This window comes from Pseudomonas sp. CCC3.1 (genome assembly GCF_034347405.1).
Taxonomy (GTDB): Bacteria; Pseudomonadota; Gammaproteobacteria; order Pseudomonadales; family Pseudomonadaceae; genus Aquipseudomonas.
This window is the reverse complement of sequence record NZ_CP133778.1, coordinates 1,264,532-1,379,874: the sequence shown is the minus strand read 5'-3', so window position 1 is coordinate 1,379,874 and position 115,343 is coordinate 1,264,532. Positions and strand designations below refer to the sequence as shown.

92 protein-coding genes and 3 pseudogenes (2 of these 95 running past the window's edge) are annotated in these 115,343 nt (G+C 55.9%); 50 read left to right on the top strand and 45 right to left on the bottom strand.

Translation table 11 applies throughout. From position 1 onward, the window contains the following. The 23 genes and pseudogenes from RHM56_RS06190 to mtnA all read right to left on the bottom strand — a co-directional run. Positions 1–916, bottom strand: the beginning of a protein-coding gene (locus tag RHM56_RS06190; RefSeq protein ID WP_322241716.1) for a nucleoside-diphosphate sugar epimerase/dehydratase. It extends 1,082 nt beyond the left edge of the window; 916 of the gene's 1,998 nt are visible here — the first part of the coding sequence; it begins with the start codon at positions 914–916; its stop codon lies off the left edge, out of view. Positions 917–985: 69 nt separating this feature from the next. Then, positions 986–2,179: a DegT/DnrJ/EryC1/StrS aminotransferase family protein gene (locus tag RHM56_RS06185; protein WP_322239582.1), complete on the bottom strand. Its 1,194-nt coding sequence runs from the start codon at positions 2,177–2,179 to the stop codon at positions 986–988. A gap of 74 nt (positions 2,180–2,253) precedes the next feature. After that, positions 2,254–2,868 (bottom strand): annotated as a pseudogene (locus tag RHM56_RS06180) (acetyltransferase); the annotation flags it as partial. A 27-nt stretch (positions 2,869–2,895) separates the two neighbouring features. Then, positions 2,896–3,480, bottom strand: a pseudogene (locus RHM56_RS06175) (sugar transferase); the annotation flags it as partial. Beyond that, the gene (locus RHM56_RS06170; protein ID WP_322239580.1) at positions 3,473–4,624 is read right to left on the bottom strand and encodes a glycosyltransferase family 4 protein; all 1,152 of its coding nucleotides are present in this window, start codon (positions 4,622–4,624) and stop codon (positions 3,473–3,475) included. The pseudogene RHM56_RS06175 and the gene RHM56_RS06170, both read right to left, overlap by 8 nt. A 37-nt stretch (positions 4,625–4,661) precedes the next feature. Then, a complete protein-coding gene (locus RHM56_RS06165; RefSeq protein ID WP_322239578.1) occupies positions 4,662–5,750 on the bottom strand; it encodes a glycosyltransferase in 1,089 nt (362 codons plus the stop codon). Position 5,751: 1 nt separating this feature from the next. Beyond that, on the bottom strand, positions 5,752–6,546 hold the full coding sequence (locus RHM56_RS06160) for a glycosyltransferase family 2 protein (RefSeq protein WP_322239576.1): 795 nt from the start codon (positions 6,544–6,546) through the stop codon (positions 5,752–5,754). Then, complete coding sequence (locus RHM56_RS06155; RefSeq protein ID WP_322239575.1) at positions 6,540–7,775, bottom strand: oligosaccharide flippase family protein; 1,236 nt, start codon at positions 7,773–7,775, stop codon at positions 6,540–6,542. Before RHM56_RS06155 ends, RHM56_RS06160 begins: the two co-directional genes overlap by 7 nt. 1 nt (position 7,776) lies before the next feature. Beyond that, entirely contained in the window at positions 7,777–8,802 is a 1,026-nt protein-coding gene (locus RHM56_RS06150; protein ID WP_322239573.1) for a hypothetical protein, read from the bottom strand. Positions 8,803–9,074: 272 nt separating this feature from the next. After that, positions 9,075–9,632, bottom strand: a complete 558-nt coding sequence (gene rfbC, locus RHM56_RS06145; protein WP_322239571.1) for a dTDP-4-dehydrorhamnose 3,5-epimerase — start codon at positions 9,630–9,632, stop codon at positions 9,075–9,077. Continuing rightward, positions 9,629–10,522, bottom strand: a complete 894-nt coding sequence (gene rfbA / locus RHM56_RS06140; protein WP_322239569.1) for a glucose-1-phosphate thymidylyltransferase RfbA — start codon at positions 10,520–10,522, stop codon at positions 9,629–9,631. The genes rfbC and rfbA overlap by 4 nt, the downstream gene beginning before the upstream one ends. 159 nt (positions 10,523–10,681) lie before the next feature. Continuing rightward, positions 10,682–11,209, bottom strand: coding sequence for a transcription/translation regulatory transformer protein RfaH (rfaH, locus tag RHM56_RS06135; RefSeq protein WP_322239567.1), 528 nt, complete (start codon positions 11,207–11,209; stop codon positions 10,682–10,684). A gap of 76 nt (positions 11,210–11,285) precedes the next feature. Next, positions 11,286–12,775, bottom strand: a pseudogene (locus RHM56_RS06130) (MBL fold metallo-hydrolase RNA specificity domain-containing protein). Between the two features lie 793 nt (positions 12,776–13,568). After that, a complete protein-coding gene (locus RHM56_RS06125; RefSeq protein ID WP_322239565.1) occupies positions 13,569–13,817 on the bottom strand; it encodes a lipopolysaccharide assembly protein LapA domain-containing protein in 249 nt (82 codons plus the stop codon). Positions 13,818–13,841: 24 nt separating this feature from the next. Further along, positions 13,842–14,138, bottom strand: a complete 297-nt coding sequence (gene ihfB / locus RHM56_RS06120) for an integration host factor subunit beta (RefSeq protein WP_003447108.1) — start codon at positions 14,136–14,138, stop codon at positions 13,842–13,844. Positions 14,139–14,504: 366 nt separating this feature from the next. Next, on the bottom strand, positions 14,505–16,199 hold the full coding sequence (rpsA, locus tag RHM56_RS06115) for a 30S ribosomal protein S1 (RefSeq protein WP_019826775.1): 1,695 nt from the start codon (positions 16,197–16,199) through the stop codon (positions 14,505–14,507). Between the two features lie 123 nt (positions 16,200–16,322). Further along, the gene (gene cmk / locus RHM56_RS06110; RefSeq protein WP_322241714.1) at positions 16,323–17,009 is read right to left on the bottom strand and encodes a (d)CMP kinase; all 687 of its coding nucleotides are present in this window, start codon (positions 17,007–17,009) and stop codon (positions 16,323–16,325) included. Further along, positions 17,009–19,216: a bifunctional prephenate dehydrogenase/3-phosphoshikimate 1-carboxyvinyltransferase gene (locus RHM56_RS06105; RefSeq protein ID WP_322241713.1), complete on the bottom strand. Its 2,208-nt coding sequence runs from the start codon at positions 19,214–19,216 to the stop codon at positions 17,009–17,011. Before RHM56_RS06105 ends, cmk begins: the two co-directional genes overlap by 1 nt. Positions 19,217–19,244: 28 nt before the next feature. Continuing rightward, the gene (hisC, locus tag RHM56_RS06100) at positions 19,245–20,357 is read right to left on the bottom strand and encodes a histidinol-phosphate transaminase (protein WP_322239563.1); all 1,113 of its coding nucleotides are present in this window, start codon (positions 20,355–20,357) and stop codon (positions 19,245–19,247) included. Between the two features lie 10 nt (positions 20,358–20,367). Then, positions 20,368–21,462 carry a prephenate dehydratase gene (pheA, locus tag RHM56_RS06095; RefSeq protein ID WP_016780245.1) on the bottom strand — a complete coding sequence of 365 codons (1,095 nt, stop codon included), beginning with the start codon at positions 21,460–21,462 and terminating at the stop codon, positions 20,368–20,370. Next, a complete protein-coding gene (gene serC / locus RHM56_RS06090) occupies positions 21,462–22,547 on the bottom strand; it encodes a 3-phosphoserine/phosphohydroxythreonine transaminase (protein ID WP_322239561.1) in 1,086 nt (361 codons plus the stop codon). The genes pheA and serC overlap by 1 nt, the downstream gene beginning before the upstream one ends. 138 nt (positions 22,548–22,685) lie before the next feature. Continuing rightward, entirely contained in the window at positions 22,686–25,349 is a 2,664-nt protein-coding gene (gene gyrA, locus RHM56_RS06085; RefSeq protein WP_322239559.1) for a DNA gyrase subunit A, read from the bottom strand. 367 nt (positions 25,350–25,716) lie between these two features. Further along, on the bottom strand, positions 25,717–26,793 hold the full coding sequence (gene mtnA, locus RHM56_RS06080; RefSeq protein ID WP_322239557.1) for an S-methyl-5-thioribose-1-phosphate isomerase: 1,077 nt from the start codon (positions 26,791–26,793) through the stop codon (positions 25,717–25,719). 108 nt (positions 26,794–26,901) lie between these two features. Between mtnA and RHM56_RS06075 the strand changes: the two genes are divergently transcribed. The 4 genes from RHM56_RS06075 to RHM56_RS06060 all read left to right on the top strand — a co-directional run bounded on the left by RHM56_RS06075 (position 26,902) and on the right by RHM56_RS06060 (position 30,464). Beyond that, complete coding sequence (locus RHM56_RS06075; protein ID WP_322239555.1) at positions 26,902–28,233, top strand: TRZ/ATZ family hydrolase; 1,332 nt, start codon at positions 26,902–26,904, stop codon at positions 28,231–28,233. A 64-nt stretch (positions 28,234–28,297) separates the two neighbouring features. Then, positions 28,298–28,996 carry a bifunctional 2-polyprenyl-6-hydroxyphenol methylase/3-demethylubiquinol 3-O-methyltransferase UbiG gene (gene ubiG / locus RHM56_RS06070; protein ID WP_322239553.1) on the top strand — a complete coding sequence of 233 codons (699 nt, stop codon included), beginning with the start codon at positions 28,298–28,300 and terminating at the stop codon, positions 28,994–28,996. A gap of 3 nt (positions 28,997–28,999) precedes the next feature. Continuing rightward, positions 29,000–29,671, top strand: coding sequence for an N-acetylmuramic acid 6-phosphate phosphatase MupP (gene mupP, locus RHM56_RS06065; protein WP_322239551.1), 672 nt, complete (start codon positions 29,000–29,002; stop codon positions 29,669–29,671). Positions 29,672–29,723: 52 nt separating this feature from the next. Next, positions 29,724–30,464: a YciK family oxidoreductase gene (locus RHM56_RS06060; RefSeq protein WP_322239549.1), complete on the top strand. Its 741-nt coding sequence runs from the start codon at positions 29,724–29,726 to the stop codon at positions 30,462–30,464. 127 nt (positions 30,465–30,591) lie between these two features. Here RHM56_RS06060 and RHM56_RS06055 read toward each other — a convergent pair whose 3' ends face one another. The 7 genes from RHM56_RS06055 to RHM56_RS06025 all read right to left on the bottom strand — a co-directional run bounded on the left by RHM56_RS06055 (position 30,592) and on the right by RHM56_RS06025 (position 38,486). After that, positions 30,592–31,377 (bottom strand): TenA family transcriptional regulator, encoded by a 786-nt coding sequence (locus tag RHM56_RS06055; protein ID WP_322239547.1) that lies wholly within the window; start codon positions 31,375–31,377, stop codon positions 30,592–30,594. 44 nt (positions 31,378–31,421) lie between these two features. Then, positions 31,422–33,881 carry an EAL domain-containing protein gene (locus tag RHM56_RS06050; protein WP_322239545.1) on the bottom strand — a complete coding sequence of 820 codons (2,460 nt, stop codon included), beginning with the start codon at positions 33,879–33,881 and terminating at the stop codon, positions 31,422–31,424. A 146-nt stretch (positions 33,882–34,027) separates the two neighbouring features. Then, entirely contained in the window at positions 34,028–35,845 is a 1,818-nt protein-coding gene (locus tag RHM56_RS06045; protein ID WP_322239543.1) for an ABC transporter ATP-binding protein, read from the bottom strand. Next, complete coding sequence (locus RHM56_RS06040; protein ID WP_322239541.1) at positions 35,838–36,473, bottom strand: DsbA family protein; 636 nt, start codon at positions 36,471–36,473, stop codon at positions 35,838–35,840. The genes RHM56_RS06045 and RHM56_RS06040 overlap by 8 nt, the downstream gene beginning before the upstream one ends. Position 36,474: 1 nt before the next feature. Continuing rightward, positions 36,475–37,413, bottom strand: coding sequence for a rhodanese-related sulfurtransferase (locus RHM56_RS06035; protein ID WP_322239539.1), 939 nt, complete (start codon positions 37,411–37,413; stop codon positions 36,475–36,477). 249 nt (positions 37,414–37,662) lie between these two features. Further along, positions 37,663–37,959, bottom strand: a complete 297-nt coding sequence (locus RHM56_RS06030; RefSeq protein WP_322239537.1) for a BolA family protein — start codon at positions 37,957–37,959, stop codon at positions 37,663–37,665. Between the two features lie 11 nt (positions 37,960–37,970). Further along, positions 37,971–38,486, bottom strand: coding sequence for a DUF2059 domain-containing protein (locus RHM56_RS06025; RefSeq protein ID WP_322239536.1), 516 nt, complete (start codon positions 38,484–38,486; stop codon positions 37,971–37,973). A gap of 194 nt (positions 38,487–38,680) precedes the next feature. Here RHM56_RS06025 and RHM56_RS06020 point away from each other — a divergent pair, with 194 nt between their 5' ends. Further along, entirely contained in the window at positions 38,681–40,072 is a 1,392-nt protein-coding gene (locus RHM56_RS06020) for a class II fumarate hydratase (RefSeq protein ID WP_322239533.1), read from the top strand. Between the two features lie 196 nt (positions 40,073–40,268). On the opposite strand, the gene pap is transcribed toward RHM56_RS06020, so the two are convergent. Continuing rightward, a complete protein-coding gene (gene pap / locus RHM56_RS06015; protein WP_322239530.1) occupies positions 40,269–41,783 on the bottom strand; it encodes a polyphosphate:AMP phosphotransferase in 1,515 nt (504 codons plus the stop codon). A gap of 139 nt (positions 41,784–41,922) precedes the next feature. Between pap and mnmC the strand changes: the two genes are divergently transcribed. Further along, on the top strand, positions 41,923–43,902 hold the full coding sequence (gene mnmC / locus RHM56_RS06010; RefSeq protein WP_322239528.1) for a bifunctional tRNA (5-methylaminomethyl-2-thiouridine)(34)-methyltransferase MnmD/FAD-dependent 5-carboxymethylaminomethyl-2-thiouridine(34) oxidoreductase MnmC: 1,980 nt from the start codon (positions 41,923–41,925) through the stop codon (positions 43,900–43,902). Here mnmC and RHM56_RS06005 read toward each other — a convergent pair. Continuing rightward, positions 43,889–48,715: an NEL-type E3 ubiquitin ligase domain-containing protein gene (locus tag RHM56_RS06005; RefSeq protein ID WP_322239526.1), complete on the bottom strand. Its 4,827-nt coding sequence runs from the start codon at positions 48,713–48,715 to the stop codon at positions 43,889–43,891. The two genes, mnmC and RHM56_RS06005, sit on opposite strands and share 14 nt — an antisense overlap. Positions 48,716–49,034: 319 nt before the next feature. Here RHM56_RS06005 and RHM56_RS06000 point away from each other — a divergent pair, with 319 nt between their 5' ends. The 3 genes from RHM56_RS06000 to RHM56_RS05990 are packed head-to-tail and all read left to right on the top strand — an operon-like array spanning position 49,035 to position 53,771. Further along, complete coding sequence (locus tag RHM56_RS06000) at positions 49,035–50,807, top strand: N-acetylglutaminylglutamine amidotransferase (protein WP_322239524.1); 1,773 nt, start codon at positions 49,035–49,037, stop codon at positions 50,805–50,807. Positions 50,808–50,810: 3 nt separating this feature from the next. Beyond that, positions 50,811–52,556 carry an N-acetylglutaminylglutamine synthetase gene (gene ngg / locus RHM56_RS05995; RefSeq protein ID WP_322239521.1) on the top strand — a complete coding sequence of 582 codons (1,746 nt, stop codon included), beginning with the start codon at positions 50,811–50,813 and terminating at the stop codon, positions 52,554–52,556. A 27-nt stretch (positions 52,557–52,583) separates the two neighbouring features. Further along, complete coding sequence (locus RHM56_RS05990) at positions 52,584–53,771, top strand: osmoprotectant NAGGN system M42 family peptidase (protein ID WP_322239519.1); 1,188 nt, start codon at positions 52,584–52,586, stop codon at positions 53,769–53,771. A gap of 102 nt (positions 53,772–53,873) precedes the next feature. Here the strand turns inward: RHM56_RS05990 and cysG are convergent, their stop codons facing one another. Genes cysG through RHM56_RS05960 form a run of 6 tightly spaced genes read right to left on the bottom strand, consistent with a single transcriptional unit; the run spans position 53,874 to position 61,400 of the window. Then, on the bottom strand, positions 53,874–55,268 hold the full coding sequence (cysG, locus tag RHM56_RS05985; RefSeq protein WP_322239517.1) for a siroheme synthase CysG: 1,395 nt from the start codon (positions 55,266–55,268) through the stop codon (positions 53,874–53,876). Beyond that, positions 55,269–56,549 (bottom strand): serine--tRNA ligase, encoded by a 1,281-nt coding sequence (gene serS / locus RHM56_RS05980; RefSeq protein WP_322239515.1) that lies wholly within the window; start codon positions 56,547–56,549, stop codon positions 55,269–55,271. A gap of 16 nt (positions 56,550–56,565) precedes the next feature. Further along, the gene (gene crcB, locus RHM56_RS05975) at positions 56,566–56,940 is read right to left on the bottom strand and encodes a fluoride efflux transporter CrcB (RefSeq protein ID WP_048387754.1); all 375 of its coding nucleotides are present in this window, start codon (positions 56,938–56,940) and stop codon (positions 56,566–56,568) included. Then, positions 56,937–58,262, bottom strand: a complete 1,326-nt coding sequence (locus RHM56_RS05970) for a replication-associated recombination protein A (RefSeq protein ID WP_322239512.1) — start codon at positions 58,260–58,262, stop codon at positions 56,937–56,939. The genes crcB and RHM56_RS05970 overlap by 4 nt, the downstream gene beginning before the upstream one ends. Before the next feature lie 59 nt (positions 58,263–58,321). Further along, positions 58,322–58,945 (bottom strand): outer membrane lipoprotein chaperone LolA, encoded by a 624-nt coding sequence (lolA, locus tag RHM56_RS05965; protein ID WP_322239510.1) that lies wholly within the window; start codon positions 58,943–58,945, stop codon positions 58,322–58,324. 52 nt (positions 58,946–58,997) lie between these two features. Continuing rightward, positions 58,998–61,400 (bottom strand): DNA translocase FtsK, encoded by a 2,403-nt coding sequence (locus RHM56_RS05960; protein WP_322239508.1) that lies wholly within the window; start codon positions 61,398–61,400, stop codon positions 58,998–59,000. A gap of 415 nt (positions 61,401–61,815) precedes the next feature. On the opposite strand from RHM56_RS05960, the gene aat reads away from it, so the two are divergent. The 3 genes from aat (at position 61,816) to infA (ending at position 63,576) form a co-directional block, all read left to right on the top strand. Next, positions 61,816–62,496: a leucyl/phenylalanyl-tRNA--protein transferase gene (gene aat / locus RHM56_RS05955; RefSeq protein ID WP_322239506.1), complete on the top strand. Its 681-nt coding sequence runs from the start codon at positions 61,816–61,818 to the stop codon at positions 62,494–62,496. A gap of 54 nt (positions 62,497–62,550) precedes the next feature. Beyond that, positions 62,551–63,258 (top strand): arginyltransferase, encoded by a 708-nt coding sequence (locus tag RHM56_RS05950; RefSeq protein WP_322239504.1) that lies wholly within the window; start codon positions 62,551–62,553, stop codon positions 63,256–63,258. Positions 63,259–63,357: 99 nt separating this feature from the next. Continuing rightward, positions 63,358–63,576: a translation initiation factor IF-1 gene (gene infA, locus RHM56_RS05945; RefSeq protein WP_002553999.1), complete on the top strand. Its 219-nt coding sequence runs from the start codon at positions 63,358–63,360 to the stop codon at positions 63,574–63,576. A 154-nt stretch (positions 63,577–63,730) separates the two neighbouring features. On the opposite strand, the gene clpA is transcribed toward infA, so the two are convergent. Next, positions 63,731–66,001 carry an ATP-dependent Clp protease ATP-binding subunit ClpA gene (gene clpA, locus RHM56_RS05940; RefSeq protein ID WP_322239502.1) on the bottom strand — a complete coding sequence of 757 codons (2,271 nt, stop codon included), beginning with the start codon at positions 65,999–66,001 and terminating at the stop codon, positions 63,731–63,733. Positions 66,002–66,030: 29 nt separating this feature from the next. Further along, positions 66,031–66,393, bottom strand: a complete 363-nt coding sequence (gene clpS / locus RHM56_RS05935; protein WP_019412085.1) for an ATP-dependent Clp protease adapter ClpS — start codon at positions 66,391–66,393, stop codon at positions 66,031–66,033. Between the two features lie 225 nt (positions 66,394–66,618). On the opposite strand from clpS, the gene RHM56_RS05930 reads away from it, so the two are divergent. The 28 genes from RHM56_RS05930 (at position 66,619) to RHM56_RS05795 (ending at position 99,941) form a co-directional block, all read left to right on the top strand. Further along, positions 66,619–66,897, top strand: coding sequence for a cold shock domain-containing protein (locus tag RHM56_RS05930; protein ID WP_322241712.1), 279 nt, complete (start codon positions 66,619–66,621; stop codon positions 66,895–66,897). A 566-nt stretch (positions 66,898–67,463) separates the two neighbouring features. Then, a complete protein-coding gene (locus RHM56_RS05925; protein WP_322239500.1) occupies positions 67,464–69,686 on the top strand; it encodes an NADP-dependent isocitrate dehydrogenase in 2,223 nt (740 codons plus the stop codon). A gap of 193 nt (positions 69,687–69,879) precedes the next feature. Next, positions 69,880–70,326 (top strand): NUDIX hydrolase, encoded by a 447-nt coding sequence (locus RHM56_RS05920; RefSeq protein WP_322239498.1) that lies wholly within the window; start codon positions 69,880–69,882, stop codon positions 70,324–70,326. Positions 70,327–70,385: 59 nt separating this feature from the next. Beyond that, positions 70,386–71,519: a tRNA 2-thiouridine(34) synthase MnmA gene (gene mnmA, locus RHM56_RS05915; protein ID WP_322239496.1), complete on the top strand. Its 1,134-nt coding sequence runs from the start codon at positions 70,386–70,388 to the stop codon at positions 71,517–71,519. Further along, positions 71,516–72,139 carry a high frequency lysogenization protein HflD gene (gene hflD / locus RHM56_RS05910; RefSeq protein ID WP_322239494.1) on the top strand — a complete coding sequence of 208 codons (624 nt, stop codon included), beginning with the start codon at positions 71,516–71,518 and terminating at the stop codon, positions 72,137–72,139. Before mnmA ends, hflD begins: the two co-directional genes overlap by 4 nt. A gap of 128 nt (positions 72,140–72,267) precedes the next feature. After that, positions 72,268–73,638 (top strand): adenylosuccinate lyase, encoded by a 1,371-nt coding sequence (purB, locus tag RHM56_RS05905; protein ID WP_048382493.1) that lies wholly within the window; start codon positions 72,268–72,270, stop codon positions 73,636–73,638. Positions 73,639–73,721: 83 nt separating this feature from the next. Then, a complete protein-coding gene (locus RHM56_RS05900; RefSeq protein ID WP_322239491.1) occupies positions 73,722–74,888 on the top strand; it encodes a cupin domain-containing protein in 1,167 nt (388 codons plus the stop codon). After that, positions 74,881–75,303 (top strand): GNAT family N-acetyltransferase, encoded by a 423-nt coding sequence (locus tag RHM56_RS05895; protein WP_322239489.1) that lies wholly within the window; start codon positions 74,881–74,883, stop codon positions 75,301–75,303. Before RHM56_RS05900 ends, RHM56_RS05895 begins: the two co-directional genes overlap by 8 nt. A gap of 199 nt (positions 75,304–75,502) precedes the next feature. Then, the gene (locus RHM56_RS05890; protein WP_322239487.1) at positions 75,503–76,231 is read left to right on the top strand and encodes a secretin N-terminal domain-containing protein; all 729 of its coding nucleotides are present in this window, start codon (positions 75,503–75,505) and stop codon (positions 76,229–76,231) included. Between the two features lie 249 nt (positions 76,232–76,480). After that, positions 76,481–77,806 (top strand): isocitrate lyase, encoded by a 1,326-nt coding sequence (gene aceA, locus RHM56_RS05885; protein ID WP_322239485.1) that lies wholly within the window; start codon positions 76,481–76,483, stop codon positions 77,804–77,806. A 600-nt stretch (positions 77,807–78,406) separates the two neighbouring features. Next, on the top strand, positions 78,407–78,820 hold the full coding sequence (locus tag RHM56_RS05880) for an NADH-quinone oxidoreductase subunit A (RefSeq protein WP_003446990.1): 414 nt from the start codon (positions 78,407–78,409) through the stop codon (positions 78,818–78,820). Between the two features lie 10 nt (positions 78,821–78,830). Then, positions 78,831–79,505 (top strand): NuoB/complex I 20 kDa subunit family protein, encoded by a 675-nt coding sequence (locus tag RHM56_RS05875; protein WP_016780200.1) that lies wholly within the window; start codon positions 78,831–78,833, stop codon positions 79,503–79,505. Positions 79,506–79,578: 73 nt separating this feature from the next. Continuing rightward, positions 79,579–81,363, top strand: a complete 1,785-nt coding sequence (nuoC, locus tag RHM56_RS05870) for an NADH-quinone oxidoreductase subunit C/D (RefSeq protein ID WP_322239483.1) — start codon at positions 79,579–79,581, stop codon at positions 81,361–81,363. Positions 81,364–81,365: 2 nt separating this feature from the next. Further along, positions 81,366–81,863 (top strand): NADH-quinone oxidoreductase subunit NuoE, encoded by a 498-nt coding sequence (nuoE, locus tag RHM56_RS05865; RefSeq protein ID WP_048368551.1) that lies wholly within the window; start codon positions 81,366–81,368, stop codon positions 81,861–81,863. Continuing rightward, entirely contained in the window at positions 81,860–83,215 is a 1,356-nt protein-coding gene (gene nuoF / locus RHM56_RS05860) for an NADH-quinone oxidoreductase subunit NuoF (RefSeq protein WP_322239481.1), read from the top strand. Before nuoE ends, nuoF begins: the two co-directional genes overlap by 4 nt. 133 nt (positions 83,216–83,348) lie before the next feature. Next, on the top strand, positions 83,349–86,063 hold the full coding sequence (nuoG, locus tag RHM56_RS05855; RefSeq protein WP_322239479.1) for an NADH-quinone oxidoreductase subunit NuoG: 2,715 nt from the start codon (positions 83,349–83,351) through the stop codon (positions 86,061–86,063). Continuing rightward, the gene (gene nuoH, locus RHM56_RS05850; RefSeq protein ID WP_322239477.1) at positions 86,060–87,067 is read left to right on the top strand and encodes an NADH-quinone oxidoreductase subunit NuoH; all 1,008 of its coding nucleotides are present in this window, start codon (positions 86,060–86,062) and stop codon (positions 87,065–87,067) included. Before nuoG ends, nuoH begins: the two co-directional genes overlap by 4 nt. A 12-nt stretch (positions 87,068–87,079) precedes the next feature. Beyond that, on the top strand, positions 87,080–87,628 hold the full coding sequence (nuoI, locus tag RHM56_RS05845) for an NADH-quinone oxidoreductase subunit NuoI (RefSeq protein ID WP_016780194.1): 549 nt from the start codon (positions 87,080–87,082) through the stop codon (positions 87,626–87,628). Positions 87,629–87,637: 9 nt separating this feature from the next. After that, the gene (nuoJ, locus tag RHM56_RS05840; protein WP_322239475.1) at positions 87,638–88,141 is read left to right on the top strand and encodes an NADH-quinone oxidoreductase subunit J; all 504 of its coding nucleotides are present in this window, start codon (positions 87,638–87,640) and stop codon (positions 88,139–88,141) included. 1 nt (position 88,142) lies between these two features. Next, positions 88,143–88,451: an NADH-quinone oxidoreductase subunit NuoK gene (nuoK, locus tag RHM56_RS05835; protein WP_003446970.1), complete on the top strand. Its 309-nt coding sequence runs from the start codon at positions 88,143–88,145 to the stop codon at positions 88,449–88,451. Further along, a complete protein-coding gene (gene nuoL / locus RHM56_RS05830; RefSeq protein WP_322239472.1) occupies positions 88,448–90,301 on the top strand; it encodes an NADH-quinone oxidoreductase subunit L in 1,854 nt (617 codons plus the stop codon). The genes nuoK and nuoL overlap by 4 nt, the downstream gene beginning before the upstream one ends. Positions 90,302–90,339: 38 nt before the next feature. Then, positions 90,340–91,872 (top strand): NADH-quinone oxidoreductase subunit M, encoded by a 1,533-nt coding sequence (nuoM, locus tag RHM56_RS05825; RefSeq protein ID WP_322239470.1) that lies wholly within the window; start codon positions 90,340–90,342, stop codon positions 91,870–91,872. A 7-nt stretch (positions 91,873–91,879) separates the two neighbouring features. After that, positions 91,880–93,349: an NADH-quinone oxidoreductase subunit NuoN gene (gene nuoN / locus RHM56_RS05820; protein ID WP_322239468.1), complete on the top strand. Its 1,470-nt coding sequence runs from the start codon at positions 91,880–91,882 to the stop codon at positions 93,347–93,349. Between the two features lie 545 nt (positions 93,350–93,894). Further along, the gene (locus RHM56_RS05815) at positions 93,895–94,029 is read left to right on the top strand and encodes a hypothetical protein (RefSeq protein WP_322239466.1); all 135 of its coding nucleotides are present in this window, start codon (positions 93,895–93,897) and stop codon (positions 94,027–94,029) included. Positions 94,030–94,129: 100 nt separating this feature from the next. After that, complete coding sequence (locus tag RHM56_RS05810) at positions 94,130–95,059, top strand: class I SAM-dependent methyltransferase (protein ID WP_322239464.1); 930 nt, start codon at positions 94,130–94,132, stop codon at positions 95,057–95,059. Further along, positions 95,056–95,934: an alpha/beta fold hydrolase gene (locus RHM56_RS05805; RefSeq protein WP_322239462.1), complete on the top strand. Its 879-nt coding sequence runs from the start codon at positions 95,056–95,058 to the stop codon at positions 95,932–95,934. Before RHM56_RS05810 ends, RHM56_RS05805 begins: the two co-directional genes overlap by 4 nt. Before the next feature lie 396 nt (positions 95,935–96,330). Beyond that, positions 96,331–97,575, top strand: a complete 1,245-nt coding sequence (locus tag RHM56_RS05800; RefSeq protein ID WP_322239460.1) for a YcaO-like family protein — start codon at positions 96,331–96,333, stop codon at positions 97,573–97,575. 248 nt (positions 97,576–97,823) lie between these two features. Then, positions 97,824–99,941: a TonB-dependent receptor family protein gene (locus tag RHM56_RS05795; protein ID WP_322239458.1), complete on the top strand. Its 2,118-nt coding sequence runs from the start codon at positions 97,824–97,826 to the stop codon at positions 99,939–99,941. On the opposite strand, the gene RHM56_RS05790 is transcribed toward RHM56_RS05795, so the two are convergent. Together RHM56_RS05790 and RHM56_RS05785 are read right to left on the bottom strand one after the other, a co-directional pair. Next, on the bottom strand, positions 99,938–101,020 hold the full coding sequence (locus RHM56_RS05790; RefSeq protein WP_322239456.1) for an AI-2E family transporter: 1,083 nt from the start codon (positions 101,018–101,020) through the stop codon (positions 99,938–99,940). The genes RHM56_RS05795 and RHM56_RS05790 overlap by 4 nt on opposite strands. Before the next feature lie 86 nt (positions 101,021–101,106). Beyond that, entirely contained in the window at positions 101,107–101,853 is a 747-nt protein-coding gene (locus tag RHM56_RS05785) for a FadR/GntR family transcriptional regulator (RefSeq protein WP_322239454.1), read from the bottom strand. Positions 101,854–102,324: 471 nt separating this feature from the next. On the opposite strand from RHM56_RS05785, the gene RHM56_RS05780 reads away from it, so the two are divergent. The 9 genes from RHM56_RS05780 to yegQ all read left to right on the top strand — a co-directional run bounded on the left by RHM56_RS05780 (position 102,325) and on the right by yegQ (position 111,845). Continuing rightward, positions 102,325–103,593 carry an OprD family porin gene (locus RHM56_RS05780; protein WP_322239452.1) on the top strand — a complete coding sequence of 423 codons (1,269 nt, stop codon included), beginning with the start codon at positions 102,325–102,327 and terminating at the stop codon, positions 103,591–103,593. Between the two features lie 215 nt (positions 103,594–103,808). Continuing rightward, positions 103,809–104,636, top strand: a complete 828-nt coding sequence (locus RHM56_RS05775; RefSeq protein ID WP_322239450.1) for an NAD(P)-dependent oxidoreductase — start codon at positions 103,809–103,811, stop codon at positions 104,634–104,636. Positions 104,637–104,683: 47 nt separating this feature from the next. Further along, positions 104,684–105,571, top strand: a complete 888-nt coding sequence (locus RHM56_RS05770; RefSeq protein WP_322239448.1) for an SMP-30/gluconolactonase/LRE family protein — start codon at positions 104,684–104,686, stop codon at positions 105,569–105,571. 60 nt (positions 105,572–105,631) lie between these two features. Next, positions 105,632–106,615 (top strand): TRAP transporter substrate-binding protein, encoded by a 984-nt coding sequence (locus RHM56_RS05765; protein ID WP_322239446.1) that lies wholly within the window; start codon positions 105,632–105,634, stop codon positions 106,613–106,615. Between the two features lie 61 nt (positions 106,616–106,676). After that, entirely contained in the window at positions 106,677–107,204 is a 528-nt protein-coding gene (locus RHM56_RS05760) for a TRAP transporter small permease (RefSeq protein ID WP_322239444.1), read from the top strand. Further along, positions 107,205–108,485, top strand: a complete 1,281-nt coding sequence (locus tag RHM56_RS05755) for a TRAP transporter large permease (protein ID WP_322239442.1) — start codon at positions 107,205–107,207, stop codon at positions 108,483–108,485. A 125-nt stretch (positions 108,486–108,610) separates the two neighbouring features. Next, positions 108,611–109,525 (top strand): DMT family transporter, encoded by a 915-nt coding sequence (locus RHM56_RS05750; protein ID WP_322239439.1) that lies wholly within the window; start codon positions 108,611–108,613, stop codon positions 109,523–109,525. Between the two features lie 27 nt (positions 109,526–109,552). Further along, complete coding sequence (locus RHM56_RS05745; protein ID WP_322239437.1) at positions 109,553–110,422, top strand: aldose 1-epimerase; 870 nt, start codon at positions 109,553–109,555, stop codon at positions 110,420–110,422. Positions 110,423–110,504: 82 nt separating this feature from the next. Continuing rightward, a complete protein-coding gene (gene yegQ / locus RHM56_RS05740; protein WP_322239435.1) occupies positions 110,505–111,845 on the top strand; it encodes a tRNA 5-hydroxyuridine modification protein YegQ in 1,341 nt (446 codons plus the stop codon). Between the two features lie 100 nt (positions 111,846–111,945). Here the strand turns inward: yegQ and RHM56_RS05735 are convergent, their stop codons facing one another. Beyond that, positions 111,946–112,674 carry a dienelactone hydrolase family protein gene (locus RHM56_RS05735; protein ID WP_322239433.1) on the bottom strand — a complete coding sequence of 243 codons (729 nt, stop codon included), beginning with the start codon at positions 112,672–112,674 and terminating at the stop codon, positions 111,946–111,948. 58 nt (positions 112,675–112,732) lie between these two features. Beyond that, the gene (gene htpG / locus RHM56_RS05730) at positions 112,733–114,637 is read right to left on the bottom strand and encodes a molecular chaperone HtpG (RefSeq protein WP_322239431.1); all 1,905 of its coding nucleotides are present in this window, start codon (positions 114,635–114,637) and stop codon (positions 112,733–112,735) included. 222 nt (positions 114,638–114,859) lie between these two features. Here htpG and RHM56_RS05725 point away from each other — a divergent pair, with 222 nt between their 5' ends. Continuing rightward, a complete protein-coding gene (locus tag RHM56_RS05725; protein WP_322241710.1) occupies positions 114,860–115,129 on the top strand; it encodes a hypothetical protein in 270 nt (89 codons plus the stop codon). Positions 115,130–115,246: 117 nt separating this feature from the next. Here RHM56_RS05725 and brnQ read toward each other — a convergent pair whose 3' ends face one another. After that, a protein-coding gene (gene brnQ, locus RHM56_RS05720; RefSeq protein ID WP_322239429.1) for a branched-chain amino acid transport system II carrier protein crosses the window boundary here: on the bottom strand, positions 115,247–115,343 show its 3' end. Its footprint extends 1,217 nt past the window's final position; only the last 97 of its 1,314 coding nucleotides appear in the window; its start codon lies beyond the right edge, outside the window; it ends in the stop codon at positions 115,247–115,249.

Genomic DNA, 115,343 nt, shown 5'->3' with positions numbered 1-115,343 from the left:
CGGCCCCCGTGACCAGTACACACTGACCTTTAATGCAGTGCTCCAACAAATCTGCTTGTGCGGGTACTGCATCACGCCCCAGCAAATCGGCAATATCCACTTCCTGGATATCGTCAACCTTCACTCGACCACTGGCCAAGTCCATAAACCCTGGAACACTACGTACGTGCAGCGGAAAGCCTTCAAGCAAACCAAGAATCTCACGACGTCGACCGCGAGAAGATGAAGGAATGGCCAGTAGAAGTTCTTGCGCACCAGTTCGATCAATCATCTGCTGCATATTTTCTGGTTTGAAAACTTGCAAACCCGAAATGACCCGATCAGAAATGCTGTCATCATCGTCAACAAACGCCACAGGACGCATGAGGCGCCCCATCCGTAGCGCTGCGACTAGCTGGTTACCTGCTGACCCAGCCCCATAAATAGCTACTCGTGGCAACCCATCATCACGGCTGGTAAATGGCACATGCTGAGCAGCGGAGAACCAGTCACCTAAGAAGTATTGACGCATGGCCAAGCGTAAACCTCCGAGCATGATAAGACTCAACCACCAATAGTTGAAAATGATTGAGCGCGGAACGACATTATCGTGATTGCTGTACCAGTACACGACGACTGCCAGAATCAGTGAAGACAGACTGACCGCTTTGATAATGGCTATAAGGGCATCATTGCCGAAATAGCGCATAACGGCACGGTACATACCAAAGCGGATGAACATGGGGATTGCAATAAGGGGAGCGGCTACAAACAGCCAAACATGTGCTTTGACTGGATTGATCATGTCGTCGATACCCAAACGAACGACAAACGCCAGCCACAAGGCAATCCAAACGAGCATGACGTCTGTGAATACTTGAATAAAGCGTTTTTGTCGCCGAGACAAATTTAATAAATATGATCGAATTATATCCATAACATCTTTGAACACCTGTGCCGCTCCAAAAATCAATCCGCAATCTTTTGTTCTATGCAGTCGCAGTATTTATGAGGTAGCACCAGCTTCCAATGATGCTTCCAGTACAACGCTACTCAGTATCTGACAGGTCAAATCTATCTCTTGTTCAGTAAGAGTTGGATGAACTAAAAACATCAAGCTGGTTTCGCCCAGCTCTTTCGCGTGTTCAAGGCGTTGCGCAGGACGCCATCCAGTGTTGTCAAAAGCTTTCTCAAGATAGACTTCTGAACACGATCCAGAAAAGGCAGGCACCCCTTGGGAAACGATTTCATTGAGAATGCGATCACGGGACCAGTCAGATTTAAGCCTTTCGGGACGCACAAATACATAGCATTTATAAGCAGCATGCACATCACTGGCAGGGAGAGCAGGAACACGAAGCGCAGGCAATTGCTGGGCAACACTCCAAATCCGCCTAGCATTTTTCAGGCGAGCTGCCTGCCAGTCATGCATACGCCGCAGTTGAATACGACCTATAACAGCTTGCACCTCAAGCATCCGCCAGTTAGTACCAAAGCTTTCATGCAACCAACGAAATCCGGGGGCATGCTCGCGCTCATAGACAGCTTCCCAACTCTTGCCGTGATCTTTGTAAGCCCACATATCAGCCCAGAGTTGGCGATCATTGGTCGTCACCATGCCCCCCTCTCCGCCCGTGGTCATGATTTTGTCCTGGCAAAAAGACCAAGCGCCAATTTGTCCAATAGAGCCCACAGGGCGACCTTTGTACAAGGCTCCATGAGCTTGCGCGCAATCCTCAATGACTTTGAGACCATGCTCATTAGCTAAAGCCATGATCGGATCCATATCACAGGGCCAGCCCGCTAAATGAACGCAAATTAGCGCCTTGGTGCGAGGCGTCAAAACCCTAAAGATAGTTTCAGCGGTAAAGTTTTGCGAGTCCAAATCCACGTCAGCAAATACAGGCACTGCACCTGCATTGACAATGCTCGAAACCGAAGCTAGGAAAGTACGCGATGTCACGATTACTTCATCGCCAAAGCCAATGCCAAGGGCCTTTAACGCTAAATCCAAAGCCACGGTGCCGTTAGCTAAAGCGACGGCATATTCAGTGCCAGACCACTTGGCAAACTCTTTCTCAAAAGCACGTGTTTCCTGACCGGTCCAATAGTTGACCTTGTTAGAAAGAATAACATCCCGTACAGCGTCAGCTTCTTCTTCTGTGAAAGACGGCCAAGGAGAAAACTGTAAATTGCTCACTAATCACCACCCATAACTTTAATATTAAAAAAAGCTCACATAAGAAAAATGATAAATCTCACCTAAAAACAAGATTACTCATTGTCACACCTTAAGACTTTGGCAGGTACGCCGACAACAATTAAATCATCAGGTGTATCATCAACAACTACGGCACCAGCGCCCACCTTAACGTTCGAGCCGATGTTTATTGACTGTCGGATGCTCGCTCCAATACCAATCCAGCTTGACTGTCCAACATTAACCCCACCTGCCAATCTAGCGCCCGGACTGACATGAACATAATCTGCTAGACAGCAATCATGATCGATACTGCAACCGGTATTAAGAATCGAGCCGATACCAATTCTAGCGTATGGATTAACTACAACACCTGCAAATGCAACTCCGCCCTTACCAATAGTGGCATATCGACTAATGGTCGCAGCGGGATGAACCAAGGAAATAAGGGGTGCTTGCGCGTCAAGCAGTTCAGTAATTTTCATACACCTGATTTCGCTACTACCAATAGCCACTATAACGCCATCAAATTCTTGTAAGCGCTTCAGCAGTAGTTGGGTATCTCCCGAAACATGCCAATGTTCAACCTTTTGTATTTCGGGCCACCGGTCATCAAAAAACTCAATATCGTTCCAACCGCAAACCTCAGCGGTGTCAGCTACTACTTTGCCGTGCCCTCCAGTTCCCAAAATTGCCAATTTTTTTGCAGGTACGACGCCTGAGAACTTGGACATCGTTGCCTCACCAGCGGCATTGATACCCTCACGAACAAATACTTTTTTTACAGTGAGCGCAATAATCTTCAAGTCTAACCAAAAAGATTTATTATCGACGTACCAACTATCGTATTTAAATTTCTCCTCCCAACTAATTGCATTACGGCCATTGACTTGCGCCCAGCCCGTAATACCAGGCTTAACATCATGGCGACGACTCTGCTCAGCACTGTAAAGAGGCAGGTATTCCATCAATAAAGGTCTTGGGCCCACTAAACTCATATCACCTTTCAATACGCTCCAAAGTCCCGGCAATTCATCCAAACTGCTAGAGCGTAAAAACGATCCAAAAGGGGTCATTCGTTCAGAATCAGGAAGCTGACCACCATGAGCATCTGCGCAATCCTTCATGCTCCGAAATTTCAACATTTCGAAGGGGGCACCATTAAGACCTGGTCGGGTTTGCCTAAATAATACTGGACTGCCCAATTTGCGTCGTACAGAAAAAGCAAGATAAACAATAATTGGCGACAACAGCAACAAGCCCAAAAGCGAGGCTGTAAAGTCAAAAGAACGCTTAATCAATGTTCAACTCCTGCAAATAGAATGCATTCATTCGCCCCCAATGAACCGTTTGATCGTAACGTTCCATGATTCGAGATCGAGCAAATGCCCCCATTACCGAAAGCTCTTTTCTGGGTGTATTTAAAGCTCGAGTCATTGCGACCTGCAAACTGGCAACATCCTGAGGCTTTGCGATCCACCCGTTCAAACCATGCTCAATAATTTCGTTACTACCATTTATGTCTGTTACTACGGCCGGTTTACTCATGGCACCCGCCTGCAAAACAACATTCGGAAAGCCTTCACGGTAGCTCGGAAGAACCAGAGCGTCACAAGCTTCAAGCGCATCACGTATGTCAGCTTTAAAGCCTAACGTGTGAATTCGTTTGTGCTCCGCAAAAAGAGTAAGTGTCGCACTATCTACAGGGGCCTCAGAATCTAGTTCCCCGACCACTATCAAATGCACAAAATCAGGCAATACCAAAAAAGCCTGACCTAGCTCTTTCAAACCTTTGTCTCTGTTCAGACGACCTATATAGCAGAACAAAAAGTCCTCATCTGCAATACCCAAGGACTTTTTCATAAGCTCTGACTTAGAGCTAACAGCCTCAGTACCTGGTTGGAAAAAATCCAAATCAACACCCGCAATATTTCCATAGCCTATGACCGACATACTTTTGCGAGTAACACCGAAAGACAGTAAATCCCGCTTTACCCCCTCACCCTCCGGAACGACACGAGTCGCAAGCATACAAATAATCCGGTCAATATTGACGAGCAATATCTTTTTCAAGCCCGTTTGAGTAGGAAATATCAGCCCGGTAAAGGTATGTATCCTTACAGGAACTCTGCATATAAAAGCGGCGATCATTGAAACCAACCCGGCCTTTGGTGTATAGGAATGAACCACCGTTGGCTTTAACTTTAACAGCAGTCTACACATATTAAAAATCGACAAGAGATCTGACAAAGGACTTATGCCACGCTTCATAGGAACTATATGAAAAGGAACTCCTTCTTTAGCGGAAAGCGTTTCCACGGCACCTTCAGGCGAACTAGCCAAGTAAACAGAGAAATCGCGATTAAGAAAGCGTGGTTGAAGAGCAAGTATTGTCTTAAGTGTTTCAGGCACTGTTGTAACTATCAAAATTTTTGCTTCTTTCATGATCAAGCCTTAAATTTCAACACCAAATAGCCATCAATTAATATTTATAGATGCGTGCCCATACATCAACTATTTCATTGATAGAGTAATTTTTGACTATTCTGTCTCTTGCTGAGATCGATAATTTCCGGCTATCTTCAGGGTCAAGATCAAGAGCTGTACTCATCGCCTGCATAAGTGAAGATGGGTCTTTGCGAGGGACCAAGTATCCACACCCACCCAATACCTCTTTAACACCTCCGCAATCGGTAGCTACAACTACTTTTTCTGTAGCCATCGCTTCAGCAACCACTAGACCAAAGCCTTCCCATGCGGATGAAAGCGTATATAAATCTGCGGCATTGTAGATATTATTGACATCAGACCTTACGCCTAAAAATCTAACATCACCTGAAAGCCCCAATAACTTCACCAAATTTTCTAACTTATCTCTTTCAGGGCCATCACCTACAATCCACAGTTTAACCTTCGACCTCTTCTCACAAAGTTTGCTAAACGCCATTAATAAATTATCATAGTCTTTTGCATCAACTAACCGCCCTACTGCGACGACAAGCTTTTCGTCCTGACCAATATGCTCAGAAGCTCTTATTGCGTTTCTGGCCAGCAAGTCAGGCTTAAAAATATCGGTATCAATACCGTTAGGCATCGCTTGCATCCCCCCTATAGGGCATGCTTTTTTTTGTTCAAATACACGAACTGCCTCAAGCGTAACGTTAGTAGTCACGTCGGCCAAGGAATGAGTCAATCGGTATGCCAGCATTCTGGCACGGCCTCCCTCATTAGTATTATGCGCAGTATTGATTAACTTCTTAATAGAGCAAAAAGGCCTAATAATACGCGTAAATAAATTAGCGTGAACCATGTGAGCATGAACAACATCGGGCGCAAAGTTTTTTATTATCTTTCCAAGATTAATAATGCCAAGCATAAATCCTGGAATCGTCTTTTTAAGATTCAACGGTATGAGCTCAATACTATTGAGCATAGGACGCAATAAAGCTGGCCCTGTAAGATAGCAAATTTTTACCTCATGCCCTTGGATGCCAAATCGATCGGCCAGATCGAGAACTTGTCTCTCTGCGCCACCAACACCTAATCCAGTGACAACATAAAGAATTTTCATCTTAGTGCCCTTTATTACCTAAAAGATGATACAAACGACACTGCGCATAGCGAACAGCACATTTAATCTTTCTTGATAAAGTTTTTTCCCGCGCAATTTGCTTACTGTAAAAGTAGCCGAATCCTAGCGGATTTCGACGCAAATTAGCATTGAAATTTGCCGAATATCCATCAGGTAAATACTCACACAAATAAAGTGTTTTGTTGCCAAAGTACTTCACTGTCCCTTCATCTGAAACCCGGTTCCAAATCAACAACTCAGGAACAAACTTTTCTCCCTCAAAAATAGGAAATGGGTGTTTAACCAAGTCCGTACGTTTAAAAATGTAAGCCAAGTCACCATTATAAAAATTTGCTGCGGCTGTCGGTGTCATGATGGAAGCGTTTGTGGGTACGCCTTCGAGTACCCGCCCGACGACTTCTCCAGAAAAATCTGCTCTTCTAAAGCAAAAACCAATTGTTCCGCTATCTTTATCACTAAGTAAAGTCGCTAAAAAAACCTCTACTGCGTCGGCAGGAAGTGCATCATCACTGTCAACAAAATAAATCCAGTCACCACTACTTACGCTAACTCCCGAGTTAATCGCAACATGTTTACCTGAGTTTTTTTGCTTGACGATTTTCATGGAAAAAGAAGCGCTGACTTGAAAATCCTTTAACAGGCTCTCGGTCTCATCAGTACTCCCATCATCTACCACCACCCACTCAAAATTCAATTCAGTTTGCGTTTGCAAACTCTCAAACAATCTGGGAAGCGTGTAAGCCCTATTATAAGTAGCCGTAACAACTGTCAACATGCGTTATTCTCTACCCGCTTAATATTTATCGCAAACGCCACTAACGACGCTGAAAAAATTATCTCCGACAGTACCAAGCCATATACAACCCCTTTCAAATCAAATTCATAAGAAAGCAACGCGGCTAATAACAATGAAAAAAACGAGAAGAATATCAACAAAAAGCTTAAAATCCGATCCTTACCTAGGGGCATGAATATCGTTAATCCCATCGCTTGATTCATCATTCTGAAAGGTATAACAAAAACAAAAATACGCAAAATGACAATTGCCTCTTCGAAGCCAGGCCCCAACATCAAACTTATTAAATAATCACCAAGAACAAATATCAGGCCGCCCCCTACAACGCCCGCAAAAAAAAGACCCGTTACAATGAATGCAGAGAACTTCAAATTTAAAGGTGTGGACTGCGATAACTTCCGGCTTAAATAAGGGTACAACCCTATTAGCACAGGACCTACTAAACCTATCGAAGCCTTTATTATTTTTTCAGCTGGAGCAAATTTTGCAACAGCTGCCTGGCCACACATAGCACCGACCAAAGCAGGCCCAGCGCTCATCATTATATTGTTTGAACTTTTATATAAAAAACTGTGAAATCCATCTTTTATCTGCTTAATTCCACCTCTGATTGTAAATGAAAAACCACCGACAACCCTATACACAAGGTAAAAACCAACTACTGTATTGAGAACGGAAAATGACGACATAATCATCAGCGCTTTGGAGGCATCTTCAGGCTGAGAAATAAACATAAACAGCATGAGCAACCCAACAAATCTTAAACACACCTCAAACACGACAGGGAACGTTATTTTCTCTAAGCCTTGGAATAACCAAATACTACTAAATCCGAATGCAAAGAAATACAGATAGCCCCACAAAGCTGCTTGCAGTTTGATATCCACTTTAGTAACAGACAAGACAACAAACGACAAAACCACCATACCCGTTGTCAAGATTATTTTAGCAGACGTTATTTCATTGTAAATTTTCGACAATAGCGATTTTTCACCAGCACACAGTGCTACTTGTCTCGAGCCACTTAAAGAGTACCCATATTCCACAACTAAAGAGCACAACAATGCGCTTGTTTGAATGAGCAATATATGACCATATTCGTCCACTCCCAAAGCCCTAGCCAAGATTGGAATTTCCAAAATAGGAATCAAATAACTCACTAACTGCGCAACAAACAACAAACTTACATTTTTCAATTGCAGAATCATGCTATGCCTCTACCTGTACTTCATTTTCACTGGCAACCATTTGCCGGGAAAAAGTAGCTAACATAGAGACCATTAATATCCATATCCCCCACTCAGAGAGTTCAGTACTGAAGGGGTGAAGCATCATTAGAAAGGCATAGCCTATTACGCCTCCAAATGCAGCAACTGAGTAAGCAAGATTCTCAGACGATTTGATAGAAAGCGACCTAAAAACGATAAATTTTCCAATGAAAATAATAATAGGGGAAAACATAAGTACAACCATACCTATAAAACCTAAAACACCTAGATCACCTAATGATGAGAGGTAAGCATTGTGCACTACCATATTTTCACGACCGACCAAGGACGTCGCTGTACCAAATCCACACCCTAATGGGAAACATTGCTGAGCATGCATAACTCCGTCTGTGAGCATTTGGGTGCGTGTTGGGTCCCCCGCTGCAAGCCTGTTCAATACCAATGGTTCTGTTGCATTGCTTAAAAAAACAAACCCGCAACTGTAAAGTATCAACAACCCTAGGCCACCCAGCCCCAACACTAACGAGCATACCAATGCGGTTTGGGGTTTCAAATAAGCACACAGCACAACAAACAGCAGTGCCACCATCGCAAGGATTAAGAAACCTGTTCGACTTGAGTCTGACTTTAACAAGAACATACCACCGATCAAAGCAAGTAAAGATAGAAACTTATTCCCCGTGCTAAACACCGTTCCTGCGATGACAAATCCTATAAAGAACACTGGCGTTTTCCAAAGAACACCAGGGTATGCAAATTGGCTACCTTGCCGTCCATCCCCCAACTCAACATATAGCTCCCGCATGGAATATTTAGACATCAAAAACAAAAGCAGTCCAACCATGATAGATATCAAGCTTATTTTATAGACATCCCCCGCGACCAAATCACGAGCATTGATATAAATACAAAAAAAAGCCACTGCGATAAAAAAAAACTTTACACCTTGATAAACTGTATACACATCATCATTAACAATACCGCTCAAAACAAAAGACATCAACACCAAAAGAAAACCTATCAAGTACACAAACAATTCAACACTTATAGTCCAGCTAAACCGGCAAGCGGATAGAAAGAACCCAGAACATATAACGACACACCACACTACCCAGTAACCGGCAGAGCCAATAATAAACCGTACATCACCCAGCACTATCAGCAAACAAGCACATAACACGACACATACTGAAACCTTATTACTCTTCAACTTGACACCTCCGAGCCAACAACATACAAAACTTTTAGACCCAACGTGCCGAGCATCCAAAAAATCTCTTAGCCGGACAACTTCAAAAATGCTGATGCAGACTTATCTTTATCACTTATAAAATACTCACTTAATGCCGGCCATTGGATTCCCAGGGACGTATCACTCCACAATACGCTTCGCTCAGAATCCTTATTATAATACTGGGTAACTTTATAACTGACGCACGTATCGTCCTCCAGCGCTAAAAAGCCATGTGCAAAACCTGCAGGAACCCATAACATCTTTTTGTTAACGTCACTCAGTTCGAGTGCAAACCATTCACCATAAGTAGACGAATCTACCCGAAGATCTACTGCCACATCAAAGACTGCGCCATGAAGAGCACTTACGAGTTTTCCTTGAGCAAAGGGCGCCAATTGATAATGAAGACCTCTGACAACTCCCTTTTTCGAGTTCGATAAATTATCCTGAACAAAGCAATCGGGAGCTTCTAATTCCAGTGCCTGCAAACCGATCCGAAATCGCTGTAAGTTAAAGCTCTCTATAAACCAGCCACGCTCATCATTGAAAATTTCAGGTTCAATCACTACTAGCCCTGAAATAGGTGTCGTAAGAAATTTCATGTATCACGCTTTTCTGACAATAGACGCAAAAGGTAGTGTCCGTAACCTGTCTTTTTAAATCTCTCGGCTTGTTGAAGTAACTGCTCCGTAGTAATCCAGTCAAAATTGAATGCAATTTCTTCTAGGCAAGCGATTTTCAAACCTTGTCGTTGCTCAATCGTTCGTACAAAACAACTGGCTTCAAGCAAAGATTCATGTGTGCCAGTATCTAGCCACGCGAATCCACGCCCCAATATTTCAACCGTCAAACTATTTTGCTTAAGGTAAATACAGTTGATATCAGTTATCTCGAGTTCACCACGCGATGAGGGTTTAATATTTTTGACAAAATCAACAACCTTATTGTCATAAAAATACAGGCCTGCCACCACATAGTTAGATTTTGGATTTTCTGGCTTTTCCTCAATACTGATCACACGCCCGGTACTGTCGAATTCAACTACACCAAAATGTTCAGGATCAGAAACGTGATAACCAAATACCGTGGCACCAGAGGTTTTTGACATGGCAGCTTTTAAGTTCTCTGAAAAATAGTGCCCATAAAAAATGTTATCACCAAGGATCATACAGACCGGATGACTGCCAATGAATGACTCCCCAATTATAAAGGCCTGCGCCAAACCTCCCGGCTTCGGCTGCTGCGCATAACTCAATTCAATACCGTACTGGCTACCATCACCCAATAATTTTTGGAAACTGGGTAGATCTTCAGGCGTTGAAATAATTAATATTTCGCGAATACCCGCCAGCATGAGTACAGACAGCGGATAGAAAATCATTGGTTTATCATAAATAGGCAACATCTGCTTGGACACCCCAAGTGTAAGGGGGTGCAAACGTGTACCCGCACCCCCAGCGAGGATGATGCCTTTACGTTGGAGGGTAGTCATGTCGCGAGTACGTCCTTAATTTTCCTGCCAACTCCTCCTGCCCCAACTGGCACAGGGGGAAGTTCTGCGTTAAAAACACGCTACCGCCCCAGGATTTATCGTTAACTTCCTGAGAACGCTTTTCATTATTGATTGTTCAGGCCGCAGCCATAGCTTGCTTTAGCGAGTCGTAATACTCGCTAGTGGCAAACTGATCTGTTGCTGACGGTTCATTAGGTTGATAAGCAGAATGACTCTTTCTTCGCCGTCCATGGACATGAATATGGACTCAATACCTGCGAAGCCTTGATCAAGGATGGTTACTTTGTCACCCGAGTTAAACGTAGAGATGATGTGCGAATTCGCACGCGATTGCAGTTGAAGGATCAACTCGTGACTGACGGCCAATGGCCGGCCTCCAAAAGCAACAACCCGCGCGACTCCGCGGGTTGAACGCAAGGGAGCCCAATTGGCGCCTTCCGGCATATGAATAAACAGGTAGCCTGGAAACAACGATTCTTGAACACAGTTCAGTTGGCCACGTTGCACCTTTTCACGCCGGCAAAGCGGACGTGAGCATTCGTAGCCTTGCCGCTCGAGGTTTTCCTCTGCGCGCTCGTCTTGTCTGGGCTTGCATTGCACCAGGTACCAGTCGCCTGATTTCGGCACGATAGGGTCGCGGGGTACTGTGGTGTTTATTATGTGCATGGGCAATTCATTAATGGATTCGTCCGTGTTTTACCATTGTGCAGTGCATGTGCAAATGGCAAGCAACTGGTTCTTTTCATGACAGCGACTGGAATTCCAGAAGCGCCTTCAAATTCGTCGGAATGTGTAGATCGACAATTTTATTTTGAGCCTGATAGAGGCCCAACAGTTCCTTCGCCAATGCATTCCTTGCTGGCTCATCGCCATGTACCAAGCGTATTTCTTCCGGCCATTGCTCCATACCTGAAACAAAATTCAGCAAGTCTTGCTGATCGGCATGAGCAGAATACCCGCCCAAAGTACTAATGCCAGCACGAATAATACAGCGCTCACCCTCCAATTCAACAAAACCACCTGATGGGCCATGTTTTTGTATTAGCGCGCCGGGCGTTCCTCTAGCCTGATAACCCGTAAAAAGTACATTGTGCCTTGGGTCAGCCAACATGGCCTTCAGATAATTCACTATGCGACCGCTGGAGCACATGCCACTGGCTGCAATTACGATCGCAGGTCGGCCTGTGTTTGCCAGATAGTTGACGGTTTGCATATGTTGGACGTGGCTGTTGATCATGATCAGTTGATTGAAATGCAAGGGCTTGCGCCCTCCTGCGAGACGGCTCTGAGCTTCAAGATCCCAATAGCGATCCAAATCACGATAGACCCTGGTAAGGCGACTTGCCAATGGAGAGTCGAGGATGATCGGTAATTGCGGCCAAGTGACAGGTAGAAACTGATCCGGCACAGAAGCTGGCAGTTCAGGACCAAACAGGGCTTTTCGATGCAGGATATCTTCGATTTCGTAGAGTAATTCTTGAGTACGTCCAATGCTGAACGCCGGAATCAATAGTGTGCCGTGATCACTCAGCGCATGATCAATAGCACTTTCCAATCGCCCCTGGCGTGTGGAGCGATTTTCATGCACGCGGTCTCCGTATGTGCTCTCAAGAATCAGTACATCGGCACGCTTTGGGGAACGAGGACCTGGCAGAAATGGTGTATGCGGTGCACCTAGGTCACCTGAAAACACGATCCGACGGTGCAAACCGGTATTCGGATACACAAGGTCGCATTCCACATAGACGGACCCGAGTATATGCCCTGCTCTTTGCAGACGGATCTTGGCTTGCAGGGTGCCTGTTTGTTCAATGCTGAACCAATAGTCGAATGGCAGCGCGATGATTTGTTGGCGCAGACGCCGCAGGTAGCGCTCAATTTTTTTGGCTCGCGGCTAAATTCAAGCCTGAATGCGTCTTCAAGGACTAACGGCAGCAATTTTGCCGAAGGCTCACTGCACAGGATAGGCCCTGTAAAACCCGCAGCCAGCAAATAAGGAATCCGCCCTACATGGTCAGCATGTACATGAGTGATGAGCAGGGCTTTTATACCCTCGATCGAAAACCTTATCTGCGGATGTTGAACGTTACCATCCAGTGCGACTCGCTCATCACCGCCTTGAAATAGCCCACAGTCGATTAGAAGACTGCTGTGGGCGCTCATCTCAAGCTGATGACAAGAGCCTGTCACGCCATCGATCGCGCCATGATGCCTAATAGTGGGATACGGCATGTACTTGCTCTCGCCAAAGCCTCGCACCGAGGCAACGTCCTCACATAATAAAACTGAGGGTCATACAAACTGCAGCAGCCATCAGCCCCTAACATTCCCTAAAGCCCTTACGCTGCCCTTCGAGCTTGGCAGCGTAGCCACAGCACCTTGCACAGGCTAGCCGCTACCAAACGTCGGACGAGAACAACCAACACACCGACCAGGCCTCCAAGCGCCGTCTGCAACAACACAAGCAATAATGTACGGATCTTAAGCGGGCTCAGGGGCGCTTACGCTTTTTGAGCATCAGTCACTTATTTCATGACGCTCGGCCACCAGCACCTCAACTCCAATAAAATAAAGCGGAAGTTACCTGAGAGGCGCGGGCAATAGCAGGCAGCCCGACGAGAACACTTGTTGTCGAAATGAGGTTTTTTGATGGCGCATCGCCTAAAAAAAAGCGAACACTTCGACCTCTGAAGACGAGGCAACGCTTGGGATGCGGGAAAGACTGTTCATCAACAAAGCCTGGCATCAAAGAGAAATTGCTGGCTCGCATGCGCAGATATTCATACATGCGTGTGATTTTTAAGAATCAGGCACAAACCGAGATGCACGGATGTATCTAGCAATCGAGAACTGCGCGCATCTTACCGATATCGCAAAACAATAAGCAGAAGACAAGGCTTATCCGCGCGTAGGAAATTTCCTAGCCCGCTGTTTATCGCCGCCCGCACTTACCAGTCAATGAGCTAAACGCACGCCTTATTTGGCTCCTCTTAAGCAACTCTGCATAAAGGTCAGTCAACTATTTTTATGACTTCAACAGATTGCGCTTCAGCTTGGCGGCCTTACGCTTATAAGCAATAAAGCCCATTGCAGGCCCAATCGCCATACCTAGCAACAACGCGCCTATAAAGAACAGCGATGCAGGCAGTTCAGGTGAACTCCACCCGAGAAAAACCAATGAAGTGGGCTGCTGATTTTCGAGGATAAAAATTACCGTCCCGAAAATTACGACCAATGCAAACGCCACCAGAACTGCACGCCTAAAGCTACTCATGGGCAACTCCTGTCTCCCTAAGGATTAAATATCGTCTTCCTCGTCTTCGTTCACTCGATCCCGAAGCTCTTTGCCCGGCTTGAAATGAGGAACAAATTTACCATCGAGACTTACAGACTGGCCGGTCTTTGGGTTACGGCCGACCCGTGGTGCACGGTAATGCAGCGAAAAACTGCCAAAGCCTCGAATTTCGATTCGATCTCCAGTCGCCAGGCACTGTGACATTTGTTCAAGCATGGTCTTGATAGCCAGCTCTACATCTTTGGATGAGAGCAGCCCTTGATGGGTGACAATTCGTTCGATCAACTCCGACTTCGTCATATTTTTCCCTTCTTTTTCAAGCAGCTAGATCAGCGCTTCAAAGGTTTTAGCATGATCAATAGAATTTGAACAGCCCAGATCTTGACTTATCTTTGCAGACCACTGCGCAATTGCTCATGGACGCCCGGCACACTTAAAAATCATCACTCTAAGGTTTAGTCCACCACCAAGCTGCTCGACATGCGCGCAGAGAGGTGCTGACAGACAATCAGGTCGAACCCTGTGTACGTGAGCAAACCTCTGGAAGCACCTCCAGGATCGCTTCAGATCGACTCTGCAAGCCCCCCATCGTGAACAGGTAAAACTCAAATCGCAGACACAAAAAAGGGCGACCGAAGTCGCCCTTTTTCTATGGTCAATCAGAACTTAGTTCTGTTTTTCCATTTGTGCACGCAACAGGTCGCCCAAAGTGGTCGGACCAGCAGCGATCTCAGAGGTAGCTGGCTTGTCGCGCAGGCTCTGGATTGCTTCCTTCTCGTCTTCAACGTCTTTCGACTTGATGGACAGTTGGATTACGCGGCTTTTACGATCAACGCTGATGATCTTGGCTTCTACTTCTTCGCCTTCTTTCAGAACGTTGCGCGCATCTTCGATACGGTCACGGCTGATTTCGGAGGCTTTCAGTGTCGCTTCGATATCGTTGGCCAGAGTGATGATGGCGCCTTTAGCGTCAACTTCTTTCACGATGCCCTTAACGATTGCGCCTTTGTCGTTCTCTTGTACGTACTCGGAGAACGGATCGCTTTCCAGCTGCTTGATACCCAGGGAGATGCGCTCACGCTCTGGATCAACAGACAGGATAACGGTGTCCAGCTCGTCGCCCTTCTTGAAACGACGTACGGCTTCTTCGCCCACTTCGTTCCAGGAGATGTCGGACAGGTGAACCAGACCGTCGATGCCGCCGTCCAGACCAATGAAGATACCGAAATCGGTGATCGACTTGATGGTGCCGGAGATTTTATCGCCCTTGTTGAACTGGCCAGAGAAATCTTCCCATGGGTTAGATTTGCACTGCTTGATGCCCAGGGAGATACGACGACGCTCTTCGTCGATGTCCAGAACCATAACTTCCACTTCGTCGCCGACTTGTACGACTTTCGAAGGGTGGATGTTTTTGTTGGTCCAGTCCATTTCGGAAACGTGTACCAGGCCTTCAACGCCTTCTTCCAGCTCAGCAAAGCAGCCGTAGTCGGTCAGGTTGGTTACACGAGCGGTAACGCGAGTGCTTTCTGGGTAACGGGCTTTGATAGCAACCCATGGATCTTCGCCCAGTTGCTTCAGGCCCAGGGAAACACGATTGCGTTCGCGATCGTACTTCAGAACCTTGACATCGATCTCGTCGCCAACGTTGACGATTTCGGAAGGATGCTTGATACGCTTCCAAGCCATGTCGGTGATGTGCAGCAGGCCATCAACGCCACCCAGGTCGACGAATGCGCCGTAGTCGGTGAGGTTTTTGACGATACCTTTAACTTGCTGACCTTCTTGCAGGGATTCCAGCAGAGCTTCACGCTCAGCCGAGTTCTCTGCTTCAAGTACGCTGCGACGCGAAACAACAACGTTGTTGCGCTTCTGGTCAAGCTTGATGACCTTGAATTCCAGCTCTTTGCCTTCCAGGTGCGTGGTGTCGCGCACTGGACGAACGTCAACCAGAGAACCTGGCAGGAACGCACGGATGCCGTTAACGTCGACAGTGAAGCCGCCTTTAACCTTACCGTTGATAACGCCCTTGACCACTTCTTCAGCTGCGAAGGCTGCTTCCAGAACGATCCAGCATTCAGCGCGCTTGGCTTTTTCACGGGACAGCTTGGTTTCGCCAAAGCCGTCTTCGACCGCGTCCAGCGCAACGTGAACTTCATCACCGATGTTGATGTTCAGTTCGCCAGCGTCGTTGTGGAACTGCTCCAGCGGGATGAGGCCTTCAGACTTCAAACCAGCGTGAACGGTAACCCAACCAGCTTGGTAATCGATATCAACGATGATAGCGGTGATGATCGAGCCAGCCTGAAGATTCAGGGTTTTTAGGCTTTCTTCAAAGAGTTCTGCAAAGCTTTCGCTCATTTTAATTCCTGTTGATCAAGGGCGAAGGAATACGCCCATCTGCCACATTCCAGACAATGTGGGTTACGTTCATATAAAAGAAGGCATGCAGGACTATTTCTGGTCTCCTGCACGCGCTCTTGGTCACCCGGCGAGATCGCGAAGTGCGATTTCACTCTTGATGCGTTCTAACACCTGCTCGATGGATAACTCCGTAGAGTCAAGCTGTATGGCATCAGCCGCCGGCTTTAGCGGGGCTATTGCACGCTGCGTGTCACGTTCATCACGGGCACGTATCTCATCCAACAGACGCGGGAGACTAACATCATCCCCCTTGGCCTTCAACTGCAAGTAACGGCGACGGGCCCTCTCCTCGGCGCTGGCCGTCAGGAAAATCTTCAGCGGCGCCTCAGGAAAAACCACCGTTCCCATGTCGCGACCGTCGGCGACAAGCCCCGGAAGTTCCTGAAAAGCCCGCTGACGCTGCAGCAAAGCCTCGCGAACAGCGGGCAAAGCCGCTACTGTCGACGCGCCCGCTGCAACAGTCTCATTGCGGATAGCCAGCGTAACGTCTTCACCTTCGAGCACGATACGCGCCGACTTACCTTCCGTCGCCCCGACGAACTGCACGTCAAGATGAGCCGCTAACTGACTCAACAGCTGTTCGTTATCGAGCGCGACACTATGTTTGCCAGCAGCAAACGCCAGCAAACGGTACAAGGCGCCAGAATCGAGCAATTTCCAGCCCAAATGCTCGGCCAGGCGACCTGCAACAGTACCCTTGCCCGAACCACTAGGCCCGTCGATGGTAATGACTGGCGCCACCAACATCACGACTGAGCCTCTTGCGCCACACGAATACCCACCTGCTTGCACAGTGCAAGGAAGTTCGGGAACGAAGTCGCTACGTTGGCACAGTCATGAATCCGTATAGGCGCCGTAGCACGCAACGAAGCAATGCTGAATGCCATTGCAATACGGTGATCGCCATGGCCATGAACCTCACCACCACCGATTGAACCGCCATCAATAATGATGCCGTCCGGAGTCGGCTCGCACTTCACGCCCAGCGCCAGCAAACCATCTGCCATGACCTGAATACGATCCGACTCTTTGACCCGCAACTCTTCGGCGCCACGCAGGATCGTGCGACCTTCTGCAACAGCAGCAGCCACGAACAGTACCGGGAATTCGTCGATGGCCAATGGCACCAGCTCTTCCGGAATTTCGATACCTTTAAGCTTAGCTGCGCGCACACGCAGATCAGCAACGGGCTCGCCGCCGACTTCGCGCTGGTTTTCAAGGGTGATGTCCGCCCCCATCAAACGCAAAATATCGATCACACCCGTACGAGTCGGGTTGATTCCCACATGCTCCAGCACCAGGTCCGAACCGGCCGCGATAGACGCCGCCACCAGGAAGAAAGCCGACGAGGAAATATCGCCCGGCACTTCAATATGGGTCGCCGTAAGCTTGTGCCCCGACTCAACCGACGCCGTAGCACCTTCAACACTGACAGGGTAACCAAAGCCACGCAGCATACGCTCGGTATGATCGCGAGTCGGCGCAGGCTCAGTCACCGAGGTTTTGCCTTCAGCATACAGGCCCGCCAGCAGCAGGCAGGACTTCACTTGTGCACTGGCCATCGGCAAGGTGTAGTCCATGCCTTTAAGTGCGTGCCCACCACGAATGGTCATAGGCGGACGACCTTCAGCAGCCGTCTCAATCACTGCACCCATTTCACGCAGCGGGTTAGCCACGCGATTCATTGGGCGCTTGGTCAGCGAAGCGTCGCCAGTCAAAGTCGTATCAAAGCTCTGCGCGGCCAAAAGGCCTGACAACAGACGCATCGATGTGCCCGAGTTACCTAGATATATGGGCCCAGGCGGCGCTTTCAAGCCATGCAGGCCAACACCATGAATCGTGACGCGGCCCTGATGCGGCCCCTCGATGACGACACCCATGTCACGGAACGCCTGCAACGTTGCCAGCGCGTCTTCGCCCTCAAGGAAACCTTCTACCTCTGTCGTGCCTTCAGCCAGAGAGCCGAGCATGATCGAGCGGTGAGAAATGGATTTGTCGCCTGGCACGCGGATCTGGCCAGTCACAGTGCCACCAGGTTCAGCCAGGAAAATCAGATCTTTTGAATTCATAGGGTCCACATATGCCCGGCGGGCCAGAATTTTACTGAAATGCTCGCGAGCAACCCGGGCGCGAGTAAAAACGCCCAGCAATTGATGCCCATCCCCCGCATCGACCGCGTCGCGCAAGGCGTCGAGGTCGCTACGAAATGTATCCAGTGTGCGCAACACCGCCTCGCGGTTCGCGAGAAAAATGTCGTGCCACATTACCGGGTCGCTACCCGCGATTCTTGTGAAATCGCGAAAGCCTCCCGCAGCGTAACGAAAGATATCCAGATTCTCATTGCGCTTGGCAAGAGAGTCCACCAGACCAAAAGCCAACAAATGCGGCAAATGACTGGTCGCAGCCAACACCTCGTCATGACGCTCGACCTGCATATGCTCGACGTCTGCCCCAAGGGCTCGCCATAACACATCAACCAGAGCCAGAGCCGCAGGATCGGTTTCAGCCAAAGGCGTCAGAATAACTTTGTGCCGTTCGAACAGGCTGGCATTCGAAGCCTCGACACCGCTTTGCTCAGACCCGGCAATAGGATGCCCCGGCACGAAACGAGCCGGCATGGCACCAAAAGCCTGGGTAGCCGCTCGCACTACATTACCTTTGGCACTGCCCACATCAGTCAGCACCGCCTGCCCCAGATCCATGCCCGCCAATAAGCCGAGCATTTTCTCCATAGCCAGAATCGGCACCGCCAACTGAATAACATCAGCACCCACGCAGGCCGCTGCCAGATCAGCCTCACAGCGATCAACCACACCCAACTCAACGGCCAAGGCACGCGACTTCGGGTTCAGATCAACACCGACCACTTCAGCGCACAAGCCGCTTTCACGTATGCCTTTGGCAAAGGAGCCGCCGATCAAGCCCAATCCGACAACAACCAACCGCCCTACAATAGGCTTTACAGGTTTCAGCGATATAACATCAACCACGAGCAAGAACCTTGGCCAACGCCTCAAGCAAGCGGGTATTTTCCGCCGGCAGACCAATCGTGATACGCAAGTGATTCGGCATGCCGTAATTGGCCACCGGGCGCACAATCACGCCTTCACGCAACAAACCCTGATACACGGGTGCCGCCAATTGCCCCAGATCCAACGCAATAAAATTGCCTTTGGAAGGAATCCAGCCCAGCCCCAATTCACGAAAGCCATCTTGCAACTGCTGCATGCCCGCCTCGTTCAAGCGACGGCTCTCAGCCAGATAGTCGGTATCCTGCAAGGCCGCACAGGCAGCCGCCAATGCCAGGCTGTTGACATTGAATGGCTGGCGAACACGATTCAGCACATCGGCTACCACGACTGTCGACAGACCATACCCAACCCGCAAAGCGGCCAGACCATAAGCCTTGGAGAACGTGCGCGAGACCAGCAAATTCGGATAAGCCGACAAGAACTCCAAGCCATCGGGCAACTCCCCCCCCTCAGCGTATTCGATGTAGGCCTCGTCCAGAACCACCAGCACTCGCTCAGGCACATCCTGCAAAAAGTCGTTCAGCGCATCTGCACCAAACCAGGTACCGGTCGGGTTGTTCGGGTTGGCAATGAACACCACGCGAGTATTGTCATCGATCGCCTCAAGCATGGCTGGCAGGTCGTGCCCCCAGTCTTTGGCGGGTACTACCCGCGCTTGCGCACCGACAGCTTGAGTCACAATCGGGTACACGGCAAACGCATGCTCACTGAACACAGCATTCAGGCCTGGCGCCAAATAAGCACGGGCGACCAGCTCCAGAATGTCGTTTGAGCCATTGCCCAACGTCACTTGATCCAGTTGCACGCCGCACTGTTCTGCCAGCAAGGTTTTGAGCGCAAAGCCATTGCCGTCTGGATAACGCGTCAACTCGGCCAACTCTTCACGAATGGCAGCCAGCGCCTTGGGACTCGCGCCCAAAGGGTTTTCGTTGCTGGCCAGCTTGACGATGGTGGCCGGATCAATATCCAGCTCACGCGCCAACTCGTCCACAGGCTTGCCCGGGACGTATGGCGAAAGTTGTTGCACGCCCGGCTGCGCCAGGGCGAGGAAATCACCGCTCATGTAAACCGCCTCAGAGAACCGCTTTCGGGTAGGAGCCCAGCACCTTGAGTGCTACAGCTTCTTGACTGATCTGCTCCAGCACGCTCTTGACCAATGGGTCGCGATGATGGCCAGCAAAGTCGATGAAGAACACATAGGTCCACTTACCGCTGCGCGACGGGCGCGTCTCGATACGCGTGAGGTCGATTCCGTTCTCATGGAACGGCACCAACAACTCATGCAGCGCACCTGGACGGTTGCTCATCGACACGATGATCGAGGTTTTATCATCCCCGGTCGGCGGTACTTCCTGGCTGCCGATCATCAAGAAGCGCGTGGAGTTGTCCGGGCGATCTTCGATTTTTTCAGCCAGGCGCGTCAGGCCGTACAAGCCCGCCGCCATGTCGCCAGCAATCGCGGCCGAGTTCCACTCACCCTTGACCCGCTTGGCGGCTTCGGCATTGCTCGAGACGGCAATACGCTCGACATTCGGGTAATGCGCGTCCAGCCACTTACGGCACTGCGCCAATGACTGGGCGTGAGAATAAATGCGGCTGATGCTGTCGGTCTTGGTGTTTTCACCCACCAGCAAGTGATGGTGAATACGCAGCTCAACTTCGCCACAGATCACCATGTCGTGCTCAAGGAAGCTGTCCAGCGTGTGGTTGACTGCGCCTTCCGTGGAGTTCTCCACCGGCACCACGCCAAAGTTGACGGCACCCGCCGCCACTTCACGGAACACTTCGTCAATCGCAGCCATTGGCTTGCTGATGACCGCATGGCCAAAGTGCTTCATGGCCGCAGCTTGGGTGAAGGTGCCTTCAGGGCCCAGATAAGCCACTTTCAGCGGCTGCTCCAACGCCAGGCATGAAGACATGATTTCGCGGAACAAACGCGCCATCTCTTCGTTACCCAGCGGCCCCTTGTTACGCTCCATCACACGCTTGAGCACCTGAGCTTCACGCTCAGGCCGATAAAACACCGGCACCTCGCCCTCAGCCAGCGAGGCCATTTTGACCCGCGCCACTTCCTGGGCACAGCGAGCGCGCTCACTGATCAGTTCCAGAACCTTCTCGTCCAGACTGTCGATACGCAGGCGCAGGGCCTTGAGTTCTTGTTCGGACATTAGCCGTGTTCCTTCTCGAACTCTGCCATGTAAGCCACCAGCGCATTGACTGCATGGATGTCCACAGCGTTATAGATTGAAGCGCGCATGCCGCCCACCGAGCGATGCCCTTTGAGGTTCAGCAAGCCGCGCGCCTCAGCGCCTACCAGGAATGGCTTGTCGAGGCGGTCGTCTGCCAGACGGAACGGCACGTTCATCCACGAGCGATCGGTCTTGTTGATCGGGTTGCTGTACAAGCCGCTGGCGTCAATGAAGTCGTACAACGTACGTTTTTTAACTTCATTGAGCTTACCGATGGCTTCAACGCCGCCCTGCTCTTTCAGCCATTCAAACACCAGACCCGACAGATACCAGGCCAAGGTGGGCGGCGTGTTGTACATCGAACCATTGTCGGCCGCGACTTTGTAATCAAGCATGGTCGGACAGATCGAACGTGCATGACCCAGCAGGTCTTCACGCACGATGTTAACCACGATACCGCTTGGACCGATGTTTTTCTGCGCACCGGCGTAGATCATACCGAAGCGGGAAATATCGACTGGACGCGACAGGATGTCCGAAGACATGTCAGCAACCAGCGGCACATCACCGGTCTGCGGTATCCAGTCGAATTCCAGACCGCCAATGGTTTCATTCGGCGCGTAATGGACATAGGCCGCGCCTTTCGTCAGGTTCCACTCGTTCTGGCCGGGAATAGCGAAGTAATCATAAGGCTTGGCACTGGCAGCAACGTTGACATGGCCATAGCGCGAAGCCTCTTCGATAGCCTTTTGCGACCAGATACCGGTATCGATGTAATCCGCCGTGCCATTTTCAGGCAGCAGATTCAACGGGATCTGGGCAAATTGCTGGCTAGCGCCGCCCTGCAAAAACAGGACCTTGTAGTTCGAGGGGATAGACAGCAGGTCACGCAGATCCTGCTCAGCCTTGGTTGCAATGGACACGAACTCATCACTGCGATGGCTCATTTCCATAACCGAGAGCCCCTTGCCATGCCAGTCGAGCAACTCGGACTGGGCACGCAACAGGACGGCTTCAGGAAGCGCAGCTGGACCTGCGCAGAAGTTATAGGCTCGTTTGCTCACATCCACTCTCGCTCTGATTTGGTGGGTCATGCAATAAATCGGTGGGGGTTGCGCAGCACAGCGAGGCGACGCAACGCCTACATTCATCCTGGACATACAACAAGGGGGCGAATCTTCATCCGCCCCCTGTGTGTCCGCTTATTCCTGCGGCTCTTCTTCGTCAGCGCCAGCCTCTAGAGGCTGCTCGTCGTCGACGCCATCGTGGATGGCCTCGCCCTCAAGCTCGACTGCGCCATCAACCTCACCTTCAAGCTCTTCGCCTTCGACTTCCGATGGCTCCTGAACCCGCTCAAGCCCAACCAGGGTTTCATCGCTGGCCAGCTTGATCAAGGTAACACCCTGGGTGTTACGACCCAGACTCGACACTTCGTCAACACGCGTACGAACCAAGGTGCCCTGGTCAGAAATCAGCATGATTTCTTCGCCGTCCTGCACCTGGACCGCACCGACCAGACGGCCGTTACGATCGTTGCTGACCATGGCAATGACGCCCTGACCACCACGTTTGTACTCAGGGAACTCACTGATTGCCGTACGCTTGCCATAACCACGCGCCGAAGCGGTGAGGATCTGGCTGCCTTCTTCAGGGATGAGCATCGAGATCAGTTTCTGACCTTCTGGCAGACGCATGCCGCGCACACCACGCGCCGTACGGCCCATCGCACGCACATCAGACTCTTTAAAGCGGGTGACCTTGCCGCCGTCGGAGAACAGCATCACTTCGCGTTCGCCATCGGTGATTGCAGCGCTGATCAGCACGTCGCCCTCATCCAGCTCCAGCGCGATCAAACCAACGCTGCGTTGACGGCTGAACGATTCCAGCGGGGTCTTCTTCACGGTGCCGTTAGCGGTTGCCATGAAGATGAAGTGACCCTCTGTGTATTCCTCAACCGGCAGCATGGTGGTGATGTATTCACCATCGTCCAGCGGCAACAGGTTGACCAGAGGGCGACCACGCGCAGCGCGGGAAGCTTCTGGAATTTCGTAGGTCTTGAGCCAGTACACCTTGCCTTTGCTGGAGAACAGCAACAGCGTGGTATGGCTATTGGCAACCAGCAGGTGAGCGATGTAATCCTCATCCTTGATGCCGGTGGCCGACTTGCCTTTACCGCCGCGACGTTGAGCCTGGTACGCAGCCAATGGCTGGGTCTTGGCATAGCCGCCGTGGGAAATGGTCACCACACGTTCTTCTTCTGGAATCATGTCGCCCAGCGTCAGGTCGAGACGATGATCCAGAATTTCGGTACGGCGTACATCGCCGTATTCCGCACGAATGACTTCCAGCTCTTCACGGATCACTTCCATCAAGCGCACAGCGCTATTGAGGATGCGGATCAACTCGCCGATCTGGTTCAGAATCTCTTGATATTCGGCCAGCAGCTTCTCGTGCTCAAGGCCGGTCAGGCGGTGCAGGCGCAGTTCAAGAATGGCTTGCGCCTGTTCTGGCGACAGGAAGTACTTGCCGTCACGCAGACCGTATTGCGGATCGAGGTTTTCCGGACGGCACGAATCAGCGCCCGCCCGCTCAACCATCGCCACAACCGCCGTCGACTCCCAAGGGGTGCTGATCAGCGCTTCCTTGGCTTCAGATGGCGTTGGAGAAGCCTTGATCAGTGCGATCACAGGGTCGATGTTGGACAGCGCAACCGCCTGACCTTCAAGGATGTGACCACGTTCACGCGCTTTGCGCAGTTCGAAAACGGTGCGACGCGTGACAACTTCACGACGGTGACGCACGAACGCTTCAAGCAGATCTTTGAGGTTCAGAATGCGTGGACGGCCGTCGATCAGGGCAACGATGTTGATCCCGAACACCGCTTGCAGTTGGGTCTGCGCATAAAGGTTATTGAGAATAACCTCTGGCACTTCGCCACGACGCAGTTCGATCACCACGCGCATACCGTCTTTGTCAGACTCGTCACGCAACTCGGTGATGCCTTCGAGCTTTTTCTCTTTAACCAGTTCGGCGATCTTTTCGATCAAACGCGCCTTGTTCAACTGGTAAGGCAACTCGGTGATGACGATCTGTTGACGACCACCGACCTTGTCGATGTCTTCAATGATCGAGCGAGCACGCATGTAAATACGGCCACGACCCGTGCGATAGGCTTCGATGATGCCAGCACGACCGTTGATGATCGCTGCTGTCGGGAAGTCCGGGCCCGGAATGAACTGCATCAGTTCATCGATGCTCAACTCAGGGTTGTCGATCAACGCCAGACAGCCGTCGATGACTTCGCCAAGGTTGTGCGGCGGGATGTTGGTGGCCATGCCCACAGCGATACCGCTGGAGCCGTTGACCAACAAGTTGGGGATACGCGTCGGCATGACCGCCGGGATCATTTCCGTGCCGTCGTAGTTCGGCACCCAATCCACGGTTTCTTTGTGCAAGTCAGCCAGCAACTCGTGGGCCAACTTGGTCATGCGCACTTCGGTGTATCGCATGGCCGCAGCGTTATCGCCGTCGACCGAACCGAAGTTACCCTGCCCGTCTACCAGCAGGTAGCGCAGGGAGAATGGCTGAGCCATCCGAACGATAGTGTCGTAAACCGCAGTATCACCATGCGGGTGATACTTACCGATCACGTCACCGACCACACGGGCAGATTTCTTGTACGGCTTGTTCCAGTCGTTATTCAGTTCGCTCATCGCAAACAGCACACGCCGGTGCACGGGCTTCAAGCCATCGCGTGCATCAGGCAGTGCCCGCCCGACAATTACGCTCATTGCGTAGTCGAGGTAGGACTGTTTCAGCTCGTCTTCGATATTGACCGGGAGGATTTCTTTGGCCAGTTCGCCCATGAGAAGCCTGATTCCTTTTTCGGGTGAAACTTCGCCACATCCATTCGGGACGAACGAAGCTCGCCGCCGCTGGCCACGTGCCACGCAACGACTTACGACAAATCAACGAGTTATGCTACGGATTTGCGCAGTAAGGGCAACCCTTGCAGGGCACCCCGGAAACCGCCGAATGTTATCACAATCGCCGCCACGCACCTATCCCCCAGATGCGCATGGAGCATAGTAATTGGCCCGACCATGGGCCTGAGAGCGCTCAGGAGGGCCGAGAGCGCCAAATTGCACACCGCAAGCTTCAAGTTCAAAGCGCCTGAAGGGTTCCACAGCCCCGCCTCACCTTCTATTTGAAGCCCGCTACGTGCGCTCAGTATTAATGCAATCGCTTGCGACACATCAACTGAGCCATTTTGGCGGCGTCCGGGCGCTCCACAATGCCCTTCTCGGTCACGATAACGTCGATCAAATCCGCAGGAGTCACATCAAACACCGGATTGAAGGCCTGAACGTCAGCACCTACACGCTTGCCCCCGACTTCCAGCAACTCACTGCCATCTCGCTCTTCAATCGGAATGTCATCGCCACTGGCCAGGTCCATGTCAATGGTCGAACTCGGCGCAACTACCATAAAGCGCACGCCATGGTGCATCGCATTGACTGCCAACTGATAAGTGCCGATCTTGTTCGCCACATCGCCATTAGCGGTAATCCGGTCAGCACCCACGATCACCCAGGTCACGCCCTTGGTTTTCATAATGTGAGCCGCCGCCGAGTCAACATTCAATACGACCGGAATACCTTCGTTGGCCAACTCCCACGCGGTCAGGCGCGAGCCTTGCAGCCAAGGCCGGGTCTCATCGGCATAAACCTGCTCGATCATGCCTTCAATCCAGGCACCTCGAATCACCCCCAGCGCCGTACCAAATCCACCGGTCGCCAGTGCACCGGTATTGCAGTGCGTCAGCACAGTCTGAGCATTGCCCTGGTGCCGACGAATCACATCAACACCCAACTGCGCCATCGTCAGATTGGCCTCACGGTCACTCTCATGTATGGCAATCGCTTCGTCTTCAAGCACCTGCACAACATCAGGAATGTCTTTGCTGCGAGCCAGACGATCACGCATGCGATTGAGCGCCCAAAACAGGTTGACCGCGGTCGGGCGCGAGTTCGCCAGCAGGGTAAAATCTTGCTCCAGCGCCGCGATCCAGTCGCCGCCTGCAGCCTTGCGCTCACGGGCAGCCAGCACCACCCCGTAAGCGGCGGCAATACCAATCGCTGGCGCACCGCGCACAACCATGTCGCGAATGGCCTGAGCAACCCCTTCAACGCCGGTAAATGCCAGCCAGGTTTCTTCAAAGGGCAAGCTGCGCTGATCCAGCAGATACAGGGCCTCACCCCGCCAATCAATGGCCTTTACCTTTTCTGCCGCCAACAACTGATCGCGCATGACTTCCCCTATCACCCAGATACAAAGCCGCCGATTATAGCGAGCCCACCCTGAAGACGCTCGGGTATACTTCGCCTCCTTTTTATAATGCACGGGAAGCCGTTTTAGATGCCAACCCAATCCTTGACCTTCGACTTACTGCTGCTACCCACCTGGCTGGTGCCTGTTGAACCCGCTTCAGTTGTACTCAAAGATCATGGCGTTGGCATCCGGGACGGGCGCATCGTGTTCATTGGCCCGCGCCATCTGGCCTTGAAGCACACCGCCCTTGAAACCCGCGAGCTGCCGGACATGCTGCTCAGCCCGGGCCTGATCAATGCCCACGGCCACGCCGCGATGACCTTGTTCCGCGGCATGGCCGATGACCTGCCGCTGATGACCTGGCTGGAAAACCACATCTGGCCGGCCGAAGCCAAATGGGTCGATGAAGCATTCGTTCGCGACGGCACCGACCTGGCCATTGCCGAGCAGCTCAAAGGCGGCATCACCTGCTTCAGCGATATGTATTTTTTCCCGAAAGTAGCCAGCGAACGCGCGCACAACAGCGGCATCCGCGCCCAGATCGCGATTCCAATTCTCGATTTTCCGATTCCCGGCGCCAGCTCGGCAGATGAATCCCTGCGCCAGGCCGTCGAGTTGTTTGGCGACCTGAAATACCACCCGCGCATCAAAATCGCCTTCGGGCCCCATGCGCCTTATACCGTAGGCGATGAAAACCTGGAAAAAGTCCGGGTGATTGCCGACGAGCTGGATGCAGCGATCCAGATGCACGTACACGAAACCGCTTTCGAAGTGCAGCAAGCCGCCGAACAGCATGGCGAACGCCCAGTTGCCCGCCTCGCACGCCTGGGCCTGCTTGGCCCGCGCTTCCAGGCCGTTCACATGACTCAGATCAGTGATGACGACCTGAGCATGCTGGTAGAAAGCAACTCCAGCGTGATTCATTGCCCCGAATCCAACCTGAAACTGGCCAGCGGCTTCTGCCCGGTCGAGCGTTTATGGCAGGCAGGTGTCAATGTCGCGGTTGGCACCGACGGGGCAGCCAGCAATAATGACCTCGACTTGCTTGGCGAAACCCGCACCGCAGCCTTACTGGCCAAAGCGGTTGCAGGCTCGGCCACCGCACTGGATGCCCACCGCGCACTGCGCATGGCAACACTCAACGGCGCACGCGCCCTGGGCCTTGAGAGTGAAGTGGGTACAATCGAGGTCGGCAAAGCGGCCGACATCGTGGCTTTTGACCTGAGCGGACTGGCCCAGCAGCCTGTCTATGACCCCGTCTCACAGCTGATCTACGCCACCGGCCGCGATTGCGTGAAGCACCTGTGGGTCGCAGGCAAGCAACTGCTCGACAATGGCCAATTGACCCGAATGGATGAACAACACCTGTGCGCGACTGCCAAAGCCTGGGGCGAGCGTATAAATAGCCATACTCATTGATTCCAAGCCTCAGGGTTCAGGCCCTGAGTTTTACCAGGATTTTTCAGCTTTAGAGGATTTACCCATGAGCAACGTCGACCACGCCGAGATCGCAAAATTCGAGGCGCTTGCCCATCGCTGGTGGGACCGCGAAAGCGAGTTCAAGCCGCTGCACGACATCAACCCGTTGCGCGTCAACTGGATTGACGAACGCGTGCAACTGGCTGGCAAAAAAGTGCTCGATGTCGGTTGCGGCGGCGGCATCCTCAGCGAATCCATGGCTCAACGCGGCGCGACCGTGATGGGCATCGACATGGGCGAAGCCCCGCTGGCCGTTGCGCAACTGCACCAGCTTGAATCCGGCGTAAACGTTGAATACCGCCAGATCACCGCCGAAGAACTGGCACTTGAGATGCCTGGGCAATTCGATGTAGTGACCTGCCTTGAGATGCTGGAACACGTGCCCGATCCCGCTTCCGTGATCCGCGCCTGCTATCAGATGGTCAAACCCGGCGGCCAGGTGTTCTTCTCGACCATCAATCGCAACCCGAAAGCCTATTTGTTCGCGATTATCGGCGCTGAATACATCATGAAGCTGATCCCACGCGGGACCCATGACTTCAAGAAGTTCATCCGCCCTTCCGAACTGGGTGCCTGGAGCCGTCAAGCCGGCCTGAGCGTCAAAGACATCATCGGCCTGACCTACAACCCGCTGACCAAGCACTACAAACTGGCCAGCGATGTAGACGTCAACTACATGATCCAGACCCTTCGCGAGGAGTAATACATGCGTTTAAGAGCAGTTCTTTTTGACATGGACGGCACCCTGCTCGACACCGCGCCGGACTTTATCGCCATTTGCCAGGCCATGCGTGCCGAACGCGACCTGCCGCCGATTGCCGACAAGCTGATTCGCGATGAAATCTCCGGCGGCGCACGTGCAATGGTCGCCGCCACCTTTAGCATGAACCCTGAAGCCCCGGGCTTTGAAGCGCAGCGCCTGGAGTTTCTTGAGCGCTATCAGCGTGACTGTGCCGTACACAGCAAGCTGTTTGACGGCATGGCCGAACTGCTGACCGACATCGAAAAGGCTCATATGGTATGGGGCGTTGTGACCAACAAACCGGTGCGTTTTGCCCAGCCGATCATGGAAAAGCTAGGGCTGGCCGAGCGCTCAGCCCTGCTGATCTGCCCTGACCACGTAACCCACAGCAAACCCGATCCGGAGCCGCTGATCCTGGCCTGCAAAATGCTCGACCTTGATCCGGCCAGCGTACTGTTTGTGGGTGACGACCTGCGCGACATCGAGTCGGGCCGCGACGCGGGCACCAAGACTGCCGCTGTGCGCTATGGCTATATCCACCCGGACGACAACCCGAACCATTGGGGCGCAGATGTGGTGGTCGACCACCCTGCCGAGCTGCGCAAGGTGCTGGATAACGCAGTGTGCAGCTGCTGACACGCGCACGCAGCACGCAGCACGCGATCATTGCTCTTTGTTGAGGTGTTTTATGTTTGATTACTCCGCCCGCCCCGACCTGCTCCAGGGCCGCGTCATTCTGGTCACCGGCGCGGGTCGCGGCATTGGTGCCGCCGCTGCCAAAACCTATGCGGCACACGGCGCAACCGTGCTGCTGCTCGGCAAGACTGAAGCCAACCTGAGTCAGGTTTACGACGACATTGAAGCCGCAGGCCACCCACAACCTGCTGTCATTCCTTTCAACCTCGAAACCGCCCTACCGCATCAGTACGACGAACTGGCCGCGATGATTGAAAACGAGTTCGGCCACCTTGACGGGCTGCTGCACAACGCCTCGATCATCGGCCCCCGCACACCGCTTGAACAGCTGTCTGGCGAGAACTTCATGCGCGTCATGCAGGTTAACGTCAACGCCACGTTTATGCTCACCAGCACCTTGCTGCCGCTGCTCAAGCTGTCACAGGACGCTAGCGTAATTTTCACGTCCAGCAGCGTTGGACGCAAAGGCCGTGCCTATTGGGGCGCCTACGGCGTTTCAAAATTCGCCACCGAAGGCTTGATGCAAACCCTCGCCGACGAAGTTGAAACTGTTTCGAACATTCGCTCCAACAGCATCAACCCTGGCGCCACCCGGACCAGTATGCGTGCATTGGCCTACCCGGGCGAAAACCCGCTCAACAACCCTGAGCCAGAAGCCATCATGCCGGTCTACCTGTACCTGATGGGCCCGGACAGCAGCGGAATCAACGGCCAGGCATTCGACGCACAATAAATACATCGCCACAAAAAAACCGAAGGCAGCGCTCACACGCAGCCTTCGGTTTTTTATGCTCTTGACACAGGTTGACGCTGTCTAAATTCTTCGCAGGCGCTGCCACAGTGACGCGCCTGCACGCCAATCAGCTCACTTCCAATTCTCGATGCTCACGCACTACAGGCGCTTTTTCGTATTGCAGGCAGCTCTGCAAAAACAGGTACTTGTAGTCATAGCTCTTGCAAATCGCTTTGCGCAACTCGGTTTTCAGCTCCTGACTCGGGTTCATCCCCGCCAGCGTGCAGATGATTTCCAGTGCCTCCCAAGGATGCTCATCGTCATATTGGGCGTGCATCTTCAGCCACTTCATGGCGCGCTTGCGCCCTTCCTGCGGGAAGGAGTCTTCGTAGACGCTTTTGGAACACACGACCGCGGCCCACTCACCGACAGCCCCTTCAATGGCGTAGTTGGTTGCCGCCATTGACACAGCCAGCGAATCCGTCGCGCAGCTATGCCAGCACCAGTCATTGAGGGCCTGGAATTCGGCCGGAATGTCCTGTGCGTTCATGTCGTCAAGGCTGACATCATGCGCGCGCGCCCAATTCACCCAATAATCCGCATGGTTCAACTCAACCCTGATGTTGCGAATCAGCCAGCGACGCGCCATGTCTTCGCCAGGGTGGCGACCATAACGGGTTTTGCCCAGGTTGTGCCCCATGTACAGAGAAAATTGCTCAACCACCGGCCAACCGCCGATCAGGTAAAGGCGCAGGGTCTTTTCGCTGAGCGTGTTATCACGCATGCGCTTGTAGATTTCATGCTCAACCACCCGCCGCTTGCTTTCGCTGCAATCGCGGATCAGTTGCTGTGCCCACTCGGGGTAACTGGTCGCTTCCATAAGAGGCCCAGTACGGCTGAATGCATCGATCACTATCGGGTTCCTTCTGAAAGGTGATTTTCAAAAACCAGTCACACTTAGCGCAAAGTGCCCGGCGATTTCAAAGCAAAAGGTCTGGGGCGCTTGGGTCGATACCACAAGCTGTCACAGGTGAACAGGTGCGGGCGTTCAACAACATAACCCTGCGCATAATCGACACCGATCTCAACCAGAGCCTGCTCAATTTGCGAGGACTCGACGAATTCGGCAATCGTACGCTTACCCATAACGTGCCCGATATGATTAATCACTTCTACCATAGCCCGATTAATTGGATCATCAAGCATGTCTCTTACAAAGCTGCCATCGATCTTCAAAAAATCGACAGGCAGGTGTTTCAGATACGCAAATGAAGACATCCCCGCACAAAAATCATCCAAAGAGAAATGGCAACCCAGCCCCTTGAGATCATTTATAAAGCGAATGGCGCTGCCCAAATTGGCAATCGCGCTGGTTTCCGTGATTTCAAAACAAATCTGGCCAGGTGAAACGCCATAGCATTCGAACTGCTCATGCAAAAACGCCAGAAAATTATCATCACCAATGGTCGTGCCCGAAAGGTTGATGGCACACATGGCCATCGGTCGCCCGGTACCTTGGGCCGAGCACTCGGAAATGATCTTGAACACATTCTCGACCACCCAACGGTCAATCGAGGTGATCAAGCCGTAACGCTCAGCCGCCGGAATAAAACTGTCAGGCATGATCATGCGCCCGCTTTCATCATGCAGACGCAACAAAATTTCAATGTGACCGTTATCCTCTAGGGCGCCCCCCAGCGGAACAATCGCTTGCGAGTAGAGGCAGAAGCGGTCTTCTTCCAGTGCAACATGCAAACGCTGTACCCAAGCCATTTCACCAAAACGCAATGACAGTTCAGAGTCATCTTCGTGATAAACCTGAACCCGATTGCGCCCTTTCTCCTTGGCCATGTAGCAGGCCATGTCGGCCGCACGCAAAGAAGCCTCCAGCGTCACCGGCACTTGATGGATATGCACCAGGCCAATACTGATGGTGTTCAGAAACGGGCGGCCCTTCCAGGCAAAGTGCAGGCTTTGCACCGTCTGGCGCAGACCTTCAGCAATTTTTTCGGCCACATCTGCCGGACAGTTTTCCAGCAAAATGCCAAATTCATCTCCGCCCAGTCGCGCCAACGTGTCGCCTTCACGCAGGCCGGATTGCAAAAGCGCACAGATATGACGCAGCAACTCGTCACCCGCCGCATGCCCGCAGGTGTCATTGACCAGTTTGAACTGATCAAGATCCAGAAACATCAGCGCATGCCGCCCCTGCTGTCGCGTCAGATTTTGCAGCACCAAGTCCAGGCGATACTCAAACTCGCGTCGATTCGCCAACCCGGTGAGCGCATCATGGGTCGCCTGCCAGGACAAGTTGGCAATGTACTGGCGCTCTTGGGTCATGTCATGCAGCACCAGCACCGCTCCGCTGACTTTGCCAGCATGCAGGAGGGGCGCTCCCACCAGCGTGACGGCAACCGTGCTGCCGTCCATGCGCTGAATCAACTTGGCGTGCTCGCTGTTGTTACCCAACTGACCGCTGAGCACGCGATCAATCAGTTTAAAACCATCATCCGGCGTGCCTTCATCGAGCAACTTGAACAACGCGCCCAGCGGCACACCTTGAGCCTGCTCGGACTTCCAGTCAGTCAGCCGCTCAGCAGCCGGGTTCATGTAGGCAATAGCCCCATTCACATCGGTACTGATCACCCCGTCACCAATGGATTCCAGGGTGATTTGCACCCGTTCCTTCTCTAACTGCAATGCTTCGGCAAAGGCACTGCGCTGCAGCAGAATTTTTTGCGTACGCAGCAACGCCAGAAAAATCAGCCCGAGGGCCGTGGCCAGGTTGATGATGACCAGCAACTTCAGAATAAAGCGCGAGGCTTCGCCCAAAGCATCGCTAAACGCCTTGGCGGCTGGCGTCACCGCCTCATTGATGGCATAAATCTGCCCCTTCCAATGCTTGATGTCAGCCTCTGACGCCTGATGGGTGCTGATAAGCCGATGCATCTCTTGCGCCAGATTATCGAGCTTGACCAAGTAATCATCGCCCACACTCCATTTCTGGATGGCCTTGTCCAGGTAGCTGAAGTTACGAAAATTTTGATAGAACCAAATGAGGCTGGAGACATCTTCAGGGCTATTGCCGCCTTGCAGGATGCCTTCGCGGGCCGCCGTAATGTCAGGCGACGATTGGTCCAGTGCAGCCCGAAGCTTGTGGCCACCCTGAGGCACCAGAATGGAGCGTTCATACTGCTCGAAAATAGAAGGATCGCGACTGTCGGCGTACAGGCTTAGAAAGTAGATCGCATCTTTCTGGCCTTTGGACCATAAGCTTTCACCTGCTACATACCCCCTCACAGCAGAGAGCATATAGAGGCTCACACAGCCCAATAACGCCTGAAACAGCACGACCGCAATAAAGGGCCAGACAATCCCTAACAAATGCGGCGTTCCAAGGGTATTTTTTGGCTTCATGAGTTCCCTTTGCTTCAGGCTGCCAGATGAACTCCACAGAAAGAGCCTCGAAAATCAGACTAGGCTAATTTCCGACACTCGGAACGGCTCATAGTGCCGGTCAACACTCAAAAAGCTTACGCGGCTAGCACTACGGTCACTCGCCTTCAGGTTTGCTGCAAATGCCCGTACAACTTTGCATAAAGGCCGCCCTCAGCAATCAACTGCTGGTGGTCACCGTCTTCAGCAATGTGTCCACCATCAAACACCAACACCCTGTCTGCCTGTTTTACCGCAGAAAGTCGGTGAGCAATGATCAAAGTCGTACGCCCGCTCAAGAATTTTCCTAAAGCGTGATGCAAGTTGTATTCGGTGGCCGCATCGAGGGCGCTGGTGGCCTCATCGAGAATCACTATCTTGGGCTCGGCCAGTACCATTCGTGCAATCGCCAGACGCTGGCGCTGCCCACCCGACAAGCGCACACCTGAACGCCCGACAATGCTGTCCAGACCTTGGGGCAAGGTCATGACAGTGCCATCCAGTTGAGCAATTTCCAGTGCGCGCCAGCAGGCTTCATCGGTGCGCTCACGCCCCATGGTCAAGTTGGCCCGCACCGTATCGTTGAACAGGGCCGGATGCTGCAACACCACCGCCACATGCTCGCGAATGGTCTCAAGGCCAATGTCTGGCTGACTGACACCCGCAAAAGAAATGCTCCCGGACTGTGGCGTATACAACCCGAGCAGCAGTTGCACCAAGGTGCTTTTACCGCCGCCACTGGTGCCGACAATCGCCACCTTCTCGCCTGGCGCAATACTCAGGTTGAGCTGATCCAGCACGCGCTCTTCGCCGTAACTGAAACTCAGGTCACGAATGTCGATACCCACTGTTTGGCGCCCCGCAAACGGGTTAACACCCCCCGGGTATTGCGGCTCATCGGCACGCGCCAGCAATTGGTTGATACGCGTCAGCGCCCCGCCTGCCGCATAAAAGGCGTATTGCAAATTCAGCAACTGCTCGACCGGCCCGATCATGAACCACAAGTAGCTGAACACTGCCAGCATCTGGCCAATCGACAGATCGGAGAACAGCACAGTCAGCATCGCCGCCGCACGGAAAATATCGATACCAAACTGGAACAACAAACCACTGGCGCGGTTCGATGCATCGCTTTTCCATTGCGAGGCGACGGCAAAATCCCGGACTTCACGTGCCCGCTGCTGCAGACGACCGAGGAAAAACGCCTGACGGTTACCCGCGCGCACTTCTTGAATGGCATCCAGGGTTTCAGTCAGGGCTTGGGTGAAACGCGCCGTGCTGTCGTTTTCGAGTTTTTTGAGGTGCTTGATGCGCTTGCCCAGTTGCACCGTGGCGTAAATCACCAACGGGTTAAACAACAGGATCAACAACGCCAACTGCCAGTGCATCCACAGCAGAATCGCCGACGTTCCGATCAAGGTGAGCATGGCCACCAAAAACCGGCTCAACGTCTCGCCGACAAACTTGTCGAGGGTGTCGAGGTCGGTGACCAGATGGGTGGTTACGGTGCCGCTGCCAAGGCTTTCATATTCCGCCAGCGAGATACGTTTTAAACGCTCAATCAAGCGCACCCGAATACGAAACACGATGTCTTTGGCCAGCCGTGAAAACAGCCGCGCCTGCAATACGTTGAACAACAACGCGCCTGAGCGCAGCAGCAACGTCATCAAGAGCATCAGGCCGATATAGCCCACCGACGTCTGCCACGCGGCAGGCAACGCGTTGTTCATTACTTTCAGCGCTGCGTCACCATGCCCCAGCAACACTTCGTCCACCAACAACGGCAACAGCAACGGAATCGGCACGCTGCACAACGTGGCCAACACCGCCACACCATTGGCCAGCCATAACGCTTTTTTATGGCGCAGGGCCAAGCGCCGAATTTCGGCCCAGCTCAGACGATCAGTGGTGCGCGAAGTCGACAACGTCGAAGAGGGATCAGACACGCGCTGCACGTTCAAGCCAGCGGCCCAACAAATCAGACAGCGGTTCAAGCGGCTGATAACCATTGGTCAACAATGCCAGTTGGCCATTACGCTCGGCAAGCAAGGTGGGGAACCCGGCAATGCCCAAATCCTGAACCCAGGTGAAGTCTGCAGCCGTGGCGGCATGCTGCTCGTCGCTGTCAAACGCAGCGGCGAATTCAATTCGCGGCACACCGGCCTGCTCGGCGAGTTCGACCAGCAGCGCTGTTTGCGTCACGTCCCGCCCTTGCACATAAAACGCCTGCTGAATGAGCTTGAGCAACGCCCATGCGCGATCCGGCGCCAGACTGCGCGCGGCAACCACAGCACGGCACGCGGGCTCACAGTCGTAGACAAACCCCTGAGGCAACGCACCCTCAAAAAGGAACGGTTGCCCGGTGGCGTCGGCTACCGCCTGCCAATGCTCAAGAATGTAACCTCGCGTGGCAGGTTCCAACGCCGACCCGTTGCCGGTACGCAACCCGCCCACCACCAAGTGCAGTTCCACACCTGCGGCTTGCGCCTGCTCAACCAAGGCTTCTGCGATGGGGGAAAATCCCCAGCACCATGAGCACATCGGATCCATCACATAGAGCAGGCGCGCGGACATATCAAGCCTCGGCAGGTTTGCGGTAGTTGTGGCCAATCGGGTGTGGCTGATTGCGGGCCTTGGCCAGTTCAATCTGTTTTTGACGGTCAATCGCGCTGCGACGGGTTTTCTCGCTCAGCTTGTCCCAGCAATGCGGGCAACTGATCCCTGGCTGGTAGTGTTCAGACTCACGGTCCGCAGCGCTGATAGGTGTACGGCAGGCATGGCACTGATCGTACTCACCTTCGGTCAGGTCGTGACGCACGGTCACACGGTTATCAAACACAAAGCAGTCACCTTGCCACTTGGTTTCTTCCTGCGGCACGGTTTCGAGGTACTTCAGAATCCCGCCTTTAAGGTGATACACCTCGTCAAAACCCTGACTAAGCATGTAGCTCGATGCTTTTTCACAACGAATGCCACCGGTGCAGAACATGGCGACTTTCTTGTGCTTGGCCGGGTCGAAGTTGGCTTTGATGTAGTCAGGAAACTCGCGAAAACTGGTGGTTTTCGGATCGATGGCACCTTCAAACGTGCCAATAGAGACTTCGTAGTCGTTACGGGTGTCAATCAATAACACCTCTGGATCGCTGATCAGCGCGTTCCAGTTCTCGGGGTCGACATAGGTTCCGACTTTTTTGTTCGGGTCTACGCCTTCAACACCAAGGGTCACGATTTCTTTTTTCAGCTTGACCTTGGTCCGATAGAACGGCTGGTCTTCACAGTAGGATTCCTTGTGGTCAATATCGACCATGCGCGGATCGTTCTTGAGCCAGGCCATCAGCCCGTCAATCCCTTCGCGGCTGCCGGAAACGGTGCCATTAATGCCTTCTTCAGCAATCAGCAAGGTGCCTTTGATGCCGTTATCAAACATTGCCTTGAGCAAGGGCTCGCGCAGTTCGACGTAATCTTCAAGGGTGACGAATTTATACAGTGCAGCTACAACAATTGACGCGGTCATCGTGTCTCTCTCCAGGTGGCTACCCTCGCAAAGGGTGAACCGGATACCAAAAAAAACGCGCCGACTAAGCGGCGCGCTGCGGATTCTAGCAAAAACCAAATGGAACGGGTCGCGTGAAAACGTAGCGAGCGAAGAAAAGACAAGGCAAAAACAGGCGAGGAAGCGGAGTCTACGGGTTGTAAATGAGCATTCTGAGCCTGTTTTTAACGCAGTATTTTCGAGCGCAGCAGTTTTCACGTGATCTGAAAGTTAGTGCCCACCGCCGGCACACGTCGGCGAGGCCGGGGCTGTGCCGATTTTCGCCCACTCTTCAGGCGTATACGTGTGCAGAGCCAACGCATGGAACTCACCCATCAAGTCACCCAGTGTGGCGTAGACCTTTTGGTGGCGCTTGACGCTATTGAGCCCGGCGAACTGCTCGCTGACCACCACCGCCTTGAAGTGGGTCTGCAACCCGCGACTGTGCATGTGGCTTTCATCCAGCACGTTCAAATGCTCGGGTTGCAACGCGCTCAGCGTTGTTTCGATACGTTGTTGCATGTTCATTCAGGCTCCGCTTACTTCTTCTTGGCCGGGGCAGCTTTAGGCTCCAGCTCGGCAGTCATGTCAGCCAGCAGCTTGTTGACCACAGGCACCGCGCTTTCCAGCTTGGCCTGAGTCATTTGGGCCGATTGCTGGGTTAGCTGAGGCATTTTTTCCAGGACTTTCTTGCCCAGTGGCGACTGGTAGAACTTCACCAGATCGTTGAGTTCGGATTCGCTGAAGTTGGCGGTGTACAGCTTGACCATGTCCGGCTTCAGCTTGTCCCAGCCAATGGCTTGATCCAGAGCGGTGTTGGCTTTGGCCTGGTAAGTTTCCAGCAAGGCTTGCTTGGACGCTGGCGCTTTGGTCTGCTCAAAACGCTGAGCAAACATTTGCTGCACTTGCATGTACACCGGAGTCCCCAGTTTGTCGGCGTGCGCCAGTTTGAGGAACGTTTCAGCACTGGCAGCGTGGCTGGCTGCATCGGCGAAAACCTGGCCGCTGGCGCATACCAGAGCAACTGCAGTACAGATGGCGCGAAGACGGGTCATCGAGTTTCCTTTATCTAGCAAGCGAGGTCGAACCCCAGGGGCGACCATTCTGCGCCTAACAAAGTGCGTCACTCAACCCCGAGACTGATAGCGGTTCTCAACAATCCGACAAAAGCCTCTAAAACCAAAGTCTGAACCTCTTTTGGTAATCAGCGCCTAAGCTGACTGATCAACCCCTTAGGAGAAAGAGCCTGATGAGCCGTATCGAGACCGACAGCCTGGGTGAAGTGAACGTACCGGATGAGGCCTACTGGGGCGCTCAGACTCAGCGCTCGCTGATTAACTTCGCCATCGGCAACGAAAAAATGCCGCTGGCGGTGCTGCACGCTCTGGTACTGATCAAAAAGGCTGCGGCGCGAGTCAATGATCGCAACGGTGACTTGCCGGCCGACATTGCGCGCCTGATTGAACAGGCGGCAAACGAAGTGCTCGACGGCGAGCACGATGATCAGTTTCCACTGGCCGTGTGGCAAACCGGCAGCGGCACCCAGAGCAACATGAACGCCAATGAAGTGATCGCCGGTCGGGCCAACGAACTCGCGGGCAAAGGCCGTGGCGGCAAGTCCCCGGTGCACCCGAACGACCACGTCAACCGCTCGCAAAGCTCTAACGACTGTTTTCCTACCGCCATGCACATCGCCGCCGCCAAGGCTGTGCACCAGCACCTGTTGCCTGCGATCAGCGAGTTGTCCGGCGGGCTTGCCGAATTGTCGGCGCGCTACATGAACCTGGTTAAAACGGGCCGCACCCACATGATGGATGCAACGCCCATTACCTTCGGCCAGGAGCTGTCGGCCTATATCGCCCAACTTGACTACGCCGAGCGGGCCATCCGCGCCTCGTTGCCAGCAGTCTGCGAATTGGCTCAGGGCGGGACCGCCGTGGGGACCGGGTTGAATGCCCCACACGGTTTTGCCGAAGCGATTGCCGCAGAACTTGCGGCCTTGTCCGGCCTGCCATTTGTCACCGCGCCGAACAAGTTTGCCGCGCTGGCCGGGCATGAGCCGCTGACCACCTTGTCGGGTGCCCTGAAAACCTTGGCCGTGACCCTGATGAAGCTGGCCAACGACTTCCGCTTGCTGGGCTCAGGTCCACGCGCCGGGTTGGCCGAAATCAGGCTGCCTGCCAATGAACCGGGCAGTTCGATCATGCCGGGCAAAGTTAACCCGACCCAATGTGAAGCCTTGTCGATGCTGGCCTGTCAGGTCATGGGCAATGACGTTGCCATCGGTTTCGCGGCCAGTCAGGGGCACTTGCAGCTCAACGTCTTCAAACCGGTGATCATCCACAACCTGTTGCAGTCGATTCAGTTGCTGGCCGATGGCTGCACCAATTTCAATGAACACTGCGTCACGGGCCTTGAGCCGGACGCTGCAAAAATGGCTGAACATCTGGAGCGCGGACTGATGCTGGTCACAGCGCTTAACCCGCACATCGGCTATGACAAATCGGCCCAAATCGCCAAAAAAGCCTATGCAGAGGGTTTGACCTTGCGCGAAGCCGCGCTGGAGCTGGGTTACTTGACCGATGAAGAGTTCAGTCAGTGGGTACGCCCGGAGAACATGTTGAACCCGGGCAAGCATTAAACAATTCGATGGCATGCGAAAACTCGTAGCAGTTGCCGAGCCTGCGAGGCTACGTCCGGCTGCAAAGCAGTCGTAAAATCAAGCATTGCGGTGTGCCAATAAAACTTGGCACTTAGCATTTACGATCGCTTCGCAATCGGACGTAGCCTCGCAGGCTCGGCAACTGCTACGAAATCGGCTTACAGCCCACGTTCCTCTATTTCTTGTGCTTTTTGGCGTGTTTGTCGCTCTTCTCAAAGGCCGCTTCCAGCGCCTCGTTGATGGTGCGTAACACTTTGACCCGCGCCCACCGTTTGTCATTGGCCGCCACCAATGTCCAAGGTGAAATCTCGGTGCTGGTGCGATCGACCATGTCGCACACCGCAGTGCGATACAGGTCCCATTTTTCGCGGTTGCGCCAATCTTCTTCGGTGATTTTGAAACGCTTGAACGGAATGGCTTCACGCTCCTGAAAGCGCTCCAGCTGGGTTTGTTTATCAATCGCCAACCAGAATTTGACGACAATAACCCCCGCGTTCCTCAGTTGCTCTTCAAAGTCATTGATCTCGCCATAAGCCCGCATCCAGTCGGCCTGGCTGCAAAAGTCTTCAACCCGCTCGACCAGCACCCGGCCATACCACGAGCGGTCAAAGATCGTGAATTTGCCCCGCGCAGGTATCTGCCGCCAAAAACGCCAAAGGTACGGTTGTGCACGTTCGTCCTGGGACGGCGCGGCGATCGGCACAATGTTGTATTGGCGCGGATCGAGCGCGGCTGCCACCCGGCGAATCGAGCCACCCTTGCCGGCTGCATCGTTACCTTCGAAGACGGTGATCAGCGCATGTCGACGCATGCGCTTGTCACGCATCAAGCCCGACAAACGCGCCTGTTCGGTAATCAATTGTTCCTGATAGTCGTCCTTTTCCAGGCGTCGGGTCATGTCCAGGCAATCGAGCAGGCTCAGGCCATCACGGTTTTCAGGCAGCGGCGGCACGTTGATCGGACGTACCCGCGCCTTGGGAGCGCTTAGCGCCGCTTGCAGACCTTCCAGAAGAATTTTGCCCACGGTCAAACTGCGGTAATGCGGGTCAACGCCTTCCACGATGTGCCACGGCGCGTAATCACGGCTGGTACGGCGAATCACGCGCTCGCCGTAACGCACAAACTTGTCGTAGGTTTCTGACTGCTGCCAGTCCAGAGGGCTGATGCGCCAACTGTGCAGCGGGTCGTCCTTAAGGGCGTTGAGGCGCGCTTTCATTTGTTTTTTAGACAAGTGAAACCAGAGTTTGAAAATCACCGCGCCTTCATCACAGAGCATTCTTTCGAGCCGTTCGGCTGCCGTAATGGCCTGATCAAGCACGGCGTCCTTAATGACGCCATGCACTCGGCCCTGGAGCATTTGGCTGTACCAATTGCCAAAGAACACACCCATCCGCCCTTTGGCTGGCAAATGACGCCAATAGCGCCACGCGGGTGGGTGGGCCATCTCTTCGTCGGTTTGCTGGTCAAAGGTGCGCACTTCAATCAGCCGCGGGTCCATCCACTCGCTCAGCAGCTTGACCGTTTCGCCCTTGCCCGCGCCTTCGATGCCATTGATTAGCACAATGACCGCAGCGCGCTTCTGCTGCTGCAGGTCGTATTGCGCCTCAAGCAGGGCTTCACGCAGGGCGGGAACTTCTCTGTCGTATGTTTCTTTATCGATGGAATGACCGATTTCAGCAGATTCAAACATAGGAAGCTCCCTGGCAAGATGCGACAAGCCTAGCCGATTGCTCTTTGGGGCGTAGGAACAAAGCGCATAAAACTGTCATGAATCAATCGTGCTCTGAGCGATCAGCTAGAATGGCCGCCTTGCCGTTGCCGAGCTGCACATGACTACTGAAATGCCCAATGCCCAGATTGACTGGGATGACCAAGGTCGCCCGCACTCGCGGGTGTTTGATGACGTGTACTTTTCCGACAAGTCGGGTCTCGAAGAAACACGGTATGTCTTCATCGAGCAGAACGCGTTGCGCGAACGTTTTGCCGCCCTGCCCGCTAATGGCCAACTGGTCATCGGTGAAACCGGTTTTGGCACCGGGCTGAATTTTCTGTGCGCCTGGCAGTTATTTGAGCAGACGGCTCACCCTGAGGCCCGCCTGCACTTCATCAGCGTCGAAAAATACCCGTTGACCCGCGACGACTTGCAGCGCGCCCTCGCCCTCTGGCCAGAACTGGCGGTCTGGAGCGAACCACTGCTGGCCGCCTATTTCGCCATTCATCCAGGCTTTCAGCACCTGCGCCTGGCCAATGGCCGGGTGACCCTCACGTTGTTGATCGGCGATGTGCTGGAGCAATTGCCGCAGCTCGATGCACGCATCGACGCATGGTTTCTGGACGGGTTCGCGCCCGCGAAAAACCCTGAGATGTGGACCCCCGAACTGTTTGCCCAACTGGCGCGCCTCGCCGCCCCCGGGTCGACCATCAGCACCTTTACCAGCACCGGCTGGGTGCGCCGGGCATTGAACGACGCGGGTTTTAAAATGCGTCGAACGCCGGGCATTGGTCACAAGTGGGAAATCCTGCGCGGCAGTTTTATCGGCCTGCCCGAGCACGCACTCGCCACCCCGGAAAGCAAACCCTGGTTCGCCCGTCCACCGCAGTTCGAAGGCGAGCGCAGAGCCTTGGTGATTGGCGGCGGATTGTCCGGCTGCGCCAGCGCCAACAGCTTGGCCACGCGCGGGTGGCACGTGTGTTTGCTGGAGCGCCACGAACGCTTGGCCAAAGAAGCGTCAGGCAACCCGCAAGGCGTGCTGTATATGAAGCTTTCGGCCCACGGCACGACATTGTCGCAACTGATTGTCAGCGGCTTCGGTTACACCCGTCGTCTGTTGGAGCAACTGCAACGCGGGCGCGACTGGGATGAGTGCGGCGTGTTGCAGTTGGGGTTCAATGCCAAGGAGGCTGAGCGTCAGGCGCAGTTGGCTGCGGCCTTTCCACCCGCGCTGGTCCACCTGCTTGATCAGCCGCAAGCACAAGCATTGGCAGGCGTCGAACTGGCGCACGGCGGGTTGTTCTATCCCGAAGGTGGGTGGGTGCACCCGCCTGCACTGTGCCAGTTCCAGGCCTTGCACCCGAATATCGAGGTGCTGACCCACCATGATGTGCTGCAACTGGAACAGATTGATGGCCAATGGCTGGCCCGCCAAGGCGAGCAGGTATTGGCCAGTGCGCCCGTGGTGATTCTGGCCGGGGCTGCCGAGGTCAAACGCTTCCCGGCGGCCAGCGGCTTGCCGCTCAAGCGTATCCGCGGGCAAATCACCCAATTGGTTGAAACCCAAGCCAGCGCCGCGCTGAAAACAGTGGTCTGCGCCGAAGGCTACATCGCCCCCGGACGGCTCGGCGAGCACACCTTGGGCGCCAGCTTCGACTTTCACAATGAAGACCTGACCACCACGCCAGCCGGGCACCAGAGCAACCTCGACTTGCTGCAAGAAATATCCCCGGCGCTGGCGCAGCACTTGGGTGAAGAGCAACTCGACCCTGAATCCCTCAGAGGCTGGGCCGCATTCCGCTGCACCAGCCCGGATTATTTGCCGATAGTCGGGCCACTTTCTGACCCCGAAGCCTTCGCACAGGTCTACGCGGTGCTGCGCAAAGACGCACGCCAGGTGCCGTCAACCGAGTGCCCGTGGCTGAACGGTTTGTACGTCAACAGCGGCCACGGCTCACGTGGACTGATTACTGCGCCGCTGTCCGGTGAACTGTTGGCGGCGTGGATCAATAACGAGCCCCTGCCCTTGCCGCGAGCCGTGGCGCAAGCCTGTCATCCCAATCGCTTTATGCTGCGCACACTGATCAAAGGTCTGTAGAGGGAGATGGAGGCGCCTTGCCCGCGCCCACCCACTCATTGGTTTTATTCAGGCACCAGGCATCTACCCTGGCATCCATCCTGTGGCGAATCCCGGTGACCATGCTCAAATAGCGGGCGCTGGACATTTCTGGCGAACGCTTCAGGAGCGTATTCAACTCGTCGTGAAAAGGCTCAGTCATGACCAGATAGTCGGCTTTGTCGCGCTCAATCAAATACGCTCTCCAGTAATCCAGTGAACTGATAAACGTGTTCAACTCAGAGGATTTTTCACCGCTGGCGACCTGAACCTGCGCGGTGTTCAGGTCCTCTGCGGAGACACCTGCCAAGGCATTGAACATCATGCCTTGCGGTTGGCCTGGCAGGTCCAGGGACCTGGCCAAGCCAACGCGGTACGCCAGATGCACTTCAAGCTCATCAGCGATACCTCCACCGGTCGCCATCTGCAGGGTGTAATGCTCAGAGGCGATTTTTGTGAGTTTATCCAGTCGGTACAAACGCCTGCCCAGGTCAATTAAATCGCTGGCCTGACGCGTCGGGTCGATGGATATCCGACCCAGCTCCATTTGTATTTCCAAGGCACTGAAACTCAAGGCCACGCTGTCGGTACAACTGCGCGGGGCCGCTGCGATATCGATCAGATTTCGGCGCAAATCAGGATTTTCATTGGCCGCTTCTATGATTTCCCACACACGACGGCTCAGATCCTGACGGACACTTTGAGCATCCGCGGTGATGGTCAAGCGGCTGAGCACATTGAAGAAGTCTTCACTATTGGGCTCAGCCTTCAGGGTATTCCACAGAAGCTCACGCCTGCTGCGCTCATGGTTGGTGATGCCTGCGGTCCAGAACTCAAAAGCGGCGGCCTCACTGAGCAGTTCTTCACTGTCGACCCCCATGGTGCTACCGCCTTGCATGACAAAGCGCGCCAAACGCAGCCTGCTGGAGGTTGACAGCGGATTGTTCGATAACGTGACATTGCGGGTGACCCTGGGTGATGTCTGAAAAATATCTTCCGGAATATCGGCAATCTGGTTTTGTCGCAGGTCCGCGGCCTCCAGCAGTGGCCGACTTGCAAGGCCTTCAGGCCACTGCTGGATCCAGGTACGGCGTAAATAGACGCGACGTAAATAGCCAAACGGATTGAGATTGAGTTCGGGGCCTAGAAAATTGTCGTTGAGATTAAGCACTTCCAGCGTGCTCAGGCCCTGCAATACCGATTGATTATGGGCACTCATGAACAGCTCATTTTGAGCCATGGATAAACTGCGCAAATTGACCATCCCTTTCAATTGCGACGGCAGGTTGTTTATCTGGTTATTGTCCATTTCCAGCACTTCAACGCCGCTGAAATGCTCAAGAAATCCATCCACAGTGCTCTTGCAATTCATGTTGTTCAGCTTGAGCACCCGAATATGGGTGAAGTCAGCCATGACCGGCAATGCAGGGAAACTGCCGACCCGCAAGCCACTCAGGTTCAAGGTGCGACCTTCGCCACTGTCCGCCTGTGGGTAAAACGTGGGGTGTCTGCGCCAGATACGCTCGATTATTCCGGCGGCCTGATAGCGATCTTCAGCATGATCAACGGGCGAATGCGCCAGAGGAATTTCTGAGGGCGTGGCGTCGATCCAGACTTGCAGGCATTTGCGCAATGAAGTTCTGACGCGCTTGCGCTCACGCAATGCCTGCAAAGGCGCAACCCCGCTCTCGACCAATATGTCGAGATAATCCAGCACTTGGTCCTGGTTGTACTCCGGAAACAATTCACGCACTCGACGCTGCAAAGCACTGGAATGCCCGCCAGCGTCGAGGCCGCACAAGGGATAGCCGATTCGCCCGTCAGGCATCACGCTGGGTGGCTTAAAGCCGGGTTTGAGCGGCTGCATCCCTAGCACCTGGGCTGATTCCTGACGCGCATTAGCCGCCTGCGCGGCGATGGCTTCGTTAAAGGCTTCACGGCCCCTCAAAGCGTCAAGCCCCATGCGTTCACGCTCCAAGGCTGTCAATGATTGAAAAATGGCATCAGACAGTGAGGCCGACGTTCCCGGCTCCAGGGTGTAAACCGACCCTCTTGGCTTATAACGCAAAACTCCCTGCGCCGTTTTCACCAGCACGCGCGGGGCGGTGAACACGCTATTGCCAAGACGGCGAGTGAGCGGACCTTGAAGCGAATCGGTGCGTACTTCCCACGGCACATCGGCCGGCCAACCCGGCAAGCGCTCCAGAAAGTGCAGCATTAATCGTTCAGTATCCGCAGTCGCCTGACCCTGTAAGTAAAACCCCTCGATAGCCCGATCCAGCCTGGCTTCGCGCAAGTAATAACGGGCTGTTTCGGCCATTTTCAGTGGGACTTTGACGGTACGCAAAACATCGCGTTGCGCGGAGTTGGCTGACTCAGCCAGTGCCTGAGTCACGGCATGAGGCAAGCCGGGAAACACCGCTTCGATGGATTTGGCTTCGGGCGCGCGGGAGACATTAAAGGCCTGGTAGAAACGCTCAAACACCGCCTTTCTGTTGTCCTGCAGATAGCCTGCGAGCGTTTTAGCCAAGGCCGACGCCGGTTCCGCTGATTGCCTCAATTCATGACTCAGCAATGCCTTGCCTTCAGCACTGGGCAACGCTGCGAGCACGGCCTCCAGTAGCTTGCCGTCATGCACGACAGCCTGCGTCAGGTTGATCTGCGAGGTCGTCGGCCACAGCGTACTGCCGTAACGCGCCAACGTGCCGCCCGCCTCGTCTACCACAACAAGACCTTTGCCAACGGGCCATTTCTCCAGGTAGGGCAACAGGCTCATCTGCCAGTGCCCCCAGTGCGCAGCGTTGTACTGGGGGGTGCTCATCTGTTCGGCAAAGGCCGTCAACGTCCGGTCGATTTCGAAGCGCTTGAGGGTGATTGCCAGTAAAGGGGGTGGCAGCAGGTTTTCCAGGTGCACTCGACGCATGACCTCCTCACTGGTATGGGTCAACTGCCGAACCTGCTCCAGGGTCCGCTCATCAAGTGTGGCCGCAGCGCCCCCCAACCGGCCCAATAACGTCGCGCTGCCTTGCCACTCCAACGGCTGTTCATGAGCATGCTGCCAGGCGCCGTCTCCGTTATGCAGCAATGCGGGCTTAAAGGCCTGTGGTCTTCGCGCATGGGAGATGCGCCACTGCCCCAGTGCACGGTCAAACTCAACGGGGTAATGCTTTGCATCAACTGTGATGTGCCGCTTTGCATCGTGGGTGAAAAACCCCCGCGAGTCCGCCGTGTAGCGGTGCGCGTGGGCGGTCGGGCTCTCATAGTGTTCAAGGTTGCGGTTCCACAGCCGGACAGCGTCGTCCTCGCGCTTTATGGTTTCGAAACCTTCGAAGTGAGCCCGGGTGGCCTGACTCAAACGACTCGCCGCTTCTTTGACTACGGCAGCGCCCACCACCACCGCCACATTGACGGCTATATCCCTGGCGACATTCAGCAGGTGTTCTCGCGCATGATCCGTGTCGCCTTGCGTCCAGTCCTCTACCCCTTCGTAGACCTCCTTGAGCATGTCACCAATAGCCACCGCAAGCATCACATCGCCCAAGACCGGAACAAACAGCGCCGCGACATTGATCAGCAGCAAGCCGACGCCTTTGTACAACTGCCAGCGCTCTTCTCGCAGGCGCTCATCCAGCACACCGGTCGGAACCGCCAGCAATTGAGCATCGGCAAACATGTTCTTGAGTTGAGCCGCACACAAATAATGAGCCGCGCTGTGGCTTAAAACATTGGCCGTCAAACTCAAATGCACCGGGTGCTCCTTGAGCTTTTTGACAAAGGTTGCGCGCACACTCAACGCGACAAACCTTGAAAAAAAACTGACGTAGTCCGGGTCTTGGAGACGTTGCCTCAACTCGTCTGTAAACACCTGCAGAGAACTGAACTCAAAAAAAGGAGCCACTGGGTCATTGGGGATATAAGCAATCAGCCGGTTACCCGGATGCAGCAACAACGTATCCGATGAAAAAATCACCACCCCATCAATGGCCGTATCGAGCAGATTGATTGAACTGAGCACTACGGGCTTGCCATCGAGTCTGGCCGAGGCGGCGGAAGCCGTTGGCGAAGGCGCGACCAACACAGCAACCAGCGCCTTATAGGCAGTTTCGTCGATGTTTTTCTTAAGGAATGCGATATGCGCATCCACCTGCATGTCATAGGTTTTCAGCAACCTGAGGTTTGACTCGGTCGCCAACTGGGTCGCGTTGGGGTTCGACTCCCCCGTAGCGGCCACCCCGAGAAACGTCTGTAGATACGTTTGGTAGTGGGCCCCCAGGTCCAGCTTCCGACACACCGCCGCAAAATAATGGGGTTTGAGTGGGCTCAAGTGCTCGGGATGGCCGTCCAGGCGAATATGACTCTGGGCATGGAAACCATCGGCCAGGGCTTCATCGGCGGAAAAATTTTGCAACGCTGCCCATAGCAATGACTTGGGCTCATCATGCTCCAGCCGATGACGCACCGTGGTTAACAGCGTGTCATCGGTGATCAGGCGTTCATGCACCACCGCCAATTGGTCATGGTGAATATCAAGTCGCAGCGCAAACTCACGCTTGAGCTCTGCCTCCAGCACTGCACCGCAGTAGGACTCAACGCTTTGCAGCTGGCTGAATTTTTTGCCGACCTGTTCATGGTAGGCGCGGCTTTGAGCCATGGCCGCATTCAGGGCATCAATAACCCCAGGCTCAGCGTCCAGCAGCCATTTGGGCATGTGGCTGTAGGCAAGCTCCAGAGGTTCAAGATCGCTGAGCGTGGCGTCGCGTGCATTGAGCGGCAGCCTGTCGGGAATGGGCGTCATATCAGGTCTTCTATAGGTCGATGTGGAAGCGAACCCCTAACCTAACGCTGCGAAACCCAGCCGATGACATAGATAAATATGACCGTTGCACTCAATGACCATCGGTAATTTTTTTTGAACGATCGCGCCTTGAGTGACTCGATAAACCACGGTCATTCATCGCGACACGTAGCTTTTCAGCGTCGTGCCGCACGGGCTGGCGATGCACACAAAGCGGCATCGCTCTTTAAAACCGGGCCCAAGCGCTACCCGGCGCGCCGCAATCGCGCCGAGTCATACCGGTAGCAACACATGCGCAGAAACCAAGGATTTACACACCATGTGCGGATTAGCTGGCGAGTTACGTTTTGATCATCAACCTGCCGATTTGGCAGCCATCGAACGCATCACCCACCACCTCGCTCCACGTGGCCCCGATGCCTGGGGTTTTCATAGCCAAGGGCCGATAGCCCTGGGCCATCGTCGCCTTAAGATCATGGATTTGTCCGACGGCTCGGCGCAGCCGATGATCGACAGCCCATTGGGCCTTTCACTGGCGTTTAACGGGGCGATTTACAACTACCCTGAGCTGCGCGCCGAACTGGAAAAGCTCGGCTACGCCTTTTATTCAGAAGGTGACACCGAGGTGTTGCTCAAGGGCTACCACGCGTGGGGCGAAGCCCTGCTGCCCAAGCTCAATGGTATGTTTGCCTTCGCCATTTGGGAGCGTGACACCCAACGATTGTTCATTGCCCGTGACCGGCTGGGCGTGAAGCCGCTGTACCTGTCGCGCACCGGCGAACGCCTGCGCTTTGCCTCCACCCTGCCCGCGCTGCTCAAGGGCGGCGATATTAATCCGATGCTCGACCCGGTCGCGCTGAACCATTACCTGAACTTCCACGCTGTGGTACCCGCGCCACGCACCTTGGTCGCTGGCATTGAAAAACTGCCGCCTGCCACGTGGCTTCGCATCGACGCTGACGGCACCACCGAGCAGAAAACCTGGTGGACTCTGCCCTACGGCCCACATGCAGATGAGACGAATCTGACGTTTGAAGACTGGCGCGAACGCGTACTGGACAGCACCCGTGAAGCCGTTGCCATTCGCCAACGCGCGGCTGTGGATGTCGGGGTGCTGCTGTCGGGTGGCGTCGACTCCAGCCTGCTGGTCGGTTTGCTGCGCGAAGTTGGCGTACAAGACCTGTCGACCTTTTCCATTGGCTTTGAAGACGCGGGCGGCGAGCGCGGTAATGAATTCGAGTATTCGGATCTGATAGCCGAGCATTACGGCACCCGTCACCACCAGTTACGCATTGGCGAAAACGAAATCATCGAGCAGTTGCCTGCGGCCTTTCGGGCCATGAGCGAGCCGATGGTCAGCCACGATTGCATCGCCTTTTACTTGTTGTCACGTGAAGTGGCCAAACATTGCAAGGTGGTACAAAGCGGCCAAGGCGCTGATGAACTGTTTGCCGGTTACCACTGGTACCCGCAAGTCGACGGCGCCAGCGACCCTTACGCGGCTTACCGCGAAGCGTTTTTTGATCGCAGTTATGCCGAGTACCAGGCCACGGTACAGCCCCAATGGTTGACTGCCAACGATGCTGCCGGGGACTTTGTGCGCGAGCATTTTGCCCAGCCCGGCGCGGTCGCGGGCGTCGACAAGGCGCTGCGTCTGGACAGCACGGTGATGCTGGTGGATGACCCGGTCAAGCGGGTCGACAACATGACCATGGCCTGGGGCCTTGAAGCGCGGACGCCGTTTCTTGACTACCGCCTGGCTGAACTGTCAGCACGGATTCCGGCGCGCTTCAAGTTGCCCAATGGCGGCAAGCACGTGCTCAAGGAAGCCGCCCGAAAAGTGATCCCCAGCGAAGTCATCGACCGCAAAAAAGGGTACTTCCCGGTGCCGGGGCTTAAGCATCTGGAAGGCAACACGCGCAATTGGGTCCGCGATTTGCTGTTGGACCCGAGCCAGGATCGCGGCCTGTTTCAGCCAGCCATGCTCGACCGCTTGCTGAGCCATCCGGACAGCCAACTGACGCCGCTGAACGGTTCCAAACTGTGGCAATTGGCAGCACTGAATCTGTGGCTGAGCGAACAAGGAATCTGAACCATGAAACCCCTTGCTACGGCTTACAGCCAACGCCTGATACGTGGCCAAACGCCCTCTTATGAGCGCTTGCAAGCACGCCTTGCCGAAGATGGTGGCGAACTGGGCACAACGCCTGCCGCCGTGCACTGTGGCTGGGGCCGGGTGCTGATCGGGCACACTTTTCCCGATCCGGCCAGCTTGGCCGACGAGCTTCTAAACGAGCAAACAGGTGAACGCGACATAGCGCTGTACGTTGCGGCCCCCCAGCAAGTATTGGCGCAATCACCGCAACAGTTGTTTCTCGACCCTTCGGACACGTTGCGCCTGTGGTTTACCGATTACCGCCCGGCGACCCGGGTGTTTCGCGGTTTCCGCATTCGTCGCGTACACAATGAAGCCGACTGGAGCGCAGTCAATACGTTGTATCAGGCGCGCAACATGTTGCCTGTCGACCCGCACTTACTCACGGTGCGGCACAAAGGCGGTCCCGTGTACTGGCTGGCCGAGGACGAAGACAGCGGCGCGGTGATTGGCAGCGTAATGGGCTTGAATCATCACACCGCTTTTCATGACCCCGAAAACGGCAGCAGCCTGTGGTGCCTGGCCGTTGACCCGCAATGCTCGCGCCCCGGCGTAGGCGAAGTGTTGGTGCGACACTTGGTCGAGCACTTTATGAGCCGGGGTTTGAGTTACCTCGACTTGTCGGTGCTGCATGACAACCTGCAAGCGAAAAGTCTCTACAACAAGCTGGGTTTTCGCACGTTGTCGACGTTTGCCATCAAACGTAAAAACGGCATCAATCAGCCACTGTTTCTCGGCCCGGGCCCGCAAGCGGGGCTTAATCCCTATGCGCGGATTCTGGTGGAAGAGGCTTATAAGCGCGGAATTGATGTGCATATTGATGACGCCAGCGCTGGGCTGTTCACGCTCAACCACGGGGGGCGGCGCATTCGTTGCCGCGAATCGCTGAGCGACCTGACCAGCGCCATCAGCATGAGCCTGTGCCAGGACAAAAGCCTGACCCATGGCGTGTTGAGCAATGCGGGCTTGAACGTGCCGACGCAACAGCGTGCGGGCAATGCCGATGACAACCTGGCGTTTCTGGAAGAGCACGGGCGAGTGGTGGTCAAACCACTGGATGGCGAACAAGGCAATGGCGTGGCTGTCGACCTGCAAACCATTGAGCACGTGCAAGAAGCAATCAAGGCGGCCCAAGCCTTTGACAGCCGGGTGCTGCTCGAAAGCTTTCACGAAGGTCACGACCTGCGCATCGTGGTGATCGGTTTTGACGTGGTTGCGGCCGCCATACGGCGCCCGGCGCAAGTGATCGGCGATGGTCAGCACAACGTCCAGCAATTGATCGAGGCCCAAAGCCGCCGTCGCCAAGCGGCGACACAGGGCGAAAGCCGGATCCCACTGGACGCTGAAACCCTGCGGGCCGTGCAGGCCGCGGGGTATGAGTACGACAGCGTCCTGCCCGCTGGCCAATTACTGGCCGTGCGACGCACCGCCAACTTGCACACGGGCGGCTGCCTTGAAGACGTCACGGCAACGCTTCACCCGGTACTGGCCGATGCGGCGATTCGCGCAGCTCGCGCACTGGATATTCCGGTGGTTGGACTGGACATGATGGTGCCCGCCGCCGATCAACCCGATTACGTCTTTATCGAAGCCAACGAACGTGCAGGCCTGGCCAACCATGAACCCCAGCCCACCGCCGAGCGCTTTATTGATTTGTTGTTTCCCCACAGTCAGCCCGCACCTTGAACTGTCTCTCCCGCAAAAGGAGCTTTTATGAGTCACGCCCTACCAGAACCTGACCTGGAATACCTGCAACGGGTACTCCTGGAAATGCTCGCTATCCCCAGTCCGACCGGGTTCACCGACACCATCGTGCGCTATGTCGCCGAACGGCTGGACGAGTTGGGCATTCCGTTCGAACTGACGCGTCGCGGCACCTTGCGCGCCACACTCAAAGGCCAGCAAAGCAGCCCGGATCGCGCCGTTTCTGCGCACTTGGACACCATTGGCGCCAGCGTCAGGGCGATCAAAGACAACGGCCGGCTGGTGCTGGCACCGGTGGGTTGCTGGTCAAGCCGTTTTGCCGAAGGCAGCCGGGTCAGTCTGTTTACCGACAATGGCGTGATTCGCGGAAGCGTGCTGCCATTAATGGCCTCGGGCCACGCGTTCAACACGGGTGTGGACGAATTACCCGTGAGCTGGGACCACATCGAACTGCGCCTGGACGCTTACTGCGCCACCCGTGCGGACTGCGATTCGCTGGGGGTCAACATTGGCGACTTTGTCGCGTTCGATCCATTGCCTGAATTCACCGAAAGCGGGCATATCAGCGCACGGCATCTGGACGACAAGGCTGGCGTTGCGGCGTTACTGGCCGCGCTCAAAGCCATCGTCGACAGCGGTGAACAACCACTGATCGACTGTCACCCGTTGTTCACCATCACGGAAGAAACCGGTAGCGGCGCCGCGGCAGCATTGCCGTGGGATGTGAGTGAGTTTGTAGGCATTGATATTGCTCCGGTTGCGCCGGGCCAGCACTCCAGTGAGCATGCGGTCAGCGTGGCCATGCAGGATTCGGGCGGGCCGTATGACTACCACTTGTCGCGGCATTTATTGAATTTGGCGACCCAAAACGAGCTGCCGGTGCGTCGTGACATGTTCCGCTATTACTTCAGCGATGCACATTCGGCGGTGACCGCGGGGCATGATATTCGGTGTGCGTTGCTGGCGTTTGGCTGTGATGCGACGCATGGGTACGAGCGGACCCACATTGATAGCCTGGCGGCGTTGAGCCGTTTGTTGAGTGCCTACCTGCTGAGCCCACCGGTATTTGCCAGTGATGCGCAGCCCGCACAAGGTTCACTGGATCGCTTTAGTCACCAGTTGGAGCACGATGCGCAGATGGAAAGCGATACGCGGGTGCCGTCAGTTGAGAGTTTGGTGGGGGATAACAGGAGCTGAAAGACGCATGTAAACACTGAGGGCGCGGGCTTGCTCGCGATCTTTTAAAAGATCAAAAGATCGCGAGACAAGCTCGCTCCTACATAGTTTTTTGCCGCGCCGTTAAACCTGCGACTGGGAGCCTTCGAACCACGCCAGCTTCTCACGCAGCAACACCACTTCGCCGACGATCACCAAGGTTGGCGCATGCACTTCGTGCTCCGCGACCAAGGTCGGCAAGTCCTTCAATGTGCCCGTAAACACACGCTGATTGGAGGTGGTGCCTTGCTGGATCAGCGCTGCCGGGGTATCTGCCGAACGACCATGGGCAATCAGTTGCTCACAGATAATCGGCAGACCGATCAGGCCCATGTAGAACACCAACGTTTGCGCCGGAGCAACCAGGTCGTTCCACGGCAAATTGCTGGTGCCATCCTTCAAGTGCCCGGTCACGAAGCGCACAGACTGCGCGTAATCGCGGTGCGTCAACGGTATCCCGGCGTAAGCCGCGCACCCACTGGCAGCCGTAATGCCCGGCACGACCTGAAACGGAATCCCGTGGGCAGCCAACTCTTCGATTTCTTCGCCGCCACGACCAAAGATGAACGGATCGCCACCTTTGAGCCGTACCACGCGCTTGCCTTGTTTGGCCAAATCCACCAATTGCTGGTTGATCTGGTCTTGCGGCACCGCGTGATCAGCCCGACGTTTGCCCACATAGACGCGCTCAGCATCGCGACGGCACAGTTCCAGAATGGCCGGGGCCACCAAACGGTCGTACAGCACCACATCCGCCTGTTGCATCAAGCGCAGCGCACGAAAGGTCAGCAGATCAGGATCACCCGGCCCGGCACCCACGAGGTAAACCTCGCCGGTGGTCTGCGCCGCTTCGCCATTGATCTTGGCCAGCAGCAAACGCTCGGCTTCGGCGCCCTGCCCGGCCAGTTGCCGGTCGGCAATCGGGCCCTGGAACACGTCTTCCCAGAAACCACGGCGCTGCTGCACATCCGGGAACAAGCCTTTGACCTGTGTCCGAAAGCGCGCGGCAAGGCCTGCCAACTGACCGTAGGTCGATGGAATCCAGGTTTCGATCTTGGCGCGAATCAGCCGCGCCAGCACGGGTGCGTCCCCCCCGCTGGAGACGGCAATCACTAACGGTGAACGATCGACGATGGCCGGGAAGATCACGCTGCACAGCGCGGGCGCGTCGACTACGTTTACCGGCACGCAACGTCGATGGGCATCTGCAGACACTTGGGCGTTGAGCGGCTCATCGTCAGTGGCAGCGATGATCAGCCCGCACCCGTCAAGGTCGGCCTCAACATAGCCACGCAACACCAGCTCACCACCGCTACTGTTTACCAACTCGCACAGCTGGGGCTCTATAGCGGGTGCAACGACCCGCAACACCGCACCGGCATCGGCCAGCAGCCGGGATTTGCGCAGGGCAATCTCCCCACCACCGACCACCAGTACACGGCTGCCCCGCAGGTTATGAAACAGCGGCAGAAACTCCATTTAGCCGATGACCTCAATACCGCCCATGTAAGGCTTGAGCACTTCTGGCACACGGATCGAACCGTCTGCTTGCTGGTAGTTTTCCAACACGGCAACCAGGGTACGGCCTACCGCCAGACCGGAACCATTGAGGGTGTGAACCAGTTCAGGCTTGCCGGTTTCCGGGTTACGGAAACGCGCTTGCATGCGACGAGCCTGGAAATCACCGCAGTTAGAGCACGACGAAATTTCGCGGTATTTGTCCTGGCTCGGGATCCACACTTCGAGATCGTAGGTTTTAACGGCGCTGAAACCCATGTCGCCCGTGCACAGCGCCAGGGTGCGATACGGCAGCTCAAGCAGTTGCAGCACTTTTTCAGCATTGCCGACCAGACCTTCCAGCGCGTCCATCGAGGTCGACGGCTCAACGATCTGTACCATTTCAACTTTGTCGAACTGGTGTTGGCGAATCATGCCGCGGGTGTCACGGCCCGACGCACCGGCTTCGCTGCGGAAGCACGGGGTGTGAGCCACGAACTTGATCGGCAGCGATTTGTGATCGACGATTTCGCCCGACACAATATTGGTCAGCGACACTTCAGCCGTCGGGATCAGGTACAGATCGGCTTCGCCTTCGCGGCTGATCTTGAACAGGTCTTCTTCGAACTTAGGCAACTGGCCAGTGCCCTGCAGCGCAGGCGCCTGTACCAGGTAAGGCGTGTAAGCCTCTTCGTAGCCGTGCTCGTTGATGTGCAGGTTGATCATGAACTGTGCCAAGGCACGGTGCAGGCGAGCGATCGGGCCGCGCAACAAGGCGAAACGGGCGCCGGACAGCTTGGCGGCGGTTTCGAAGTCCAGCCAGCCGTATTGCTCGCCCAGGGCGACGTGGTCCTTGATCTCGAAATCAAAGGCTTTAGGCGTGCCCCAACGACGAATTTCGACGTTGCCGTCTTCGTCTGCACCGACCGGTACCGATTCGTGCGGCAGGTTCGGCAAGCTCAACAGAATCGAGTCCAGTTCGGTCTGGATCGCGTCCAGTTCGACCTTGCCATTGGCCAAGTCACTGCCCATGGTTTCTACACTGGCCATCAGTGGCGCGATGTCTTCGCCGCGTGCCTTGGCCTGGCCAATGCTCTTGGAGATGGCATTGCGCTCAGCCTGCAGGCGCTCGGTCAGGGTCTGAACTTCTTTACGCTTGGCTTCCAGCGCGTCGATGCGCGCCACGTCCAGCTTGAAGCCACGGGATGCCAGGCGATCCGCTACGTCCTGAAGGTTGGTACGTAACAGTTTGGAATCGAGCATGTCGGTTTCTCGTTTATCAAAGTTTGGTCAGGGACAGGCCAGCCCAGGTCGCGAGCAGCCCGCCGAATACGCTGATGGCTGCATAGCCCAGTGCCAAAGGCACTTGCCCGCTTTCAAGCAGGCGCACCGTATCCAGTGAAAAGGATGAAAAAGTGGTCAAGCCACCCAGGAAACCGACCATCAGTCCGGCACGGACTTCAATCGGTACTTCCGGGCGGATCAAAAAAAGCCCGTAAAGGACGCCAATCAGCAGGCAGCCCACGATATTAACGGCCAATGTCGCGGTATAGAAGTGCTTTGGCCAATTGGCGTTAACCCAATTGCCCGTTGCGAATCGCAATAAAGTGCCTGCAATACCGCCCACCGTTACCGCAGCGATCAAAGGAATCAAGGTTTTCTCCGCTGTAGAGGGCTGGCCCGATCAAGTGCGGCCAGGTGTTTAAGCTTCTCGCCAATCTTCAATTCAAGCCCGCGCGGGACGGGCTGATACAACGGTAGCGGCTCCAGCTCATCCGGGAAGTAGTCTTCACCGGCAGCATACGCATCAGGTTCGTCATGGGCGTAGCGGTATTCGTCGCCATAACCCAATTGCTTCATGAGCTTGGTCGGCGCATTGCGCAAATGCAGCGGGACTTCGAGCGAGCCGTACTCGGCAGCACTGCGCAATGCGGTCTTGAAGCCCATGTACACCGCGTTGCTTTTAGGCGCACAGGCCAGATACGTGATGGCTTGCGCCACGGCCAGCTCGCCTTCGGGGCTGCCGAGGCGTTCTTGCACGTCCCAGGCCGACAAACACAGACTCAAGGCTCGCGGGTCGGCGTTACCGATGTCTTCGCTGGCCATACGTACCACCCGGCGGGCGATGTACAGCGGGTCGCAACCGCCATCGATCATGCGAGCAAACCAGTACAGCGCACCATCCGGATTGGAGCCGCGTACCGATTTGTGCAAAGCCGAGATCTGGTCGTAAAACGCCTCCCCGCCCTTGTCGAAGCGCCGCTGGGTGTCGCCCAGCAGGTCATGCAGCAGGTCGACACCGATTTCACTGTGGTCTTCGGCCAGGTCCGAGGCGTTTTCCAGCAGATTCAGCAAACGCCGGCCATCGCCATCGGCGGCCCTGAGCAACGTTTGAAAGCCCTCATCATTAAGGGTCAAACCACGTTTACCCAAGCCTTTGTCTTCGGTGAGCGCACGTTGCACCAGTTTGCGCAAAGCCGCTTCGTCGAGGCTTTTGAGCACGTACACCCGCGCTCGCGACAGCAGTGCGTTGTTGAGCTCAAAGGACGGGTTTTCAGTAGTAGCACCGATAAAGATCAAGGTGCCATCTTCGACGTAGGGCAAAAAAGCATCTTGCTGGGATTTGTTGAATCGATGCACTTCGTCGACAAACAGGATGGTCCGTCGCCCGTACTGGCCGGCTTGCTGCTTGGCGATTTCAACCGCCTGACGGATCTCCTTAACCCCGGCCAGCACCGCCGAGACCGTTTCAAAGTGCGCATCCGACACTTCTGCGAGCAGTCGCGCCAAGGTGGTTTTACCCACCCCCGGTGGGCCCCAGAAGATCATCGAATGCAGCGCGCCCTGCTCCAGCGCTTCGCGCAGGGGCTTGCCGCGCGCGAGCAGGTGTTCCTGACCGACGTACTCATCCAGATTGGCGGCACGCAAACGGGCAGCCAAGGGTTGGGCAATCGGGGCACTTCGAAACAGATCCATCACTACTTACGAAACCTCTGGCAGGTTTTGTGGGTCGTCGCCCCCACAGGTCTTGCGGTTTATTCCTGAATCACATCAGCCCCTTTCGGGATGTCGAACTTGAACTTGGAAGCCGGAATGTCTTCGTTGACCTTGACCCCGTTGAACAGGATGTTGGTGCGCTGGCCGACGCTGTCGATCAACTGCATGTCGTTGATCTTGCCGCCGCGAAACGACAGGCGCAGGGAGTCGAACAGAGTGTCCTTGGTCTTGGGCTTGAGCGTGAAGTCCATCACGTCGCCAGCCTGTTTGGAGGTAATGTCGAAACTTTCGCTGATTTTCGATACGTCACCCGACAGCAACAAGGCTGGGGTTTGAGTCAGGCGCTGATCGAGCTTCTTGATGGTAGCTTGCTCAAGATCGGGGTCCCATAGGGTGACTTTCTGGCCATCGGAGATCATCGTCTGCTCGTTCGGCGCATCGGTGTGCCAGTAGAACAGGCCTGGACGCTTGACCGACATTTCACCGGCCGTTTCCTGCAATTGCGTGCCGCTACCATCCTGCGTGAGCTGTGAGAAACGTGCCGTGATGGTGTTGGACGCGCCGAGCAATTGGCCAAGACGTTTCACGCTGTCTGCGTCTGCATGAGCCGAAAGAGAAGAGAAAGCCAAGACTGGCAGCAACAACATGCTGATAAGACGCATGAAAATCCTCATTGATTAGTTGAATGCTGCTCGCGGATTTTCCGCGAGCAGGTCAGTCGCGCATCGGGGCAGGTGCCAGCACTTCGCGCGAGCCATTGGTGTTCATCGAGGTCACAACCCCGGCCATTTCCATGGACTCGATCATACGCGCCGCGCGGTTGTAGCCGATCTTCAATTTGCGTTGGACCGCAGAGATCGAAGCACGCCGGCTTTCCAGTACAAACTGGACAGCTTCGTCATACAGCGCATCGGTTTCAGCGTCATCGCCGCCTTCGCTGCTGCCGCCGTCAAAGCCACTGCCCGGCTCTTCAACGCCCGACAAGATGTCTTCGTTGTAGTCCGGCGTGCCACGCAGCTTCCACGCCTCAACCACACGGTGTACTTCATCGTCTGAAACGAACGCGCCGTGTACCCGAATCGGCAGGCTGGTGCCGGGCGGCATGTAGAGCATGTCACCGTGTCCGAGCAATTGTTCGGCGCCGCCCTGGTCGATGATGGTCCGCGAGTCAATTTTGCTCGATACCTGGAACGCCATTCGGGTCGGAATGTTGGCCTTGATCAAGCCGGTGATCACGTCTACCGAAGGGCGCTGGGTCGCGAGGATCAAGTGGATCCCTGCGGCCCGCGCCTTCTGGGCGATGCGGGCGATCAATTCTTCAACCTTTTTGCCAACGATCATCATCATGTCGGCAAACTCGTCAACCACCACCACGATGGTCGGCAATTTGGTCAGCAGCGGCGCTTCGTCGTGAATGCTTTCACGCTTGTACAGCGGGTCACTGATCGGCTCGCCAGCGGCCTCGGCGTCTTTGATCTTCTGGTTGAAGCCCGCCAGGTTACGCACGCCCATCTTGGCCATCAGCTTGTAACGGCGCTCCATCTCGGCAACGCTCCAGCGCAAGGCGTTGGCCGCGTCCTTCATGTCAGTCACGACCGGGCACAGCAAATGCGGGATGCCTTCGTAGATCGACAGCTCAAGCATTTTCGGGTCGATCATGATCAGCTTGGCGTCTTCCGGCCCCGACTTGAACAGAATCGACAGGATCATGGCGTTCACGCCTACCGACTTACCAGAACCGGTGGTACCGGCGACCAGCAAGTGCGGCATTTTTGCCAAGTCAGTGATGACCGGCTTACCGCCGATGTCATGGCCCAGGGCCAACGTCACAGGCGACTTGGCGTTATCAAACTCGGGCGTCGACAACACCTCGGAGAAGCGCACGATCTGGCGATCTTCGTTAGGGATCTCGATACCCACCGTGGTTTTACCGGGGATCACTTCAACCACCCGCACGCTGGTCACGGCCAGCGAGCGTGCCAGGTCTTTGGCCAGGTTGGCGATACGGCTAACCTTGACCCCGGCTGCTGGCTGAATCTCGTAACGGGTAATCACCGGGCCAGGGTGGATCGAGTCAACGGTCACCTCGACCCCGAACTCCTTGAGCTTGATTTCAAGCAAGTGGCCAACGGCCGCCAGGGATTCAGGGGAGTAATTGAGCTGCTTCTTCTCGGCCGGATCAAGAATCGAAATCGGCGGCAAAGTGCCTTCAACTGCGCTGTCGACAAACAGTGGCACTTGCTTCTCTTTTTGCACGCGCTTGCTTGGCTCTGGCGCTTTGGTCGGTGCAGGGGCAATCACTGCTGGCACGTGCTTTTCGCGCTCGGACATGTGCTTGGTCAGTGCCTGCTCACGCTCAATCAGGCGCTCTTTGGCCTTGGCCTGCTCGCGCTTGTCGGGAACGCTCGGCGCGACCACTTCGCTAACGCGGGTGTCCACTTCACGCAGTTGCGCAACCAGTTGCTTGCGCTCATTGCGGTCTGACCACCAACGATTGGCAGCGCCCTGAATCAGTTCAAACAGGTCGAGAGTGATTTTGCCGGTCAGGTCCATGACCTTGAACCACGACAAATCAGTAAATACCGTCAAACCGAACAGGAACAAGGCAATCAGCAGCAAGGTGCTGCCCTGGATATTCAGGGCATTTTTCGCCAGATCACCGAGGCTTTCACCCAGTGCACCGCCAGCGCCCGCAGGCAAGCCACTGGCTGAGTGGAAGTGAATGTGCGCCAAGGCTGCGCCCGAAATGACCAGAAACACCAGGCCGACCAGACGCCACGAAAACAGCAGACCGCTCCACTGCCAGGGTTGATGCCGCTCGCGGAAGATCTGATACGCCTTGATCGCCAGCAGCAACGGGAAGATGTAGGCAAAATAGCCCAGCACCATGAACAGAATGTCAGCGCTGTAGGAGCCCGCAGGCCCGCCGAAGTTCTGCACGTCCACAACACGGCTGTTATGGCTCCAGCCGGGATCGTCCTTGCCGTAGGTGAGCAAGGCCATCATCAGAAACAGGCATAACGCGCCAATAGCAAGCAGTGCACCTTCCTTGAGCCGGTAGTGCAGCTGCTGACGCCAGAGTGGAACTGTTTTAGGTGCTGCTGTGGATTTCTTCAAAACGCGTCTTTTCCTGCGCCTGTGGCGCGCCCAACTATTGATTGACTGCAAAATACTGCTCAAATCGAGCAGGTGACAAGTTCAGACATGAAACTGGACTAGCCTTGCACACAGCCTTGTAATATGACTCGCACTCCATGACCAGCCCGCCATGGAACACGATGAATGTTGTGCAGTTTAGAACAGCTCAAACAGGCGGGCCATTGTACGGGTTTAAGCCGTTGATGCCATGCTGGCGCCTGCGCCGATTGCTTACGCCTCGCGCCTAGCCCGAGAGCCGCCAATTTGAGCATGCATTGCCTTTTGTGACAAAGACTTATACCACTGTCAAAACAGCCACGGGCCAGATCGACTGAGACCGCATTAACGCGACAGAGTTGCAGCCACCCTCCCCTCTTCTGTAAGACTGATTGCCATGCTGACCTGGTTAAAACGCGACACCCTGACATTCCCCCCTCTGACAAAGGCCATGCGTGAGCCCAACGGGCTGTTGGCGGCAGGTGGAGACCTGTCGGCAGATCGGCTGATCCAGGCCTATCGCCATGGCTGCTTCCCGTGGTTTTCCGAGGGCCAGCCGATTCTCTGGTGGTCGCCTGACCCGCGCACAGTGCTGTTCCCCGAAGAACTGCACGTCTCACGCAGCTTGGGTAAATTGTTACGCCAGCAACGTTACCAGGTGAGTTTTGACCGTGATTTTGCGGGGGTTATTCAAGCCTGTGCAGCACCGCGCAGCTATGCGGATGGCACCTGGATTACCGATGAAATGCAGAATGCCTACATCGAGCTGCACGCTCGCGGCCACGCTCACTCGGTTGAAGTCTGGGATAACGGCGAGCTGGTGGGAGGCTTGTATGGGCTGGCCATGGGCCAGCTATTCTTCGGTGAATCCATGTTCAGCCGTGCAGACAATGCCTCAAAGTTTGGTTTCGCGACGCTGGTCAGGCAATTGAAGGCGTGGGGATTTGTGCTGATTGACTGCCAAATGCCGACCAGCCACCTCGAAAGCCTGGGTGCGCGCTCAATTTCACGCCAGCAATTCGCCGATTACCTACATAAACATCTAGATCAGCCTACAACCGCGCAGTGGGTTTTATAGGCGAGTTTTTTTAGCTGGCTTACACTTAATTCAAAGATTTCCCGAGGGCCAATCATGACCGAGCTGGCGCGTTTGAAGTTTTATGCCACTCAACCTCACGCTTGCAGCTACCTGCCCGGAGAACAGGCCACCACGCTGTTCCTCGACCCCAGCCAGCCGATGGATGTGCAGGTCTATGCCGACTTGTCCGAAATGGGCTTTCGGCGCAGCGGCGACCATCTCTACCGGCCACATTGCCTGAAATGCGACGCTTGCACCCCTGCGCGCATACCTGTGGCGCTCTTTACTCCCAACCGTCAGCAAAAACGTATTTTCAAGCGCAATGCCGACTTGCACGTGCAAGCCGCCAAGCCCAGTTTCAGCGACGAATACTTTGATCTTTACCAGCGCTATATCGAGCAACGGCATGCTGATGGCGACATGTTTCCACCGAGCCGTGATCAATTTTCGACTTTTTTAGTGCGCGACCTGCCGTTCTCGACATTCTACGAATTTCGCCTCGACGGGCGCTTGCTGGCAGTGGCCGTCACCGACGTTTTGCCCAATGGGTTATCGGCGGTTTATACCTTCTACGAACCTGGCGAAGAACGCCGCAGTCTGGGGCGCTACGGCATTTTGTGGCAGATCGCCGAAGCCAGTCGCCTGGGGCTGGAAGCGTTGTACCTGGGGTACTGGATCAAGAACTGCAAAAAGATGAATTACAAGACCGAATACAGGCCCATTGAGCTGCTGATTAATCAGAGATGGAGCACTCTTAACTGAACCCCTTGGCTTAAACCCCATTTTTCGGGCACAATGCACGCCGCTTTTGCCTGGCGCAGTTGCACCGGGCCATTCATTGGACACCGAGGGCTTTACTGCATGTCGAAAGAAGACAGCTTCGAAATGGAAGGCACTGTCGTCGACACCCTGCCCAACACCATGTTTCGTGTGGAGTTGGAAAATGGGCACGTCGTAACCGCGCATATTTCCGGCAAGATGCGCAAGAACTACATTCGTATTCTTACCGGTGACAAAGTGCGCGTCGAGCTGACGCCCTATGACTTGAGCAAAGGGCGCATCACTTACCGCGCTCGCTAATCAAGTCAATACAAGACGCCCGGCTCTGCCGGGCGTTTTTGTTTGCCTGCGATATGGCGCACGCCAACCCCCGCAGGAACGGCCGTCGGCAGCCCCAGCAGGGTGGACACATAAAAAAAGCGCCTTTCGGCGCTTTCTTTATTTCACGGTCACATCAAGCCATTTCAACGTCTGTTTCAAACTCGAAGATCAGCTCGCCGTCTTTGAGGTCGATATTAACCACGCCGCCATGATCAGCCAGCTCGCCAAAGAGAATCTCTTCAGCCAGTGGACGCTTGATTTTGTCCTGAATCAGACGCGCCATCGGGCGGGCGCCCATGGTCACGTCGTAACCGCCAGCCGCCAGCCAGCCGCGTGCGGCATCGGTCACCACAAGTTGCACGTGCTTGTCTTCCAACTGCACTTGCAGCTCGGTGAGGAACTTGTCCACCACATGCTTGATAACCTCATGGCTGAGGCGACCAAATTGAATGATGGTGTCCAGGCGGTTGCGGAACTCAGGGGTGAAGCTCTTCTTGATCGCTTCCATTGCATCGGAGGCGTGATCCTGGAACGTAAACCCGATCGATGCCCGCGAAGCCGTTTCGGCCCCCGCGTTGGTGGTCATGATGATGATCACGTTACGGAAGTCAGCCTTGCGCCCGTTGTTATCGGTCAGCGTGCCGTGGTCCATGACCTGCAGCAGCAGGTTAAAGACTTCCGGGTGCGCCTTTTCGATTTCATCGAGCAGCAGCACACAATGCGGCTGTTTGGTGATGGCTTCGGTCAACAGACCACCCTGATCAAAGCCCACGTAGCCTGGAGGGGCACCGATCAGACGCGATACGGTGTGGCGCTCCATGTACTCAGACATGTCAAAGCGAATCAGGTCAACACCCAGCGCCTTGGCCAACTGACGTGCAGCTTCAGTTTTACCGACACCGGTCGGGCCCGCGAACAGGAACGAACCAACAGGTTTGTCAGGCGACTTAAGCCCGGCACGCGACAGCTTGATGGCCGTCGACAGGGAATCAATCGCCGCATCCTGGCCAAACACGGTCAGCTTGAGGTCGCGCTCAAGGTTACGCAGCAGCTCTTTATCAGAGCTGGATACGTGCTTAGGCGGAATACGGGCGATTTTCGCCACGATGTCTTCAACCTGTTCCACTTCGATGCGTTTGACGCGCTTTTCAACCGGCTGCAGGCGCTGGTAAGCACCCGCCTCGTCGATGACATCAATGGCCTTGTCCGGCATGTGCCGATCATTGATGTAACGCGAAGCCAGTTCAGCGGCCGCGCGCAGGGCTTCATCACTGTATTCGATCCCGTGATGCTGCTCGAAGCGGCCTTTGAGGCCACGCAGAATGCCGATGGTGTCTTCAACCGAAGGCTCGGACACGTCAACTTTCTGGAAGCGGCGCGCCAAGGCACGGTCTTTTTCGAAGATCCCGCGAAACTCCTGAAACGTGGTCGAACCTATGCAGCGGATGTCGCCCGAGGACAACAAAGGCTTGAGCAGGTTAGAGGCGTCCATCACGCCACCAGATGCCGCGCCCGCACCGATGATGGTGTGGATTTCATCAATGAACAAAATCGCCTGAGGGCGTTTTTTGAGCTCACCGAGCAACGCCTTGAAGCGTTTTTCGAAGTCGCCGCGGTACTTGGTACCGGCCAGCAAGGCGCCGAGGTCAAGGGAGTAGACGATGCTGTTCGCCAGCAAGTCAGGCACTTGATTGTCGACGATGCGCTTGGCCAGACCTTCAGCAATCGCGGTTTTACCCACGCCTGCCTCGCCTACGAGCAGCGGGTTGTTTTTACGGCGACGCGCCAGGATCTGAGCAACGCGCTCAACTTCCACTTCGCGCCCCACCAGCGGATCGATACGACCCTGACGGGCCAGCTCGTTCAGGTTGCTGGCGTAAGCATCCAGAGGATTGCTTGAAGACGACGGTTCGCCGCCCTCTTCATCCTGCATTTCATGCTCACTTTCGGAGTGATCGCCATGGCCCGGCACTTTGGAGATGCCGTGGGCAATAAAGTTGACGACATCAATGCGCGCAACGCTCTGCTGCTTGAGCAAGAACACCGCTTGGCTTTCTTGCTCGCTGAAAATCGCAACCAGAACGTTAGCGCCCGTGACTTCACGCTTGCCGGAGCTTTGCACGTGGAATACGGCACGCTGCAAAACACGCTGAAAGCCCAGGGTTGGCTGAGTTTCACGGTCTTCGTCGTGGACAGGGATCAGGGGAGTCGTGGAATCAATAAACTCTTGCAGGTCATGCTTGAGTTTGTCGAGGTTTGCGCCACAGGCGCGTAGAACGGTTGCGGCCGCCTCATTATCCAGGAGCGCTAAAAGGAGGTGCTCGACCGTCATGAATTCATGACGCTTTGAGCGGGCTTCCTTGAAGGCAAGATTGAGGGTGACTTCGAGCTCGCGATTTAACATGGCTTCACCTCATACCCAAGTGGTCGGCGTTAACCGTCCTTCTCGATTTCACAGAGTAGCGGATGCTGGCTTTCGCGTGCGTACTGGTTTACCTGCGCGGCCTTGGTCTCGGCTATATCGCGGGTAAAAATGCCGCATACGGCCCGTCCTTCTGTATGGACGGCCAGCATGACCTTGGTCGCCAATTCGCGATTCAAGTTAAAAAACACCTCAAGCACTTCGACAACGAAATCCATGGGTGTGTAGTCATCGTTGAACAAAACCACCTTGTACATCGGCGGCGCCTGAAGCGCAGGCTTAGCCTCTTGCACAGCCAAGCCAGCGGAGTCTTCGTCATCAAAACCGGGCTGATCCTGATTGAATGTTAGTCGAATCTGGCTGATTGCATGCATGGAAAGAAAGGTTCGTCATTGAGCGATTACAGTGATGGAGGCAGGCATGTCAAATTTCAACTGTGCCGCCGCGTGACCTTGACTATCGGTAAAACGGTGTTACAACCAATAGAACCCACAGTGGGGAATAAAGGTCCGTGCAGTCAACCATATTTAGTGGTTTCTGTGCGAGTGAACTGGATGATACTCCAGTGATGGAGTTGTTTGCAGCAGAGGGAGATGAGTATGCAAGGCAAGGTCAAATGGTTCAATAACACCAAAGGCTTCGGCTTTATCAATACGGAAGCCAAGGAAGGCATCGACGAGCAGGGACATCCAATCGACTTCTTCGCCCACTTTTCAGCTATTCAGATGGATGGTTACAAAACCCTGAAAGCGGGCCAGCCTGTGAGCTTCGAAATTACCCAAGGCCCTAAAGGCCTGCATGCCGTCGCGATTACCGATGCAAAGGTGCAAACCCTGAAATCGGTGCCTGCTCCAGAGGTCAACAGCCTCTCGGTCTGAACCTGCAAAGCAAAAAACCAGTTGCAAAAATACGGCCGACTCACATTTATGAATCGGCCGTTTTTATTCCACAGCGTGTGGTCTGCCTTGATCTTCTCGAACCCCAGCTGAACTCCAATTATGGGTAGAACATCATGCGACCCCGAGCGCAGCTCCGTTAAATAGCCTGCTGGCAGAATGTTCCAAACATCCCACGACAGCCCCTAAAACCACCTTGGCAACCCCGCAAACACGGGGTAAAACGCCAACAATCAGGGCATTTTGACGCAGGCTCTTAGACCAATGGATGATTTGTGATACGCCGCCCCCCTCGCAGCAACCTTAGTGACCTATGTATACTGCGCCGGTGACCATGGAGTCACCCAGAAACACCTACTGGAATGAGTCTTTCAGGCCTAGAAAGGCTGAGCCGTTACCCCGGCTCGACCGCTTGACGCTCTACTGATGCATTCACATCACCGCGAAGAACCTCGACTTTCGGCTCATTGTTCACTGTGAACGAAAGCGCCTACCCTGCGCATCTCGAGTATCTGAGCACGCTCAGCAAAGAAGAGAGTTAATCCGAAATGCCCAACCGTTCGAAGATCATCTATACCTTCACCGACGAAGCTCCGGCGCTCGCCACCTATTCACTGCTGCCTATCATCGAGGCCTTCACCGCCAGCGCTGATATCGCCGTCGAGACGCGCGACATCTCTCTGGCAGGCCGCATCCTCGCAAGCTTCCCCGAGCAATTGGGTGACAAGGCTGTAGCAGACCACCTCGCCGAACTGGGCGCCCTGGCCGTTACCCCTGAAGCCAACATCATCAAGCTGCCTAACATCAGCGCCTCGGTCCCGCAATTGCAGGCCGCGATCAAAGAACTGCAAGCGCAAGGCTTCAACATTCCGGACTACCCGGAAACTGTCACCACTGACGCCGAAAAAGAAACCAAGGCGCGTTACAGCAAAGTGATGGGCAGCGCCGTGAACCCGGTACTGCGCGAAGGCAACTCTGACCGTCGCGCACCGCTGTCGGTTAAAAACTACGCTCGCAAGCACCCGCACAAAATGGGCGCCTGGGCCGCAGACTCCAAGTCTCACGTTGCCCACATGAGCGAAGGCGATTTCTACGGCAGCGAAAAAGCAGCCCTGATCGAAGCCCCGGCCAGCGTTAAAATCGAATTGATCGCTCAAGACGGCACCACCACCGTCCTGAAAGAGAAAACCACCGTGCAAGCCGGTGAGATCATCGATTGCTCCGTGATGAGCAAAAATGCCCTGCGCCAGTTCGTAGCGGCCGAAATCGAAGACGCCAAGAAACAAGGCGTGCTGTTCTCGGTTCACTTGAAAGCCACCATGATGAAGGTTTCCGACCCGATCATGTTTGGTCAGATCGTGGCTGAGTTCTACAAGGATGCGCTGGAAAAACACGCTGACGTCCTGAAAGAAATCGGCTTCAACCTGAACAACGGTATTGGCGACCTCTACGCCCGTATCAAGGCCTTGCCAGCTGAGAAACAAGCTGAAATCGAAGCTGACATCCAGGCTGTTTACGCCGATCGCCCTGCACTGGCGATGGTGAACTCCGACAAAGGCATCACCAACCTGCACGTGCCAAGCGACGTTATCGTCGACGCCTCGATGCCTGCAATGATCCGTGACTCCGGCAAAATGTGGGGCACTGACGGCCAACTGCACGACACCAAGGCTGTGATCCCGGATCGCTGCTACGCAACCATCTACCAAGCCACGATCGAAGACTGCAAAAAGCACGGCGCTTTCGATCCAACCACAATGGGCAGCGTGCCAAACGTTGGCCTGATGGCGCAAAAGGCCGAAGAGTACGGCTCTCACGACAAAACCTTCCAGATCAAAACACCTGGCGTTGTTCGGGTTACCGACAGCAACGGCAACGTGCTGATGGAACAGAAGGTTGAAGAAGGCGACATCTGGCGCATGTGCCAGGCCAAAGATGCACCGATCCGCGACTGGGTCAAACTGGCCGTTAACCGCGCGCGCGCCAGCAACACCCCGGCCGTGTTCTGGCTGGACCCACAGCGTAGCCACGACGCACTGATGATCGAGAAAGTTCAGACCTACCTGAAGGATCACGACACCAGCGGCCTGGACATTCGCATCATGTCGCCGGTTGAGGCCATGAAGTTCACGCTGGAGCGCACCCGTGCAGGCCAGGACACCATCTCGGTGACCGGCAACGTACTGCGTGACTACCTGACTGACCTGTTCCCGATCATGGAACTGGGCACCAGCGCCAAAATGCTGTCGATCGTACCGCTGATGAATGGCGGCGGTCTGTTCGAAACAGGCGCAGGCGGTTCGGCTCCGAAGCACGTTCAACAGCTGCTGGAAGAAAACTTCCTGCGTTGGGACTCGCTGGGTGAGTTCTTGGCTCTGGCTGCTTCCCTGGAGCACCTGGGCACGACCTACAACAACCCGAAAGCGTTGGTATTGGCCAAGACTCTGGACCAGGCCACTGGCCAGTTCCTGGACAACAACAAATCGCCATCGCGCAAAGTCGGCAATATCGACAACCGCGGTAGCCACTTCTACCTGGCGCTGTACTGGGCTCAAGCCCTGGCTGCCCAGACTGAAGACAAAGAGCTGCAAGCCCAATTTGCCCCAGTGGCAAAAGCCATGGCCGAGAACGAGGCAAAAATTGTTGCCGAACTCAACGCCGTGCAGGGCAAGCCTGTCGACATCGGTGGTTACTACCACGCAGATGCCGACAAGGTGAGCACCGTCATGCGCCCTAGCGCAACACTGAACGCGATCATCGCGTCTGTGTAAGAGCAACACGTAACACCACAAACCCCGGCCCACGACGCCGGGGTTTGTGGTTTTACGGGCCATACAAACCCTGTGGGAGCGGGCTTGCTCGCGATAGCATCACCGCGTAAAAAGCACAGACTGAAGCGCCTGCATCGCGAGCAAGCCCGCTCCCACAGGGGATATGCATCCACCAATAAACCGAGACCCTCACATGGAATGGAAACCCCACATCACCGTCGCCACGGTCGTCGAAGACAACGGCCGCTTCTTGATGGTTGAGGAGTACAGCGGCGAACGCGCCGTGCTCAATCAGCCCGCCGGGCATCTGGACCCGAATGAAACCCTGATCGAAGCCGCCATTCGCGAAACCCTCGAAGAAACCGGCTACGACGTCGAGCTGAGCGGCGTCATCGGTATTTATTTGTACACCGCCCCCAGCAATGGCGTGACCTATCAGCGCGTGTGCTTCGCTGGCAAAGCCATTAAGCATCACCCTGAATACACCCTGGACACCGGCATCATCGGCCCGCTGTGGCTGACCCGCGACGAACTAATAGCGCAACGCCATCGCTGGCGCAGCGAGTTGAGCCTGCACTGCATTGACGATTATCTGACCGGCAAATTGTTCGACCTCACGTTAATCCGCCCTTCGGTTTAGCCTTGAGCGCTCGGGCCTGCTAGAATCGCGTCCTTTTTCAAGACACTCATTGAAACCTTATGCGTGATCCAGCCTTAGTCGCCCCCGAAAAACAGCGCGTCATCGTCGGCATGTCCGGTGGTGTTGACTCTTCCGTTTCCGCCGTTCTGCTCATGGAGCAGGGCTACCAGGTGGAAGGCCTGTTCATGAAGAACTGGGAGGAGGACGACGGAACGGATTACTGCACCGCCATGGATGATCTGGCAGACGCCCAGGCCGTGTGCGACAAAATTGGCATCAAGCTGCATACCGCCAACTTTGCCGCCGAATACTGGGACAACGTGTTTGAGCACTTCCTGGCTGAATACAAGGCCGGGCGCACGCCCAACCCGGACATCCTGTGCAACCGCGAAATCAAGTTCAAGGCGTTCCTCGACTACGCCCTGATGCTGGGCGCAGACCTGATCGCTACCGGCCACTACGTGCGCCGTCGCGACATTGACGGCCGCACAGAGCTGCTCAAGGGCCTTGACCCAAACAAAGACCAAAGCTACTTCCTGCACGCCGTTGGCGGCGAACAGATCGCCAAGACCTTGTTCCCGGTTGGCGAACTGGAAAAACCAGAAGTGCGCCGCATCGCTGAAAAACATGGCCTGGCCACCGCCAAGAAGAAAGACTCCACCGGTATCTGCTTTATTGGCGAACGCCGCTTCAGCGACTTTCTCAAGCAGTACCTGCCTGCACAGCCGGGCGAAATCAAAACCACCGAAGGTGAAGTCATTGGCCGTCACCACGGCCTGATGTACCACACCATCGGTCAACGCCAGGGCCTGGGCATTGGCGGCCTGAAAGACGCCAGCGACGAACCGTGGTACGTACTGATCAAAGACCTGGAACACAACGAGCTGATCGTTGGCCAAGGCAACGATCACCCATGGCTGTTTTCACGCGCCCTGCTCGCCTCCGAGATCTACTGGGTCAACCCGATCGACCTGAGCACGCCATTGCGCCTGACAGCCAAGGTCCGGTATCGCCAAAGCGACCAGCCGTGCACCCTTGAAAAAACCGCTACCGGCTACCGCGCGACTTTCGACGACCCGCAGCGCGCCGTGACACCAGGCCAGTCCGTGGTGTTCTACGACGGTGAAATCTGCCTGGGCGGCGGCGTTATCGAAGTGGCCGAGCCATGGACCAGCAAGGGCCAGCACGCATGAACCCCACTCAGGAGCAACTGATAGCTCTTGGCGGCGTGTTTTTCGCCGCCGTGCTGGTCGACAAGATCGCCAAGACTGGCCAGATCAGCGAGGCCGATCTGGCCTGCATGCTCGGCAGCTTGTTGGTGCGTGACCCCAAGGACACACTCGAAGTCTATGGTGGCGACGACATCAACTTGCGCGAAGGCTATCGTGCCCTGATTGGCGCGCTCGAGCGCGACCCCAACACCCTGCAACGCGAGCCGCTGCGCTATGCGCTGTCGATGTTGGGCCTTGAGCGTCAATTGGCCAAGCGCAACGACATGCTTGAGCTGATCGGCAAACGCCTGCCACAGATCCAGTCACAGGTTGAGCATTTTGGCCCCGCCCATGAAAACGTGGTGGCGGCATGCGGCGGGCTGTATCAGGACACCCTGAGCACCCTGCGCCAACGCATTCAGGTGCATGGCGACATGCGCAACCTGCAACAACCGAACAATGCTGCAAAAATTCGTGCCCTGCTGCTGGCCGGCATCCGCTCCGCGCGACTCTGGCGCCAATTGGGCGGGCATCGCTGGCAACTGGTCTTCAGCCGCCGCAAGCTGCTCAAAGAGCTTTATCCGATGATGCGCGGCAACTGAAACACTTAAGTACACACACGTTGTAAGTTCGTTACGCGTAAGACGCCGGTCAGTTGGCAACGGATCGGCCGTTTTTTTCATGTATGATACGCGCCCCATTTCGTTGCCCGACTGTCCGAGAACACCCCATGCAGCTTTCTTCGCTCACTGCGGTTTCCCCTGTTGACGGCCGCTACGCCGGCAAAACCCAGGCCCTGCGCCCAATTTTCAGCGAGTACGGCCTGATCCGTGCCCGCGTTCTGGTTGAAGTTCGCTGGCTCCAGCGTTTGGCCGCTCACGCTGCCATCCCTGAAGTCCCGGCTTTCTCCGCCGAGGCAAACGCCGTTCTGAATGAACTGGCCGAAAACTTCTCTCTGGAGCACGCCGAGCGCGTCAAAGAGATCGAGCGCACCACTAACCACGACGTAAAAGCCATTGAGTACCTGCTCAAAGAACAGGCTGCCAAGCTGCCTGAACTGGCCAACGTCAGTGAGTTCATCCACTTTGCGTGCACCAGCGAGGACATCAACAACCTGTCCCACGCCCTGATGCTGCGTGAAGGCCGCGATGACGTGATGCTGCCGCTGATGCGCCAAACGGCCGAAGCCATCCGTGAGCTGGCAATCCGCTTCGCTGACGTGCCGATGCTGTCGCGCACCCACGGTCAACCGGCTTCGCCTACCACCTTGGGCAAAGAACTGGCCAACGTGGTTTACCGCCTGGAGCGTCAAATCGCTCAAGTGGCCGCTGTTCCGCTGCTGGGCAAAATCAACGGCGCCGTAGGCAACTACAACGCCCACCTGTCGGCCTACCCGCAGATCGACTGGGAAGCCAACGCCCGCGCCTTCATCGAAGACGAACTGGGCCTGGGCTTCAACCCGTACACCACGCAGATCGAGCCGCACGACTACATCGCCGAGCTGTTCGACGCCATCGCGCGCTTCAACACCATCCTGATCGATTTCGATCGCGACATCTGGGGCTACATCTCGCTGGGCTACTTCAAGCAGCGCACCATCGCTGGCGAAATCGGCTCCTCGACCATGCCGCACAAGGTCAACCCAATCGACTTCGAAAACTCCGAAGGCAACCTGGGTATCGCCAACGCGCTGTTCCAGCACCTGGCCAGCAAATTGCCAATTTCCCGCTGGCAGCGCGACCTGACCGACTCCACCGTACTGCGCAACCTCGGTGTCGGCTTTGCCCACAGCGTGATCGCCTACGAAGCCAGCCTCAAAGGCATCAGCAAGCTTGAGCTCAATGCTCAAAAAATCGCTGCTGACCTGGACGCTTGCTGGGAAGTACTGGCCGAGCCGATCCAGACCGTGATGCGCCGCTACAACATTGAAAACCCGTACGAGAAGCTCAAAGAGCTGACGCGCGGCAAGGGCATCAGCCCTGAAGCACTGCAAACGTTCATCGACGGCCTTGAAATGCCGGAAGCGGCCAAAGCCGAGCTGAAGCTGCTGACGCCTGCCAATTACATTGGCAACGCGGTCGAGCAAGCCAAACGCATCTGATCGCTGCAACGACCTATTAACGCCCGGCCGTGCCGGGCGTTTTTATTCCCGATTACAAAGCGCATTTTTTCAATAGGTTACACATGAATCCTGATACTCCTCTTCAACTTCTGGGCGGCATCACGGCGCGCGAGTTCATGCGCGACTACTGGCAGAAAAAACCGCTGCTGATCCGCCAGGCCATTCCTGACTTCGAAAGCCCGATCGACGCCGACGAACTGGCCGGTCTGGCGCTGGAAGAAGAAGTCGAATCGCGCCTGATCATCGAGCACGGCGAGCGCCCATGGGAATTGCGCCGCGGCCCGTTCGCTGAAGACGAATTCGGCAAGCTGCCAGAGCGCGAGTGGACCCTGCTGGTGCAAGCGGTTGATCAATTCGTGCCTGAAGTCGGCGAATTGCTGGAAAACTTCCGCTTTCTGCCAAGCTGGCGCATTGACGACGTGATGATCAGCTACGCAGCTCCCGGCGGCAGCGTAGGCCCGCACTTCGACAACTACGACGTATTCCTGCTGCAAGGCCACGGCAAGCGCCACTGGCAGATCGGTCAGATGTGCGATGCCGACAGCAAGCTGCTGGAACATGCCGACCTGCGCATTCTGGCCGACTTCGAAGCCACCGATGAGTGGACCCTGGAACCGGGCGACATGCTGTATCTGCCGCCACGCCTGGCGCACTGCGGTGTGGCAGTCGATGACTGCCTGACCTACTCGGTGGGCTTCCGCGCCCCGAGCGCAGCAGAAGTGCTGACCCACTTCACCGACTTCCTGAGCCAGTACCTGTCGGATGAAGAGCGCTACACCGATGCCGACGCACAACCGGTGAGCGATCCACACCAGATCCAGCACGACGCACTGGGCCGCCTCAAAAGCCTGCTGACCGAACACATGAGCGACGAGCGCATGCTGCTGACCTGGTTCGGCCAGTTCATGACCGAGCCGCGCTACCCGGAACTCGTGGTTGGCCCAGAACTCGAAGAACCAGAGCTGATCGACAGCCTGGAACAGGGCGCTATCCTGATCCGCAACCCGAGCGCACGCCTGGCCTGGTCTGAAGTGGACGATGACCTGCTGTTGTTCGCCAGCGGCCAAAGCCGCCTGTTACCGGGTAAACTGCGCGAACTGTTGAAAATGATTTGTGCCGCCGATGCGCTGCACAGTGAAAACCTCGGCCCATGGCTGGCCGATGAAGACGCAAGCAACCTGCTCTGCGAGCTGGTTAAACAAGGAAGCCTGGGGTTTGCCGATGAATAGCATCCACGTACGTGTCGCCGACTGGCATAAGGACAACGCCGAACTTCGACGCATTCGTGAGGCGGTGTTTATTGCCGAACAATCGGTACCTCCAGAACTGGAGTGGGATGCAGACGATGCCGATGCCGTGCATTTTCTGGCCTATGAAGGCGACTTTCCGATTGGTACCGCCCGGCTGCTGCCGGATGGCCATATCGGGCGAGTGTCGGTCCTCAAAGACTGGCGCGGCCTGAAAGTCGGTGACGCCTTGATGCAGGCCGCTATCAGCGAAGCTGAAAAGCGCGGCCTCAAACAACAAAAGCTCAGCGCACAAGTGCACGCCACGCCGTTCTATGAGCGCCTGAGCTTCAAAATCGTCAGCGATGAATTCCTGGAAGCAGGCATTCCACACGTTGATATGGAGCGCACCAGCTGATCGCCACCCTGTAGCCGCTGCCGCAGGTTGCGATAAGGGCCGAAGGACCTTCATCAAGGGTCGCTTCGCAACCCATCGCAGCCTCCGGCAGCGGCTACAAAGGCACGTCACAAAACGCCCTGCCATCTTCGGATCGCAGGGCGTTTTGCTATCTGCCACACTCCGCAGGCATTTTTCACGTATTGCGGAGATAACGGACATGTCCCTACGCACCCTCATCGCTAGCCTGCTAATGGTCTTCAGCATTAGCGCACTAGCTGACACCAAGGTCATCACTCTGCAAAACCGTACCAGCGCCGATTTGCTGCCGATAGCGCAGAACTTTATCGGTAAAAACGGCAAAGTCAGTGCCTACGGCAATCAGCTGATTGTCGAAGCAGCCCCCTCGAAAATTCAAAATCTCGAAAATCTGCTGGCACAACTCGACACACCCGCCAAGCGCTTGCTGATTACGGTCGACACCCGCGACAACGCCCTGCCCGACTCCAATCCAGACACCCGCGTGATCAGTACCGCCAGCCGCGAAGGTGGCATTCAACAGATTCAAGCCACTGAAGGCGTCCCCGCGCAGATCCGGATCGGCCAAAGCGTACCCCTCACCAGCACACAAACGGATGCCTACGGACGGGTGCTGGCGCAGACCGATTACCGCGATGTTACTCGGGGTTTTTACGTCACGGCCAACGTTACAGGTGAAACGGTACACCTCGCGATCAGTACGCATCTCGACACCATGAGCCAAGAGCAGCCCGATGTAGTGAACGTGCAAAATACCGACACACGCATCAGCGGCCCACTGGGTCAGTGGATCACTCTGGCGGGTATCAGCAACCAGAATCAAGCCGGCCAAAACGCTACAACCCTCACGTACTCTACCCAAGGCCGAGATGACATGACGGTGCGGGTCAAAGTAGACGCTCTCGACTAAAAGGCCCAAAACTGACTGATGAGTCGCATCAGAGCAAATATGTAGTGCCGTGAAAAAAGCACTACAAAACGTTTGACGGCTTAAAAATGCGAAGGCATGATGGCCCCGCTCCCGCTAATCAGAGCCCCTGCAAAGAGCCCTGGATGCCTTATAGCGAACAGCCATTCACGCACTGACTCAAACATTATTGCTGTGTGCTGGTGGAGCAAAAATTTTTCAACCCAGACCTATGCGACGAGGTTTATCTCCATGGCACTGACACGCGAACAGCAAATTGCAGCCCTTGAAAAAGACTGGGCCGAAAATCCACGCTGGAAAGGCGTGACTCGCGATTATTCCGCTGCTGACGTGGTCCGCCTGCGTGGCTCGGTTCAACCTGAGCACACCTTCGCAAAATTGGGCGCTGACAAGCTGTGGAAACTGGTGACACAGGGCGCACACCCGTCCTTCCGTCCTGAGAAAGATTTCGTCAACTGCATGGGCGCCCTGACCGGGGGCCAAGCAGTTCAACAGGTTAAAGCCGGCATCCAGGCTATCTACCTGTCGGGTTGGCAAGTGGCAGCAGACAACAACTCTGCTGAATCCATGTACCCCGATCAGTCGCTATACCCGGTGGACTCGGTCCCAACCGTGGTCAAGCGCATCAACAACTCATTCCGTCGCGCCGACCAGATCCAGTGGAAAGCCGGTAAAAACCCGGGCGACCAGGGTTATGTCGACTACTTCGCACCGATCGTCGCCGACGCAGAAGCCGGTTTCGGTGGCGTACTGAACGCTTACGAACTGATGAAGAGCATGATCGAAGCAGGCGCCGCTGGCGTTCACTTCGAAGACCAGCTGGCGTCGGTTAAAAAATGCGGCCACATGGGCGGCAAGGTTCTGGTTCCTACCCAAGAAGCCGTACAGAAACTCACCGCTGCACGTCTGGCGGCTGACGTTGCTGGCACGCCGACCATCATCTTGGCGCGTACCGACGCTAACGCGGCAGACCTGCTGACCTCGGATTGCGATCCGTACGACCAGCCGTTCGTGACGGGCGAGCGCACTAAAGAAGGCTTCTACAAGGTGCGTGCTGGCCTGGACCAGGCTATCGCTCGCGGCCTGGCTTACGCACCGTATGCCGACCTGATCTGGTGTGAAACCGCCAAACCAGATCTGGAAGAAGCCCGCCGCTTTGCTGAAGCGATCAAAAAGGAATACCCGGACCAACTGTTGTCGTACAACTGCTCGCCTTCCTTCAACTGGAAGAAAAACCTGGACGACGCGACCATCGCCAAGTTCCAGCGCGAACTGTCGGCCATGGGTTACAAGCACCAGTTCATCACCCTGGCCGGTATTCACAACATGTGGCACAGCATGTTCAACCTGGCGCACGACTACGCCCGCAACGACATGACTGCCTACGTGAAACTGCAAGAGCAAGAGTTCGCTGACGCCGACAAAGGCTACACCTTCGTGGCGCACCAGCAGGAAGTGGGCACTGGCTACTTCGACGACATGACCACTGTGATCCAGGGTGGCTCGTCCTCGGTCACCGCTCTGACCGGCTCGACTGAAGAAGAACAGTTCCACTGATAACTGCTTCTCAGTGATTGGCGCCCCGACTGGTTCGGGGCGTTTTTTTGCCTGCAAATCGCACACCTTTGTAGTCGCTGCCGAGGCACGAAGGCTGCGAGCTGTTTATAAGCAGCCATGACGATCAAGAGCTCGCAGCCTTCGTGCCTCGGCAGCGACTACGAGATCAGAGAGGGGGATCAGGTCAATCCAACAAAACCCTGACTCAGATCCATAAACTGAAACGTGAAGCAGGTTACAAAGCCAAGTTCAAAACTTGCCAATTGCGCTTATATAAGCCAAGTTCAATGGGTTAACCGTACTGCGTCACAACAGCGCAGCCCTTAAACGATATTAATTATCATTTAGAGTTGCTTTTGTTGATTACCTTCGCGGTAAAACATATTCCCTGAAATACGCTGTAATGCCCGTATCACATGGCTTACGTAGACTTTAAGGAGTCATCTACCACTAAAGGATTGAATTAATTCATCTTAGAAAATTTACTTGCTGGGTGTTTAGCCATAAAATCCCGGCCATCAATAGCGCTGCGACATATCGTCACTGCTTTATTACCTTTTTAAGCTCAGAGACCTTTGCTCTCTGTTAAGGATTTCCAGCATGCCCGAAGCGACAGGACTCATAGCCCACAACTGGGGCTTTGCCATTTTCCTTCTCGGCGTTGTCGGCCTTTGTGCCTTCATGCTCGGCGTCTCCAGCCTTCTCGGGTCAAAAGCCTGGGGGCGCAGCAAAAACGAACCGTTCGAGTCCGGCATGCTACCTACAGGTGGCGCCCGCTTGCGGCTCTCAGCCAAATTCTATCTGGTCGCGATGCTGTTCGTGATCTTCGATATCGAAGCCCTCTTTCTCTTTGCATGGTCTGTGTCTGTTCGCGAAAGCGGCTGGACCGGATTCGTCGAAGCTCTCGTTTTCATAGCAATTCTGTTGGCAGGCCTTGTCTACCTATTTCGAGTGGGTGCTCTTGATTGGGCACCGGAAGCTCGTCGTAAGCGGCAGGCCAAGCTGAAACAATGAGGCTTTGGCAATGCAATACGAACTCACCAGGATCGACCCGGATGCTCCTAACGAGCAGTACCCGATCGGCACACGGGAAACCGTTGCCGATCCGTTAGAAGATCAAGTCCACAAAAACATTTTCATGGGCAAGCTTGAAGACGTGCTGAACGGCACGGTCAACTGGGGGCGTAAAAACTCCCTGTGGCCGTACAACTTCGGCCTGTCGTGCTGCTACGTGGAAATGACCACCGCCTTCACGGCGCCCCACGACATCGCGCGCTTTGGTGCCGAAGTTATCCGGGCATCGCCGCGTCAGGCGGATTTCATGGTTATTGCCGGGACCTGCTTCATCAAGATGGCGCCGATCATTCAGCGTCTCTATGAGCAAATGCTTGAGCCTAAATGGGTGATTTCCATGGGTTCTTGCGCCAACTCCGGTGGCATGTACGACATCTACTCCGTGGTTCAAGGGGTCGACAAGTTCCTGCCCGTGGACGTTTACGTGCCAGGCTGCCCACCCCGCCCAGAGGCTTTCCTGCAAGGCTTGATGCTCTTGCAAGAGTCGATTGGCCAGGAGCGTCGCCCACTTTCCTGGGTTGTCGGCGAACAAGGCGTTTATCGCGCCGAGATGCCGTCCCAAAAGGAACAGCGCCGCGAACAGCGTATTCAGGTCACTAACCTGCGCAGCCCCGACGAAGTCTGATCCAGCGCCGCTTCTTTTATAGAACGAAACACTGGCCTCATTCTTTACGTTGACCGAAAGCGATAAAAAAACCATGACTACAGGCTCCGCTCTGTACATCCCGCCTTACAAGGCTGACGACCAAGATGTGGTTGTCGAACTCAATACCCGTTTTGGTCCTGAGGCGTTCACCGCCCAGGCCACACGCACCGGCATGCCGGTGCTTTGGGTTACCCGCGCAAAACTGGTTGAAGTCCTGACCTTCCTGCGCAACCTGCCTAAACCTTACGTCATGCTCTATGACTTGCATGGTGTGGACGAACGTCTGCGTACCAAGCGTCAGGGCCTGCCATCGGGTGCAGACTTCACGGTCTTCTACCACCTGATGTCGCTTGAGCGTAATAGTGACGTAATGATCAAGGTTGCCTTGTCCGAGAGCGACCTCAGCCTGCCGACCATCACCGGTATCTGGCCGAACGCCAACTGGTACGAGCGTGAAGTCTGGGACATGTTCGGGATCGACTTCAAAGGTCACCCGCACCTGTCGCGCATCATGATGCCGCCGACCTGGGAAGGTCACCCGCTGCGCAAGGACTTCCCGGCGCGAGCCACTGAGTTCGACCCGTACAGCCTGACCCTCGCCAAAGTGCAGCTGGAAGAAGAAGCCGCACGCTTCCGTCCTGAAGACTGGGGCATGAAGCGTTCCGGCGAAAACGAGGACTACATGTTCCTCAACCTGGGCCCGAACCACCCTTCGGCTCACGGCGCCTTCCGCATCATCCTGCAACTGGACGGCGAAGAAATCGTCGACTGCGTGCCTGACGTCGGTTACCACCACCGTGGTGCCGAAAAAATGGCTGAGCGCCAGTCCTGGCACAGTTTCATCCCGTACACCGACCGTATCGACTACCTCGGCGGCGTGATGAACAACCTGCCGTACGTGCTCTCGGTCGAGAAACTCGCAGGCATCAAGGTGCCAGATCGGGTCGACACCATCCGCATCATGATGGCCGAGTTCTTCCGTATCACCAGCCACCTGCTGTTCCTGGGGACTTACATCCAGGACGTGGGCGCCATGACCCCGGTGTTCTTCACCTTCACCGACCGTCAGCGCGCTTACAAAGTGATCGAAGCCATCACCGGTTTCCGTCTGCACCCGGCCTGGTACCGCATCGGCGGCGTTGCCCACGACCTGCCAAATGGCTGGGATCGTCTGGTCAAGGAATTCATCGACTGGATGCCCAAGCGTCTGGACGAGTACCAGAAAGCCGCTTTGGACAACAGCATCTTGCGCGGTCGTACCATCGGCGTCGCGGCCTACAACACCAAAGAAGCCCTGGAATGGGGCGTCACCGGTGCTGGCCTGCGTTCGACCGGTTGCGACTTCGACCTGCGTAAAGCGCGCCCGTACTCCGGCTACGAGAACTTCGAATTTGAAGTGCCGCTGGCGGCCAACGGCGACGCCTACGATCGTTGCATCGTGCGCGTCGAAGAAATGCGCCAGAGCCTGAAAATCATCGAGCAGTGCATGCGCAACATGCCAGCCGGCCCGTACAAGGCGGATCACCCGCTGACCACGCCGCCGCCTAAAGAGCGCACGCTGCAGCACATCGAGACCTTGATCACGCACTTCCTGCAAGTTTCGTGGGGCCCGGTCATGCCGGCCAACGAATCCTTCCAGATGATCGAAGCGACCAAGGGCATCAACAGTTATTACCTGACGAGCGATGGCGGCACCATGAGCTACCGCACCCGGATTCGCACTCCAAGCTTCCCGCACCTGCAGCAGATCCCTTCGGTGATCAAAGGCGAAATGGTCGCGGACTTGATTGCGTACCTGGGGAGTATCGATTTCGTTATGGCCGACGTGGACCGCTAAGCATGAACAGCACGCTTATCCAGACAGACCGTTTCGCCCTGAGCGAAACCGAGCGCTCGGCCATCGAGCACGAGATGCATCACTACGAAGATCCACGCGCAGCGTCGATCGAAGCCCTGAAGATCGTTCAGAAGGAACGCGGCTGGGTGCCGGATGGCGCGGTATACGCCATCGGCGAACTGCTCGGCATTCCAGCCAGCGACGTTGAAGGTGTGGCCACGTTCTACAGCCAGATCTTCCGCCAGCCGGTTGGCCGTCACATCATTCGCGTGTGCGACAGCATGGTCTGCTACATCGGTGGCCACGAGTCCGTGGTTGGCGAAATCCAGAGCAAGCTCGGCATCGGCCTCGGCCAGACCACCCCGGACGGCCGCTTCACGCTGCTGCCAGTGTGCTGCCTGGGCAACTGCGACAAGGCGCCGGCGTTGATGATCGACGACGACACATTCGGTGACGTGCAGCCTGCTGGCGTCGCCACGTTGTTGGAGGGCTACCCATGACCCTGACTTCTTTCGGCCCTGCCAACCGCATCGCGCGTTCGGCAGAAACTCACCCTTTGACCTGGCGTCTGCGTGACGACGCCGAGCCGGTATGGCTCGACGAGTACCAGGCCAAAGACGGTTACGCGGCAGCCCGCAAGGCGTTCGCTGACATGGCTCAGGACGACATCGTCCAGACCGTCAAGGACGCTGGCCTCAAAGGTCGCGGCGGCGCGGGCTTCCCCACGGGCGTGAAGTGGGGGCTGATGCCTAAAGACGAATCCATGAACATCCGTTACCTGCTGTGTAACGCCGATGAAATGGAACCCAACACCTGGAAAGACCGCATGCTGATGGAGCAACTGCCCCATCTGCTGATCGAAGGCATGCTGATCAGTGCCCGCGCACTGAAAACCTACCGTGGCTATATCTTCCTGCGTGGCGAATACACCACCGCGGCCGTGCACCTGCGTCGTGCGGTCGAAGAAGCCAAGGCAGCAGGCCTGCTGGGCAAGAACATCCTCGGTTCAGGCTTTGACTTCGAACTGTTCGTGCACACCGGCGCCGGGCGTTACATCTGCGGTGAAGAAACCGCACTGATCAACTCCCTCGAAGGCCGTCGCGCCAACCCGCGTTCCAAGCCGCCGTTCCCGGCTGCTGTGGGCGTGTGGGGCAAACCGACCTGCGTGAACAACGTTGAAACCCTGTGCAACGTGCCAGCCATCATCGGCAACGGCGTTGACTGGTACAAATCCCTCGCCCGCGAAGGCAGCGAAGACCACGGCACCAAGCTGATGGGCTTCTCCGGCAAAGTGAAGAACCCTGGCCTGTGGGAACTGCCGTTCGGCGTGACCGCTCGCGAGCTGTTCGAAGACTACGCGGGCGGCATGCGCGAAGGCTTCAAGCTCAAGTGCTGGCAGCCAGGCGGCGCCGGTACGGGCTTCCTGCTGCCAGAACACCTGGACGCACAAATGTACGCCGGTGGCATCGCTAAAGTCGGCACCCGTATGGGTACAGGCCTGGCGATGGCAGTCGACGACAGCGTCAACATGGTGTCCTTGCTGCGCAACATGGAACAGTTCTTTGCACGCGAATCGTGCGGTTTCTGCACCCCTTGCCGTGATGGCTTGCCCTGGAGCGTCAAGCTCTTGATGGCCATCGAGAAAGGTGAAGGTCAGCCCGGCGATATCGAGACCCTGCTGGGTCTGGTCGGTTTCCTCGGCCCAGGCAAGACGTTCTGTGCGCACGCACCGGGCGCCGTGGAGCCATTGGGCAGCGCGATCAAATACTTCCGTCCAGAGTTCGAAGCCGGTATTGCGCAAGCAAAACCTGGCGCCGTCCCGCTGGCACGCCCGATTGTAATCGGCGCGTAACGTTCTGAATGAGGGTGGTCCGTGCCGCCCTCTGATCGTTCGATGACGCCCTGAAGGCTGTGTTGATTCGAACGCATAACAAGATTCCATTAGCCACGCCCGCTGACACCGGGCCAACGAAGAACTTTGAACCATGGCCACTATCCACGTAGACGGCAAAGAGCTCGAAGTCGATGGGGCAGACAACCTGTTACAGGCTTGTTTGTCGCTAGGACTCGATATTCCGTATTTCTGCTGGCACCCTGCCCTCGGCAGCGTTGGTGCCTGTCGCCAGTGCGCGGTCAAGCAGTACACCGACGAGAACGACACCCGTGGTCGTATCGTCATGTCCTGCATGACGCCAGCCACTGACGGAAGCTGGATTTCCATCGAAGACGAAGAAGCGAAAGTGTTTCGCGCCAGCGTCGTCGAATGGCTGATGACCAACCACCCGCACGACTGCCCGGTCTGCGAAGAAGGCGGTCACTGCCACCTGCAAGACATGACCGTGATGACCGGCCATAACGAGCGCCGTTATCGCTTCACCAAGCGGACCCACCAGAACCAGGAACTCGGCCCGTTCATCTCTCACGAAATGAACCGCTGCATCGCCTGCTATCGCTGTGTGCGCTTCTATAAAGACTACGCTGGCGGCACCGACCTCGGTGTATTCGGCGCCCACGACAACGTGTACTTCGGTCGCGTTGAAGACGGCACGCTTGAAAGCGAGTTCTCCGGCAACCTCACCGAGGTCTGCCCGACCGGTGTGTTCACCGACAAGACTCACTCCGAGCGCTACAACCGCAAGTGGGACATGCAGTTTTCGCCAAGCATCTGCCACGGCTGCTCCAGCGGCTGCAACATCAGCCCGGGCGAGCGTTACGGTGAACTGCGTCGCATCGAAAACCGTTTCAACGGTTCGGTGAACCAGTACTTCCTGTGTGACCGTGGCCGTTTCGGCTATGGCTACGTCAACCGCGCCGACCGTCCACGCCAGCCGCTGCTGGCCGATGGCACCAAGCTGGGCCTGGACGCTGCGCTGGACAAGGCTGCTGACCTGCTGCGCGGTCGCAACATCGTCGGTATCGGATCGCCACGCGCCAGCCTCGAAAGCAACTACGCGTTGCGCGAGCTGGTGGGCGCCGAGCACTTCTACTCCGGCATCGAAGCCGGTGAGCTGGAGCGCATCCGCCTGGTGCTGCAAGTGCTCAAGGACAGCCCGCTGCCTGTGCCGAACATGCGCGAGATCGAAGATCACGACGCCATTTTCGTCCTCGGCGAAGACCTGACCCAGACCGCCGCCCGTATGGCGCTATCGCTGCGTCAATCGGTTAAAGGCAAGGCCGAAGACATGGCCGACGCCATGCGCGTTCAGCCTTGGCTCGACGCTGCGGTGAAGAACATCGGCCAACACGCGCTGAACCCGCTGTTCATCGCCAGCCTGGCTGAAACCAAGCTCGATGACGTGGCTGAAGAATGCGTACACGCCGCACCGGATGATCTGGCGCGCATCGGTTTCGCCGTGGCGCATGCCCTCGACGCCAGCGCACCTGCCGTGACCGGTCTGGACGCTGAAGCCCTTGAGTTGGCCAAGCGCATTGCTGACGCCCTGCTCGCGGCCAAACGCCCACTGATCATTGCCGGCACTTCGCTGGGCTCCAACGCCCTGATCGAAGCCGCAGGCAACATCGCCAAAGCCCTGCACCTGCGCGAAAAAGCCGGCTCCATCAGCCTGGTTGTGCCAGAAGCCAACAGCCTTGGCCTGGCCATGCTCGGCGGCGAATCGGTAGACGCTGCGCTGCAAGCGGTCATCGACGGCAAAGCCGACGCGATCGTGGTGCTCGAAAACGATCTGTTCACTCGTGTGGATGCGATCAAGGTCAACGCTGCACTGGACGCTGCCAAAGTGGTCATCGTTGCTGACCATCAGAAGACTGCAACCACGGACCGTGCCGACCTGGTACTGCCTGCTGCCAGCTTTGCTGAAGGCGACGGTACGCTGATCAGCCAGGAAGGCCGCGCCCAGCGCTTCTTCCAAGTGTTTGAGCCGCGCTACCTGGACGCGAACATTCTGATCCACGAAGGCTGGCGCTGGTTGCACGCCCTGCGCAGCACCCTGCTGAACAAGCCGATTGACTGGACCTTGCTTGACCACGTGACCCAGGCCACTGCGGCCAGCAATGCGGCCTTGGCCAATATTGTTGAAGCAGCACCGTCTGCGGCGTTCCGCATCAAGGGCATGAAGCTGGCGCGCGAACCTTTGCGTTACAGCGGCCGCACGGCGATGCGCGCCAACATCAGCGTGCACGAACCGCGCACCCCACAAGATCCGGACACTGCGTTCGCATTCTCGATGGAAGGTTACTCGGGCTCCGTAGAACCGCGCCAACAAGTGCCGTTCGCCTGGTCGCCGGGCTGGAACTCGCCACAAGCGTGGAACAAGTTCCAGGACGAAGTCGGTGGGCACATCCGCGCTGGCGACCCGGGCATCCGCCTGATCGAAAGCCAGGGCGATGCGCTGAGCTGGTTCGCCAACATTCCGGGTGCCTTCAACCCGGCACGTGGCACGTGGCACGTCGTGCCGTTCTATCACCTGCTGGGCAGCGAAGAGAACTCTTCCAAAGCCGCGCCGGTACAAGAACGCATTCCTGCCGCTTACATCGCATTGGCCAAGTCCGAAGCCGACCGTCTGGGCGTCAATGATGGCGCGCTGCTGAGCTTGAACGTGGCTGGCCTGACCCTGCGTCTGCCACTGCGTGTCAACGAAGAGCTGGGTGCAGGTCTGGTGGCATTGCCCGCTGGCTTGCCAGGTATTCCGCCCGCGATCTTTGGCCTTACCGTTGACGGTTTGCAGGAGGCAGCCCAATGACTTGGTTTACGCCTGAAGTGATCGACGTGATTATCTCGGTGGTGCAAGCCGTGGTGATTCTGCTCGCCGTTGTGGTGTGCGGCGCGCTGCTCAGCTGGGTAGAACGTCGCCTGCTGGCCCTGTGGCAAGACCGTTACGGTCCGAACCGCGTTGGCCCGTTCGGCGCGTTTCAGATTGCCGCTGACATGATCAAAATGTTCTTCAAGGAAGACTGGACGCCACCGTTTGCCGACAAGGTGATTTTCACCCTGGCACCGGTTGTGGCCATGAGCGCCTTGCTGATCGCTTTCGCGATTATCCCGATCACCCCGACCTGGGGCGTGGCGGATCTGAACATCGGCATCCTGTTCTTCTTCGCCATGGCCGGTCTGTCGGTGTACGCGGTGTTGTTCGCTGGCTGGTCCAGTAACAACAAGTTCGCCTTGCTCGGCAGCTTGCGGGCCTCGGCCCAGACCGTGTCGTACGAAGTGTTCATGGGCCTGTCGCTGATGGGCATCGTGGTGCAGGTTGGCTCGTTCAACATGCGCGACATCGTCGAGTACCAAGCGCAGAACCTGTGGTTCATCATTCCGCAGATCTTCGGTTTCCTGACCTTCTTCATCGCTGGCGTCGCGGTGACTCACCGTCACCCTTTCGACCAGCCAGAAGCCGAACAGGAACTGGCCGATGGTTACCACATTGAATACGCCGGCATGAAATGGGGCATGTTCTTCGTCGGTGAATACATCGGGATCGTGTTGATCTCGGCGTTGCTGGTGACTTTGTTCTTCGGTGGCTGGCACGGGCCTTTCGGCATCCTGCCGCAGATTCCGTTTATCTGGTTCGCCCTGAAGACCGCGTTTTTCATCATGATCTTCATCCTGCTGCGCGCGGCTATTCCGCGTCCACGGTATGACCAAGTGATGGACTTCAGCTGGAAGTTCTGCCTGCCGCTGACCCTGATCAATTTGCTGGTGACCGCTGCCGTCGTGTTGCTGAACACGCCTGCAGTCGCGGCTCAGTGAGGATAAAGACCCATGTTCAAGTACCTGTTTGACATCGTGCATGGCACCTACACCCAGCTTCGCAGCTTGGTGATGGTGTTTGGCCATGCCTTCCGCAAGCGTGACACGCTGCAATACCCGGAAGAACCGGTCTATCTGCCACCGCGTTACCGTGGCCGAATCGTCCTGACCCGCGACCCGGACGGCGAAGAGCGTTGTGTAGCCTGCAACCTGTGCGCCGTAGCGTGCCCGGTGGGTTGCATCTCGCTGCAAAAAGCCGAAACCGAAGATGGCCGTTGGTACCCGGAGTTCTTCCGCATCAACTTCTCACGCTGCATTTTTTGCGGCCTGTGTGAGGAAGCCTGCCCGACCACCGCGATCCAGCTGACGCCGGATTTCGAAATGGCCGAGTTCAAACGTCAGGATCTGGTGTACGAGAAGGAAGATCTGCTGATCTCCGGTCCCGGCAAGAACCCTGATTACAACTTCTATCGTGTTGCGGGTATGGCCGTTGAGGGCAAGCCGAAAGGTGCTGCTCAGAACGAAGCCGAGCCGATCAACGTGAAGAGCTTGCTGCCTTAAGGAAGAACGATGGAATTCGCTTTCTATTTCGCATCGGGTGTCGCTGTCGTGTCCACGCTACGCGTGATCACCAACACCAACCCTGTGCACGCCCTGCTCTACCTGATTATTTCGCTGATTGCCGTGGCGATGACGTTCTTTAGCCTGGGCGCACCGTTTGCCGGTGTACTCGAAGTGATCGCCTACGCCGGTGCCATCATGGTGCTGTTCGTGTTCGTGGTCATGATGCTCAACCAGGGCCCGGCCTCGGTGACGCAAGAACGCCATTGGCTCAAGCCCGGCATCTGGATCGGACCCAGCATTCTGTCCGCCATTCTGCTGGCCGAACTGCTGTACGTGCTGTTCGCTCACCAGAGCGGTGCAGCAATCGGTCAAACCACCATTGATGCAAAAGCCGTGGGCATCAGCCTGTTCGGCCCGTATCTGCTGGTGGTAGAACTCGCCTCGATGCTGTTGCTTGCCGCAGCTGTGACGGCGTTCCACTTGGGCCGCAACGAGGCGAAGGAGCAATAACATGCCAGGAATACCTCTCGAACATGGTCTCGCGGTCGCGGGCGTCCTGTTCTGCCTCGGTCTCGTTGGCCTGATGGTACGTCGCAACATTCTCTTCGTATTGATGAGTCTGGAAATCATGATGAACGCCGCTGCACTGGCGTTCATCGTTGCCGGTGCACGCTGGGCGCAGCCGGATGGACAGGTCATGTTCATTCTGGTGATCACCCTGGCAGCCGCTGAGGCCAGCATTGGCCTGGCGATCCTGCTGCAGCTGTATCGCCGCTTCCACACGCTTGATATCGATGCTGCCAGTGAGATGCGCGGATGAACCTTCTCTTTCTGACTTTCGTATTCCCCCTGATCGGCTTTTTGCTGCTGTCGTTCTCCCGTGGACGCTTCAGCGAAAACCTCTCGGCCGTGGTCGGCGTCGGCTCCATTGGCCTGTCGGCCATCGTGGCCGCGTTTGTGATCTGGCAATTCAATGTGGCGCCGCCTGAAGGCGGTCAGTTCACGCAAGTGCTGTGGCAGTGGATGTCGGTGGGTGATTTCAAACCCAACTTCGCCCTGCACCTCGACGGCCTGTCCGTGACCATGCTCGGCGTCGTCGTCGGTGTGGGCTTCCTGATCCACGTGTTTGCCTCCTGGTACATGCGCGGTGAAGACGGCTACTCACGCTTCTTCGCCTACACCAACCTGTTTATCGCCAGCATGCTGTTCCTGATCCTGGCCGATAACCTGTTGTTCGTGTACTTCGGCTGGGAAGGCGTGGGCCTGTGTTCCTACCTGTTGATCGGTTTCTACTACAGCAACCGCAACAACGGTAACGCGGCACTCAAAGCCTTCATCGTGACCCGTATCGGTGACGTGTTCCTGGCCATCGGCCTGTTCATTCTGTTCCAACAGTTGGGCACGCTGAACATCCAAGAGCTGCTGGTACTGGCGCCGCAAAAATTCCAGGCCGGTGACTTCTGGATCGTTCTGGCAACCTTGATGCTGCTGGGCGGCGCGGTCGGTAAATCGGCGCAACTGCCGCTGCAAACCTGGTTGGCAGACGCGATGGCGGGCCCGACACCGGTTTCGGCACTGATCCACGCCGCCACCATGGTCACCGCCGGTGTGTACCTGATTGCCCGGACCCACGGTCTGTTCACCCTGGCCCCTGAAGTGCTGCACCTGGTCGGCATCGTCGGCGGTGTGACCCTGGTGCTGGCGGGCTTTGCAGCACTGGTACAAACCGACATCAAACGTATCCTCGCCTACTCGACCATGAGCCAGATCGGCTACATGTTCCTGGCGCTGGGCGTGGGTGCCTGGGACGGCGCGATCTTCCACCTAATGACCCACGCCTTCTTCAAGGCCCTGCTGTTCCTTGCTTCCGGTGCGGTGATTGTTGCCTGCCACCACGAGCAGAACATCTTCAAGATGGGCGGCCTGTGGAAAAAACTGCCACTGGCTTACGCCAGCTTCATCGTCGGCGGCGCGGCCTTGTCGGCCTTGCCATTGCTGACAGCTGGCTTCTACTCCAAGGACGAAATTCTTTGGGAAGCCTTCGCCAGCGGTAACAGCGGCTTGCTGTATGCCGGTCTGGTCGGTGCGTTCATGACCTCGCTGTACACCTTCCGCCTGATCTTCATCACCTTCCACGGTGAAGCCAAGACTGAAGCCCACGCAGGCCACGGCGTTACTTACTGGCTGCCACTGAGCGTGCTGATCGTATTGTCGACCTTCATCGGCGCCATGATCACTCCACCACTGGCGGGCGTACTGCCACAAAGCGTTGGCCATGCTGGCGGCGAAGCCAAGCACAGCCTGGAAATCGCCTCGGGTGCCATCGCCCTGGCCGGTATCCTGCTCGCGGCTCTGCTGTATCTGGGCAAGCGTCGCTTCGTCAGCGCTGTTGCCCAAAGTGGCATCGGTCGTTTCCTCTCGGCCTGGTGGTTCGCTGCCTGGGGCTTTGATTGGTTGTACGACAAACTGTTCGTCAAACCGTACCTGTTGATCTGCCGCGTGCTGCGCAAAGATCCGCTGGACCAGACCATTGGTTTGATCCCGCAGATGGCCAAGGCCGGGCATAACGCCCTGAGCCGCAGCGAAACCGGTCAACTGCGTTGGTACGCTGCTTCCATGGCCGCCGGTGCTGTACTGGTCATGGGCGCCATCGTACTGGTAGCGGTCTGATATGAACCTTCGACATTGCGAAAGGAATTGAGCCCGTCATGATTCTGCCTTGGCTAATCCTGATCCCCTTTATCGGCGGCCTGCTGTGCTGGCTGGGTGAGCGCTTCGGCCCTACCCTGCCACGCTGGATTGCGTTGCTGACCATGTCTCTTGAGCTTGCACTCGGCCTTTGGCTGTGGGCTCACGGCGACTACCACCTGGCACCGAACCCGGGCGCTGCCCCGGCATGGGCGCTTGAGTTCCAGCACACCTGGATCGAGCGTTTCGGCATCAGCGTCCATCTGGCACTCGACGGTCTGTCGCTGCTGATGATCCTGCTGACCGGCCTGCTCGGTGTGCTCTCGGTTCTGTGTTCCTGGAAAGAAATTCAGCGTCACGTGGGCTTCTTCCACCTGAACCTGATGTGGATCCTGGGCGGCGTGGTTGGCGTGTTCCTCGCCATCGACCTGTTCATGTTCTTCTTCTTCTGGGAAATGATGCTGGTGCCGATGTACTTCCTCATCGCGCTCTGGGGTCACAGCTCATCCGACGGCAAGAAAACCCGTATCTACGCCGCGACCAAGTTCTTCATCTTCACTCAGGCTTCCGGCCTGATCATGCTGGTGGCGATCCTGGGTCTGGTGCTGGTCAACTTCAATGAAACCGGTGTGCTGACCTTCAGCTACGCCGAGCTGCTGAAAACCAAGATGTCGCTCACCACTGAGTACATCCTGATGCTCGGCTTCTTCATTGCGTTTGCCGTGAAGCTGCCGGTTGTACCGTTCCACTCCTGGTTGCCTGACGCTCACGCCCAGGCACCGACCGCAGGTTCGGTCGACTTGGCCGGCATTCTGCTCAAGACCGCTGCGTATGGTCTGCTGCGTTTCGCCTTGCCGCTGTTCCCGAACGCTTCGGCCGAGTTTGCGCCGATTGCCATGACCCTGGGTCTGATCGGGATTTTCTACGGCGCGTTCCTGGCCTTCGCACAAACCGACATCAAACGTCTGATCGCCTTCTCCAGCGTTTCGCACATGGGCTTTGTGCTGATCGGCATCTACTCCGGCAGCCTGCTGGCGTTGCAAGGTGCAGTGATCCAGATGCTGGCACACGGTGTTTCGGCAGCCGCGCTGTTTATCCTCAGCGGCCAGCTGTACGAGCGTCTGCACACCCGTGACATGCGTGAAATGGGCGGTTTGTGGTCCAAGATCGCGTACCTGCCCGCCATCAGCCTGTTCTTCGCCGCCGCGTCGCTGGGCTTGCCGGGTACCGGTAACTTCGTGGGTGAGTTCCTGATTCTGATGGGCTCGTTCGCCAGCTTCCCTTGGGTCACGGCGATTGCAACAACCGGTCTGGTGTTTGGTTCGGTCTACTCGCTGATCATGATTCACCGCGCCTACTTCGGCCCATCCAAGTCCGACGCAGTACTGGCCGGCATGGATGCGCGTGAACTGATCATGGTGCTCGGTCTGGCGGTACTGCTGGTGGTTATCGGCGTGTACCCGCAACCGTTCCTCGATACCTCTGCTGCGACCATGCATGGCGTGCAGCAATGGCTCGGCACCGCCTTCACTCAACTCGCTTCGGCCCGGTAAGAGCGCTATGGAATTTACGATCCAACACTTTATCGCGCTTGCTCCACTGCTGATTACCAGCCTCACCGTTGTGGTGGTGATGCTGGCAATCGCGTGGCGCCGCAACCACTCACAGACCTTCCTGCTTTCGGTGGCGGGTCTTAACCTGGCACTGTTGTCGATCTTCCCGGCGTTGAAAGTGGCTCCACTGGCTGTCACCCCGCTGTTGATGATGGACAACTTTGCCTACCTGTACATCGGGCTGATCCTGGTCGCGACCCTGGCGTGTGTGACATTGGCACACGCCTACCTGGGCGAAGGCGGCACGGGTTATCCGGGCAACCGTGAAGAGCTGTACCTGCTGACCCTGCTGGCTGCCACTGGCGGTATTGTTCTGGTAAGCGCGCAACACCTGGCTGGCTTGTTTATCGGCCTGGAGCTGCTCTCGGTACCGGTTTACGGCCTGGTGGCCTACGCCTTCTTCAACAAGCGTTCGCTGGAAGCCGGCATCAAGTACATGGTGCTGTCGGCCGCAGGTTCTGCGTTCCTGCTGTTCGGTATGGCCCTGTTGTACGCCGAAGCCGGCAGCCTGAGCTTCAGCGGTATCGGTCACGCCCTGGCGGCCACTGGCGCCCCTAGCGCCATTGCACAGCTGGGTCTGGGCATGATGCTGGTGGGTCTGGCGTTCAAACTGTCGCTGGTACCTTTCCACCTCTGGACCCCAGACGTGTACGAAGGTGCTCCGGCACCGGTGGCCGCTTTCCTGGCGACTGCGTCGAAAGTGGCCGTGTTTGCAGTGATGGTGCGTTTGTTCCAGATCTCCCCGGCGGCAACCACCGGTGTGATGAGCGACGTCCTGACCGTGATCGCAATTGCTTCGATCCTGTTCGGTAACCTGCTGGCTCTGACCCAAAACAACCTCAAGCGTCTGCTGGGCTTCTCGTCCATCGCTCACTTCGGCTACCTGCTGATCGCCCTGGTGGCGAGCAAAGGCATGGCCATGGAAGCGATTGGCGTGTACCTGATCACTTATGTGCTCACCAGCCTCGGTGCGTTCGGCGTGATCACCCTGATGTCCTCGCCGTACAAAGGCCGTGACGCTGATGCGCTGTACGAGTACCGCGGCCTGTTCTGGCGCCGTCCTTACCTGACGGCGGTCATGACCGTGATGATGTTGTCGCTGGCCGGTATCCCGCTGACCGCAGGCTTCATCGGCAAGTTCTACATCATCGCCACCGGCGTTGAAGCACACCAATGGTGGCTGGTAGCGTCCTTGATCCTGGGTAGCGCCATTGGCGTGTTCTACTACCTGCGCGTGATGGTGACCCTGTACCTGGTAGAGCCAAAACTGCATCGCCACGATGCTCCACTGAACTGGGAACAGAGAGCGGGTGGCGTCATGCTGCTGGCCGTCTCGATCCTGGTATTCGTGCTGGGTGTGTACCCGCAACCAATGCTGGAACTGGTACAGCGCGCAACGCTGGGCCTGGTTGGCTAAGCGCTGATTGCTGCACCTCGTACCCCGTGGAGGTTTGTCTTTCACGGGGTATTTTTTTGCCTGCATGCTTAATTACACATAGAAAACACCGACTGAGCGATCACATCGCTCACGGTAAACACACCATCTTCAAGACTAATCCGCAAATGCATCACGAATTAAAACCTGCCCATTGGCTTAGCCCTCTAAACCCTACATGACATACAGCCATAAACCACAGAGTCATTATAAAAATCACCCTCGCTAACTCATCGCCTCCGAATCACGCAACTTACTCAAACACTTACTCCAAATTAAAATATCAACAGCCACTGCCGCAAACAGTGTTTAAACCGCCCCTCGACTCACACCAAAAGACCTACATTGGATTTAAACAGGTCAACCTAAAAATAATAAATAAGTGCGTTTACTCTTGGCAACACGCTCACTCAACAACTAAACACTGGATTGACACTCCTCGCCGACCGCCCTAAATTGATATTGCAACGCAAAAAGACAATCACTGACTCACGAAAACTACCCACTATTAAGAAGAGAGAAAGACTATGGGCTACATGGTACGCGGCATGAATGCCAACGCAATTGTCGACGATGAAATCCTGACAACTGAAACTGAAGAGCAACATATTGAACGTCTGCAACTGAGCGACGATGAAAAAACCGAGCTTGAATTAGAGTAAACCACTGATGCGCCATGGGGAGACAGTCTGACCCCAGCTTCCCATTGCGCATTATGATCAAACCACAGGAGCCTTTATGCCGGTCACTGCACGATGTTCAATGTTAGCTAATGAACTAGGTCTTATCCGGCAGATCAAGGCACTCAGCCGTACACCTGAACAACCGGCACGTTTAAACTCGCCCGCCGGGCCAACCTTAAATTTTCTTTTTTTTCTGACGGTACAGAACGATGTTTACGTCGGGCGCAAACTGTTGACCCAAACCACAGACCGGGGCTGGCAGCAATCAAGTTGCCTGCTGCCTGATCACCTGCTGGGGAAACTGTTCAAGATCAACTATGGCGACAGCGGGTTCAGCATCTCGTTCACACCACTGGCCGAGGTTGACAAAAACAACCTGTTTGAAGCGGCCATCCATCACTCCACCAGCGATATCTACTTCCCGTTTCCGCTTCTGGACAGCACAGGTCAGGAATGCGTGCTGTCGCAAGCTGATTGGGCCGACGCTGCTGCACAGGCCGAACAACTCGACCAGGATGAACGGCACTTTCGCGACTACTGCACCACGTTCCTGAAACCGCTGATGACGCCCAATACACTGCTCTATGACCCGGCCTGCTCCACGGGTACTTTTATCGGTTGCATGGCGCGTGCCTTTCCTGAGACGCACTGTATCGGCTCAGATCATTCCCCGGCCATGATCGAACATGCGCGTCTTCGGCACCCTGCACTGGAATTCCACAACGCCGACGCAGCCACCATGGTGCAAACGGTCAGTCGCTGCGACGTACTGTTTCTACGCTTCCTGAACGCGGAAGTGCTGTACCGCGACGACGCCCACGATCTATTCTGCACGTTTGCACGCGCCCTCAAACCGGGGGCTCTGCTGATCATGTTTGGCCACACCCCTGTGCTGGTAAACGTCAGCTACTGGGCAAAAAAACTGGGCCTGACGTTGAAGTCCTCATTGGCCGCACGCGAGGGGCACCTTGAGTTGTTTGAGTTTTATGTATTGGAGGCTCAGCCTTGAGCCCGACCATGCCGCTGCGCGGTCACTTCCAGACTTCAGACGGCCATCAGTTGTATTGGGAGCGTCACGGCAACCCTACGGGTGAACCTGTATTTTTTGTCCATGGAGGCCCCGGTGGTTACAGCAGCCCCGAGCACCTGGGTTTTTTTGACCTGGAGATTTTCTCGGTTGTGTTGTTTGATCAGCGCGGCTGTGGCCGCTCGTTGCCACAAGGGCGACTGACGAAAAACTGCACGGCTTTACTGGTCGAAGATATTGACTCACTCCGGCAGTTTTTCGGGTTCGAAAAGATCAGCTTGCTGGGAGTGTCTTGGGGTAGCTGGCTGGTGCTGCAGTATCAGCATCAGTATCAGGAGCGCGTGCTGAGAAGTGTTGTTGCCTCTGTGTTTGTACCGATTGAAGAGGTCTACGCACCCTATGATCAAGCATTGGCCAACAGTTTGACTCATCTTGGCAGCCCGGATAATCCGCACACGCTTCAGCACATCCATGACGCCCTGTGCAGCGATAATGCCGAACGGCAAAGAGCGGCCGCCCTGCTTTGGAGCAAAGCCCAGTTATGCGACAAACTGAGTACCGATCAACTGGAAGCGTTTGTCGACGACGTCGCCATCGCCTCTATTCGTCTGGACCTGCATTACCATTTAAACCGCTACTTTTGCCGCCCCGAAGACGTATCGCTGCAGGTAGGCGCGATGACAACGATGGTACAAGGCGTCTTCGACCACTGCGGCATGTTAAGCCTGCGATGGTTACAACAACGTTCCCAGGGCCGAAGCCGATTGGTTCGTGCGGGACACAATGCCTTTGAGCCCCGCTTATATAAAGCCATCAAGCAAGAACTGCAGATCATTAACAAGCTTACTACTGAGTAGCCATCACGTTGAAAGCCAACTTAATACCTATCGGCTCCTTTATTAAACACATCCCACAACAATAATTATAACTACACAGAAACAGCCATTGATAAACACCCCGTGCATTGACACACCGACATGATGATTATTAAATTTCACTCGCAACACATTAATACAGTGCCCGTCATTTGCCGCGCACTCTTACCCCCCCAAACCAAAGGAGCTATACCATGGGTTATTACATGGCCGTAAATTCGCAAAAAAATGACCGACCTTGAAGAACTTGAAAGTTTGACTGAACAACAACACATCGAAAGTCTGCAACTGACCGACGCTAAAAAATCCGAACTTGACCATGACAATTAACCCACACAGGGAGGATGCTTAAAAGGTCCTCCTTTTATCGAGACTCTGATGCCCACATTATTCGTACCCACTGAACGAGAACGTGACTTGGTGCAAGCCAATACCCAAATCCAACATGAACTTAAGCAATTAAATCTGCATGACCAACTGCAAATCCTCGGCACACGCATCGTTAATGCACGCGTCATGCTGAGACACGCAACCCTGCACCAACAGGCCGGGGGGTCCGGTAAGGGAGATAAAGACAACGCGCTGACCGGCGCCTACTACGAAGCGCTAGAACATTACTTGACCGAATTTCACGGGCTGGATGCCGCGCTGGATTATGTCGACGCAAGCAGTTTTGAGCGATCCGGTTTTTTTCAAGACGACAGTTTGCTGGATGCTGTTATCGAAAACAGCACCGCGCGCATTGCGTGTCGCCGTTATCAAAGCCCTCTGGACGAGAGCAGCTTCAACTACCCCATTGCCTTCAGCCTGCCGAACTATGCGGATGCACCGCTCGCACAGGACACCTTCAACTACGCTAGCTTGCGCCGCTACTGCTGTAACAGCGGAATTGCCATTGGCGCCACCTACAACGAAGCCGTGCTCCACGCTATCAATGAATGCCTTGAGCGGGACGCGCTCTCGCTGTTTTTACTCAATCATTTTTACTACCAGCACAAAGAGCCCTTACGCGTGCTGGAGCGGCCTGGAGCTGAACTGCCTTTGGCACAGCTATGGCGCGACGCCGAAGTAGAACTGAGTGCGCAAGTCGTGGTGCTCGACATCAGTAATGAATTTGAAGCCAAAACCTATCTGGCCTTTACCTTGCCTCGTAGCCAGCACGCGGGCATCTTCGGCTCAGGCACCTCCCTGTCTGCAGAACATGCTGTAACTCGAGCCCTGACCGAACTGGTGCAAATGCAATTGGGCGCGCAGCTGCCTGAAGTCGCCCACCATCTTTATCATCAGGAACGTCATTTAGCGGTTTTTCCGCGCCTGCAACGCTGCCTGCAATTGGACCTGCAAGCCCTAATGCTCACCGCAAACAGGCACAACGTCGCCTTGCCAGCGGCCTATGCCGTGACAGCTCTGGATGAACAAATTCAAATACTTGCGATAAACATGCGTCAGCATCAAAGAGAGCTGGGGATCAGCATCATGTTTAGCTCCGAACGGGGGACTACCTTGGCCAACGTCGTGATTCCCGGTCTTGAGCGTTTTTACATCGTCTGCAGCGGTAACGTGGTGATACCCCAAGCTCGTGGGTTGGCCTTGAAAACGCGTAAAGCACGGCAATTTGCCTGATCAACCTGTGTTTTTACTTCCGTTTCAATGCCCAATCTGTACTTGCAGTAGTCACGCTCAAGCTCGAAATTGGGGCTGTGTACGCATTGAGCTGGATGCTGCTGCGCATCCCCTTGCCCATCTACTTTCGATGCCCTGTAGATCGAGTTACAACATCGTCCAGGTTTATCCAGTCTCCACAGTTGCGAGTCATTCCCAGCTTGTATAGGCTGGCGCGCCGCCCGCCCATCGTCCTGGAATACCTGTTAATGCGATCTGCCCTCTCCTCATTGCTCCCCTTGGCGCTCGTGTGTGCCGCGCCTGCCTATGCCAGCCCGCTGGAGCTGGGTGAGGTTCAGGTACGCAGCGAAGAAAGCAGCGAGCTGGAACTCGCCCAGGCCGCTTTGAATCAGGTGCCCGGCGCCAGCAATCTGATCGACATGAACAGCGTCGAGAATGGTCGCGTAGCGACCAACAGCGATGTACTGGCCTATCAGCCCGGTGTGTATGCGCAGTCGGGCGGTAATGAAGGGACCAAAGTGTCGGTGCGCGGTTCGGGCATCAATCGCGCGCCCGGCGCGCACGGCTCAGGCCTGTACGTGATGTTCGACGGCCTGCCGCTGACCGGCCCCGGCGGCACACCTTACGAGTTGTTCGAGCCCCTGTGGTTGAGCCGCGCCGAAGTGTTGCGCGGTGCCAATGGTTTTGAAACCGGCGCCCTGGCCTTGGGGGGCTCGATCAATTACGTGACCCATACCGGTTACGACGCCGCACCGCTGCAAGTGCGCTACGAAGCGGGCAGCTATGGCTACCAAAAGCGCCAGATCAGTTCAGGCCAAGTAGTGGGCGACCTTGATTACTACGTGTCGCTGACCGACGCCGAAACCAACGGTTATCAGGATCACACGTCAGGCAACAGCAAAGGCATCGCGGCCAATGTCGGCTACCGCTTCAGCCCGCAATTGGAAACACGTTTTTACCTGCGCTACCGCGAGACGGATAACGAACTCGCTGGCCGGGTCACCAAAGATCAGATCAAACATCACCCAAGGGCCGCCAACCCGGCCTATGTGAGCGGTGACTACACCCGCCCGCAACCCGGCAGCACTTGGCTGGGCAACAAAACCACGATGTACCTGGACGACGATTCCCAGCTGGAAGTCGGGCTGGTGTACCACGATTACCCAATGGACCTGCGCGAAGGACCCAACCGGCTCAAGGTTGCCTACACCGACGTCAGTGGCACTTTGAATTACAAGCGTCGTGACACCCTGTTTGGTCTGCAAAGCAAATCCACTGTGGGCTTGCGCACCACCAAACACCTGCCCAACAGCGGCGCCTCCGAATACGTGCGCATCCCGCGCGGCAACACCGCCAGCTATGCGCCGGGCACCAAAATGCGCGACTTCAGTTATCAGGGTTCGGACACCGTGCTGCACGCCAGCAATGATCTGGAGCTGATACCCGACCTGTGGCTGACCACCGGCATGGCGCTGATCTATACCCGCCGCGAAAGCGACGTGAGCTACCCCGAGAGCGGCGGCAAGGTCAGCCAGCACGATTGGGACTACGCGCCGCGTATCGGCTTGCGCTATGAGTTCAACCCGCACTTGCAGGTATACGGCAACCTCAGTCGCTCGGTCGAACCGCCGCACCCGTGGTCGATGATCTGGAGTTCGCCGTACGTCTTCCCGGTCGGCAGCGGCCCGGCCACTGGGCGCCAAAGCACACCGATTGCGATGCAGAACCAAACCGCCACCACGCTTGAGCTGGGCACCCGCGGCGATTCATGGGTGGGCCAGTGGGACCTGGCCTGGTACTACTCGGCGGTCCGCCATGAACTGCTGACCGTTGAACTGCAAGCCGCAACCGCCGACCTGGCGCCGATAGTCGGCGAGTCCAACGCCAGCCCTACCGTGCACCAAGGCATCGAAGCCGGGCTCAACAGCCCGTTATGGGAGCGCGATGGCGTGGGCAAAGTGTCGTTGCGTCAGGCCTACACCTTCAGCGACTTCCATTACCGCGATGACTCACGCTTTGGTGACAACCGCTTGCCGGGTATCCCACAGCATTACTACCAGGCTGAGATCCGTTACGACCACCCGCAAGGTTTCTATGCTGGGGTAAACACCCAAGTCGCCTCACGCATGGCGGTGGATTACGCCAACTCGTATTACTCGTCGTCCTACATGCTCTGGGGCGCAACGCTGGGGTATGCCTCGCCCAAGCAGGACTGGCAAACCTGGATCGACTTGCGCAACCTGACAGGCGAACGCTACGCCGCCACGATTACGCCTGGCTACGACGACAAAGGGCTGGATGCCGCCCGCTCCACCCCCGGCGAAGGCATGGGTGCCTACGTCGGGGTTTCGTACAGCTTCCGCTAATCGTTTTGAGGGAAATCCGCGGGTAGCCGCACTTTACGTCGAGTGCCGCTGAACAGTCCCCAACTGGATAGGAACAGGGCGGCAATCAAGGGGCCGATCACAAAGCCATTGAGGCCAAAGATGGCCATGCCGCCCAGGGTCGAGATGAGGATCAGGAAATCCGGCATTTTGGTGTCTTTACCCACCAGAATCGGGCGCAGTACGTTGTCGACCATGCCGATCACGAACACGCCGAACAATGCCAGCACCACGCCTTGCCAGATCATCCCGGTGGTCAGAAAGTAAACCGCCACTGGCGCCCAGACGATGCCCGCACCCACGGCGGGCAACAAGGACAAGAACATCATCAGCACCGCCCAGAACAGTGAGCTCTGGATGCCAAGGATCCAGAAGATCATCCCGCCCAGCGCGCCCTGAACCACTGCAACCGCCAGATTGCCTTTGACTGAAGCCCTGACCACGCGGCGCAATTTAATTTGCAGCAGGCGCTTATGCTGTTCAGCCATGGGCACCGCGTTGCGGATCAGACGCACCATGGCCTGGCCGTCACGGATAAAGAAGTACAACAGGTAGAGCATGATGAAAAAGCTCACCACCAGCTCAAAGGTGCTTTGGCCAAAGTTAAACACTTGTGTGGCAAAGAACTGACTGCCTTCAAGTGCGCCCTTGGCAATTTTGTCGCTGACACCGTCGATACTGCCCAGCCCCAGTTGGTCGAGCCACTGCTGGAGTTGTCGCGGCATAATGCTTTCAACTTGCGCCACGTAGTTGGCGACGTTGATCTTGCCGCTTTGCACATCGCTGTAGAGTGTCGCGACTTCTTGCACCAGCAAAATGGTGGTGAATATCACGGGCAAAATCGCGATCAGGGTGCACGTGGTCAGGGTGGTGAAGGTGGCCAGGTTGCGTCGGCCTTTGAATTTCAGAACCAGTTTGCGCTGCAAGGGCGCGAACAGAATGCCCAGCGCCACGGCCCAAAAAATCGCCCCGTAAAACGGTAACAAGATCCAGATAAAGGCAATGGTCACGAAGGCCAGCAGTAAAATCAGGGTTTTGCGTTGCAGGCTTGTTTCGTTCATAGGGCTTCCATGTCAGCAAAACGTGTAGCCGCTGCCGCAGGCTGCGATGGGCTGCGCAGCCTTCGGCAGCGGCTACAGGTCATTATTCAACCCTGCGCCTCTGCCTCTTCATGGGCGTGGCGCAGGCGTTCGCGGCTGTTGGTCAGGTGCAGGCGCATGGCGGCGCGGGCGGCATCGGAGTCCTGGCGGGCAATGGCCGCATAGATTTCTTCGTGTTCGCGGCTCAGGCGGCTCATGTAGTGTTGCTGGTCGTCATGGGCCAGGCTCGCCGAGTTCAGACGGGTGCGCGGAATGATGCTGGTGCCCAGGTGATTCATGATGTCAGTGAAGTAGCGGTTGCCGGTCGACAGCGCGATCTGCAAGTGAAACTGGAAGTCCGACGCCACCGCATCGCCGTTACGCGCGGTGTTTTCGTTCAGGGCATCCAGAGCAGCCCGCATCGCGGCCAATTGTTCGGAACTGCGACGTTGTGCCGCCAGACCGGCCGACTCGACTTCCAGGCTGATACGCAATTCCAGAATCGCCAGCACATCACGTAACGTGACCACGGTTGCCGGGTCGATGCGAAAACCGCTCGGGCTCGGGGTGTCCAGCACAAAGGTGCCGATGCCGTGCCGGGTCTCGACTTGCCCCGCCGCCTGCAAACGGGAGATGGCTTCACGCACCACCGTGCGGCTTACGCCATGTGCTTCCATGATCGCGGACTCGGTGGGCAGTTTGTCGCCGCGCTTGAGCAAGCCGTCGCGAATCTGCTCGGACAGCACCGTCACCAACTCCTGCGCGAGGCTGCGGCGTTTGCGAGGAAGGCGGGGAACGTCGGTCGGTTTTTCCATGGTAAACATTGTTCTCGGGTTCAAGGGCACGGACTGCAATACCCGCATCATAGCTCATGCTGGTTGTACGATCACTAATCGACAACGCGATCACCCTCCCCTCATCCCGACGAAACCCTGAATTGTTTACTTAGCCCTGCATTGACAAAGGCTAGGGAAGGTGTAAATAATCCTACAAAGTTGTACGACAACGGATAACAAAACAATAATAACCAGGGAGCTTCTGCATGAACGCATTCACCTGCGCCCCATCCTCTGTCACGCCCCCCAAACACGCCTGTCGAACCCGATCCCCCACGGGTTGATTGCCTGCCTCATTTGCTGAACCACTGTACGCAGCAAATGGCTCACTCGCCACAGCGGCTTGAGCCAGCGCCCTGACACCAGGGCACCACACACCGCCTTCAGTTTACTGACCGCTTATGTCGGTCAAGGAAGGACGGCTTTGTCAAAAATGGGAGCACAACAATAATGAGATCTCAAAACACCCGTTCATTGATTCTTATGGGGCTTGGCAGCATGAGTCTGTCGCTGCCGTTGACGGGCATGGCTGAAGGGTTTGTCGATGACACCAAAGCCACCCTCACGCTGCGCAACGCTTACATCAATCGCAATTACACCAACCCGGACTACCCCAGCAGCCGCGCCCCACAAAGCAAGGCTGAGGAATGGACGCAAAACTTCATTCTGGACGTCAAATCCGGCTTTACCCAAGGCACCGTCGGTTTCGGCGTTGACGTGCTGGGCATGTACTCGCAGAAGCTTGATGGTGGCAAAGGCACCGTCGGCACTCAACTGCTGCCCACCCACAGCGATGGTGAACCGGCTGACAACTTCGGGCGCCTCGGCGTCGCGGCCAAGGCCAAGTTTTCTAACACTGAATTAAAAGTGGGCGAATGGATGCCCGTGCTGCCGATCTTGCGTTCAGACGATGGCCGCTCCCTGCCACAAACCTTCCGTGGCGCACAGATCACCTCCAAGGAAATCGCGGGTCTTAACCTCTACGGCGGCCAGTTCCGCGCCAACAGCCCGCGTAACGATGCGAGCATGGAAGACATGTCGCTCAACGGCAAAGGCGCGTTTACCTCTGACCGTTTCAACTTTGCCGGCGGTGATTACACCTTCAATGAAAAACGCACTCAAGTAGGCGTGTGGTACGCGGAACTGGAAAATATCTATCAGCAACAATTCCTTAACGTGATTCACAGCCAGCCAATTGGCGATGTCACGCTCGGCGCGAACCTGGGTTATTTCTGGGGCAAAGAAGACGGCAGCAAACGAGCCGGCGATCTGGACAACAAAACTGCCTCTGCACTGTTCTCCGCCAAATACAAAGGCAACACGTTGTATGTCGGCTTGCAGAAAGTCAGCGGCGATGATGGCTGGTTCCGCGTCAACGGCACCAGCGGCGGGACCCTAGCCAACGACAGCTACAACTCCAGCTATGACCTGGCCAAAGAACGCTCCTGGCAGCTGCGCCACGACCTGGATTTTGCCGTACTTGGCGTACCTGGCCTGACCATGATGAACCGCTACATCAGCGGCGATAACATCCATACCGCAACCGTCAATAACGGCAAGGAATGGGGCCGCGAATCGGAACTGGCCTACACCGTGCAAAGCGGCACGCTCAAGGATCTGACGGTGCGCTGGCGCAACGCTTCCATTCGTCGCGACTACAGCGCCCACGAGTTTGACGAAAACCGTATCTTCATCAGCTACCCGCTGTCGTTGTTGTAACGCCTGAATTGTGTGGGAGCGAGCTTGCCTCGCGATCTTTTAAAAGATCAAAAGATCGCGAGACAAGCTCGCTCCTACAGGTGATTCCGCCGCAATGATGGCACATCGCTAAAGTTTGCCGAATCGTGCATTGACAACACCCGCCATGCCTGTGAATAATCCGAACCAAGTCATACGACAACAGATGACATTAATAAGAAATGCAGGGACTCTTGATGACAAACACTCGTACTGTCCAAACCCCCTTCAATCGCCTTCTTCTTACCGGTGCCGCGGGTGGTTTGGGGAAGGTGCTGCGCGAAAGCCTCAAGCCTTATGCCAAGGTCCTGCGTCTGTCTGATATCGCGCCAATGGCGCCTGCTGTCGACAACAGCGAAGAAGTTCTGCTGTGCGACCTCGCCGACAAACACGCCGTGCACCAACTGGTCGAAGGCGTAGACGCCATTCTGCATTTCGGCGGTGTCTCGGTAGAGCGTCCCTTTGAAGAAATTCTCGGCCCGAACATCAGCGGCATTTTCCATATTTACGAAGCCGCACGCCGCCATGGCGTGAAGCGTGTCATTTTCGCCAGCTCCAATCATGTGATCGGCTTTTATAAGCAAGATCAAAAGCTAGATGCCCACTCCCTGCGCCGCCCTGATGGCTACTACGGCCTGTCCAAGTCGTACGGCGAAGACATGGCGACCTTCTACTTCGACCGTTATGGCATCGAAACCGTCAGCATCCGCATCGGCTCTTCATTCCCGGAACCGCAAAACCGCCGAATGATGAGCACCTGGCTGAGCTTCGACGACCTCACACAATTGCTCGAACGCTCGCTGTACACACCGAATGTGGGCCACACCGTGGTCTACGGCGCTTCTAACAATGTGGACGTGTGGTGGGACAATCGCTTTGCGGCCCATTTGGGTTTCGAACCCCAGGACACCTCTGAAGTGTTCCGCGCCAAGGTTGAAGCCCAGCCGATGCCCGCGGCCAATGATCCTGCGAGGGTGTATCAAGGCGGTGCGTTTGTTGCCGCCGGTCCGTTTGGCGACGAATAAACGGGCTTCGCATCCCATAAGAACAACAGCCACTGAGATCAAGCCGCATGACTGCCGAACTGATTCTCGATGCACGCAATGCCACCGGCGAGAGCCCGGTCTGGAGTACCGCTGAGCAAGCGCTGTACTGGGTTGATATCCCGGCAAAGCGCCTGCACCGCTGGAATTTGGCCGATGGCCACAGCCAAAGCTGGGAAGCCCCGCAGATGCTCGCGTGCATTGCTCGCAGCGGCGATGGCAACTGGATTGGCGGCATGGAAAGCGGCGTATTCGCCCTCACCCCCCAAACCGATGGCCGCTTGAGTGCCCGACTGCTGAGCAGCGTCGCACACGCACAACCCGGTATGCGTTTCAATGATGGCCGCTGTGATCGTCAGGGACGTTTCTGGGCCGGGACCATGTTTATGGACATGTCGGCAGGGGCGCGGGTGGGCGCGATGTATCGCTACAGCGCTGGCCAGGATGATTGCCTCAAGCCGCAGATCGACGGATTTATCGTGCCTAACGGCCTGGCGTTCAGCCCGGACGGCCGGACGATGTACCTGTCGGACTCGCACCCCGACGAGCAAAAAATCTGGGCCTTTGATTACGACATCGATACGGCCACCCCGCACAACCGCCGCCTGTTTGTCGACATGACGCAACACCCCGGCCGCCCGGATGGCGCCGCTGTCGACGCAGAGGGTTGCTACTGGATTTGCGGCAACGATGCAGGCCAGATCCATCGGTTTACCCCCGATGGCACGCTCGACCGCTCGCTGGCCGTGCCGGTAAAAAAACCGGCGATGTGCGCCTTTGGCGGGCCGCAACTGGACACGCTGTTTGTAACCTCGATTCGCCCTGCGGGCGACATCAGTGACCAACCTTTAGCGGGCGGCGTGTTTGCCCTGAACCCTGGCGTTAAAGGGCTGACGGAGCCCACGTTCAACAGCTGACCGTTTTACCCCTGCTGATCCAAGACCTTTAAATAAAAAAAACAAAATATGGAGTGACCCATGGATTTCAAACGCACCTTACTCATCGCCGCATTGCCGCTGGCTTTCTGCCTCAGCGGCGTAGCCCAGGCAGAAATCAAAATCAAATTCGGCGAAGTTCACCCCGCGGGTTATCCGCCCGTGGTGGCTGAACAAGAGATGGGCAAAAAGCTCCAGGCTCAAAGCAACGGTGATATTTCCTTCAAGATGTTTGCCGGTGGTGTACTGGGTTCCGAGAAAGAAGTGGTCGAGCAGTTGCAGTCGGGCGCCGTGCAGATGACCCGCGTCAGCCTCGGCATCCTCGGCCCTGTAGTACCGGAAACCAACGCATTTAACCTGCCCTTCGTGTTCCGCGATCAGGCGCACATGCGCAAAATCATCGACGGTGAAATCGGCCAGGAGATGCTCGACAAAATCACCAACTCCAACTTCAACATGGTCGCCCTGGCATGGATGGATGGCGGCACCCGCAACCTCTACACCAAAAAACCGGTGCGTCAGTTGGCCGACCTCAAAGGCATGAAGATCCGCGTACAAGGCAACCCGGTGTTTATCGACACCATCAATGACATGGGTGGCAACGGCATTGCCATGGCCACCGGCGAGATTTTCAGCGCCCTGCAAACCGGTGTGATTGACGGCGCCGAAAACAACCCGCCGACCTTCCTTGAGCACAACCACTACCAGAACGCCAAATACTTCACCTGGACCGATCACCTGATCCTGCCGGAACCAATCGTGATCGCCAAAACCACCTGGAACATGCTCAACCCGGAGCAACAGGCACTGGTGCAAAAACTGGCGCGTGAAGCGCAGATAGAAGAGCGCGTGCTCTGGGACAAAAAATCGGACGAGAGCATAACCAAGCTTAAAACCGCTGGCGTGGAGTTCATCACCCTCACCCCAGAACAGAAAAAAGCGTTCTACGACGCCACTCAGCCAGTGCGTGACAAATACGGCGCGAACTACAAAGAGCTGATCTCGCGTATCGAAGCCGTTCAATAAGCCTGTCCGATAACGCCGCGGTGGCGGGCGCGAGCCCGTTTCCGCTGCAGTGGTGAGCCCCATGAAAAATACCGTACTGCGTTTTAACGACTTGCTGTACAGGGTCTGTATCGGGATCGCCGGGTTGTCGGTGCTGACCATGAGCCTGATCATTCCCTGGGGCATCTTTGCCCGTTACGTCTTGGGCTCCGGCTCCAGTTGGCCAGAACCCACCTCAATTTTGCTGATGGTGGTCTTTACCTTCTTCGGCGCTGCCGCCAGTTATCGCGCTGGCGCGCACATGGCGGTGGCGATGGCGGTTGAACGCATGCCTGCACAGGTGCGCAAGCACGTAGCTGTGCTGGTACAAATCCTGATGGTCATCGTCTGCCTGTTTATGACGGTCAAGGGTTTCAAGCTCTGTGCAACCACCTGGAACCAGTTTCTCGGTGAGATGCCGGGCATGCGGGTGGGTATTTCCTATTTGCCCATTCCCTTGGGCGGCCTCATCACTCTGGTCTTCGTCTTGGAAAAACTCTTCCTGGGTGACCAAAGCCATCGCCGAGCCGTGCGGTTCGACATCGTAGAAGCCAGCGAAGAGGCCGTATAAATGGATGCTTTCATATTGTTGGGCAGCTTTATTGCCCTGATTCTGCTCGGTATGCCGGTCGCTTATGCCTTGGGCCTGTCAGCGTTGGTCGGTGCCTGGTGGATCGATATTCCGTTCGATGCCCTGATGATTCAAGTGGCCGGAGGCGTGAACAAGTTCTCGCTGCTGGCGATCCCCTTCTTCGTCCTGGCGGGCGCGATCATGGCCGAGGGCGGCATGTCGCGCAGGCTGGTAGCGTTTGCCGGGGTACTGGTGGGCTTCGTGCGCGGCGGCCTGTCGCTGGTCAACATTGTGGCTTCGACCTTCTTCGGCGCGATTTCCGGCTCGTCGGTGGCGGATACGGCCTCGGTGGGCTCGGTACTGATTCCCGAGATGGAACGGGCTGGCTACCCTCGCGAGTTCTCCACGGCCGTGACTGTCAGCGGCTCGGTACAAGCGCTGCTGACGCCACCCAGCCACAACTCGGTGCTGTACTCACTGGCCGCGGGCGGCACGGTGTCGATCGCCTCACTGTTTATGGCCGGGATCATGCCGGGGCTGCTGCTCAGTGCAGTGCTCATGGGCCTGTGCATGATCTTCGCGCGTAAGCGCAACTACCCCAAAGGCGAAGTGATCCCGCTGAAAAAGGCGCTGAAAATCGCCGGTGAGGCACTCTGGGGCATGATGGCCATGGTCATCATCCTGGGCGGCATCTTGACGGGGGTTTTCACCGCCACCGAATCAGCCGCGATTGCTGTGCTGTGGGCGTTCTTCGTCACCATGTTTATCTACCGCGACTACAAATGGCGCGACCTGCCCAAGCTGATGCACCGGGCCGTGCGCACTATTTCCATCGTGATGATCTTGATCGGTTTTGCCGCCAGCTTCGGTTACATCCTGACGCTGATGGAAATCCCGATGAAAATCACGACTGCGTTTCTGACACTGTCAGATAACCGCTACGTGATCCTGATGTGCATCAACGTGATGTTGCTGCTGCTGGGCACGGTGATGGACATGGCACCGCTGATCTTGATCCTGACCCCGATTCTGCTGCCGGTGATTATTGGCATCGGCGTCGACCCGGTGCACTTCGGCATGATCATGCTGGTGAACCTGGGGATCGGGCTTATAACACCGCCGGTGGGCGCGGTGCTGTTCGTGGGCGCTGCGGTGGGCAAAGTCACTATCGAAAACACCGTTAAAGCCTTGCTGCCGTTCTACCTGGCGTTGTTCGCAGTCTTGATGCTAGTGACCTACGTACCGGCCATCTCGCTGTGGCTGCCAAGCATGGTGTTGTAACCCCCCAAAAATCTGTAGTCGCTGCCGCAGGCTGCGAGCTTTTAAAAGCTCGCAGCCTGCGGCAGCGACTACAGATTGTTCGCCGATACCATCGGTGTTTATCCAGCCAAGGAGGCTGGTTGCTTATGTCTGCTCCTGCACTATTTCCCCGCCATATCGCGGTATTGATTCTGGTGTTGCTGGCCTGTGCATTCGCCGGTAATCACATTGCCGCACGCATTGCCTTCGACCATGACACCGGCCTGTTGCTGGCCATTTTGTGCCGTGCCGGGGTGACGCTGCTGGTGCTGACCAGCCTGGTGTTGTGGCAGCGTGAACGCCCTCGGTTAACCCCTGCCAACTGGCGCTGGCAATTGCTGCTGGGGCTGTTGATCGCCGCGCAGAGTTTCTTTATTTATTCGGCCGTGGCACGCATCCCTGTGGCGCTCGCGCTGCTGATCGGTAACGTGGCGCCGATTCTGTTGGTGTTGTTGACCTGGGCGCTGGGCGGCTCCCCACCCTCGCGACGCGCAGCCATGCTGATGGGGCTGATCATGTGCGGCCTGGTGTTTGCGCTGGACGTGCCCGAACGTCTGTCTAATCAGCACACAAGCGAAGCGCAATGGCTGGAGGGCATTCTGTTCGGCTTTGCCGCCGCGTCCGTGTTTGCCTGTGCGCTGTGGATCACCGATCACAAGCTGTCGAGCCTGCGTGGCACCGTGCGTAGCATGTTGACGATGCTGATTGTGTTCAGCGCTGCCGCGTTGGCCGGGGTCAGTGGCGTATTGCCCGGCGGCGTGTCGCTGCCCAGTTCATCCACCGGCTGGACCGCCCTCGCCTGCCTGGTGGTGCTTTATGGACTAGGATTCTGCCTGCTGTTTATCTGCATGACGCGCTTGAACATGGCCAAAAACGCGCCGGTGATGAACGTGGAGCCAGTGGCGAGCCTGCTGTTCGGCTGGCTGATCCTCGACCAAGTGCTCAGCAGCGGTCAGGTCATCGGCGGTCTGATTGTGGTCGCAGGCATTGTGATGCTGACGTGGCGCCGTGCCGCCGATTAATCGTTCATTGACGTGGGGTAGACAACGATGTCCGTAAACCTGCTGACCCTCGAAGACGGCCTGACCCGCCTGACCCTTGCTCCACACATCGGGGGCAGCATCGCCAGTTGGCAGGTGATTGCCAGTGGCCAACCCTTGCTTCGGGCCAGCGCGGCCCAGGCACTGAGCAGCGGTTCGGCCAATCAACTGGCCTGTTACCCGCTGGTGCCGTGGTCGAACCGGATCGGCGGGGGTGGCTTTGACGGCCCCGACCACTGGTTTGCGCTGGAGCCCAACAACCCCGCCGTGGCTTTGCCAATCCATGGCAGCGCCTGGCAGCAAGCCTGGGATGTGATTGAACACACAGCGCACTGCGCCTGCCTGCAACTCGACAGCCATCACCCTTTCGCCTATCGGGCCACACTGCGTTACACCTTGGAGCGCGGCCAGTTGAGTATTGAGCTGAGCGTGACGCATCAGGACGAGCACGCCGCCTGGCACGGCTTGGGGTTGCATCCTTATTTACCGCGCACGGCCAACACACGTTTACAGGCCAACACCTCGCAGGTTTGGCTCTGCGATGTGCTGGGTTTGCCCACAGAACGTGTGCCGCTGCCGGATGACTGGGACTTTAATCGACTCAACGCCTTGCCCCAAAGACGGCTCGACAACTGCTTTACCGGCTGGGATGGCTGTGCACTGATCAGCCAGCCGGACTTGGGTTATGCATTGGAATGCTTGGCGACCAACAGCCCGTACTGCCTGGTGTATTGCCCGCCCGGTGAAGACTTCTTCTGCTTCGAACCCGTGAGCCACCCGGTCAATGCTCATCATTTGCCAGGGCGGCCGGGCTTGCAGCTCTTGCACAAGGGGCAGTCGGCGAGCTTGAACTTCCACATGCAGTATCGGCCGCTGTAACAAACGCGGGTTTGTAGATCCAGATCAATAAGCCTGCAACTGGGCTCGACTACCATCGCGCCCTTTTGCGAATGACCCGACCATGCCCCTCGTCCCGCCCGAACTCCTCGCCCCTGCTGGCACCCTGAAAAACATGCGCTACGCCTTTGCCTATGGCGCCGATGCCGTCTACGCAGGACAACCGCGCTACAGCTTGCGGGTGCGTAACAACGAGTTTGACCACGACAACCTGGCCATCGGCATCGCGCAGGCTCAGGCCCAAGGCAAACGCTTCTATGTGGTAGTCAACATTGCTCCGCATAACGCCAAGCTGCGCACCTTTCTCAAAGACCTGGCTCCGGTGATTGCCATGGGCCCGGATGCACTGATCATGTCCGACCCAGGGCTGATCATGCTGGTTCGCCAGCACTTCCCGACAATGCCGATTCACTTGTCAGTTCAGGCCAATACCGTGAACTGGGCCAGTGCCGAATTCTGGCGCCAACAAGGCTTGAGCAGGATCATCTTGTCCCGTGAGCTGTCGTTGGAAGAGATCGAAGAAATCCGTGAGCAAGTACCGGGCATGGAACTGGAAATTTTCGTGCATGGCGCACTGTGCATGGCCTACTCCGGCCGTTGCCTGTTATCCGGCTATATGAATAAGCGCGACGCCAACCAGGGCAGTTGCACCAATGCGTGTCGCTGGAAGTACGAGGCAAAACCCGGCACTGAAAACGAACTCGGCAATGTGGTGAAGGTGGTTGAGCCCACGCTTGGCCTGGGCGCGCCGACCGACGAGGTATTCGTGCTGCACGAAGCCAACCGCCCGGACGAACCGATGTCGGCGTACGAAGACGAACACGGCACCTACATCATGAACTCCAAAGACCTGCGCGCTGTTCAGCACGTGGCACGGCTGACTGAAATGGGCGTGCACTCGCTGAAAATCGAAGGCCGGACCAAGTCACACTTTTACTGCGCGCGCGCCACACAGGTGTATCGAAAGGCAATTGATGACGCAGTGGCCGGTCGTGAATTCGACCGCAGCCTGATGAGCGATCTGGAATCACTGGCGCAACGGGGTTACACCGAAGGCTTTTTGCGGCGGCATGTGCATGACGAGTATCAGAACTACTTGCATGGCAGCTCGTTATCGCATCGCCAGCAGTTTGTCGGAGAGCTGACCGGGGAGCGGCGCAAGGGGCTGGCCGAGGTGAAAGTCAAAAACCGTTTTGCGCTGGGCGATCATATGGAATTGATGACCCCGCGCGGCAATTACCACTTTGATCTGGACCAACTGCACAACAGCGCTGGGTTACCGATTCAAGTGGCGCCGGGCGATGGGCACACGGTGTACATGCCGATCCCCGAACAGGTGGATTTGAGCTATGCGCTGCTGATGCGTGATTTGACCGTGAGTGAAACGATTGAGCGTTCGACTTAGAAAATAAATATAAATCCTGTAGGAGCGAGCTTGTCTCGCGATCTTTTTAAGATCAAAAGATCGCGAGACAAGCTCGCTCCTACAAGGGCTGTTCTCTGCGTTAGTCGCGGAACACTTCATCCAACAGGTTGTGCATGGCGGTGAAAGCACGGTGCGCGGTCTTGGCGTCGTACATCATTTTGCCGGGCACGTTGGCGTGCGGGTCGGTGAAAGAATGCACCGCGCCGCCGTAGCTGGTCAGTTGCCAGTCCACGCCCGCTGCGTTCATTTCATCTTCAAACGCTGGCAACTGCTCATGAGGCACCAACGGGTCAGACGCACCGTGCAGCACCAAAACGGAGCCGGTAATGTTTTTGGCGTCTGCCGGGGCAGGCGTATCCAGTGAGCCATGGAAAGACACCACAGCCTTAAGCTCAGCGCCATCACGCGCAAGCTCCAGCGAGCAACACCCACCAAAACAGAAACCAAAGGTCGCCAATTGATTGCTATCGACCTTGGGCTCAGTTTGCTTTTTCAGCGCAGCGTAGGCCGCCTGCATGCGCTTGCGCAGCAAGGCACGGTCATTTTTCAGCGGCATCATGGCATTGGCGGCTTGATCAGCGTTGGTTGGGCGAACGCCTTGGCCGTACAAATCTGCGATCAAGACCACATAGCCCTGCTCGGCCACGGATTTGGCGATTTCCTCGGCACCAGCGCTGATGCCCATCCAGTTCGGCGCCATCAACAAACCCGGCAGCGGATCTTCGCGGCTCGGGTCGTAGGCAAGACGGCCTTCGTACGCTTGGCCATCGATTTGATAAACCACAGAACTGACCGTAATTGATTTCATCAAAAACTCCTGAATTCAAAACAAAAAAAACCCGCCGAAGCGGGTTTTTATAGACGTGTTACACGGACAACTCAACTAACAACTTATTTAGCCGACGGACATACGCTGCAGGGTCTTTCAAGCTGTCACCGGCCGCCAGAGCTGCTTGGTCGAAGAGGATGTGCGACAGGTCGCCGAAACGCTCTTCGCTCTGCTCCGCATCCAGTTTTTCGATCAGCGGGTGAGCCGGGTTGAATTCGAAGATAGGCTTGGAGTCCGGTACTTTCTGGCCGCTGGCTTCCAGGATCTGGCGCATCTGCAGACCCAGGTCTTGCTCACCGATGGCCAAAATGGCCGGCGAGTCGGTCAGGCGGTGCGATACACGCACCTCACTGACGCTTTCGCCCAGCGCGGCTTTGATACGCTCAACCAGACCTTCTTTGGCCTTGGCCACTTCTTCTGCGGCTTTCTTGTCCTCTTCGGAGTCCAGGTTGCCCAGATCGAGGTCACCGCGTGCCACGTCAACAAAGCTCTTGCCGTCGAAATCGCTGAGGTAGCTCATCAGCCACTCGTCGATGCGATCGGTCAGCAACAGCACTTCGATGCCTTTCTTGCGGAAGACTTCCAGGTGCGGGCTGTTTTTGACCTGTGCGTAGGTTTCACCGGTCAGGTAGTAGATCTTGTCCTGACCTTCTTTGGCACGCGCCAGGTACTCGGTCAGCGAAACGTTTTGCTCGCCGTCATTGCCGTGGGTCGATGCAAAACGCAGCAGACCGGCGATTTTTTCTTTGTTGGCGAAATCTTCAGCCGGGCCTTCTTTCATCACCTGACCGAAGTTTTTCCAGAAGCCCTGGTATTTCTCAGGCTCGTTCTTCGCCAGTTTTTCCAGCATGTCGAGTACGCGCTTGGTCAGCGCCGACTTCATGGAATCGATGATCGGGTCTTTCTGCAGAATTTCACGCGACACGTTCAGCGACAGGTCATTGGAGTCGACCACGCCTTTGATGAAGCGCAGGTACAGCGGCAGGAACGACTCAGCCTGATCCATCACAAACACACGTTGCACGTACAGCTTCAGGCCTTTTGGCGCTTCACGCTGGTACAGGTCGAACGGTGCACGTGCCGGAACATAGAGCAGCGAGCTGTATTCAAGCTTGCCTTCAACCTTGTTGTGGCTCCAGGCCAGCGGGTTTTCAAAGTCGTGGGCGATGTGCTTGTAGAACTCCTGATATTCCTCGTCTTTCACGTCAGTGCGAGGACGGGTCCACAGGGCGCTGGCGCGGTTAACGGTTTCCCATTCCTGCGCAGGGGCTTCTTCACCTTCGGCAACAGCCTGCTCTTTCGGCAACTCGATCGGCAAAGCGATGTGATCGGAATACTTTTTAATGATGTTGCGCAGGCGCCAGCCGTCAGCGAACTCGTCGTCGCCGGACTTGAGGTGCAGAACAATGGTGGTACCGCGCGTGGCTTTTTCGACGTTCTCGACTTCAAAATCGCCTTCGCCTTTGGAAGACCAGTGCACGCCTTCGCTCGCTGGCGTACCGGCACGACGGCTGTAGACGTCAACTTTGTCGGCAACGATGAAGGCCGAGTAGAAGCCCACGCCAAACTGGCCGATCAGGTTCGAATCTTTCTTCTGATCGCCCGAGAGATTTTTCATGAAGTCGGCAGTGCCGGATTTGGCAATCGTCCCCAGGTGGGCGATCACGTCATCACGGTTCATACCGATGCCGTTGTCTTCGAGGGTGACGGTCTTGGCGTCCTTGTCGAAGCTCACACGGATTTTAAGTTCGTCGCCGCCTTCCAGAAGTTCTGGTTTGGACAGCGCTTCAAAACGTAATTTATCGACAGCATCAGAGGCGTTCGAGATCAACTCGCGAAGGAAGATTTCCTTGTTGGAGTACAGCGAATGGATCATGAGGTGCAAGAGTTGCTTGACCTCGGTCTGGAAGCCCAGGGTTTCCTTTTGAGTTTCCACGCTCATTGTTATCAAACTCCGAATTAGATGGCATGAGCCACGCCCAAGAGGGTTGGCGGCGGGATGTGATGAAAGTTGGGGCCTGAACTCGGGATTTCAAGGCCTGATACTTTTTACCAATTGATTCTGTGCGGGCGGCACTACTTATATATCTGCATGACAAAGGAACTTAACTCGCGCGGACAAGCTCAAACGCCCCGTAGAGACACTCATAAGGAGAAACACCCGATGCGTAATACTTTTGCTGTTGCCTTGATGCTTGCCGCCACTCTGGGCCTTGCTGCTTGCGATAAAAAATCCGAAGACAAAGCTCAAGACGCTAATCAGCACGCTGAGCAAGCTCAACAAAAAATGTCTGAAGCTCAAGACAAAGTGAACGATGCAGCCAAAGAGAACGCCGAAGCGGCTAAAGCTCAGGCTGAATCGAATGAAGCGGCGGCTAAAGAAGCCGGTCAAGCTGCCCCAGCAGCGACTGAGCCAACGCCAGAGAACAAGTAATTTACTGTTCTGTAGAGCCCGCGATGTAAAGCATTCGCCCATAAAAAATGCCCTGTCTCTCATCGAGCCAGGGCATTTTTTTATGGACTCAGTGCGCGCTTTTGGCGAGCACGGTCTTTATGCGATTGCTTCTTGACGCTTACCCAGCATGAGGTCGCAGATGAAAGCCGCGACCAGCACAACGAGCGACGGCACCAACCAGGCCAGACCTTGC

Excerpts from the sequence above, each read along its gene's own strand:
- RHM56_RS05880 (WP_003446990.1), top strand. The coding sequence starts at position 78,407 with ATGCCCGAAGCGACAGGACTCATAGCCCACAACTGGGGCTTTGCCATT.
- aat (WP_322239506.1), top strand. The coding sequence starts at position 61,816 with ATGCTGACCTGGTTAAAACGCGACACCCTGACATTCCCCCCTCTGACA.
- RHM56_RS05930 (WP_322241712.1), top strand. The coding sequence starts at position 66,619 with ATGCAAGGCAAGGTCAAATGGTTCAATAACACCAAAGGCTTCGGCTTT.
- pap (WP_322239530.1), bottom strand. The coding sequence starts at position 41,783 with ATGTTTGAATCTGCTGAAATCGGTCATTCCATCGATAAAGAAACATAC.
- RHM56_RS06060 (WP_322239549.1), top strand. The coding sequence starts at position 29,724 with ATGTTTGATTACTCCGCCCGCCCCGACCTGCTCCAGGGCCGCGTCATT.
- cysG (WP_322239517.1), bottom strand. The coding sequence starts at position 55,268 with ATGGAGTTTCTGCCGCTGTTTCATAACCTGCGGGGCAGCCGTGTACTG.
- RHM56_RS06020 (WP_322239533.1), top strand. The coding sequence starts at position 38,681 with ATGAGCCGTATCGAGACCGACAGCCTGGGTGAAGTGAACGTACCGGAT.
- RHM56_RS06165 (WP_322239578.1), bottom strand. The coding sequence starts at position 5,750 with ATGAAAATTCTTTATGTTGTCACTGGATTAGGTGTTGGTGGCGCAGAG.
- RHM56_RS06025 (WP_322239536.1), bottom strand. The coding sequence starts at position 38,486 with ATGACCCGTCTTCGCGCCATCTGTACTGCAGTTGCTCTGGTATGCGCC.
- nuoF (WP_322239481.1), top strand. The coding sequence starts at position 81,860 with ATGACCCTGACTTCTTTCGGCCCTGCCAACCGCATCGCGCGTTCGGCA.
- hflD (WP_322239494.1), top strand. The coding sequence starts at position 71,516 with ATGAACCCCACTCAGGAGCAACTGATAGCTCTTGGCGGCGTGTTTTTC.
- lolA (WP_322239510.1), bottom strand. The coding sequence starts at position 58,945 with ATGCGTCTTATCAGCATGTTGTTGCTGCCAGTCTTGGCTTTCTCTTCT.
- mupP (WP_322239551.1), top strand. The coding sequence starts at position 29,000 with ATGCGTTTAAGAGCAGTTCTTTTTGACATGGACGGCACCCTGCTCGAC.
- rfbC (WP_322239571.1), bottom strand. The coding sequence starts at position 9,632 with ATGAAATTTCTTACGACACCTATTTCAGGGCTAGTAGTGATTGAACCT.
- infA (WP_002553999.1), top strand. The coding sequence starts at position 63,358 with ATGTCGAAAGAAGACAGCTTCGAAATGGAAGGCACTGTCGTCGACACC.
- nuoJ (WP_322239475.1), top strand. The coding sequence starts at position 87,638 with ATGGAATTCGCTTTCTATTTCGCATCGGGTGTCGCTGTCGTGTCCACG.
- RHM56_RS06160 (WP_322239576.1), bottom strand. The coding sequence starts at position 6,546 with ATGTTGACAGTTGTTACGGCTACTTATAATAGGGCTTACACGCTTCCC.
- RHM56_RS05795 (WP_322239458.1), top strand. The coding sequence starts at position 97,824 with ATGCGATCTGCCCTCTCCTCATTGCTCCCCTTGGCGCTCGTGTGTGCC.
- RHM56_RS06030 (WP_322239537.1), bottom strand. The coding sequence starts at position 37,959 with ATGAACATGCAACAACGTATCGAAACAACGCTGAGCGCGTTGCAACCC.
- rpsA (WP_019826775.1), bottom strand. The coding sequence starts at position 16,199 with ATGAGCGAAAGCTTTGCAGAACTCTTTGAAGAAAGCCTAAAAACCCTG.
- RHM56_RS05895 (WP_322239489.1), top strand. The coding sequence starts at position 74,881 with ATGAATAGCATCCACGTACGTGTCGCCGACTGGCATAAGGACAACGCC.
- RHM56_RS06125 (WP_322239565.1), bottom strand. The coding sequence starts at position 13,817 with ATGAGTAGCTTTAGGCGTGCAGTTCTGGTGGCGTTTGCATTGGTCGTA.
- cmk (WP_322241714.1), bottom strand. The coding sequence starts at position 17,009 with ATGTTGGTGGCGCCAGTCATTACCATCGACGGGCCTAGTGGTTCGGGC.
- RHM56_RS05725 (WP_322241710.1), top strand. The coding sequence starts at position 114,860 with ATGCGTAATACTTTTGCTGTTGCCTTGATGCTTGCCGCCACTCTGGGC.
- RHM56_RS05810 (WP_322239464.1), top strand. The coding sequence starts at position 94,130 with ATGTTAGCTAATGAACTAGGTCTTATCCGGCAGATCAAGGCACTCAGC.
- RHM56_RS05750 (WP_322239439.1), top strand. The coding sequence starts at position 108,611 with ATGTCTGCTCCTGCACTATTTCCCCGCCATATCGCGGTATTGATTCTG.
- RHM56_RS05735 (WP_322239433.1), bottom strand. The coding sequence starts at position 112,674 with ATGAAATCAATTACGGTCAGTTCTGTGGTTTATCAAATCGATGGCCAA.
- RHM56_RS05900 (WP_322239491.1), top strand. The coding sequence starts at position 73,722 with ATGAATCCTGATACTCCTCTTCAACTTCTGGGCGGCATCACGGCGCGC.
- clpS (WP_019412085.1), bottom strand. The coding sequence starts at position 66,393 with ATGCATGCAATCAGCCAGATTCGACTAACATTCAATCAGGATCAGCCC.
- hisC (WP_322239563.1), bottom strand. The coding sequence starts at position 20,357 with ATGAGCGGTGATTTCCTCGCCCTGGCGCAGCCGGGCGTGCAACAACTT.
- nuoC (WP_322239483.1), top strand. The coding sequence starts at position 79,579 with ATGACTACAGGCTCCGCTCTGTACATCCCGCCTTACAAGGCTGACGAC.
- ubiG (WP_322239553.1), top strand. The coding sequence starts at position 28,298 with ATGAGCAACGTCGACCACGCCGAGATCGCAAAATTCGAGGCGCTTGCC.
- RHM56_RS06035 (WP_322239539.1), bottom strand. The coding sequence starts at position 37,413 with ATGACCGCGTCAATTGTTGTAGCTGCACTGTATAAATTCGTCACCCTT.
- mnmA (WP_322239496.1), top strand. The coding sequence starts at position 70,386 with ATGCGTGATCCAGCCTTAGTCGCCCCCGAAAAACAGCGCGTCATCGTC.
- RHM56_RS06170 (WP_322239580.1), bottom strand. The coding sequence starts at position 4,624 with ATGAAAGAAGCAAAAATTTTGATAGTTACAACAGTGCCTGAAACACTT.
- RHM56_RS05970 (WP_322239512.1), bottom strand. The coding sequence starts at position 58,262 with ATGGATCTGTTTCGAAGTGCCCCGATTGCCCAACCCTTGGCTGCCCGT.
- RHM56_RS06040 (WP_322239541.1), bottom strand. The coding sequence starts at position 36,473 with ATGTCCGCGCGCCTGCTCTATGTGATGGATCCGATGTGCTCATGGTGC.
- RHM56_RS05780 (WP_322239452.1), top strand. The coding sequence starts at position 102,325 with ATGAGATCTCAAAACACCCGTTCATTGATTCTTATGGGGCTTGGCAGC.
- RHM56_RS05920 (WP_322239498.1), top strand. The coding sequence starts at position 69,880 with ATGGAATGGAAACCCCACATCACCGTCGCCACGGTCGTCGAAGACAAC.
- nuoH (WP_322239477.1), top strand. The coding sequence starts at position 86,060 with ATGACTTGGTTTACGCCTGAAGTGATCGACGTGATTATCTCGGTGGTG.
- RHM56_RS06075 (WP_322239555.1), top strand. The coding sequence starts at position 26,902 with ATGCCAACCCAATCCTTGACCTTCGACTTACTGCTGCTACCCACCTGG.
- nuoL (WP_322239472.1), top strand. The coding sequence starts at position 88,448 with ATGAACCTTCTCTTTCTGACTTTCGTATTCCCCCTGATCGGCTTTTTG.
- htpG (WP_322239431.1), bottom strand. The coding sequence starts at position 114,637 with ATGAGCGTGGAAACTCAAAAGGAAACCCTGGGCTTCCAGACCGAGGTC.
- rfaH (WP_322239567.1), bottom strand. The coding sequence starts at position 11,209 with ATGCACATAATAAACACCACAGTACCCCGCGACCCTATCGTGCCGAAA.
- ngg (WP_322239521.1), top strand. The coding sequence starts at position 50,811 with ATGAAACCCCTTGCTACGGCTTACAGCCAACGCCTGATACGTGGCCAA.
- nuoM (WP_322239470.1), top strand. The coding sequence starts at position 90,340 with ATGATTCTGCCTTGGCTAATCCTGATCCCCTTTATCGGCGGCCTGCTG.
- RHM56_RS05890 (WP_322239487.1), top strand. The coding sequence starts at position 75,503 with ATGTCCCTACGCACCCTCATCGCTAGCCTGCTAATGGTCTTCAGCATT.
- rfbA (WP_322239569.1), bottom strand. The coding sequence starts at position 10,522 with ATGACTACCCTCCAACGTAAAGGCATCATCCTCGCTGGGGGTGCGGGT.
- pheA (WP_016780245.1), bottom strand. The coding sequence starts at position 21,462 with ATGTCCGAACAAGAACTCAAGGCCCTGCGCCTGCGTATCGACAGTCTG.
- nuoK (WP_003446970.1), top strand. The coding sequence starts at position 88,143 with ATGCCAGGAATACCTCTCGAACATGGTCTCGCGGTCGCGGGCGTCCTG.
- nuoE (WP_048368551.1), top strand. The coding sequence starts at position 81,366 with ATGAACAGCACGCTTATCCAGACAGACCGTTTCGCCCTGAGCGAAACC.
- nuoG (WP_322239479.1), top strand. The coding sequence starts at position 83,349 with ATGGCCACTATCCACGTAGACGGCAAAGAGCTCGAAGTCGATGGGGCA.
- RHM56_RS05990 (WP_322239519.1), top strand. The coding sequence starts at position 52,584 with ATGAGTCACGCCCTACCAGAACCTGACCTGGAATACCTGCAACGGGTA.
- nuoI (WP_016780194.1), top strand. The coding sequence starts at position 87,080 with ATGTTCAAGTACCTGTTTGACATCGTGCATGGCACCTACACCCAGCTT.
- RHM56_RS05775 (WP_322239450.1), top strand. The coding sequence starts at position 103,809 with ATGACAAACACTCGTACTGTCCAAACCCCCTTCAATCGCCTTCTTCTT.
- RHM56_RS05800 (WP_322239460.1), top strand. The coding sequence starts at position 96,331 with ATGCCCACATTATTCGTACCCACTGAACGAGAACGTGACTTGGTGCAA.
- aceA (WP_322239485.1), top strand. The coding sequence starts at position 76,481 with ATGGCACTGACACGCGAACAGCAAATTGCAGCCCTTGAAAAAGACTGG.
- nuoN (WP_322239468.1), top strand. The coding sequence starts at position 91,880 with ATGGAATTTACGATCCAACACTTTATCGCGCTTGCTCCACTGCTGATT.
- RHM56_RS05760 (WP_322239444.1), top strand. The coding sequence starts at position 106,677 with ATGAAAAATACCGTACTGCGTTTTAACGACTTGCTGTACAGGGTCTGT.
- RHM56_RS05755 (WP_322239442.1), top strand. The coding sequence starts at position 107,205 with ATGGATGCTTTCATATTGTTGGGCAGCTTTATTGCCCTGATTCTGCTC.
- RHM56_RS05950 (WP_322239504.1), top strand. The coding sequence starts at position 62,551 with ATGACCGAGCTGGCGCGTTTGAAGTTTTATGCCACTCAACCTCACGCT.
- purB (WP_048382493.1), top strand. The coding sequence starts at position 72,268 with ATGCAGCTTTCTTCGCTCACTGCGGTTTCCCCTGTTGACGGCCGCTAC.
- mtnA (WP_322239557.1), bottom strand. The coding sequence starts at position 26,793 with ATGCGCGATCAGTTGTTGGCGGCAGAAAAGGTAAAGGCCATTGATTGG.
- RHM56_RS06005 (WP_322239526.1), bottom strand. The coding sequence starts at position 48,715 with ATGACGCCCATTCCCGACAGGCTGCCGCTCAATGCACGCGACGCCACG.
- RHM56_RS06155 (WP_322239575.1), bottom strand. The coding sequence starts at position 7,775 with ATGATTCTGCAATTGAAAAATGTAAGTTTGTTGTTTGTTGCGCAGTTA.
- RHM56_RS06050 (WP_322239545.1), bottom strand. The coding sequence starts at position 33,881 with ATGAAGCCAAAAAATACCCTTGGAACGCCGCATTTGTTAGGGATTGTC.
- ihfB (WP_003447108.1), bottom strand. The coding sequence starts at position 14,138 with ATGACGAAGTCGGAGTTGATCGAACGAATTGTCACCCATCAAGGGCTG.
- mnmC (WP_322239528.1), top strand. The coding sequence starts at position 41,923 with ATGACTACTGAAATGCCCAATGCCCAGATTGACTGGGATGACCAAGGT.
- RHM56_RS05785 (WP_322239454.1), bottom strand. The coding sequence starts at position 101,853 with ATGGAAAAACCGACCGACGTTCCCCGCCTTCCTCGCAAACGCCGCAGC.
- serS (WP_322239515.1), bottom strand. The coding sequence starts at position 56,549 with ATGCTCGATTCCAAACTGTTACGTACCAACCTTCAGGACGTAGCGGAT.
- RHM56_RS06000 (WP_322239524.1), top strand. The coding sequence starts at position 49,035 with ATGTGCGGATTAGCTGGCGAGTTACGTTTTGATCATCAACCTGCCGAT.
- gyrA (WP_322239559.1), bottom strand. The coding sequence starts at position 25,349 with ATGGGCGAACTGGCCAAAGAAATCCTCCCGGTCAATATCGAAGACGAG.
- RHM56_RS05925 (WP_322239500.1), top strand. The coding sequence starts at position 67,464 with ATGCCCAACCGTTCGAAGATCATCTATACCTTCACCGACGAAGCTCCG.
- RHM56_RS05875 (WP_016780200.1), top strand. The coding sequence starts at position 78,831 with ATGCAATACGAACTCACCAGGATCGACCCGGATGCTCCTAACGAGCAG.
- RHM56_RS05790 (WP_322239456.1), bottom strand. The coding sequence starts at position 101,020 with ATGAACGAAACAAGCCTGCAACGCAAAACCCTGATTTTACTGCTGGCC.
- RHM56_RS05745 (WP_322239437.1), top strand. The coding sequence starts at position 109,553 with ATGTCCGTAAACCTGCTGACCCTCGAAGACGGCCTGACCCGCCTGACC.
- RHM56_RS05770 (WP_322239448.1), top strand. The coding sequence starts at position 104,684 with ATGACTGCCGAACTGATTCTCGATGCACGCAATGCCACCGGCGAGAGC.
- RHM56_RS05815 (WP_322239466.1), top strand. The coding sequence starts at position 93,895 with ATGGGCTACATGGTACGCGGCATGAATGCCAACGCAATTGTCGACGAT.
- clpA (WP_322239502.1), bottom strand. The coding sequence starts at position 66,001 with ATGTTAAATCGCGAGCTCGAAGTCACCCTCAATCTTGCCTTCAAGGAA.
- yegQ (WP_322239435.1), top strand. The coding sequence starts at position 110,505 with ATGCCCCTCGTCCCGCCCGAACTCCTCGCCCCTGCTGGCACCCTGAAA.
- RHM56_RS05765 (WP_322239446.1), top strand. The coding sequence starts at position 105,632 with ATGGATTTCAAACGCACCTTACTCATCGCCGCATTGCCGCTGGCTTTC.